Annotated in this window: 63 protein-coding genes and 1 pseudogene; 39 read left to right on the top strand and 25 right to left on the bottom strand. The window is 70.0% G+C overall.

Features of this window, described 5'->3' with window-relative positions:
* Positions 1 to 95, top strand: a pseudogene (locus ACE3SG_RS26805) (ABC transporter ATP-binding protein); the annotation flags it as partial.
* 99 nt (positions 96 to 194) lie between these two features.
* Here ACE3SG_RS26805 and ACE3SG_RS26800 read toward each other — a convergent pair.
* On the bottom strand, positions 195 to 1,781 hold the full coding sequence (locus tag ACE3SG_RS26800) for a M4 family metallopeptidase (RefSeq protein WP_374569320.1): 1,587 nt from the start codon (positions 1,779 to 1,781) through the stop codon (positions 195 to 197).
* Between the two features lie 204 nt (positions 1,782 to 1,985).
* Between ACE3SG_RS26800 and ACE3SG_RS26795 the strand changes: the two genes are divergently transcribed.
* The 3 genes from ACE3SG_RS26795 (at position 1,986) to ACE3SG_RS26785 (ending at position 5,615) form a co-directional block, all read left to right on the top strand.
* Positions 1,986 to 2,906 carry a UDP-2,3-diacylglucosamine diphosphatase gene (locus tag ACE3SG_RS26795; protein ID WP_374569319.1) on the top strand — a complete coding sequence of 307 codons (921 nt, stop codon included), beginning with the start codon at positions 1,986 to 1,988 and terminating at the stop codon, positions 2,904 to 2,906.
* 64 nt (positions 2,907 to 2,970) lie between these two features.
* Positions 2,971 to 5,103, top strand: coding sequence for a polyphosphate kinase 1 (gene ppk1, locus ACE3SG_RS26790; RefSeq protein ID WP_374569318.1), 2,133 nt, complete (start codon positions 2,971 to 2,973; stop codon positions 5,101 to 5,103).
* 23 nt (positions 5,104 to 5,126) lie between these two features.
* Positions 5,127 to 5,615, top strand: a complete 489-nt coding sequence (locus ACE3SG_RS26785; RefSeq protein ID WP_374569317.1) for a histidine phosphatase family protein — start codon at positions 5,127 to 5,129, stop codon at positions 5,613 to 5,615.
* Positions 5,616 to 5,711: 96 nt separating this feature from the next.
* Here the strand turns inward: ACE3SG_RS26785 and ACE3SG_RS26780 are convergent, their stop codons facing one another.
* Positions 5,712 to 6,836 carry a DNA alkylation repair protein gene (locus ACE3SG_RS26780; protein WP_374569316.1) on the bottom strand — a complete coding sequence of 375 codons (1,125 nt, stop codon included), beginning with the start codon at positions 6,834 to 6,836 and terminating at the stop codon, positions 5,712 to 5,714.
* A 146-nt stretch (positions 6,837 to 6,982) separates the two neighbouring features.
* On the opposite strand from ACE3SG_RS26780, the gene ACE3SG_RS26775 reads away from it, so the two are divergent.
* The 5 genes from ACE3SG_RS26775 (at position 6,983) to ACE3SG_RS26755 (ending at position 13,766) form a co-directional block, all read left to right on the top strand.
* On the top strand, positions 6,983 to 7,963 hold the full coding sequence (locus ACE3SG_RS26775; protein ID WP_374569315.1) for a tripartite tricarboxylate transporter substrate binding protein BugE: 981 nt from the start codon (positions 6,983 to 6,985) through the stop codon (positions 7,961 to 7,963).
* Between the two features lie 9 nt (positions 7,964 to 7,972).
* The gene (locus ACE3SG_RS26770; protein ID WP_374569314.1) at positions 7,973 to 8,365 is read left to right on the top strand and encodes a DUF488 domain-containing protein; all 393 of its coding nucleotides are present in this window, start codon (positions 7,973 to 7,975) and stop codon (positions 8,363 to 8,365) included.
* 90 nt (positions 8,366 to 8,455) lie between these two features.
* The gene (locus ACE3SG_RS26765) at positions 8,456 to 11,290 is read left to right on the top strand and encodes an ExeM/NucH family extracellular endonuclease (RefSeq protein WP_374569313.1); all 2,835 of its coding nucleotides are present in this window, start codon (positions 8,456 to 8,458) and stop codon (positions 11,288 to 11,290) included.
* A gap of 138 nt (positions 11,291 to 11,428) precedes the next feature.
* Positions 11,429 to 12,517 (top strand): hypothetical protein, encoded by a 1,089-nt coding sequence (locus ACE3SG_RS26760; RefSeq protein ID WP_374569311.1) that lies wholly within the window; start codon positions 11,429 to 11,431, stop codon positions 12,515 to 12,517.
* 133 nt (positions 12,518 to 12,650) lie between these two features.
* Positions 12,651 to 13,766 carry a hypothetical protein gene (locus ACE3SG_RS26755; protein ID WP_374569310.1) on the top strand — a complete coding sequence of 372 codons (1,116 nt, stop codon included), beginning with the start codon at positions 12,651 to 12,653 and terminating at the stop codon, positions 13,764 to 13,766.
* Positions 13,767 to 13,823: 57 nt separating this feature from the next.
* On the opposite strand, the gene ACE3SG_RS26750 is transcribed toward ACE3SG_RS26755, so the two are convergent.
* Positions 13,824 to 14,810: an NAD-dependent epimerase/dehydratase family protein gene (locus ACE3SG_RS26750; protein WP_374569309.1), complete on the bottom strand. Its 987-nt coding sequence runs from the start codon at positions 14,808 to 14,810 to the stop codon at positions 13,824 to 13,826.
* A gap of 210 nt (positions 14,811 to 15,020) precedes the next feature.
* Here ACE3SG_RS26750 and ACE3SG_RS26745 point away from each other — a divergent pair, with 210 nt between their 5' ends.
* The 3 genes from ACE3SG_RS26745 to ACE3SG_RS26735 are packed head-to-tail and all read left to right on the top strand — an operon-like array spanning position 15,021 to position 18,617.
* Positions 15,021 to 15,992: a lysylphosphatidylglycerol synthase domain-containing protein gene (locus tag ACE3SG_RS26745; protein ID WP_374569308.1), complete on the top strand. Its 972-nt coding sequence runs from the start codon at positions 15,021 to 15,023 to the stop codon at positions 15,990 to 15,992.
* Entirely contained in the window at positions 15,989 to 17,053 is a 1,065-nt protein-coding gene (locus tag ACE3SG_RS26740) for a glycosyltransferase family 2 protein (protein WP_374569307.1), read from the top strand. Before ACE3SG_RS26745 ends, ACE3SG_RS26740 begins: the two co-directional genes overlap by 4 nt.
* Complete coding sequence (locus tag ACE3SG_RS26735; protein WP_374569306.1) at positions 17,040 to 18,617, top strand: ArnT family glycosyltransferase; 1,578 nt, start codon at positions 17,040 to 17,042, stop codon at positions 18,615 to 18,617. Before ACE3SG_RS26740 ends, ACE3SG_RS26735 begins: the two co-directional genes overlap by 14 nt.
* Before the next feature lie 26 nt (positions 18,618 to 18,643).
* Here ACE3SG_RS26735 and ACE3SG_RS26730 read toward each other — a convergent pair whose 3' ends face one another.
* Together ACE3SG_RS26730 and ACE3SG_RS26725 are read right to left on the bottom strand one after the other, a co-directional pair.
* The gene (locus ACE3SG_RS26730; RefSeq protein WP_374569305.1) at positions 18,644 to 19,744 is read right to left on the bottom strand and encodes a radical SAM protein; all 1,101 of its coding nucleotides are present in this window, start codon (positions 19,742 to 19,744) and stop codon (positions 18,644 to 18,646) included.
* Positions 19,741 to 20,469 carry a class I SAM-dependent methyltransferase gene (locus ACE3SG_RS26725; protein WP_374569304.1) on the bottom strand — a complete coding sequence of 243 codons (729 nt, stop codon included), beginning with the start codon at positions 20,467 to 20,469 and terminating at the stop codon, positions 19,741 to 19,743. The genes ACE3SG_RS26730 and ACE3SG_RS26725 overlap by 4 nt, the downstream gene beginning before the upstream one ends.
* A 239-nt stretch (positions 20,470 to 20,708) precedes the next feature.
* Between ACE3SG_RS26725 and ACE3SG_RS26720 the strand changes: the two genes are divergently transcribed.
* Both ACE3SG_RS26720 and ACE3SG_RS26715 read left to right on the top strand, forming a co-directional pair.
* A complete protein-coding gene (locus tag ACE3SG_RS26720; protein WP_374569303.1) occupies positions 20,709 to 21,932 on the top strand; it encodes a choice-of-anchor tandem repeat GloVer-containing protein in 1,224 nt (407 codons plus the stop codon).
* A gap of 102 nt (positions 21,933 to 22,034) precedes the next feature.
* Complete coding sequence (locus ACE3SG_RS26715) at positions 22,035 to 23,027, top strand: Bug family tripartite tricarboxylate transporter substrate binding protein (protein ID WP_374569302.1); 993 nt, start codon at positions 22,035 to 22,037, stop codon at positions 23,025 to 23,027.
* 7 nt (positions 23,028 to 23,034) lie between these two features.
* Here the strand turns inward: ACE3SG_RS26715 and kdpE are convergent, their stop codons facing one another.
* The 9 genes from kdpE to ACE3SG_RS26670 all read right to left on the bottom strand — a co-directional run bounded on the left by kdpE (position 23,035) and on the right by ACE3SG_RS26670 (position 33,493).
* Entirely contained in the window at positions 23,035 to 23,727 is a 693-nt protein-coding gene (gene kdpE, locus ACE3SG_RS26710; RefSeq protein ID WP_374569301.1) for a two-component system response regulator KdpE, read from the bottom strand.
* Positions 23,724 to 26,444, bottom strand: coding sequence for a two-component system sensor histidine kinase KdpD (kdpD, locus tag ACE3SG_RS26705; RefSeq protein WP_374569300.1), 2,721 nt, complete (start codon positions 26,442 to 26,444; stop codon positions 23,724 to 23,726). The genes kdpE and kdpD overlap by 4 nt, the downstream gene beginning before the upstream one ends.
* A gap of 37 nt (positions 26,445 to 26,481) precedes the next feature.
* Positions 26,482 to 27,447: a magnesium and cobalt transport protein CorA gene (locus tag ACE3SG_RS26700; RefSeq protein WP_374569299.1), complete on the bottom strand. Its 966-nt coding sequence runs from the start codon at positions 27,445 to 27,447 to the stop codon at positions 26,482 to 26,484.
* Between the two features lie 76 nt (positions 27,448 to 27,523).
* Positions 27,524 to 28,150 (bottom strand): potassium-transporting ATPase subunit KdpC, encoded by a 627-nt coding sequence (gene kdpC, locus ACE3SG_RS26695; protein ID WP_374569298.1) that lies wholly within the window; start codon positions 28,148 to 28,150, stop codon positions 27,524 to 27,526.
* Between the two features lie 17 nt (positions 28,151 to 28,167).
* On the bottom strand, positions 28,168 to 30,234 hold the full coding sequence (gene kdpB, locus ACE3SG_RS26690) for a potassium-transporting ATPase subunit KdpB (RefSeq protein ID WP_374569297.1): 2,067 nt from the start codon (positions 30,232 to 30,234) through the stop codon (positions 28,168 to 28,170).
* The gene (gene kdpA, locus ACE3SG_RS26685) at positions 30,231 to 32,051 is read right to left on the bottom strand and encodes a potassium-transporting ATPase subunit KdpA (protein WP_374569296.1); all 1,821 of its coding nucleotides are present in this window, start codon (positions 32,049 to 32,051) and stop codon (positions 30,231 to 30,233) included. Before kdpA ends, kdpB begins: the two co-directional genes overlap by 4 nt.
* Positions 32,048 to 32,140, bottom strand: coding sequence for a K(+)-transporting ATPase subunit F (gene kdpF / locus ACE3SG_RS26680; protein ID WP_374569295.1), 93 nt, complete (start codon positions 32,138 to 32,140; stop codon positions 32,048 to 32,050). Before kdpF ends, kdpA begins: the two co-directional genes overlap by 4 nt.
* Before the next feature lie 313 nt (positions 32,141 to 32,453).
* Positions 32,454 to 33,068 carry a hypothetical protein gene (locus ACE3SG_RS26675; RefSeq protein ID WP_374569293.1) on the bottom strand — a complete coding sequence of 205 codons (615 nt, stop codon included), beginning with the start codon at positions 33,066 to 33,068 and terminating at the stop codon, positions 32,454 to 32,456.
* A 107-nt stretch (positions 33,069 to 33,175) separates the two neighbouring features.
* Positions 33,176 to 33,493 (bottom strand): hypothetical protein, encoded by a 318-nt coding sequence (locus tag ACE3SG_RS26670; protein WP_374569292.1) that lies wholly within the window; start codon positions 33,491 to 33,493, stop codon positions 33,176 to 33,178.
* Between the two features lie 165 nt (positions 33,494 to 33,658).
* On the opposite strand from ACE3SG_RS26670, the gene pstS reads away from it, so the two are divergent.
* Together pstS and lplT are read left to right on the top strand one after the other, a co-directional pair.
* On the top strand, positions 33,659 to 34,744 hold the full coding sequence (pstS, locus tag ACE3SG_RS26665; protein ID WP_374569290.1) for a phosphate ABC transporter substrate-binding protein PstS: 1,086 nt from the start codon (positions 33,659 to 33,661) through the stop codon (positions 34,742 to 34,744).
* Between the two features lie 82 nt (positions 34,745 to 34,826).
* The gene (gene lplT, locus ACE3SG_RS26660; RefSeq protein WP_374569288.1) at positions 34,827 to 36,101 is read left to right on the top strand and encodes a lysophospholipid transporter LplT; all 1,275 of its coding nucleotides are present in this window, start codon (positions 34,827 to 34,829) and stop codon (positions 36,099 to 36,101) included.
* 16 nt (positions 36,102 to 36,117) lie between these two features.
* Here lplT and ACE3SG_RS26655 read toward each other — a convergent pair whose 3' ends face one another.
* Positions 36,118 to 37,377 carry a glycosyltransferase family 4 protein gene (locus ACE3SG_RS26655; protein WP_374569287.1) on the bottom strand — a complete coding sequence of 420 codons (1,260 nt, stop codon included), beginning with the start codon at positions 37,375 to 37,377 and terminating at the stop codon, positions 36,118 to 36,120.
* A gap of 162 nt (positions 37,378 to 37,539) precedes the next feature.
* On the opposite strand from ACE3SG_RS26655, the gene ACE3SG_RS26650 reads away from it, so the two are divergent.
* Positions 37,540 to 38,148, top strand: a complete 609-nt coding sequence (locus ACE3SG_RS26650; RefSeq protein ID WP_374569286.1) for a hypothetical protein — start codon at positions 37,540 to 37,542, stop codon at positions 38,146 to 38,148.
* A 35-nt stretch (positions 38,149 to 38,183) separates the two neighbouring features.
* On the opposite strand, the gene ACE3SG_RS26645 is transcribed toward ACE3SG_RS26650, so the two are convergent.
* Positions 38,184 to 39,851, bottom strand: coding sequence for an aminotransferase class III-fold pyridoxal phosphate-dependent enzyme (locus ACE3SG_RS26645; RefSeq protein WP_374569285.1), 1,668 nt, complete (start codon positions 39,849 to 39,851; stop codon positions 38,184 to 38,186).
* Positions 39,852 to 39,906: 55 nt separating this feature from the next.
* Here ACE3SG_RS26645 and asd point away from each other — a divergent pair, with 55 nt between their 5' ends.
* Positions 39,907 to 40,794, top strand: a complete 888-nt coding sequence (gene asd, locus ACE3SG_RS26640) for an archaetidylserine decarboxylase (protein WP_374569284.1) — start codon at positions 39,907 to 39,909, stop codon at positions 40,792 to 40,794.
* Between the two features lie 7 nt (positions 40,795 to 40,801).
* Here asd and hemP read toward each other — a convergent pair whose 3' ends face one another.
* The 3 genes from hemP to ACE3SG_RS26625 form a co-directional block, all read right to left on the bottom strand.
* Positions 40,802 to 41,086 carry a hemin uptake protein HemP gene (hemP, locus tag ACE3SG_RS26635; RefSeq protein WP_374569283.1) on the bottom strand — a complete coding sequence of 95 codons (285 nt, stop codon included), beginning with the start codon at positions 41,084 to 41,086 and terminating at the stop codon, positions 40,802 to 40,804.
* Positions 41,087 to 41,175: 89 nt separating this feature from the next.
* Positions 41,176 to 41,514: a hypothetical protein gene (locus tag ACE3SG_RS26630; RefSeq protein WP_374569282.1), complete on the bottom strand. Its 339-nt coding sequence runs from the start codon at positions 41,512 to 41,514 to the stop codon at positions 41,176 to 41,178.
* Between the two features lie 79 nt (positions 41,515 to 41,593).
* Positions 41,594 to 43,102 carry a CHAD domain-containing protein gene (locus ACE3SG_RS26625; RefSeq protein WP_374569281.1) on the bottom strand — a complete coding sequence of 503 codons (1,509 nt, stop codon included), beginning with the start codon at positions 43,100 to 43,102 and terminating at the stop codon, positions 41,594 to 41,596.
* Between the two features lie 174 nt (positions 43,103 to 43,276).
* Between ACE3SG_RS26625 and ACE3SG_RS26620 the strand changes: the two genes are divergently transcribed.
* Positions 43,277 to 45,310, top strand: a complete 2,034-nt coding sequence (locus ACE3SG_RS26620) for a hypothetical protein (protein ID WP_374569280.1) — start codon at positions 43,277 to 43,279, stop codon at positions 45,308 to 45,310.
* Between the two features lie 13 nt (positions 45,311 to 45,323).
* On the opposite strand, the gene ACE3SG_RS26615 is transcribed toward ACE3SG_RS26620, so the two are convergent.
* Genes ACE3SG_RS26615 through ACE3SG_RS26605 form a run of 3 tightly spaced genes read right to left on the bottom strand, consistent with a single transcriptional unit; the run spans position 45,324 to position 49,782 of the window.
* The gene (locus tag ACE3SG_RS26615) at positions 45,324 to 46,331 is read right to left on the bottom strand and encodes a hypothetical protein (RefSeq protein WP_374569279.1); all 1,008 of its coding nucleotides are present in this window, start codon (positions 46,329 to 46,331) and stop codon (positions 45,324 to 45,326) included.
* 7 nt (positions 46,332 to 46,338) lie between these two features.
* Complete coding sequence (locus ACE3SG_RS26610) at positions 46,339 to 47,463, bottom strand: hypothetical protein (RefSeq protein WP_374569278.1); 1,125 nt, start codon at positions 47,461 to 47,463, stop codon at positions 46,339 to 46,341.
* Between the two features lie 54 nt (positions 47,464 to 47,517).
* Positions 47,518 to 49,782 carry a hypothetical protein gene (locus tag ACE3SG_RS26605; protein ID WP_374569277.1) on the bottom strand — a complete coding sequence of 755 codons (2,265 nt, stop codon included), beginning with the start codon at positions 49,780 to 49,782 and terminating at the stop codon, positions 47,518 to 47,520.
* Between the two features lie 167 nt (positions 49,783 to 49,949).
* On the opposite strand from ACE3SG_RS26605, the gene ACE3SG_RS26600 reads away from it, so the two are divergent.
* The 19 genes from ACE3SG_RS26600 to ACE3SG_RS26510 all read left to right on the top strand — a co-directional run bounded on the left by ACE3SG_RS26600 (position 49,950) and on the right by ACE3SG_RS26510 (position 80,308).
* Positions 49,950 to 50,741 carry a LuxR C-terminal-related transcriptional regulator gene (locus ACE3SG_RS26600; RefSeq protein WP_374569276.1) on the top strand — a complete coding sequence of 264 codons (792 nt, stop codon included), beginning with the start codon at positions 49,950 to 49,952 and terminating at the stop codon, positions 50,739 to 50,741.
* A gap of 198 nt (positions 50,742 to 50,939) precedes the next feature.
* Positions 50,940 to 52,403, top strand: coding sequence for a hypothetical protein (locus tag ACE3SG_RS26595; protein ID WP_374569275.1), 1,464 nt, complete (start codon positions 50,940 to 50,942; stop codon positions 52,401 to 52,403).
* A gap of 103 nt (positions 52,404 to 52,506) precedes the next feature.
* The gene (gene glf, locus ACE3SG_RS26590) at positions 52,507 to 53,667 is read left to right on the top strand and encodes a UDP-galactopyranose mutase (protein ID WP_374569274.1); all 1,161 of its coding nucleotides are present in this window, start codon (positions 52,507 to 52,509) and stop codon (positions 53,665 to 53,667) included.
* Between the two features lie 59 nt (positions 53,668 to 53,726).
* The gene (locus tag ACE3SG_RS26585) at positions 53,727 to 55,397 is read left to right on the top strand and encodes a ShlB/FhaC/HecB family hemolysin secretion/activation protein (protein WP_374569273.1); all 1,671 of its coding nucleotides are present in this window, start codon (positions 53,727 to 53,729) and stop codon (positions 55,395 to 55,397) included.
* Positions 55,398 to 55,420: 23 nt separating this feature from the next.
* Positions 55,421 to 65,896, top strand: coding sequence for a filamentous haemagglutinin family protein (locus tag ACE3SG_RS26580; protein ID WP_374569272.1), 10,476 nt, complete (start codon positions 55,421 to 55,423; stop codon positions 65,894 to 65,896).
* A 26-nt stretch (positions 65,897 to 65,922) separates the two neighbouring features.
* A complete protein-coding gene (locus tag ACE3SG_RS26575) occupies positions 65,923 to 67,608 on the top strand; it encodes a DUF2341 domain-containing protein (protein ID WP_374569271.1) in 1,686 nt (561 codons plus the stop codon).
* Between the two features lies 1 nt (position 67,609).
* On the top strand, positions 67,610 to 68,023 hold the full coding sequence (locus ACE3SG_RS26570) for an ExbD/TolR family protein (protein ID WP_374569270.1): 414 nt from the start codon (positions 67,610 to 67,612) through the stop codon (positions 68,021 to 68,023).
* A 6-nt stretch (positions 68,024 to 68,029) separates the two neighbouring features.
* Positions 68,030 to 68,431, top strand: coding sequence for an ExbD/TolR family protein (locus ACE3SG_RS26565; protein ID WP_374569269.1), 402 nt, complete (start codon positions 68,030 to 68,032; stop codon positions 68,429 to 68,431).
* An 11-nt stretch (positions 68,432 to 68,442) separates the two neighbouring features.
* Positions 68,443 to 69,141 carry a hypothetical protein gene (locus ACE3SG_RS26560; protein WP_374569268.1) on the top strand — a complete coding sequence of 233 codons (699 nt, stop codon included), beginning with the start codon at positions 68,443 to 68,445 and terminating at the stop codon, positions 69,139 to 69,141.
* A gap of 35 nt (positions 69,142 to 69,176) precedes the next feature.
* The gene (locus ACE3SG_RS26555) at positions 69,177 to 70,892 is read left to right on the top strand and encodes a putative porin (RefSeq protein WP_374569267.1); all 1,716 of its coding nucleotides are present in this window, start codon (positions 69,177 to 69,179) and stop codon (positions 70,890 to 70,892) included.
* An 11-nt stretch (positions 70,893 to 70,903) separates the two neighbouring features.
* Positions 70,904 to 71,548, top strand: coding sequence for a hypothetical protein (locus tag ACE3SG_RS26550; RefSeq protein ID WP_374569266.1), 645 nt, complete (start codon positions 70,904 to 70,906; stop codon positions 71,546 to 71,548).
* Positions 71,549 to 71,611: 63 nt separating this feature from the next.
* Positions 71,612 to 72,331: a riboflavin synthase subunit alpha gene (locus ACE3SG_RS26545; RefSeq protein WP_374569265.1), complete on the top strand. Its 720-nt coding sequence runs from the start codon at positions 71,612 to 71,614 to the stop codon at positions 72,329 to 72,331.
* A gap of 135 nt (positions 72,332 to 72,466) precedes the next feature.
* Positions 72,467 to 73,309: a DNA ligase gene (locus tag ACE3SG_RS26540; protein WP_374569264.1), complete on the top strand. Its 843-nt coding sequence runs from the start codon at positions 72,467 to 72,469 to the stop codon at positions 73,307 to 73,309.
* Positions 73,310 to 73,327: 18 nt separating this feature from the next.
* The gene (gene sbcB, locus ACE3SG_RS26535) at positions 73,328 to 74,773 is read left to right on the top strand and encodes an exodeoxyribonuclease I (RefSeq protein ID WP_374569262.1); all 1,446 of its coding nucleotides are present in this window, start codon (positions 73,328 to 73,330) and stop codon (positions 74,771 to 74,773) included.
* Positions 74,774 to 74,978: 205 nt separating this feature from the next.
* Positions 74,979 to 76,094 carry a serine protease gene (locus ACE3SG_RS26530; RefSeq protein ID WP_374569261.1) on the top strand — a complete coding sequence of 372 codons (1,116 nt, stop codon included), beginning with the start codon at positions 74,979 to 74,981 and terminating at the stop codon, positions 76,092 to 76,094.
* A gap of 158 nt (positions 76,095 to 76,252) precedes the next feature.
* Positions 76,253 to 76,960: a DUF6781 family protein gene (locus tag ACE3SG_RS26525; protein WP_374569260.1), complete on the top strand. Its 708-nt coding sequence runs from the start codon at positions 76,253 to 76,255 to the stop codon at positions 76,958 to 76,960.
* A 164-nt stretch (positions 76,961 to 77,124) separates the two neighbouring features.
* Complete coding sequence (locus ACE3SG_RS26520; protein WP_374569259.1) at positions 77,125 to 78,246, top strand: beta-ketoacyl-ACP synthase III; 1,122 nt, start codon at positions 77,125 to 77,127, stop codon at positions 78,244 to 78,246.
* Positions 78,243 to 78,935, top strand: coding sequence for a hypothetical protein (locus ACE3SG_RS26515; RefSeq protein WP_374569258.1), 693 nt, complete (start codon positions 78,243 to 78,245; stop codon positions 78,933 to 78,935). The genes ACE3SG_RS26520 and ACE3SG_RS26515 overlap by 4 nt, the downstream gene beginning before the upstream one ends.
* Before the next feature lie 263 nt (positions 78,936 to 79,198).
* The gene (locus ACE3SG_RS26510; protein WP_374569257.1) at positions 79,199 to 80,308 is read left to right on the top strand and encodes a hypothetical protein; all 1,110 of its coding nucleotides are present in this window, start codon (positions 79,199 to 79,201) and stop codon (positions 80,306 to 80,308) included.
* An 18-nt stretch (positions 80,309 to 80,326) separates the two neighbouring features.
* Here ACE3SG_RS26510 and ACE3SG_RS26505 read toward each other — a convergent pair whose 3' ends face one another.
* Both ACE3SG_RS26505 and ACE3SG_RS26500 read right to left on the bottom strand, forming a co-directional pair.
* On the bottom strand, positions 80,327 to 81,079 hold the full coding sequence (locus ACE3SG_RS26505; protein ID WP_374569256.1) for an HAD family hydrolase: 753 nt from the start codon (positions 81,077 to 81,079) through the stop codon (positions 80,327 to 80,329).
* Positions 81,076 to 81,996: an aminotransferase class IV gene (locus ACE3SG_RS26500; RefSeq protein WP_374569255.1), complete on the bottom strand. Its 921-nt coding sequence runs from the start codon at positions 81,994 to 81,996 to the stop codon at positions 81,076 to 81,078. The genes ACE3SG_RS26505 and ACE3SG_RS26500 overlap by 4 nt, the downstream gene beginning before the upstream one ends.
* Positions 81,997 to 82,162: 166 nt before the next feature.
* On the opposite strand from ACE3SG_RS26500, the gene ACE3SG_RS26495 reads away from it, so the two are divergent.
* Positions 82,163 to 82,780, top strand: coding sequence for a hypothetical protein (locus ACE3SG_RS26495; protein ID WP_374569254.1), 618 nt, complete (start codon positions 82,163 to 82,165; stop codon positions 82,778 to 82,780).
* Between the two features lie 201 nt (positions 82,781 to 82,981).
* Here ACE3SG_RS26495 and ACE3SG_RS26490 read toward each other — a convergent pair.
* A partial coding sequence (locus tag ACE3SG_RS26490; protein ID WP_374569253.1) for an aconitase family protein occupies positions 82,982 to 84,108 on the bottom strand: 1,127 nt, incomplete at its 5' end.

Below are 84,108 nucleotides of genomic sequence, written 5' to 3'. Positions count from 1 at the left end.
GCTACGTCATGGAGTCCGGCGAGGTCACCATGAGCGGGCCCGCCAAGCAGTTGCTCGACGACCCCAAGGTGCGCGCCGCTTACCTGGGCGAGTAAGGCTGTCGCCGCCACCGGCCAGGTGGGCGGCCCACGCCGCGGCCAAAAAAGAGGCCACCCGAAGGTGGCCCACAAACTTCCGGAGCAAAACGGAAGGGATTACTTGACGTTGACTGCCGCCCAGACGGTGTTCACCTTGTTCCACACCTTCGAGCCCACGCCACCGTACAGGTCGGCCGCGGCGGCCAGCGTGGCTTCGCGGGCCTGGTGGTAGTTGGTGCTGGAGGTCATGTAGACCGACAGCGCGCGGTACCAGATCTTCTCGGCCTTCTTGCGGCCCACGCCCTTGACGTCGGCGGTACCGGTGGCCACGCGGGTGTCGCCGTCCTGGCAGGTCTTCGACGGCTCGCCGTTCAGCGGCTGCGAGCCGTTGGCCAGCATGTAGAAGAAGTGGTTGCCGACGCCCGACGAGTAGTGCACGTCGAGCTTGCCCAGATCGGTGTACCAGCAGTCGGCCGACGCGCCGTCCACGCTCGGCTGGATCATCGTGCGCAGCGGGCCCGCACCGGTGCGCGACAGGCGCTCGCCGATCAGGTAGTCGGGCGTTTCGGCCGGGATGTTGGCGTAGAACTCGACCATCGAGCCGAAGATGTCCGAGGTCGATTCGTTCAAGCCGCCGGACTCGCCCGAGTACGTGAGGTTGGCGGTACGCGAGGTCACGCCGTGGCTCATCTCGTGGCCGGCCACGTCGATCGCCACCAGCGGCCAGTTGCTGGCGTCGCCGTCGCCGTAGCTCATGCAGAAGCAGCTGTCGCTCCACGAGGCGTTGACCCAGGGCAGGCCGAACAGCGATTGGTGCACCTTCGAGGTGGCGCCCTTGCCGTCGTCGGCAATGCCGTGGCGGCCGTGCACGTTCAGGTAGTAGTCCCAGGTGTAGGCATGGCCGGCCGCGGCGTCCACGGCCACCGTGGCGCGGTCGTTCTTGGTGCCGTCGCCCCATTCATTGTCGGCATCGGTGAACAGCGTGCCGGTGCCGCTGAACTTGCCCTTCAGGTCGTACACCGCGTGGCCGCCGCGCGTGGTGTCGCGCAGCGCGAAGCCGCCGGTCTGCTGCGAGTCGGTGTCGACATCGATCGTGCCCAGGAACAGGCTGTGGCCGGTGCCCACCGCGGCTGCGTGCATCACGTCGTCGAAGCTGTCGAGCACCTTGCCGGTGTGCGCATGCACGATCACGTGCTTCTCGGTCGGCGCACCTTCGGGCGTCTGGCCGGTGTAGAGCACGTCCCAGGCCAGCGCGGGCTTCTGATCGTGGGCGAACACCACCAGCTCGCTGGTCACGGTGGCGCCGGTGGCGACGTGCGCGGCGGCCAGGCCCAGCCATTCGGCGTCGGCGGCCTTCAGCTTGGGCTGCACGGCCAGCATCGGGGCCGAGGCCAGCGTGCGCGACAGGCCACGCAGCGCGCCGTCGGCGTGGCTGTGCACGACGACGTCGCCGCCGATCACGCGCAGGCCCTGGAAGCGGCGGGTGAAGCGCACATGCTCGACACCATCGGCATCGACGATCACGTCGCGGGCCTCGAAGCCATGGCCGCTGGCCGAGCGCGCGTCTTGCTGCAGGTGGGCCAGCGCGCGGGACACGGCCGCCGGGTGGTCGCCGGCCGGTGCGGCTTGCGCCATCGGCGCGGCGGCGATGCTGAACAAGGCGGCGCAGGCCAATGCCACGCGACGAAGAGGTTGCGAATTCAAGCTGGGTCTCCTTGTGGGCGGAATCAAGTCGGTCGCGACCTGGGTTCAGGTGCGTGGGGGCATGATGTCGGCGCCAACCTTCTGTCACAAGGCTTTCACCTTTGAATAAGGGGGTTTGCTGAAGATCGTTGAACAAGCCATGTTCATTGAACCTTCATGACCTTTTCACGGCCGCGTCACTGGCAGTCGCGAGCATGCAAGACCATGCAGACCGCCGCTCTCGACCTGTCGCCCCCGGTGCCTGCCGCCGAGACCGCGCACCCATCGCTGCGCTACCGCACCTTGTGGATTTCCGACATCCACCTGGGCACGCCCGGCTGCCAGGCGCATGCGCTGCTGGAATTCCTGAAGTCGACCGAGTCCGAAACGCTGTACCTGGTCGGCGACATCATCGACGGCTGGCAATTGCGGCGCGGCTGGTACTGGCCGCAGGCCCACAACGACGTGGTGCAGAAGCTGCTGCGCAAAGTGCGCAAGGGCACGCGTGTGGTCTTCGTGCCGGGCAACCACGACGAGTTCGCGCGCAAGTACCTGGGCCACAGCTTCGGTGGCGTCGAGGTGGTCGAGGACTGCGTGCACGAGACGGCCGACGGCCGGCGCCTGTGGGTCACCCATGGCGACCTGTTCGACGGCGTGATCCAGTGCGCCAAGTGGCTGGCCTATGTGGGCGACTCGCTGTACGAGTTCACGCTGAAGCTGAACCGCCACCTCAACCGCATGCGCGCGCGGCTGGGCCTGCCGTACTGGAGCCTGTCGAAATACCTGAAGCTCAAGGTCAAGCGGGCCGTCAGCTACGTGAGCGATTTCGAGGCCGCCGTGGCCCGCGAGGCGCGCAAGCGCGGCGTGCACGGCGTGGTCTGCGGCCACATCCACCACGCCGAGCTGCGCGAGATCGACGGCATGCTCTACGCCAACGATGGCGACTGGGTCGAGAGCCTGACGGCGCTGGCCGAACACGCCGACGGCCGGCTCGAGCTGATCGACTGGACACACACCGCGCTGGCGCTGGCCGGGCAGGCCGCCGGGGTGGTCACGCTGCCGCCGGCAGCCCCCGCCGCGCCGCCGCGCGTGCCCGAGCCGGTGGCGGCCTGTGCACCGGCCTGTGCGCCGGCGATGGGCACTTGACGGCGACGCCAGGACGCGCCAAAAGGGTCATGCCGCTGTCACAACAGATTCATAAACTCGGACCATGAGCGATTTCTTGCCCAGCGCGGCGACGGTGGACGCGCCCGCCCCCAGCCCCCCCAGCCCGACGCTGGCGCTGCTGAACCGCGAGCAGGCGATCCTGGAGTTCAACCGCCGTGTGCTGGCCCAGGCCCAGCGCGAGGATGTGCCGCTGCTCGAGCGGCTGCGCTACGTGACCATCGTCTCGTCCAACCTCGACGAGTTCTTCGAGGTGCGATTCGCCGACACGCTCGAGGCGGCCCGCGCCGCGCCCGGTGAGGCGTCGCGGGCCGACCTGGCCGAGGTGGCCGCGCGGGCCCACGCGCTGATCGACGAGCAATACGCCGTCTTCAACGACGAGGTGATGCCGGCCCTGGCCCGCCATGGCATCGAGGTCATCAACCACGACGACCGCGACCCGGCCCAGCGCCAATGGGTGGCCGGCTTCTTCGAGCGTGAGGTGCGGCCGCTGCTGATCCCGGTCGGGCTCGACCCGGCCCACCCGTTCCCGCAGGTCGCCAACAAGTCGCTGAACTTCATCGTGCGCCTGGGCGGGCGCGACGCGTTCGGCCGCGAAAGCCAGATCGCGATCGTCAAGGTGCCACGGGTGCTGCCGCGCGTCATCCGCCTGCCGCCCGAGGTGTGCCGCGTCGGCCAGCAAGGCTTCGTGCTGCTGTCCAGCGTGATCCGGGCGCACCTGCAGGACCTGTTCCCCGGCCGCGAGGTCGAGTTCTTCTCGCAGTTCCGCGTCACCCGCGATTCGGACCTGGACGTGGACGAAGACGACGTCACCAACCTGCGCCAGGCGCTGCGCAGCGGGCTGACCACGCGCCACTTCGGCCAGGCCATCCGGCTCGAGGTGGTCAACAGCTGCCCCGAGCAGCTGTGGCGCCTGCTGCTCGAGCAGTTTCAGCTGCCCGACGCGGCGCTGTACCGCGTCAACGGCCCAGTCAACCTGGTGCGGCTGACCCAGCTGATCGACCAGGCCGACGACCTGGTGGGCGGCGAGTGGATGCGCTTTCCGCGCTACGAGCCGGCCTGGCCCGAGGGGCGCCTGTCGCGCCACCATCCGTTCTTCGACACGCTGCGCGAGCGCGATGTGCTGCTGCACCACCCGTTCGAGAGCTTCGAGCCGGTGATCGAGTTCTTGCGCCAGGCGGTGCACGACCCCGAGGTGCTGGCGATCAAGCAGACGGTCTACCGCACCGGCGAAAAGTCGGTGCTGATGGACCTGTTGATCGAGGCAGCGCGCCGGGGCAAAGAGGTGATGGTCGTCGTCGAGCTGAAGGCCCGCTTCGACGAAGAGGCCAACATCAACTGGGCCGAGCGGCTGGAGGCGGTCGGCGCGCAGGTCGTCTACGGCATCGTCGGGCTGAAGACGCATGCCAAGCTGCTGCTGGTCACCCGCCGCGAGGTCACGCCCCGCGGTGTCACGCATTTGCGGCGTTATGTGCACCTGTCCACCGGCAACTACAACCCGAAGACGGCGCGGCTGTACACCGACATCGGCTACCTCACCGCAGACCCCGGCATCGCGGCCGATGCCGACGGCGTGTTCCAGCAGATCGCCAGCCTCACGCGGGTCAAGCCGCCGCGCCACCTGCTGACCGCGCCGTTCGTGCTGCACCGCCGCCTGGTCAAGCACATCGGCCAGGTGGCCGAAGCCGCGCGCGCCGGGCGACCGGCCCGCATCGTTGTCAAGTGCAACGCCCTGACCGAGCCGGTGCTGATCCACGCGCTGGTCGAGGCCGGCCGCGCGGGCGCCAAGATCGACCTCGTGGTGCGCGGCGCCTGCATGCTGCCGCCGGGCCTGGTCGGCGAGACCGACCACATCCGCGTGCGCTCGGTGATCGGCCGCTTTCTCGAGCATTCGCGCATCCTGTACTTCCGCTGGGGCGATGGCGACGACGACGAGGCGCTGTACCTGTCCAGCGCCGACTGGATGGGGCGCAACATGTTCCGCCGCATCGAGCTGGCCTGGCCGGTGCGCGACGCCAAACTGCGCCAGCGCGTGCTCGACGAATGCCTGGTGCCCTACCTGCACGACGGCCGCGACGCCTGGCTGCTGCAAAGCGACGGCAGCTACCGCGCCGAGCGCGGCGGTGCCAGCGCCCAGCAGGCGCTGATGGCGCGCTTCAGCGCCGGCACCGCGGGCTGAACGGGCCGGGGACTGGATCGCAAATGGACCTGATCCTCTGGCGCCATGCCGAAGCCGAAGAGCTGGCCGATGGCGTCGACGACCCGGCGCGTGGCCTGACCGGCAAGGGCGAGCGCCACGCCCGCCGCGTGGCCGATTGGCTGAACCAGGTGCTACCGCATTCGACCAAGGTGCTGGTCAGCCCGGCCCTGCGCGCGCGGCAGACGGCCGAGACGCTGGAGCGCAAGTTCAAGGTGTCGGACGCGCTGGCCCCCGAAGGCTCGGTCGAAGGGCTACTGGCCGCCGTGCGCTGGCCCGATGCCCGCGAGCCGGTGCTGGTGGTCGGCCACCAGCCGACGCTGGGCCTGACGGCGGCCTACCTGATGACCGGCGCGCGCCTGCTCGGCGCCGAAGCCGAGCTGCTGGTGCCGTGGTCGATCCGCAAGGGCGGTGTCTGGTGGCTGCGCCACCGCCCGCGTGAAGACCGTGGCGAGGTGGTGCTGGTTGCGGTGCAAAGCCCTGACCTCGTCTGATAGACGAGTTCAGGGCTTTGCCCGAACACTGGGCTCCCTCCGGCCCCCTCCGAGCGGGGGCTCCAGCATGGGTGACGGGCTGCCGCGCATGTCGCATCAGGCCAGCGTGAATCCGGCGTCGGCGACTTGTGTGCCGTTGATGTTCAGCGTCACTGCATGCCACCCCACGTAGTAGCGCCGCGTCGTGATCGGCTTCAGGCTGTGGCGGCGCGTGAGGGTGCGTTCTTCGCCGGGCGCCAGCGTCAGGTTCCAGCCCTTGAAGACCTTGGGTGACGGTATGCCGCGCGCCGTCATGTGGTGCACGGCGTAGTCGATCACCAGGGTTTGCGCGCTGCGCGAGCGCGATTGCAGCTGCAGTGCCAGCGTCAGCTCGTCACCGATCTGCACCTGGTTGGGCGACACGCTGAACGACGCCGCGCCCTTGAACCGCCCACCCACACCCCAGGCCGCCAGCACACGGGGGTGGCCCTGCTTGATCAGCGTGCGGCTGGCATGGCGCAGCAGCGCGCGGCGCTCGGCGCTGGCCTCGGGCAGGTGCTGGTCCAGCCAGTCGGCCAGCAGGTCGGGGTGGTCTTTCGCGATGTCGTTCAGGTGGTTGGCCACGCTGCGGCGCACGGCCTCGTCGCTGTCGTCCTGCAGCCGCTGCAGCACCGCGTAGGCGGGGCGCGGGTCGGCCACCGAGGCCTGCAGCCGCAGGCCCCAGGGCAGGCGAGGGCGGCTGCCTTCGCTGGCCAGGCGGCGCACCGCGGCGCTCGGGTCTTCGGACCAGCGCTTCAGCACCGGCCAGACCTCGCCCGGGTGGTCGCGCAGCAGCGGGCGGATCGCGAACTCGGCGGTGAAACGCTGCGTCAGCGCGTGCAGGCACTGCAGGCCGCGGTGCAGGTCGGCCGGGCGCTGCGCAACGCGGCAGGCGACGAATTCACCCAGCGACCAGAGCACCCAGCCGCTCAGGCCACCGGCCCGCGCTGCGTCGCCTTGGTCGTCCACCGGGGCCAGCGCCGCCTCGATGAGGGTCGCCGCGCGCTCGAAGTCGCCTGGCAGGCAGCTGTCCAGCGCCTGGGCGATCTGCATCGCGCGGGCCTTCATCTCCAGCCCGTCCAGCCCCTGGCCGGCCAGGCGCTCGAAACGGCGCCGGTCGAACGCGGGCCACGCGGCGTGCAGGTGAGTGGCGGCATCGGCCACCGTGCGGGCGTTGATCAGGTTCTTGAAGGCGTCGGGCATGGGGCCGCAGCATAGTGAAAACGATAGGCCTTCGCAGGCCCTGGCTACGTGATTCCCACAAACCCTGCTGGCAGTGCCGGCGCGAGCATGCAGGCGGCTCTTTCCTGACATCATTCAACGAACGCCACTTTGTTCTGGAGACGCGAATGACCTCTCGCCGCCGACTCGTTGCCGCCACCACCGCCTTGCTGGCCTGTGCCTGGGTGGCCTCACCGGCCCAGGCCCAGGGCTACCCGACCAAGCCGGTGCGGCTGGTCGTGCCGTTCGCCCCCGGGGGCACGACCGACATCATTGCCCGCGTGGTGGCCGAGAAGCTGGGGCCCAACCTCGGCGGCACGGTGATCGTGGAGAACAAGAGCGGCGGTGGCGGCATCGTCGGCGCCACCGAGATCTCGCGCGCCGCGCCCGATGGCTACACGCTGGGCATGGCGACGGTGTCGACCACCGCGGCCAACCCGGCGATCAACCCGGCCATCGCCTACGACCCGATCACCGGCTTCACGCCGGTCATCAACATCGCCGCGACGCCGAACGTGATCGCGGTGCACCCCTCGTTCCCGGCCAAGGACTACAAGGGCTTCCTGGCCGAGATCCAGGCCAAGCCCGGCAAGTACAGCTTCGCCACCTCGGGCACCGGTGGCATCGGCCACCTGCAGATGGAGCTGTACAAGAGCCTGACGAAGACCTTCGTCACCCACATCCCGTACCGCGGCGCGGGCCCGGCCCTGAACGACGTGGTCGCCGGCCAGGTGCCGATCATCTTCGACAACCTGCCGTCGGCGCTGCCCTTCATCAAGGACGGCCGGCTGGTGCCGATCGTCGTGGCCGCACCGCAGCGCGTGGCGGCGCTGCCGAACGTGCCGACCTTCGCCGAGGTCGGCCTCACGCCGGTCAACCGCATGGCCTACTACGGCATCCATGCGCCGGCCAACCTGCCGAAGGAGCTGGTCGACAAGATCAACGCCGCGGTCAAGAAGACGGTCGAGATGCCCGAGGTGAAGAAGCGCATCGAAGACACCGGCTCGATCATCATCGCCAACTCGCCGGCCGACTTCGCCAAGCAGATCCAGGACGAACTGATGACCTACAAGCGGGTCGTGCAGTTGCAGCGCTTGAAGCTCGATTGATCGGCTTCCATGCCCGTTCACATCGTCAAGCTGGGCAGCGCGCGCGGCCCCGGTGAAGGCACACGCATCGGCACCGTGCGGCGGCCGCCGCGCGGTGTGCCGAAGGCCGAGTTCGCGTCGCGCAACTACTACGACGTCTGGTACCCGAACCTGGCCCCCAGCGTCGAGACGATGAAGCTCGGCCAGCAGGCCGAGACACCGGCGCAGTGGGCGGCGTTCGTCAAGGCCTACCGGCACGAGATGGCCGAGCCCGATGCGGCGCGCTCGATCGCGCTGCTGGCGGCGCTGTCACACCAAAGTCACTTTTCGGTCGGTTGTTATTGTGAGATAGAGGCGCAGTGCCACCGCTCGGTGCTGCGCGCGCTGTTGCAAGAGCAGGGGGCGCAGATTGCGCCGGAGTAAGTGCTGTAAGTAACTAGCACCGCGACATGGCGGTGTCATGCTGGATCGTTAGGCTTCGCGCCCTCATTCCAACGATCTCTGACACCACCCATGCGCAACCGATTTCACCTGCGGCCGCTGTTCGCCGCGTTCCTGGCTGCCGGCCTGGCCCTGCCGGCTCTGGCCTCTACCTCCGGCGTCGTCGTCAGCCAGGTCTACGGCGGCGGTGGCAACTCCGGCGCCACGCTGAAGAACGACTTCATCGAGTTGTTCAACGCCGGCAGCAGCCCGGTCGCGCTGGCCGGCTGGTCGGTGCAGTACAACTCCACCACCGGCACCGGCACCTGGCTGAAGACCGACCTGTCCGGCGTGGTGCTGCAGCCGCGCCAGTACTACCTGGTGCAAGAAGCCGCCGGCACCGGTGGCACGCAAGACCTGCCGACGCCCGACGCGATCGGCACCATCTTCATGAGCGCGACCGGCGGCAAGGTCGCGCTGGTCAGCAGCACCGTCGCGCTGGTCGGTGACAAGCCCAACTCACCGAGCATCGTCGACCTGGTCGGCTTCGGCACGGCCAACTACTTCGAAGGCTCGGGCGCCGCGCCGGCGCCGTCGAACACCACCGCCGACCTGCGCGCCGCCGCCGGCTGCACCGACACCGACCAGAACGCCACCGACTTCGCCGCCGGCGCCCCGGCGCCGCGCAACACCGGCGCACCGCTGGGCAGCTGCGTCATCGACGGCCCGACCGAGCGCACGATCATGGAGATCCAGGGCAGCGGCGCCGCCAGCCCGTTCGCCGGCCAGCCGGTGAAGACCTCGGGTGTCGTCACGCGGGTCAACAACAACGGCTTCTTCATGCAAGACGAAGTGGGCGACGGCAACAGCGCCACCTCCGACGGCATCTTCGTCTACACCGGCGCCGCGCCCACCGTCTCGGTCGGCCAGTTGGTGCAGTTGACCGCCAACATCAGCGAGTTCAACACCGGCGCCGCCGGCAACACCGACACCGCGGCCCACCCGGTGACCGAGCTGACCGGTGTCGCCAACCTGAACGTGCTGTCCAGCGGCCACACGATCACGCCCACGGTCATCACCTTCCCTGAAGCGAGCAACGACGACCTCGAGCGTGTCGAAGGCATGCTGGTCACGATCAACGGCCCGCTGACCGCCTCGCAGAACTACTTCCAGGGCCGCTACGGCCAGGTCACGCTGTCGGCCAACGGCCGCATGGAAACGCCGACCAACCGCTACCGCCCCGGCACGGCCGAGGCCCTGGCGCTGGCCGATGCCAACGCCCGCAGCCGCATCATCCTGGACGACGGCACCACGGTGCAGAACCCCGACCCGACGCCCTACATCGGCCCGGGCAACACGCTGCGCAGCGGCGACACGGTGGCCTCGGTCACCGGCGTGGTCGACTACGGCCTGGCCACCAGCAGCAACGCTGGCTTTGGCGACTACAAGCTGCACCCGGTCGGCGCGGTCAACTTCACGCGCGACAACCCGCGCACCGACGCGCCGGCCCCGGTGCCCGGCAACCTGAAGCTGGCCAGCTTCAACGTGCTGAACTTCTTCACCACCTTCACCGACGGCACCGATGTCGACGGCCACACCGGCCAGGGTTGCACGCTCGACGGCGTGAGCGCCCCGTCCAACTGCCGCGGCGCCAACAACCTGGCCGAGTTCCAGCGCCAGCGCACCAAGATCATCGAGGCCATCGCCGCGATCGATGCCGATGCGCTGGGCCTGATGGAGATGCAGAACAACGGCGCCACGGCGGTCGGCCACCTGGTCGACGGCCTGAACGCCAAGGTCGGCGCCGGCACCTACGCGGCCGTGGCCGACCCCGCCAGCGGCACCGGCACCGACGCGATCAAGGTCGCGATGATTTACAAGCCGGCCCGCATTGCGCTGGTCAACGCGGCCCAGAGCGACACCGACCCGGTGCACAACCGCCCGCCGCTGGCGCAGACCTTTGCCGCGCTGAACGGCGAGCGCTTCACGCTGGTGGTCAATCACCTGAAGTCCAAGGGCAGCTGCCCGGCGCAGAGCGACCCCGACTACGACGGCAACTTCGACGCGGGCGATGGCCAGGGCTGCTGGAACGCACACCGTGTCGACCAGGCGCATCGCACCGCCAGCTGGGTGATGGGCCTGGCCTCGGGCGCTGGCACCGACCGCGCGCTGCTGCTGGGTGACATGAACTCGTATGCCCAGGAAGACCCGGTGATCGCTTTTGCCGGCGGCGGCTTCGCCGACCAGATCGGCCGCTTCAACAGCTTCGGCTACTCGTATGTGTTCGACGGCGCCTCGGGCCGGCTCGACCACGCGCTGGCCAGCGCCACGATGGCCACCCAGCTGACCGATGCGATCGAGTGGCACATCAACGCCGACGAACCCTCGGTGATCGACTACAACACCGAGTTCAAGAAGCCGTTGTGCGCCAACTGCGGGCCCGACTACTACAGCGCGACGCCGTTCCGCTCGTCCGACCACGACCCGGTCGTGACCGGCCTGTACCTGGTCAAGACGATCAGCGGCGGCGCCGGCAAGGACAAGTTGGTGGGCACGCCCGGCGACGACCAGCTGATCGGCGGCGGCGGTGCCGACAAGCTGACCGGCGGTTCCGGTGAAGACGTCTTCACCTACACCAAGATGGGCGACGCGAAGGACACCATCCTCGACTTCGCGCCCGGCACCGACCGCATCGACCTGAGGGCTTTGCTCATCAGCATCGGCTACGGCGGCACCGACCCGGTCGCCGACCAGGTGGTGCGGCTGCGCGACGGCCTGAACGGCGCCAAGCTTCAGATCGACACCGACGGCATTGGCCACAACGCCGGCTGGAAAGACCTGGTCATCCTGAAGGGCGTGCTCGCGGCCGACGTGCTGCCGTCGCGTGACCTGATCTTCTTCGAGGCTGCTCAGCGCGCCGCGCGCTGACCCGCACATCGACAGCCGGGCAACCGGCTGCCCACGAAGCCCGACCCTGGTCGGGCTTTTTTGTTCTAGGGGCACGACCCGCTTGATGCGGAGCTAACCGGTTATCGTCGGGGTTCACACCAAACCACGGAGGCGTTCTTGCTCAGGATTGCGCATTTGCAGATGGCCCGCTTCGCGGCCCTGATCGGTCTGACTCTGGCAGCCTCTGCCCAAGCCGCCCCACCGACCTATCGCGTCACCGATCTCGGCCTGCCGCAGGGGGCGTCGGCGACGCAGCCTGTGGCATTGAACGATGCGGGCGAGGTGCTCGGCCAGGCCGACGTGGCCGATCAGCAGATCGGCATTCGCCCCTTCCTCTGGTCGGCAGCAGGCGGCACCCGCTGGTGGGACACGCCACTCACCAGCGGCAGAAACGACCTGGGTCTCCTGAACAACCGGGGCCATGTGGTCGGTACCCACCAGGTCCAGGACGGGCAGGGCGGCTTCACGTCGCAGGCCTTCGTCTGGACCGAGTCGAACGGCGTGCGCCTGCTCGGCGGGCTGGTCCCGGGCGGCAGCAGCTTTGGCAACGCCGTCAACGACCTCGCCCAGGTGGTGGGCACGGCCATCGCGGCCGATGGCGCGCCGCACCTGTTCGTCTGGAGCGGGTCGACGGGCATGGTCGATCGCAACCCGGCGGGTGCACCGGGCAGCTACGGTCAGGCGATCAACCTGTACGGCCAGGTGGCCGGCACGATGATGCTGGCGGATGGCCGCCAGCGCGCCATCGTCGTCGGCCGCCAAGGCCAATGGCGGCGGCTCGGCTGCATCGGTGCCGACAACGGCCAGCCCTGTCACAGCCAGGCATTGGGCATCAACAACAACGGTGAAGTCGTGGGCGTCAGCGGTACGGGCAGCCGGTCGCATGGCTTCATCTGGTCTGCCGAAGCCGGCATGCGCGACATCGCCGCCGGCGGCCCCTACGCCGACCATGAAGTCAAGGCCCAGGCGATCAATGCCGTCGGCCAGGTGGTCGGCAGCCTCATGGTGCAGAACTTCTACCGCGCGGCCTACTGGGACGCGGCCAACGGCCTGCACGACATCGCCGACCTGATCGACCCGGCCGATCCGCTGGCTGGCAGGGTGCGCTACACGGTGCCCGTCGGCATCAACGCCAGCGGCCAGATCGCCTTGTCCGGCGAGATCAGCGGCGTCAAGCACGCGATGGTGCTCACGCCGGTGCGCTGAGCGGCATCGGGGTCAGGTCCTCACGGCGGGCCACCTTTCGGGCCTGCACCGAGGCGTTGCCATCTGCCATGCGGCTGCCCGGTTATCGTTCGGGCCACGATCTACAAGATGGGGGCCCGATTTGATTTCGACCTTGAACATGCGAACGGCGCTCGGCGCCGGCCTGGTGAGCCTGTGCCTGGCCGCCACGGCGTGGGCGGCGCCGCCGACCTACCGCGTCACCGACATCGGCCTGCCCGAGGGCCACGACCGCAGCGAGGGCAGCGCGTTGAGCGAGCGCGGCGAGGTCATCGGCTACAGCATGGGCCATCGCACCGGCAGCCAGAACTTTGCCTGGTCGGCGTCGACCGGCCGCAAGCCTTGGCACGGCCCGACCCGGCACCCGAGCGTGCTCTTGATCGACCTCAACAAGCAGCGCCAGGTCGCCGGCAGCATCGACCACCCCTTTGTCGATGGCGCGCCCCACGTGGGTTTCGTCTGGCACCCTGACACCGGCACGCAGCTGATGGACGGGTTGTCGGCCGGCGGCGGCGACAGCGGCGTGATGGCCCTCAACGATCGGGGCGTGGCCACCGGCTGGTACACCGGCGCCACCGCCGAGCTGCCGCACGCCTTCGTCTGGACGCAGCAGACCGGCATGGTCGACATCCACCCCAACGGCTATGACCGCTCCGAGCCGATGGCACTGAACAACCGGGGCCAGGTGCTGGCGCTGGCCTACCCGCCCGGCAGCCGCGACTGGGAGCTCACCGTGCTGTCGATGGGCGGTGTCGTCGAGCGCGTGGGCTGCATGCCGCTGGCCGGACAGCCCAAGACCTATTGCTACGCGTCGTCGATCAACGACCGCAGGCAGGTGGCTGGCCAGGTGTCCGGCACGGTGGGGGTCGACGGCCATGGGGTGCCGGTCCACCCGGTGATCTGGACGGCCGCTGCCGGCATGGTCGACATCTCGGCCGGCACGCCCTTCGCGAACGATTCGGGCGACCTGCTCGACATCAACCACCGCGGCCAGGTGGTGGGCCGCCTGGTGCGCCGCGGGGCCGGCGTGATCGAGACCTTCTACTGGGACGCGGAAAACGGCATGCACAAGGTCGAAGACCTGGTCGACCCCGCCGATCCGTTGAAGGGCCGCTTCCTGGTGACGGGCGGGCCCTCGTACATCAACAGCAAGGGCATGATCCTGCTCAATGCCCGGGTCGAGGGTGACCCGGCTTTCCAGCGCACGCTGGTGCTGACACCGGTGCGCTGAAGCCGATCCGCTGAGTGGGGTCGTCAGGCAGGCCGGCGGGCCAGTGCCAGGCCTTGCTCAGGCCGGGTGGGCCGGCTCCCAACCCTCGATCCAGCGCGCGAAGCGAGTCAGGCCGTCGGCCAGCGAGGTGCAGGCCCAGTCGCCGATGCGCGCGCGCAGGCGGCCATCGTCGGCGCAGGTCACCGGCACGTCGCCCGGCTGCATCGGGCCGAATTCGATCTGCGCCTTCAGGCCCAGCGCGTCTTCGAGCGTGCGCACGAAGTCGACCACCTTCACCGGCACGTGGTGGCCGAGGTTGTAGACGTCGGACTCTTTCGCTGCAGCAGTGGGCGCCGGCGCGTTCAGCAGCCGGACCACCGCGTCGACGATGTCGTCGATGCAGGTGAAGTCGCGCAGCAGCTGGCCTTCGGCGAACAGCGTGATCGGCTGGCCCGCGCGGATGCGGCGCGAGAACGAGAAGTACGCCATGTCCGGCCGGCCCCAGGGGCCGTAGACGGTGAAAAAGCGCAGGCCCGTCGAGCGCAGCCCGTGGATGCTGGCGTAGGTGTGGGCGATCAGCTCGTTGGCGATCTTGGTCGCGGCATAGAGCGACGCCGGGCGGTCGACACGGTCGGTTTCGCGGAACGGCGCGTCGGTGCGGTTGCCGTAGACGCTGGACGAGCTGGCGTACAGCAGGTGCGGCACGTCGGCCTCGCGGCAGGCCTCGATCACATTGGCAAAGCCGACCAGGTTGGACTGGATGTAGTCGGCCGGCGCCTTGATCGAGTGCCGCACGCCGGCTTGCGCGGCGAGGTGGATCACGGCGTCGAAGCCACCTTGCACGATCAGCGCACGGGTGGCCGCACCGTCGCACAGGTCGAGCACCTGGCACGGCACCGCCAGCGGCTGCAGCAGCGCCGCCACGCGGTCCTGCTTCAGCCGCGGCTCGTAGTAGGTGTTGAAGTTGTCGACACCGGTGACCCGGTGGCCGGCGCGCGCCAGCTCGGCCGCCACATGGGCGCCGATGAAGCCGGCCGCGCCGGTGACGAGGATGTTCTGGGCCATGGGCCGCCGATGATAGCCCTGCACCGCCGCGCGCCGCAGGGGTGGGGCCAAGGCGCTCGCTCCCCCTGGGGGACGGGCCGCCGGGCGACGGCCCAGGGGCCTGCTGAGCGCCGCCGGGCCGCTCCCAAGGCGCTCGCTCCCCTCGGGGGACGGCCCGTAGGGCCCAGGGGCCTGCTGATACCATCGCGCGCCATTCCTCCCGTGCCCACGATGCCCCCGACGCCCGACGCTGCGCGCCGTCCCTGGACGCGCCTGCTGCTTGCCAGCGCGCTCGGCCTGGGCTTGCTGGCGTGGCTGCTGCGCCAGGTCGACCTGACCCCGCTGCGCGCGGCCTTCGCTGCCACCCCCGCCTGGCTCTGGGCCGTGGCGCTGGCCGGCCTGGGCCTGAGCTATGCGCTGCGGGCCGAGCGGCTGCGGCGCGAGTGGGGCTCGTGGTTCGCCGCCGATGCGGGCCGGGGCACCGCGCCCGGCTTCATGGCCTGCCTGGCGCTGTTTCTGACCCACAACGCCGCCATCGTCGTGTTGCCGCTGCGCGCCGGCGAGGCCGGCTACCCCTTGCTGATGCAGCGCCGCTTCGGCGTGCCGCTGGGTGATTCGCTGCGCAGCCTGCTGTGGCTGCGCCTGCAGGATGCCGCGGTGCTGGCCACCCTGGCCGCGCTGTGGCTGCCGCCGTTCACCCACCAGGCGCGCCTGGGCTGGGCCGCACTGCTGGCGCTGGGCTGGGCACTGGTGCTGCTGTTCGGCGCGCGGGCGCTGGCGGCCGTCTCGGCCCGCGTGCCGGCGGTGCAGCGCTTCGAATCGGCCTGGCTGACCCACCGCAACGACCGCCTCGGCTGGGCCTTGTGCGCCGCCAACTGGCTGGTCAAGCTGGCGGTGTTCGCGCTGGTGCTGCAGGCGCTGGCGCCACTGGACCTTGCCGCCGCACTGCGCGGCGCGCTGGGCGGCGAGCTGGCCTCGGTGCTGCCGCTGCAAGGCCCGGCCGGCCTGGGCACCTACGAAGCCGGCGTCTGGGCCGCCACGCGCATGGACGGCGGCGCGGCCGGCGACGCCTCGGGCGCCCAGGTGGCCGCCGGGGCGTTGGCGCTGCACGCCTTCAGCCTCGCGGTGGCCCTGGCCGCGGCTGCGATGATCATGCCTTGGGCCAAAGTGCCCAAGGCGACGTTGGAGAACAAGACGCAATGAGCACCACCCCCTTGACCCCGCCGACAACGGCCGTCGACCTGCCCGCCGCGCGCGCGCTGGCGCTGACCCAGCTGAAGCCGCACCGCCTGTCGGTGGTGGTGCCGATGTACAACGAGATCGACAACGCCAAGCCGCTGATCGACGCGGTGCAGGCGGCGCTGGCGGCCTATCCGCAGCCGTGGGAGCTGATCGTCGTCGACGACGGCAGCCGCGACGGCACCGGCCGCGCACTGCAAGACCATGCGGCCACCGTCGGCCCGCACATCCGGGTGGTGCGCCTGCTGCGCAACTTCCGCCAGACGGCGGCGATGCAGGCCGGCATCGACGCCGCGCGCGGCGACATCATCGTGACGATGGACGGCGACCTGCAGAACGACCCGCAGGACATCCCGCTGCTGGTGGCCAAGCTGCTGAACGAGCCCTACGACATGGTGGCCGGCTGGCGCCAGAACCGGCAAGACGGCTTCGCGCTGCGCAAGTTCCCCTCGATGCTGGCCAACCGCCTGATCCGCCGCGTCACCGACCTGAAGTTCCAGGACCTGGGCTGCAGCCTGAAGGCCTTTCGCGCGCCGGTGCTGCGCGAGATCCGCCTGTATGGCGAGATGCACCGCTTCATCCCGGCTTGGCTGGCGACCGTGACCTCGCCCACGCGCATGGCCGAGGTGCCGGTCAGCCACCATGCCCGCACAGCGGGTGAATCGAAGTACGGCATCTCGCGCACCTTCCGCGTGCTGGTCGATTTGCTGGCGGTCTATTTCTTCTTGAATTTCGGCGCGCGGCCCGGCCACTTCTTCGGCACCGTGGGGCTGGGCATCGGCGCCATCGGCACGATGATCCTCGGCTACCTCGGCGTGCTGAAGCTGCTGGGCGAATCGGTCGGTGGCCGGCCGCTGCTGATCCTGGGCTTCTTCATGGTCATCGGTGGGTTGCAGTTCCTGTGCACCGGCGTGCTGGCCGAGCTGCTGATCCGCATCTACTACGAAGGCGGCCACGCGCGGCAGTACCACACGATGGTGCAGCCCGATTTGAACGACGCCGATGCATGGCATGAACGCTCTTAAGCGCGCGCCCTGGGCGCTGGCCCTGGCCTTGCTGCTGCTGGCGGTCTTCCAGCTCGGCGCCGCGCCGCTGTTCGATGTCGACGAAGGCGCGTTCAGCGAAGCCACGCGCGAGATGCTGCAAAGCGGCGACTGGGGCCACACCACGCTGAACGGCGAGGACCGCTTCGACAAGCCGATCCTCGTCTACTGGCTGCAGGCGGCCAGCGTCGGCGTGATCGGCCTGAACGAGTTCGCGCTGCGCCTGCCGTCGGCGCTGTGCGCGTGGGGCTGGGCGCTGGCGCTGTTCATGTTCGCGCAGCCGCGGCTCGGTGGGCGGGTGGCGGTCAGTGCAGCCTTGATGTTGGCGACCAGCCTCGGTGTGCTGGCGATCGGCCGCGCGGCGACCGCCGATGCGCTGCTGAACTTCCTGCTCGTGATGGCCGTGTGCGACGCCTGGCGCTGGCTCGAATCGGAGCAGAAGGCGCCGCTGCGCCGCGCGTTCGCCTGGATGGGCCTGGGCCTGCTGGCCAAGGGGCCGGTCGCGGTGCTGGTGCCGGTGGCGGCGGCCGGTGTCTGGCTGGTCACCGCCTGGGACTGGCGCCTGGCGCTGCGCCGCATCGGCCAGGCCGTGAGCGACCTGCCGGCCTGGGCGCTGCTGATCGGCATCGCCGCGCCCTGGTACGCCTATGCGCTGCACCGCCACGGCCAGGCCTTCATCGATGGTTTCTTCGTCAAGCACAACCTGGCGCGCTACAGCAACCCGATGGAGCAGCACGGCGGCAGCTGGGCCTACTACCTGGTTGTGATGCCCTTGCTGCTGTTGCCGTGGGCGCCGCTGCTGGCCGCTGTGGTGCGGCGGGTGCGTGGCCACTGGCAAGACCCGCTCGGCCGCTTCCTGCTCGGCTGGGGCGGCTTCGTGCTGGTGTTCTTCTCGTTGTCGGGCACCAAGCTGCCGCACTACGTGCTGTATGGCGCCACACCATTCGTGCTGCTGATGGCGATCGAGCTGGAGCGCTGTGGCGCAGTGATGCGCTGGGCACTGGGCCTGGCCTGCCTCGCGCTGCTGGCGCTGGTGGTGTTGCCGGCCTGGACCGCGCCGCAGTGGATCGGCCAGGTCAAGCACCCGATGTACCGCGCCTTGCTGGCCGGCGCCGGCCAGCCGCTGGGGTTGATGATCGCCGGCACGGTCGCGGCCGGTGTCGTGATCGGCCTCACCGCGGCGCCGGCGCGCCTGCGCGAGGGGCTGGCCGCCAGCGCCGCGCCGCTGCTGTCGGCCTGCGTCGTCGCGCTGGTGTTGCTGGGCTTCGGCCTGCCGTGGTGGGGCACGCTGCTGCAAGGGCCTGTGCGCGACGCCGCGCTGGCCGCACGCGACCGGCCCGAGCCGGCCGTGCAATGGCAGCTGCACCAACCCAGTTTCTCGGTCTACCGCGGCCAACCCACGCCGCGCCGCAAGCCGCGGCCGGGCGAGCTGGCGCTGATCCGCGTCGACCACCTGAAGAAGCTGCCGGCCGACCAAGCCAACGCCTACGACACGGTGTTCGAAGAGCGCGGGATCGCGCTGATCCACTGGCGCGGCGCGCCTTGAAACACCGGCGCGACGCGCCCTGAGCCTCACCCCTGCCGTGGGCTGAGCAGCACGACGCGTTTCCAGTCCTGCGCGATCGTGCGGTGCGACAGGCACGAGCTGGCGCATTGGGGCGAGCCCAGCGCCGAGCACTGCAAGGTCTCGGCGCGCTGCTCGCGCGCGAAAGCGCTGGTCCAGATCTCGCGTGCGCTTTGGCGCGTGATGTTGCCGATCACCGGGTACTCCCAGCAGGTGCGCACATCGCCGTTGGCCAGGATGTGAAAGTCCCGCAGCCCGACCCGGCAGGGCGTGCGCGCGGGCTGCACCCGGTCGCCCCGGAAGTGCGCCGGCCACGACAACAGCCGGCGCTCCTCGGTCTCGATCGGTGCCCCCGCCCGCTTGGCCGCGACCAGCGACTGCACCACCTGCGCCAGCTGCGCGTCGTCTGCCGGGCGCAGCCACAGGTCACGCTTGACCTCGGTCGTCCATGGGCGAACCGGGCTGAAATCGACCGACGATGCACCGGCCTGCACGGCCCAGTCGACCAGGTCGCGCATCTCGTGCAGGTTCTGGCGGTGCACGGTGGCCTTGATGCGGATCGGGAAGCTGCCGCCCGCCGCGTCGCGCGCTGAGCGCAGCCGCTGCAGCCCCTGGCGGATGCGGGCCAGCGAGCCGGGCATGCCGCGCGACGCGTCGTGCACCGCATCGGTGGCGCCGTCGACCGAGATGTCCACGTTGAGCGGCGACGCCGCCACGATGCGCGCCACATTCGACGCCGTCAGCGCCGACCCGTTGGTGATCATGCCCCAGTGGATCCGCCGCGCCGCGCACCACTGCACCAGGTCGAGAAAGGGCTTGAACATCAGCGGCTCGCCGCCGGCGAACTGCACGTTGAAGCGCCCGACATAAGCTTGCAGATCGGCGAAGGCGTGCTGCCACTGCGCCAGGCTCATCTCGGCCGGGTAGTCGTCCAGCCGCCAGCAGGCGCACGAGCCGCAGCGGTAGTTGCAGCGCTCGGTCGGGTGGGCCCGGATCGCGAACGGCCGCGACAACTCCAGCCCGGTGCCGAGCTGAATCGCCTCGCGCAGTTCCTGGCCCAGCCGCTGGCTGCCCAGCGACACCAACCGAGCCACCTGGCGCGGCTTCATGGCCGACTCCCGCGGCGGTACATCGACCACGATTTGGCGAAACCGCCGACGCGCTCGGTGTAGACCTGGGCTTCGGGGAACAGCTGCCTGAGCAGGCTGAGCTTCAGGTGGCTCGTCTGCGCCAGCGGGCAGTGCCAGGGCTGGTGGGCGTGCCGCCGGTCCTGCCAGGCGGCCCAGGCGTTGCGCAGCGGCCGCGGGTAGAACCAGTAGAACGGCAGGCCGGTGTGCGCCTCGATCGGGAAGGTGTAGGCCGGCGTCTGCACCCAGTAGCTGCGGCCGACGCGGCGCACCTCGCGCGCAAAGCAGGCCACGCGCTCGGCATCGCCCAGGTGCTCGATCACGCTGTTGCTGAACACGATGTCGAACGACTGGTCGGCGAACTGGCCCAGGTCGGTGGCGTCGCCGACGATCACCCGCCACTCGGCGCCGTTGGTGGGCAGGCGCCACGGTCGCAAGGTGCCGGCGCTGGCGGCCGACGTGTTCAGCAAGGTCAGCCGGTAGGGCTGCTCGGCCAGCGTCCAGGTCTCGATGTTGCCGCCCAGGTCGAGGATGCGGTCACCCGGGCGGGCACCGAGCCGGTCAGCAAATGCCCGCAGGCGGCGCGCCCGCCAGTGCCGTTGCAGACGCTCTTTCAGCGGCGCCGGGTGCGGGGCGGCGTGGCCCGCGGGATCGGTGTGCTCGGATCCTGTGCCGTGACGGCTGGCAGGCGCCGTGTGATGGCCCATGTTGCTTACCCCCCGTTTTTTTTCTGCCCAGCGCCCGGCGTTGCGCCGGCGGCGAGGACGAAACCATCCTAGTCCCGGGGTGCTCACATGTTGCGTGCTTTTTGCACGTTAGCTGGCCGGGCGGCCAAAGTCTGTCAACCTAGGGGGAGGTGCTGTCAGTGCCGAGCCCGGCCATCCATAACCCGGCAGTCAAGCGGCTAGCATGGCGCCACCACATCGACACGATTTCGGGGTTCACCATGAGCACGTCCTGGTACAGCGTGGCCGCCGCGGGCGGCCGGTTTCAGCGCCTGGCCGCAGCGGCCGGGGCCGCCATGGCATTGGCGGGGGCGTGGCCCGGCCCCGCCGAGGCGGGCACACGCTTTTCCGAGCCGGCCGTGTTCGACCGCACGACCGATGGTGCGTATTCGAACGCCGCCCTGGCGCTGGGCGCCGACGGGGCGTTCTATGGCACGACCGAGATGGGCGGCCAGTACGACCATGGCACCGTCTTTCGCTTCGTGCCGGGCCAGGGCATCGAGGCGGTGCACCATTTCAAGAAGAAGGACGGCCGCGCCCCGCGCGCCGGCCTGCTGCTGCTGGCCGATGGCAGCCTGTGGGGCGTGGCCAGCCAGGGTGGCCGCCACGACAAGGGCACCATCTTCCGCCTCGCGCCGGGCGGCCAGCTCGAGGCGGTGCACGCCTTCGACGGTGTCGACGGCGAATACCCGCTGGCCACCTTGACGCAGGCCCGTGACGGCTGGCTCTACGGCGCCACGGCCGGCCGGACGGACGCCTACGCCGGCTCGGTCTTCCGCATCGACCCGGCCAGCCGCCGCTTCGAGCTGCTGCACCGTTTCGAGGGCTCGGCCAATTCGGCGCCGCTGGGCCATTCGCCCACCGGCAAGCTGCTGCAGGCCCGCGACGGCTACCTCTATGGCACCGCCTACCGGGGCGGCAGCCACGGTCAGGGCACGGTCTACCGTGTCGACCCGGCCAGCGGCCAGGTCCAGCTCGTCCATGTCTTCGACGGCAGCCAGGGGTGCGAGCCCTACGCCGGCTTGACCGAAGGCCCCGACGGCGCGTTGTATGGCGCGGCGACCCAGTGCGGCGCGGGCGGCTCGGGGACGGTGTTCCGGCTCACGCCGACGGCGCAAGGTGCCGACGTGCAGGCCTTGCACCACTTCGACTGGTTCAACGAGGCGTCCGGGCCGGTCTGTGACCTGACCCTGGCCAGCGACGGCTACCTTTATGGGTGCACCCAAGACATGGGTTATGGCAGCGCCTTCCGCATCCTGCCCGACGGGCACGCGTACAACCGCTTCGTGCTCGCCGGCTGGCGCACACCGAGCAAGGGCGCCTTCCCGTGGGGCCGCCTGCTCGAGCACGACGGGGCCTTGTGGGGCACGCTGTCGATGGGCGTCTACACCGAGTACTCGGCCGGCACGATCTACAAGCTGACAACGACCAAGGTGCAGCCTTGAACGGTGCGCCGCGCCGCCCCCCGGCGGCGCGGCGCTAAGTAGTTCCACGCGTTCGCGCACGGGCTGGGTGGCTAGAGTCGGCCACAGCCACCGGAGCCCACCATGCCGAACCGCCAGCCCACCCGTCGCCAATGTCTCGAAGCGATCGCCGCGTTCGGCGCGGCCGGGCTGCTGCCCCGTCACGCCTGGGCGCAGGCCGCGTGGCCGAGCAAGTCGGTGCGGTTCGTCGTGCCGTTCGCGCCGGGCGGCAGCTCCGAGATCGTCGCGCGCACGACGGCGGCCGAGCTGAGCAAGTCGCTCGGGCAGAGCGTGTATGTCGACAACAAGCCCGGGGGTGCCGGCAACGTGGCGATGGCCGAGGTCGCGCGGGCCGACGACCAGCACACGCTGATCCTGGGCCACATCGGCACGCTGGCGGTCAACCCGTACATCTTCGACAAGCTGCCCTACGACCCGAACAGGGACTTCAAGCCGATCTCGCTGCTGGCCAAGGTGCCCAGCCTGTACCTCGTGCACCCGGACCTGCCGGTCAAGAACCTGAAGGAATTCATCGCGCTGGCCAAGGCCAAGCCAGGCCGGCTGAACTACGGCTCGGCCGGCAACGGCAGCGCCGGCCACCTGGCGATGGAATACCTGAAGATGGCCAGCGACACCTTCATCCTGCACGTGCCCTACCGCGGCACCGGCCCGCAGCTGACCGACCTGCTGGCCGGCCGGCTCGACGCAGCGTCGGTCGGCGCACCGGCGGTGCTGCAGTTCATCAAGGCCGGCAAGCTGCGCTGCATCGCCACCGGCACCACCCAGCGCATCCCGCAACTGCCGGATGTGCCGACCGTCGCCGAGCAGGGCTACCCCGGCTTCGAGATGACGCAGTGGTACGGCCTGATGGCCCCCGCCTCGCTGCCGCAGCCGGCCGCCGACAAGCTGGCCGCCGCCGCCGCGAAAGCGATGCGCGAGAAAGACGCGCTCGACCGCTTGTCCAACGACGCGGCGATCGCCGTCGGCAGCACCCCGGCCGAATTCGCCGCCTTCATCGCTGCCGAGCAAAAGCGCTGGAAGCCGGTGATCGCGCGGGCCAAGATCAAGCCCGATTGACCGGGGCTCACGGCACGAACCGGTAGCCGATGCCGGCCTCGGTGACGAGGTGGCGCGGCATCGAGGCATCGGCCTCGATCTTCTTGCGCAGGTTCGCCATGTGAACGCGCACGTAGTGGGTGTCCTCGGCATGGCCTGGGCCCCACACGGCCTTGAGCAGCTGCCGATGGGTGATCACGCGGTCGGGCTGCGCGGTCAGGTAGGTCAGCAGCCGGTACTCGATGGGCGTCAGGTGCAAGGCCTGCCCGGCGCGCTCCACGCTGCGGCGGGCCAGGTCGATGCGCACGTCGCCGAAGTCGACCAGAGGCTCGCCGGCGGGTGTTTGCTGGCTGTGGCGGCGCAACTGCGCCCGCACCCGCGCCAGCAGCTCGCCGGCGCCGAAGGGCTTGACCAGGTAGTCGTCGGCGCCGGCATCGAGCGCCGCGATCTTGTCGGCCTCGCTGCTGCGCGCCGACAGCACGATCACCGGCACCGACGACCAGCCGCGCAGGTCGCGGATGAAGTCCACGCCGTCGCCATCGGGCAGGCCGAGGTCGAGCACCACCACGTCCGGTCGGCGCGTGCCGGCGTCGATCAGCGCGCGCTTGACGCCGTCGGCCTCGAACACCTCGTGGCCTTCGGATTCGAGCGCCAGCCGGACGAAGCGCCGGATGTCGGCCTCGTCTTCGACGATCAGGACGCGCATGGGGTGGTCGCTCATGACGAGGCGGGCGCGGTGGCCAGGGCGTGCATGGCGCCATCATCGCTCGGCGGCTCGCCACGCGGCAACGTGACGACGAAGCGCGCGCCGCCATCGGGGCGTGTCTGGCCGCGGATTTCGCCGCCATGGGCGCGCAGGATCGCCCGGCAGATCGCGAGCCCCAGGCCCACGCCAGGGGTGGCGCTCTCTTTGCGCCCGCGCTCGAACTTCTCGAAGATGGCCTCTTCGCGGCCCTGCGGCAGGCCGGGGCCATGGTCGTCGAGCCACAGCTCGACCGCGGCGTCGTTGGCCTGCGCGCTGATCTCGATCGGCGAGCCCGGCGGCGTGTACTTGACGGCGTTTTCCAGCAGGTTGACCAGCACGCGCTCGATCAGCGAGGCGTCCAGGTGCAGCAGCGGCAGATCGTCCGCCAGCTTCACCTGCACCGGCCGGCCGGCCAGCGTGGTGCTGCTGGCGGCGAGTGCACTGCCCACCACCTCTTCGAGCGGCTGCCATTGCAGGTTGAGCTGCACCGCGCCCGATTCCAGCCGGGCCATGTCCAGCAGGTTGGCCACCAGGGCGTTCATCCGCAACGCCGATTGGCGCATCGACTCGGCGATCTCGTGCTGCTGGCCGCTCAGCGGCGGGCGGGTCAGCGCCAGCGAGTCGGCCAGGCCCACCATCGCCGCCAGCGGCGTGCGCAGGTCATGCGAGATCGCCGACAGCAGCGAATTGCGCAGGCGCTCCGATTCCATCTGCAGCGTGGTCGACTGCGCCACCTCGATGTAGTGGATGCGCTCGAGCGAGATCGCGATCAGCGAGGCGCAGGTGTCGAGCACACGCCGCTGCTCGGGCCCCCACAGCCGCGCATCGGCCGGCTCGATGGCCAGCACGCCGCGCAGTCGCATCGGGGCCTTCAGCGGCAGCACCAGGCAGGCGCTGGCCGGCAGGGTGTCGGTGCCGCGGCCGGCCGGCTCGCCGCGGTCGTAGGCCCATTGCGCCACCCCCATGTCGACCGACGCGGTGGCGCCCTGCGCCAACTGCAGCCGGTCGTCGGTGTCCGCCACCAGCAGGGCGCTCTTGGCGCCGAACTCGGCCAGCAGGAAGCGGGCGCCGATCTCGGCCACCTGATCGGTCAGCAATGCGCCCGACAGGTCTCGCGACATCTCGTACAGCCCCCGCACCCGTTGCTCGCGCTGGGTGGCGGCCTCGGCCTGGACCTTGAGGCCCGCGGTGAGCTGGCCCACCACCAGCGCGACCACCAACATCACGCCGAAGGTGACCAGGTACTGCGCGTCGCTGACGGCGAAGGTGAAGCGCGGCGGAACGAAGAACAGGTCGAACAGGCCGACGCCGACAAAGGCCGCCAGCACGGCCGGCCCGCGCCCCCACAACAGCGCCACGCCGACCACCGCGAGCAGGAACAGCATCACGATGTTGGTCAGCTCCAGCACACCCAGCAAGGGCGTGGCGGCCACGGCGACACCGCTGCAGGCCAGCACCGCGGCCACATACCCGATCCAGCGGTGGCCTTGCGCCTCGGGCGTGCCCGCCGGTGGCGCGGCCGAGCCTCGACGGGCCGCCGACACTGCCGGCAAGGCGACCTGAAGCACGTCCAGGTCGTCGCCGCGGGCCGCCACCGCGTCGGCCAGCGATTGTTGCCACGGCCAGTGCCAACGCTTCTCGCGTCGCCCGACCACCAGCCGGGCGAGGTTGTGTTCGCGCGCGTAGCGCACCAGCGCGGGCCCGACCTCGGGCGCCGCCAGCGTGGCGGTGTTGGCGCCGAGTTCCTGGGCCAGGTTCAGCACCCGCAGCACGTGTTGGCGCTCGGCCTCGGGCAGCTGCTGCAGGGCCGGCGTCTCGACATGCACGGCGTGCCAGCCGACATCCAGCTGCGCGGCCATCCGTGCGCAGCTGCGAACGACTTTCTCACCGTGTTCGCCAGGCCCCACGCAGGCCAGCATGGCCTCGCGGGTGGGCCAGACACGGGCGGTCGTGCTCTGGCGCCGGTAGGCCTGCATCTCGCCGTCGACGCGGTCGGCGGTGCGGCGCAACGCCAGCTCGCGCAGGGCCAGCAGGTTGCCCTTGCGAAAGAAGTTCTTCGTCGCGCGCTCGGCCTGCTGCTCGATGTAGACCTTGCCTGCGGCCAGCCGTTGCAGCAGTTCGTCCGGCGGTAGATCGACGACGACGACCTCGTCGGCCTCGTCGAAGATCCTGTCGGGCACGGTCTCCCAGACGCGGATGCCGGTGATGCCGCTGACGATGTCGTTCAGGCTCTCCAGGTGCTGCACGTTCATCGTCGACCAGACGTCGACGCCCCGGTCCAGCAGCTCTTCCACGTCCTGCCAGCGCTTGGGGTGGCGCGAGCCGGGGGCGTTGCTGTGGGCCAGTTCGTCCAGCAGCACCAGCGCGTCGGGGTGGCCCTTGGCCCAGTCCAGCGCGCCGTCGAGGTCGAACTCGCGCAGCACGCGGTCGCGGTAGGACACCTCTTTGCGCGGCAACAGCGGCAGGTCGCGCGCCATCGCCTCGGTGTCCACCCGGCCGTGGGTCTCGACGATGCCGACGATCAACCGGGCGCCCTGGGCCTGGGCGGCCCTGGCCGCGTTGAGCATCGCGTAGGTCTTGCCGACCCCGGCCGACGCGCCGAAGAAGATCTTCAGCCGGCCGCGTTGGGCACGCGCTTCTTCGGCCTGCACACGTTGCAGCAGGGCATCGGGGTCGGGGCGCTCAGTGGTCATCGTGCGCAGCCCTCGGGCGACAGTGTTTTCATTCCGGTCACAACCAGCCGGCGCGGCGGAAGCGCCACCACAGCACGCCGGCGGCGGTGCAGATCATGCCCAGGGCCATCGGGTAGCCGTAGGCCCACTTCAGCTCGGGCATGTGCTCGAAGTTCATGCCCCAGATGCCGGCCAGGGCGGTCGATACGCCGAAGATCGCCGCCCAGGCCGCCAGCCGCTTGGTGGTCTCGCTTTCCTCGATCGTGACCATCGACAGGTTGACCTGGATCGCCGTGCCGATGGTGTCGCGAATCGCGTCGATCGAGGCATTGATGCGCGCCAGGTGGTCGTGCACGTCGCGGAAGTAGTCTTGCGTCTGCACGCACACCGCCGGCACGCGGCCGCCGTGCAGCTTGGCCGACGCTTCGAGCAGCGGCGCGACCGCGTGGCGCAGCACGGTGGCGCGGCGCTTGAGCACGTACAGCCGCTCGATGTTCCAGCGGGCCGAACCGCGGTCGAAGATCTGCGCCTCGATGCCTTCCAGCTCGGTCTCGATCGCGTCGAGCAGCGGAAAGTAGCGGTCCACCACCGCATCCATCAGCGCGTAGAAGACGAAGCCGGCGCCGTGGCGCAGCAAATGCGGCTCGAGCTCGCAGCGCTCGCGCACGCCCAGGAAATGCTGGCTGCTGTGGTTGCGCACCGAGAGCACGAAGTTCGGGCCGACGAAGACATCGACCTCGCCCGGGCGCAGCTCGCCTTGCTCGACCTCGATCAGTTGCATCACGGCGAACAGGACGTGGCCATACTCTTCGAGCTTGGGGCGTTGATGGCCGTTGCGCGCGTCCTCGATCGCCAGGTCGTGCAGGTCGAATTCGCGCTGCATCTGGGTCAACTCGTCGTCGGTCGCGTCGCGCAGGGCGACCCACACGAAACAGCCAGGGCGCTGGAGGTAGTCGCTGATGTCTTCGACCGCCAGGTCGGCGAGCTTGCGACCGTCTTCGTAGGCAACGCAGTTGATCAGCATGGGGCCTCGTCGGGTTCAGCTGCGCATCTTGTCATTCTTCGCAGCGGCGAAGGCCCAGGCACAGAACCCTGGCACCTCAAGGCTTGGCCGCAAGCGCGTCGAGCGCGAGGTTCAGCATCAGCACGTTGACCCGCGGCTCGCCGATGAAGCCGAGCCAGGCGCCTTCGGTGTGCTGGTCGACGATGGCGCGCACCTGCTCTTCAGGCAGGCCGCGCGCCTTGGCCACGCGGGCCAGCTGGTAGTCGGCCGCGGCGCGGCTGATGTGCGGGTCGAAACCGCTGGCCGAGGTGGTGACCAGGTCGACCGGCACCGGCGCGGTGTTGCCGGGGTCGGCCGCGCGCAGGGCATCGACGCGGCCCTTGACCGCTTCGACGAGTGCCGGGTTCAACGGGCCGGCTTGGGTGCCCATCGAGTTGGCGGCGTTGTAGGCCATCGGCGTGGTGGCCGACGGGCGGCTCCAGAAGTGCTTCGGGTCGCTGAAGGCCTGGCCGATCAGGCGCGAGCCGACCGGCTGGCCCTCTCGCAGGATCAGGCTGCCGTTGGCGGCGTCGGGGAAGGCGACCTGCGCCACGCCGGTGGTCAACAGCGGGTAGGCCAGGCCGGTGACGACCGAGAGCACGACGAACAGCGTGATCGCCGGGCGCAGCAGGCCTTCGGAGGTGGTGGCGTGCGACGTCGCGGCCACGGTGGTAGAGACAGTCATGAAGAACTCCTTGTGCCTCAGGCCATGCCCATGGCGGCCACGGCCATGTCGATCAGCTTGATGCCGATGAACGGAACGATCACACCGCCCAGGCCATAGATCAGCAGGTTGCGGCGCAGCAGCGAGGCGGCACCCACGGCGCGGTAGGCCACGCCCTTGAGCGCCAGCGGGATCAGGAAGACGATGATCAGCGCGTTGAAGATCACCGCCGACAAGATCGCCGAGGTCGGGCTGGCCAGCCCCATCACGTTCAGCGCCGCCAGCTGCGGGTAGGTGGTCACGAAGGCCGCCGGGATGATCGCGAAGTACTTGGCGATGTCGTTGGCGATCGAGAAGGTCGTCAGCGAGCCGCGTGTCATCAGCATCTGCTTGCCGGTCTCGACGATCTCGATCAGCTTGGTCGGGTTGCTGTCGAGGTCGACCATGTTGCCTGCCTCCTTCGCCGCCTGGGTGCCGGTGTTCATCGCCACCGCCACGTCGGCTTGTGCCAGCGCCGGGGCGTCGTTGGTGCCGTCGCCGGTCATCGCGACCAGCCGGCCGGCCGTCTGGTGCTCGCGAATCAGCTTCAGCTTGGCCTCCGGCGTGGCCTCGGCCAGGAAGTCGTCGACACCCGCCTCGGCCGCGATGGCGGCCGCGGTGAGCCGGTTGTCACCGGTCACCATCACCGTCTTGATGCCCATGCGGCGCAGCTCGGCGAAGCGCTCCTTGATGCCACCCTTGACGATGTCCTTCAGCTCGACCACGCCGAGCACCTTGGTGCCGTCGGAAACCACCAGCGGCGTGCTGCCGCGGCGGGCCACGTCGTCGACCTGTGTCTGCAGCGCGGCCGGGAAGCTGCCGCCGAGCGCCTCGATGTGCTTGCGCACGGCCTCGGCAGCACCCTTGCGCACCAGGCGCCCTTCGGGCAGGTCGACACCACTCATCCGGGTCTGGGCGGTGAAATGCACGAAGTGGGCGTTCAGCGCCGCCAGGTCACGCTCGCGCAGGTTGAACTTCTGCTTGGCCAGCACGACGATGCTGCGGCCTTCGGGCGTTTCGTCGGCCAGCGAGGCGAGCTGGGCCGCATCGGCCAGTTCGGCTTCTTTCACGCCGGGCGCCGGCATGAACGCACTGGCCTGGCGATTGCCGAGGGTGATGGTGCCGGTCTTGTCCAGCAGCAGCACGTCGACATCGCCGGCGGCCTCGACCGCGCGGCCCGAGGTGGCGATCACATTGGCCTGCATCATCCGGCTCATGCCGGCCACGCCGATGGCCGACAGCAGGCCGGCGATCGTGGTCGGGATCAGGCAGACCAGCAGCGCGATCAGCACCACCAGGCTCACCGGCGTGCCCGAGCCGGCCACGTCGACCCCGAACTGCGAGAACGGCAGCAGCGTGACGACGACACCGAGGAACACGATCGTCAGCGCGACCAGCAGAATGGTCAGCGCGATCTCGTTGGGCGTCTTCTGGCGCTTGGCGTTCTCGACCATCGCGATCATCCGGTCGACGAAGGTCTCGCCGGGGTTGACCGTGACGCGCGCGATGATCCAGTCCGACAGCACGCGTGTGCCGCCCGTCACCGCCGAGAAGTCGCCGCCCGATTCGCGGATCACCGGCGCCGATTCGCCGGTGATGGCGCTTTCGTCGACCGAGGCCACGCCTTCGATCACTTCGCCGTCGGCCGGCACCACGTCCTGCGCCTCGATCAGCACAATGTCGCCCTTGCGCAGGCTGTCGGCTTCCAGCGGGTGCCACTTCATCGCGGTGCGCGACGTGCCCTGGATGAAGCTGCCTTCGAGCTTCTTGGCCCAGGTCTTCTTCTTCAGCCCGCGCAGCGAGGCGGCCTGCGCCTTGCTGCGGCCTTCGGCCAGCGCCTCGGCGAAGTTGGCGAACAGCACGGTGAACCACAGCCAGATCGCGACGCCGATCGTGAACACGCTCGGCTGCTGCACGGCCAGGGCGGTGGTGAAGGCGCTGCCCACGTAGACGACGAACATCACGGGGTTGCGCCACTGGACCTGCGGGGCCAGTTTCTTGAAGGCGTCGACCAGCGCCGGCCGGGCCAGCGTCGGGTCGAACAAAGCGAGAGACTTGCGGGTCATGAATGGCTCCACAGCACCAGGTGCTCGACGACGGGGCCGAGCGCCAATGCCGGCACGTAGTTCAACAGGCCGATCAGCAGCACGGAGCCGATCAACAAAGAGACAAACAGCGGGCCATGGGTCGGCAAGGTGCCTTCAGTCGCGCCGATGCGCTTCTTCGCCGCCAGCGAGCCGGCGATGGCCAGCACCGGCACGATCACGCCGAAGCGGCCGAACCACATCGCGATGGCCAGCATCACGTTGTAGAAGGGCGTGTTGGCCGACAGGCCACCGAAGGCGCTGCCGTTGTTGTTGCCGGCCGAGCTGAACGCGTAGAGGATCTCCGAGAACCCATGCGCGCCCGGGTTGGCAACGCCCACCCGGCCGGCATCGGCCATCACGGCGACGGCAGTGCCCAGCAACACGAGCAGCGGCGTGACGAGGATGGCGATCGACACCATCTTCATCTCGTAGGCTTCGATCTTCTTGCCCAGGTATTCCGGCGTGCGGCCGATCATCAGGCCGGCGATGAAGACCGCCAGGATGGCGAACACCAGCATGCCGTACAGGCCGGCGCCGACGCCGCCGAACACCACCTCGCCCAACTGCATCAGCACCAGCGGCACGCCACCGCCCAGCGGGGTGAACGAGTCGTGCCAGCTGATGATGGCGCCGCACGACGCGGCGGTGGTGATGGTGGCGAACAGGCCGGTGGCGGCGATGCCGAAGCGGGCCTCTTTGCCTTCCATGTTGCCGCCCGGCTGGGTGGCGCTGGCGGCCTGGTCCACACCCAGTGCGGTGAACTGCGGGTTGCCCTGCTGCTCGAAGGTCATCGCCCCGATGGCGAAGACCACGAACATCACGGCCATCGCCGCATAGACCGTCCAGCCCTGGCGCTGGTCACCGACCATGCGGCCGAAGACGAAGCACAGCGCCGCGGGGATCGCGAAGATGCTGAGCATCTGCAAGAAGTTTGACAGCGGCGTCGGGTTCTCGAACGGGTGCGCCGAGTTGGCGTTGAAGAAGCCGCCACCATTGGTGCCGAGCATCTTGATCGCCAGCTGCGAGGCCACCGGGCCCATGGCCAGGGTCTGGGTTTCGCCGCTCTTGTCGACCATCACCGGCTGGCCCTTGTCGACCATCACCGGCTGGCCCTTGTCGTCCTTCACCGGCTGGCCGTCGGCCCCCAGTTGCGGCTCTTGCCAGGTCACCGGCTCGACGGTCTTCACGTCGGTGTAGCTGGAGAAGTTCTGGACCACGCCCAGGCTGGTCAGCACCAGCGCGAAGACAAAGCACAGCGGCAGCAGCACCCACAAGGTGGCACGGGTCAGGTCGACCCACACGTTGCCGATGGCGCTGGCCGAATGGCGGGCGAAGCCGCGCACCAGCGCAATGACCACCACGATGCCGGTGGCGGCGGACAGGAAGTTCTGCACCGTCAGACCCAGCATCTGGGTCAGGTAGCTCATCGTGGTTTCACCACCGTAGCCCTGCCAGTTGGTGTTGGTGACGAAGCTGATGGCCGTGTTGAAGGCCGAGTCCGGCGTCACGGCGCCCATGGCTTGCGGGTTCAACGGCAGCACGCCTTGCAGACGCTGCAACGCATACACCGCGACCACCCCCAGGCCATTGAAGATCAGCAGCCCGGTGGCATACCGCAGCCAGCCCGACTCGTGCTCGGGCCTGATGCCGGCCAGGCGGAACAACGGGGTCTCGACTTTGCGGCCGAGGGCAAAGCGCCCGGCCATCACCGCGTCGATCATGCGAGCCAGCGGCCAGGCGATGGCGACCAGCACCACCATGAAGGCCACCAGCAGAAACCATGCTGAGGGGGTCATGAGAAGTCCTCCGGCCGCAGAAGCACGGCCACGAGGTAGACGAACAGGCCGGCCGCCAGAAGGCCGGCGACGATGGTCCACGCGCTCATCGCTGGTCCTCCCGCGTGCGAATGCGGTCGCAGCCGCGGGCAAGGCCCCAGATGGCCAGCCAGAAGACGGCGGCCAGGCCCAGGTATGTGATGTCCATGACACCCTCCGTGTAGATGCAGGGATCGTAGGAATCCCGGCGTCAAGAGGGGCTCAAGACTGCTGCGGCAGGCATCAAGAAGGTATCAAGACGCGAGCGGGCAGGGCGCCGCTGGGCGGAGCGCAACGACCAAGCCGTGCGATCGGGCGACCGCACCTCGCCGACGCGATGGCGCCGGCTCAACTACGCCTGCGCCATCGGCGCAGCAGGGCGCTTCAGGCGGCGACCGGCGTGGCCATGAAGGCCCGCGGCACGCCGTGGTGCGTGCCCTGGCCGACGATCTGGCCGAGGTTGTTGATGTCGACCGCCTTGTTCAGCACCCAACCGTCGTGGTCGCCGTCGATCAGGCGGTTCAGGTCGACCATCGTGCCGTCTTGCCAGACGAAGGCGTGCGGCTGGCGCGGGCTGGCGCTCTCGACGATGGCCGACGTGCCGACGACGATGCCGGCGTCGTTCAGCGCGCGCGGCAGCAGGCTTTGCCGCGGCCCCGGCAACTGGCCGAGGTCGATCGCCACGCCGTTGTGCCACAGGTAGCCGCGGCCGATGCGGTCGTCGTCGGCCGGCCGGTAGCGGCCGCAGACCTGGCCGGCGCTGTTGATGCACAGCGCCTCGTGCTCGGTCGAGTCGAACACCTCGAGCCTGGCGGCCGCGCCGTCGCGGTAGATGAACGACACGGTCTGCTGCTTCTTCTGCTGGCTGACACCGACCACGACGCCGGCCTGGTTGATCGCGTTGGCCTGAACGATCACCAGGCCGGTTTCGGCGCTCAGGTCGATCATCTGGCCATCGCGCCACAACACGCCCGAGCCGGGGTACATGAAGCCGGTCACGACGCCGGCGTCGTTGATGTCGGTGGTGAAGGTGCTGTCGCGGCTGTTGTGCTTGCTGAAGTATTGGCGCGTGCCGCCTTGCCAGACCCACGCGCTTTGCAGGTAGCTCAGGTCGGCGTTGTTGGTGTCGTGGCCGCGGCGGACGACACGCTGTGCCGCTCCATGCGCAGGCCGCGCATGTGGCCGGCCTCGGAGATGAAGGCCACGCCCTTGTTGTCGCCCGCATGCCGGGTGGCGGTGCCCACGGCCACGCCGCTGTCGTTGAGGCCGTTGACGAGGATGGTCGGGCCGCCCAGGTCGCCGAGGTCGGTGATGCGGTAGCGCGGCCAGGCCGCTGCGGCGCGGGCCGGCAGGCCGGCGGTGGCCAGCGTGGCGCCCAGGCCCTGGGCCAGAAACTCGCGGCGGCCGATTGGCGATGACGACATGAAGATGCCCTCCGTGATGGGTGATCGGCAATGGTGCCGAGTTTCGCCGAAACCGCCGGCCGGGGCCTGCCCACCCTGCGCGGGCTGCGCCGGTGCCAGACAATCGAGGGTTTGCCCGCCGATGCCCGGCGGCGTTTTCTGGCTGTTTTTCCTGGCTGTACCTGCATGATGTCGATCCACCTGTTCGGGCGCGTTGCCGCCCTGGGGCTGCTGAGCCTCGCGAGCCTGCTGCCCACCCCGGCCGATGCCGAAACCACCGCCGTGACGGGCGCCGGCTCGTCGGCGGCCGCGCCGGTCTACAAGGCCTGGGCGACCGAATACGCCAAGCAGCATGGCGACGCGCTGGACTACGCGCCGGTGGGCTCGGGCGCCGGCATGGCGAAGATCCGCGCCGGCGAGGTCGACTTCGGCAGCTCCGACGTGATCGCGGCCCCGAAAGAGCTCGACAAGGACGGCCTGGTGATGTTTCCGACCGTCATCACCGGCGTGGTGCCGGTGGTCAACCTGCCGCGTGTCGGCGCCAACGCCTTGCGCCTGAACGGCGAGGTGCTGGCGCAGATCTTCCTCGGCGAGATCACGCAGTGGGACGCGGCGCCGATCAAGGCGCTGAACCCCGAGCTGAAGCTGCCCAACCTGCCGATCCGCCGTGTCGTGCGCGCCGATGGCTCGGGCACCACGTTTCACTTCACCGACTACCTGAGCCGCGTCAGCCCGCCCTGGAAGCAGCGCCACGGTGCCGCCAGCAAGCTCGACTGGGCCGGCGAGGTGCTGGCGGTCAAGGGCAGCGCCGAGGTTTCGAAGGCGGTGCGCGCCACCACCGGCGCGATCGGCTACATCGACTACAACTACGTGCAGTCCGACGGCCTGGCCGGCGTGGCGATGAAGAACGCCGATGGCCAGTTCGTCGTCGCCAGCGTCGAGAGCTTTCGCGAGGCGGTGACGCGCAGTGCCTGGTTCAGCCAGGGCGATTTCTCGGCGTCGATCTGCGACGGCCCCGGCGCCAAGACCTGGCCGCTGACGATGGGCACCTACATCGCGCTGCCCCGCGTCTCGAAGAGCAGCGAGCGCACCGAGCGCACGCTGCGCTTCATCGTCTGGTCTTACCTGCGTGGCGACGCGCTGGCCCGCGAGGCGCGCTTCGTGCCGCTGCCGGCCAAGGTGCAGGCCAGTGCCTACAAGGAGATCTCCAAGGTCTCGACCGCCAGCGGCGAATCGCTCGGCGTGAAGGTGCTGAACGCGCTGATCAAGTGACACGACGGCGTCGGCGGCCATGCGCCGCCCGGCGCTCCGGGCGGGCGCGTTCTGTCACACAAGCGCATTGAAATGGCGGGCCATGCCGTTGCCCGCCCCTCGACCCGCCCCTGATTTCCCGCCGGGCTTTCGCTGGCTGATCGCGGCGCAGTTCTCGTCCGCGCTGGCCGACAACGCGCTGTTGATCGTCACCATCGCGTTGTTACAAGAGCAGGGCCTGCCAGGCTGGTGGGCGCCGCTGCTGAAGTTTGGCTTCACGGTCTCGTATGTGCTGCTGGCGCCGTTCGTCGGGCCGCTGGCCGATGCGTTTGCCAAGGCGCGGCTGATGGCCTGCATGAACGCGGTCAAGGCGCTCGGCGTGCTGGCGCTGCTGGCCGGCGTGCAGCCGGTGCTGGCGTTCGTCGTCGTCGGCTTCGGCGCGGCGGCCTATGCGCCGTGCAAGTACGGGTTGATCACCGAGCTGGTGCCCATGCACCGGCTGGTGGCCGCCAACGGCTGGCTCGAGGTGTCGGTGGTCGGCGCGGCGTTGCTCGGCACCGTGCTCGGCGGCGTGCTGGTCAGCCCGTGGTGGCTCGGCGCGGCCTGGCTGCAGGCCATCAGCCAGGCGCTGGCCGCCTGGCCCGTGGTGGCCGACGGCAGTGCGCTCGCTGCCTCGCTGGCGCTGCTGCTGGCCCTGTATGGGCTGGCCGGCTTGTTCAACGTCGGCGTGCCCGACAGCGGCGCGCGCTACCCGGCCAGCCAGATCCACCCGGTGGCGTTGGTGCGCGCCTTCTGGCGCGACCACAAGACGCTGTGGCGCGACCGCGATGGTGGCCTGTCGCTGGCGGTGACGACGATCTTCTGGGGTGTGGGCGCGACGCTGCAGTTCGCGGTGCTGCGCTGGGCGGTCGATGAGCTGGGCCTGTCGCTGGGCCAGGCCGCCTACCTGCAGGCGGCGGTGGCGGTGGGGGTGGTGGCGGGCGCCACGGCCGCGGGGCGCTGGGTGCCCTTGTCGCGGGCCCGGCGCATGCTGCCGGCCGGCGTGGTGCTGGGCCTGATGATGCCGGTGGTGGCCAGTGCCGGTGCCCTGAGCCTGGCGGTGCCGCTGCTGGCCATCGTCGGTATCGTCGGCGGGCTGATGGTGGTGCCGTTGAACGCACTGCTGCAACACCGCGGCCACCAGCTGCTGAGCGCCGGCCGCTCGATCGCGGTGCAGGGCTGCAGCGAGAACGCCAGCATCCTGGCGATGCTGGCGGGCTACGCGGCGATGATCGCGCTCGATGTGCCGATCGTGCCGCTGATGTGGGGTTTCGGCCTGGCCATCGCCGCGGCGATGGCCTTGTTGATGGCCCGGGTGAAGACGACCGGCCTGCGCTGACGGAGCTGTCAGCCCCTCAGGCCAGCGGCGTCTGCATCACCTCGTCGACCAGCGGCATCGCAGCGCCGTGCTCGGCACCGTGCATCACGTGCAGCAGCACGGCCTCGAAGCGCGCGACCACGCCGTCCCAGCCCAGGCGCATCGCGGCGTCGCGGGCCGCCCGGCCCATGGCTTCGCGGCTGGCGCGCTGGGTGGCGGTGGCCACCGCCTCGCGCACGAAGGCGCTGTTGTCACCCATGCGCACGAGCACGCCGTTGCGGCCATGCTGGATGATCTGCGACGCGGCGGCGTAGTCGAAGGCCACCACCGGCAGCCCGCTGGCCATCGCCTCGGGCGTCACGTTGCCGAAGGTCTCGGTCAGGCTGGGAAAGAGAAACAGGTCCAGCGACGCGTAGTGCGCCGACAGTGCGTGGCCCACCTGCTGGCCGGCGAACACCGCGTCGGGCCAGCGCGCCTGCAGCTCGGCCCGCAGCGGGCCTTCGCCGACGATCACCAGCCTGGCCCGCGCATCGAAGCGGCGGATGGCCTCGAAGGCCTCGCTCAGCGTGGCCAGGTTCTTCTCGGCCGCCAGCCGGCCGACACAGCCGACCACCAGGTCGCCCGGCTCGGCGCCCCAGCTGCGGCGCAGCTCGTCGCTGCGAAAGCCGGGGTGGAAACGCTCGGTGTCGACGCCGCGCTTGACCACGCTCACGTGGCGAAAGCCGGCGGTCTCGAGGTCGCGCCGCAGCGCCTCGGTCGGCACCATCGTGGCCTGGGTGCGGTTATGGAACTTGCGCAGGTAGGCCATGATCGGCCGGTGCAGCCAGCCCACGCCGTAGTGCTTGCTGTAGGCGTGGAAGTTGGTGCGAAAGTCCGAGCACACCGGCAGCTTCAGGTGCAGCGCCGCCTGCAGCGCCGACCAGCCCAGCGGCCCTTCGGTGGCGATGTGCACCACGTCGGGCCGGTGGGTCGACCACAGCTTGACCAGCGCGCGCTTGGACGGCACGCCCATGCGCAGGTTCGGGTACTTGGGGATCGGCAGCCCGCGCATCAACACTTCATGGAAGCCGGGCTGCTGCTCGGCCGCCTGGCTGGTGGCCTGGCGCGGCCGGATCAGCTGAACATCGTGGTTACGCCGGTGCAGGCCCTCGACGAAGCGGGCCATCGTGGTGGCCACGCCGTTGACCTCGGGTGGGTAGGTCTCGGTCACGCAGGCGATGCGCAGCGAGCGGCGTGGCGCCGCGATGCTGTCGACAACGATGCCGTGGTTCTCGGTCCGGGGCGTGGTCGGCTTCATGCCGGGCATCGTGCCCGGCTTGCACAACAGTTCGATGACAGCGGGGCCGGCACACGCGCCGTCACGGTCATTTCACATCCGGTGGTCACCATCGTGTCATGCCACCGCCGGCATTCGATGCAGGCCGCGGCCCGCTTCCCCACCCGCACCGAGGTTCTCACCGTGAATGCCTTCCTGAAAGAGCTGGCCACCCAGCGCTGGGACGATCACCGCTACTACCACCACAGCCGCATCAACCAGAGCCTGCACCTGGTCAGCGCGATCAGCTTCGTCGTGGCCTATGGCCTGCTGTTCGTCGAGCCGGCGTATGCGGCCATCCTGGCCTGGTGCGTGTCGATGACGACCCGGCAGGCCGGCCACTTCTTCTTCGAGCCGCGCGGCTACGACGAGGTCAACCAGGCCACCGACGACTACAAGGAGCAGATCAAGGTCGGCTACAACATCCGCCGCAAGATCGTGCTGATGAGCGCCTGGGTCGCGCTGCCGCTGCTGCTGTGGCTGCAGCCCAGCCTGTTCGGGCTGATCGAGCCGGCGGTGGGTTGGCAAGGCTACGTGCACGACGTGGGCCTGGCCTGGCTGTTTCTCGGCGTCAGCGGGCTGTTGTTTCGCGTGGCCCAGCTGACCTGGCAACAAAGCCTGGGCACCGGCCTGGTCTGGATGAGCAAGATCCTGACCGACCCGTTCCACGACATCTGGCTGTACCACAAGGCGCCGCTGCACCTGCTGCGCGGCGAGCTGATCGACCCGATGCATCACGTGCAATCTCATTGACCACCGCGGGCCGATGCCCGGCCCGCGGAGCGGCCTCAGCCGAGGCCGAAACGGCGGCTCACCATCTCTCGCAAGATCCCGCGCTTGATGCTCCGGTTGCTCTGCGCCGGGTCCGTCCACCACCAGCCATCGGCCTGCATCGCCTGGCCTGCGGCGACCAGGCGCTCCAGCACGGCGTCGACTTCGGCGTCGCCGTAGTTCAGGCTGAAGATCAGGCGACCCGTGCCCACCCAGCTCAAGGCCAGGCCATGCAGCCGCAGGTAGAACTGCAGCATCCAGTTGTAGCGCGACGGCTCGGTGTAGGTCACCGTCCAGATCGACGACAGGTTCGCCACCCGCACCGGCAGGCCGGCGGCGGCCAGGCGCTGGTTGAAGCGTGCGGCGCGTTGGTTCCAGCGCTCGTCGAGTCCGTCGTACAAGGCCTGCACGTCGGGCCTTGCCAAGCGGTCGAGAAAGGCCTTCATCGCGCAGACCACGTAGGGGTGCGCATTGAAGGTGCCGCGGGCAAAGCAGATGTCGGCGGGCCGGTCGGCGCGAAAGCGTTGCATCAACGCCTGCCGGCCGCAGACCACGCCGACCGGCAGGCCGCCGCCGAGCGTCTTGCCGTAGGTGACCAGGTCGGCCTGCACGCCGAAGTATTGCTGCGCGCCGCCGGGGGCCAGGCGAAAGCCGACGAAGACCTCGTCGAAGATCAGCGCGATGCCGCGCTCGGTGCAGACGGCGCGCAGCTTCTTCAGCCAGGCGGTGTAGGCGGCGCGGTCGAAGTGCGCGCCGCGGCTCGAATCGACCAGCGACGAATCGCCCGGCGCGCCCTTGTTCGGGTGCAGCGCCTGCAGCGGGTTGACCAGCACGCAGGCGATGTCGGTGCGTGTGCGCAGCACCTGCAGGCTGCGCTCGTCCATGTCCTCCAGCGTGTAGGTGTCGCGGGGCGGCACCGGGTTGCCGGGGCCGGGCTGCACGTCTTCCCACCAGCCGTGGTAGGCGCCGCAAAAGCGCACCAGGTGGCTGCGCCGGGTGTGGTAACGCGCCAGCCGCACGGCCTGCATGACCGCTTCGGTGCCGGACATGTGGAACGACACCGCGTCGTGGCCCGAGATCTCTTTCAGCCGCTGCACCACGCCCAGCAAGGCCGGGTGGTAGGCGCCGAGCACCGGCCCCAGCGCACGCGCCTCGGCCTCGGCCTCGGCGATGCACTGCTTGTAGACGTCGTAGCCGAGCAGGTTGACGCCGTACGAGCCGGTGAGGTCGTAGAAGTCGTTGCCGTCCAGGTCTTCGACCGTCACGCCGGACGAGGCCTGCAGCACGCTGCCCACGCCCAGGTGCTGGCGCAGGTAGGGGCTGTACTGGAACGGCACGCGGTAGGCGCCGGTGAACTGCAGGTCGGGCAGCGATGGGCGCAGCTCGGCGGTGGCCGCGGCGCTGCGCGGGTAGCGCTCGGCGTAGGCCGTGGCCAGCCGCGCGAAGCCGGCGCGGCGGCGCGCCTGCCAGCCGGGCGGGGCGCCGTCGGAGCCGAAGAAGCCCGCCTCGTCGTAGGCGTAGCCGGGGATCAACGACGCGACGCGCTTGGCCATGCGCGAGTGGCCGGTGAGCGAGCGGTGCTTGGCGCGCGAAAGCTGCAGCCGCCGCCGCGCGCGCGGCAGCGCCCAGCCGAGTGCGCCCAGCAGCAGCGCGGGCCATGCGAGGGAGGCCAGGGTGTCGTCCATGTGTCGCCTGCAAGAAAACGATGTGCCGATCAGACCGCTTTCCATTGACACGACGATGAAACTGCTCAACCTGCAACGCCTGGTCCAGCACGAGGACCTGAATTTCCTGCTCACCAACCGGGTGCCGCGCATCGCTCTGACACGCTTCATGGGCTGGTTCAGCCAGATCCGCAGCCCGCTGCTGTGCCGGCTGTCGATCGCCGTCTGGCGCCTGTTCACCGACCTGGACCTCAGCGAGTCCAAGCAGCAGCGTTTCGCCAGCCTGCACGAGTGCTTCATCCGCGAGCTGAAGCCAGGCGCACGCACGATCGACCCCGACCCCGCCGTGCTGAGCAGCCCGTGCGACGCGATCGTCGGTGCGTGTGGCCCGGTGGCCGGCACCACGGTGTTCCAGGCCAAGGGCTTCCCGTACCAGCTGCGCGACCTGTTCGGCCCGAGCCAGGACACGTCAGCGTTTCACGACGGCCTGTACGTGACGCTGCGGCTGACCTCGGCGATGTACCACCGCTTTCATGCGCCGGCCGATGCCGAGGTGCAGCACGTGACGCACCTGTCGGGCGACACCTGGAACGTCAACCCGATCGCGTTGCAGCGGGTCGAGCGCCTGTTCTGCCGCAACGAGCGCGCGGTGCTGCGCATGACGCTGGCCGAAGGTGGCCACCCGCTGGCGCTGGTGCCGGTGGCGGCGATCCTGGTGGCGAGCCTGCGGCTGCACTTCGTCAACCTGCTGCTGCACCTGGGCTACCGCGGCCCCAACGAGATCAGCTGCCGGGCCGCCTGCCGCAAGGGCGACGAGCTGGGCTGGTTCCAGCACGGCTCGACCATCATCGTCTTCGCGCCGGCCGGCTTCACGCTGGCCGACGGCATCACGCCGGGCACGCGCATCCGCATGGGGCAGGCACTGATGCGGCTGCCCGCCGGGCCCGTGGCAGGCCCGGCTTGAGACCCATCTACTTGGTCAGGATCAGCTTGCCGGTGGTCGTGCGGCGCAGCCGGTAGACCTGGTCACCGTGCGAGATCAGCGCCTCGTCGGCACTGCCCAGCAACTCGTCGCTGCGCCATTGCGGCAACGGCGGCGCGGGTTCCACGCTGGGCACGGGGCTCAGGTGGGGCGGGGTTCGCGGCGCGTCCAGCGCCTGCACGGGGGTGTCCATGGTCACGGGTTCGTCCAGCAGCGGTCGGGTCGACAACGACTGGGATCGGGTACTGACCAGGGCCAGTGTCTTGCTTCGCATCGAATTCTCCTGAAGGCAAATCACCCAAGGGGGAGGAACTCGGCGGTCGTCTTGAAAGTGGTCTGAAGAGGGGATGACGGCCCGCCGACTCAAGCGGCGGGTGGCCTGTCCGGGCGCTCGGGCCCGGCCGGAATGTGCGAACTGGTGGGTGCGAAGTACTCGAAGCGCGGCGGCCCCGCGCGCGGCGGCGAGACCATCGGCGGCAGCGGCTCCAGCCACTGCGGCTCGTCCAGATGGCAACACGGGTCGTCGCCCGACGAGCCCCCATCGGTGGGGGCAGCCCCGTCGTCGTCGGGCGAGGGCGTGCCCGTGGGCGCGGCAGGTGCCGAGATGTCGCTGCCGGCGTGCGTGCCATACCAGGCCGCGGCCGCCCAGCTCCACTGGAGCGGCAGCAGCATCAGCATGCAGACAAGCACGAATCGGCGCATCGGTTGAGTGTATCGGTGGGCGGTGGTGGGCGCTGGGCGGTGGTAACGGGTGGTGGCGCTGGGCGTGCAGGATGGCGCGTCAGCCCGCCTTCGGCTTCTTGCGGCCCGGGCGCCAGAACGGCTTGGCCTTGGCCACCTGGCCCAGCGCCTTCGTGCATTGCCGCGCCGACGCCGCCTGCTGCGCCTGCAGCCAGCCGACCGCGAACCAGGCGCGCGGCTCGTCGGGCGCCACGCGGCGGTAGGCGGCCTCGGCCACGGCCTCGTCGTTGTGCTGGCCCAGCGCGTCCTGCGCGGGCCGCAGCGCGCGCAGGTAGCGCTCGGTGTCGGTGCGCCGGTACAGCGGCGCGACGAATTCGGCCAGGTAACGTAGCCGCTTCAGCCGCTTGCGCACACGGTGCTGCTCGGCCACCGGCAGCGTGTCGAAGCGCTTGGCGGCCTTGGTCACTTGCCGATGCAAATGCTGCAAGCGCTCACCGAACAGGGCCTGCGGTGCATCGCTGTCGTCCGGCTGGCTCAGCGCCCGATGCGTGAAGGCCAGCAGGCCGATCAGCGCGTGCTGGAAAGCCGCGCTGCGCACCGTGTCGGCCGGCGCCGCGGGGGCCGCCTCGGCCGCCGGCCACTGCGGCCATGGCGCGCCGGCGGCCTGCAGCCGCGCGGTGATGGCGGCGGCCACGGCCTGGTCGTCGCGGGCGGCCCCGAGCGCGGCGAATGCAGCCTCCAGCGCCTGCGCATCGGTGGCCGGCCAGTCGAAGCCCGCCGGCACCCGCAGCGCGGGCAGCTCTCGCAACGCAGTGCGCAGGCGCCGCAGGCCGATGCGCAGCTGGTGCACATGCTCGGGCGCCGGGCTGCCGGCGGCCACTTCGCTGGCGTTGGGCAGCACCTGGGCCAGGGCGCTGTTGACGATCAACGCCAGCGTGTGCGCCGCGCCGGTCTTGCGGCCGATCGCGGGTGCCTCGGCCTTCACCGGCTCGGCGTGCGCCAGCCCGCGGGCGAGCAGCAAGCCGCGCTGGGCCTTCGAGACACTGTCCAGCCACAGGCCGTGGCGCGCGCACCAAGCCTGCGCCAACTCGAACAGCGCCGCCGGCGGCCCCGACTTCAACTCGAACTCCAGCTCGCACAACGCATGCTCGGCGTCACCGGCCACGACGCGGCCCTCGTCCAACGCCAGCTCGATGCGCGCACCACCACGCGACAGCACGCGGTGCGTGCGCCAGACATCGGTGGCGTAGACCTGTTGCAACGCGGCCTCGGGCTGCGCCTGCAACAAGCGCAGCAAGGCCTGGCCGACGGCGCTGTCGCGGTGGCGCTGCACATCGAGCACCGGGCCGCCGCGGCCGCTGCCGCCCAGGGCCACGGCATGCTCTTCGCGCTCGGCCAGATGGCCGGTGCTGCCCTTGAGCGTCTGCACCCAGTCGGTGCCCTCCTGGCGCAGGCGCAGCGCCAACTGCCGCGACGCCAGCAGGCCATCGGCGGTGTCGAAATAGCGGGCCTGCAGGTGCAGCCGCTGCACCTTGCCGGCGCCCAGGGCCCGCCGCACGCCCGGCAGCGCCGAGGCCGGCACCTGGAACTTCAACTCCAACTCGGACATGCTGGCAGGGTAGCAGCTGCTGTGCCAGCAACCGGCGCCAGTGGGTTGACATGGATCAGTTGACCGGCAATGGGGGGATGGGATCGGCGCGCGGCCCGGCTCATGCACCGCTTCAGCAAAGCTTCATGGCCGCCGCCAAGAATGGCGCCTCCGGTGGCCATCAAAGATCGCGTTATGTCCGAAGACTCGACGAAGTGCGGCGGTTTGATCGACAGTGGGCGCCGCCGCGCGCTGGAGTTCGCGGGGGGCGGCCTGGTGATGGCCGGCGCCAGCCCGGTCTTGGCGGCAATGGCCAGGGCCCCGGGCGTTGGCAGCGCCGCACTCGCCATCAGCGTCGACGCTTCGGTGGCCGTGGAGCCTCTGCGCCTGTCCATCGTGGGGCTGCGCAGCATGAGCGAAACCCCGGGCTTGGCCGAATCGATCGCCGAAATGGACACGATCGGCCCCAGCGTCGTCAGCATTGGCGTCTGGTTCGACGGCCCCTTGGGCCCCACGCCCTATTCGCCGGCGGTGCAGTGGCAGGACAACTTCACGAGTGCCGCAGACGCGCCGACGACCTGGCTGACCAATTTCGAGGCGGCGCTGCACGCACGCAACGTTGCACCGCTTGTCCAAAGCACCGGTGCGCCACCGCAATACGCCGAGAGCGTGGCGGTGCGCCCGGCGATCCACCCGGCGCCGACGGACATGGCCGGCTACACGCGGTGGGCACAGAACTGGTTTGCCTCGACCCGGCACGCGCCCAGCGTGCTGGTGGTGACCAACAACGAGCCGGGGCACGCGCTGTGCGATTTCGAGATCACGAAGAACAGCAAAGGCCAGGTCATCTTGCCGGGCGAGACCTTTCCCGACTATGTGGTGCGGCGCCGTGAGGGGCGGGAAGACGCGGCCGGCTTTCAGGCCGACATGCTGGCCGGGGCGATCGACGGGCTGTCGACCAGCGGGCGGGTGGGCTTGGGCGCCTATATCGCCTCGGACCACATCAAGATCAACGGGCAGGGCATGCCCGACGGTACCCGGTCATTCTTCGATGGTGCGATCGACGCCTACCAGCTGCGGGCCTACGGCAAGCCCGCGTCCTTCATTGCCTACAACAACTTCTACGGCCGCTACGAGGTCGACATCTTTGCGCGCTGGACCAGCCGCAACAACGCATCGTTGCGGCTGCCCGCGATCTTCTGCCAGTACGCGCCGAACCGGGTTCAACTCGCGATCGATGATCCGGACGGGCCGGACGGCAGCTTGACCGGCATGGGGGCCGCCTGCGACATGCTGACCGACCTCGAACGCCTGTCGCACCAGGCTTGCGAGGCAGTCTGCCGATCGTATTGGTTGGGTGGCCCGTACGGCGTGCTGCAACAGCGGACAGACGGCAGCTTCCGCCGGCGCGAGGCCTGGCACGCGCTGGCCTTCTTCACCAGCTTGCCACCGCGGCGTGTGAGGGTGTTGGGTGATGTCCCGACGGCGCCCGACCGCGCCAGCCTCGGCGTGCACGCGGTGGCGGGCTACGGTGCAGGCGTGCTGAAGCTGCTGTTGTGGAACGACGCGACCCAGGGCCAGACGGTGACGCTCAACCTGCTGGGGCTGCCACCTGAATTTTCCCGCGCGGTGTCCAACGTGAAGGTGATGGCGGCTGGTGACGCGGCGCCGCGTGACCTCGGAGCTTGGGCGGGGTCGGTGGCCGTGCCGGGTGAGTCGATGGCGCTGTTGACTTGGAGCGTCGACTCGCCGCTGGATCCGGCGGCCCGTCGGCGGCCGCTGGGCACCGGGTGCCGTCTGCTCAGTGCACCGATGGACGTGGCGCCCAGTGTTGGCGGGTGGGCGAAGTGGGACGCCGTGCGCGGCGTGGCGCAGCTCTTCTACCAGGACAACCTGGTGCTTCGTGCCCGCGCCACCTTCGTCGGGCTGCCCAAGATCGTGTACGCCACCAGCTTCATCGACCGGCAAGCTGGCGGGCGACTTCGCGTGTGGGCCAGCTTTGCCAATGGGGCTGCCAATGTTCTGGTTCTCAACAGCGCGGTGGCCGATGTGTCGGCTGGCCAGGTCAGCGCCATCGACCTGGCCACCTTTGGCGGCGCCACGTGGGCCAGCGGCCCGAGGCAGGCGACGTTGGAGGTGGTGATCCTGGATGCGCAGCCGGGTGCGATGGCCAACGTCTGGTTCAGCGCTTCTCAGGCCGATGCGCTACGCCTGGGGCGTGGACAGTGACTTGGTCGGCGCTTCAACCCTCGGTGACCGAGTCCCGCGTGCGTGGTGGTGCCGGCTGCAGCACGGGGGTGGTGGTGCGTGGCTGCGACAACCCGCCCAGCAGTTGCAGGGTGAATCCGCCATCGAGGTCTTCGGTGGCGCAAAAGGGCTCATGGGCCGGCAGGTCCTTGCTGAATTGCACACCGAAGTCTGCCGCCAGGCGTTGGTTGCCGGCCTCGCATTCGGCGAGCAGGCGGCGACGCTCGTCGCTACCCAGGATGTGCCGCAGCGGCGCCAGACCGGACTGGGTGAGCGAGTGCGCGGCCTGGATCAGGGTCAGCGGATCGTACGGGATCCGCTGGCGATTCATGCGGTTCATCAGCAGCGCCAATCGCATGTCGGGCGACGGGTTGTCACGCTCGATCGGCAGGTTCAGCGAGGGGTATCCGATCGCATGCGAGATGACCGCTTTCAGGGTGCTGCCACGCATGGCGCCGTCGAAATCGATCGCGGTGACCCGCGCCGGCAATGCGGCCCATCGAACCAGCATGGCGTGATAGTCCAGGCGGGCTCGGGTCCCCGGGGCGCGCGAGAAGGTCAGCAGCGGCCTGGGCTCTCGCCGAGCAGGCTCGCGCACGAACTGATTGAACAGCGACTCCACGAACAGGTCCTGCCGACGCAGAAAGCACAGCACCTGCACGTCGAAACGCTGGGTCAGCGGCGCGAAGAAGCGAACGATTCGGTCATCCGGCTCAGACAGACCCTCGTCGCTGATCAACATGTCCGAGGCAGCGCTGGCGTCGAACTCGCGACGCAGCATGTCCAGTTCGAGCAGTTGCTGCGCCGGATCGGCCGACGTCGCTGCCTGAAAGACAGAGCAGTGCTTGGGCAGATCCGGCCAAGGCGGGCGTCGCGTCGCAGGGTAAAGCAGGCCTTCTTGCAGAAGAGACTGGCGCGCTGATTCCAGCGCGCGCTGGATCGCGCTGGTGCCGGTCTTGTGCGTGCCAATGTGCAGGATCAGGCGTGGTCGCTTGGCGCTCATGGTGATCTCAGCTTGGTTCGGCGGCGCGTTCGACCGCGTCTGAGTGGCCAAGCGCGGGCGACGGCGATCCGGGGTCTGCCAACGCCGCCAGCCTGTCGCTCAGTGCGGCCACCTGTTGCCGCAAGTCATCGGTCTCTCGTTGTTGGGCGACGAACAACCTGATGGCCAACGCGGCCACCTCATCGGCGCTGGCACCACCGAAAAGAGCGGTCCGGTCGTCTTGATCGACGGGGGTGAACAGCGGCCGTCCGCCGAGGTACTCGGCGGCCACCCGCTGGTTGGCGCCGGCATAACGCTCGACGAGTGCATGGGCATCGGCGTTGGACAGAAGCTTGGACGCAGGTGCCGCGGCGAAATCGCTGACCCCGCGCAACGCACCCAGAAACGCAGCGCGACTGGGGTCGGCATCGGGCCAGCGATTGAACAGGTTCGCGAAACGGCAGGTTGCCGGGCTCAAGCGCCGCTGCGCTTGCCATGCCGGAGCGAAATCCGCCGTTGCCTCGATGCCAACCAGGCCGCAGAAGTCGTCGACGACGTTGGCGTTGGTCAAGGCTTCGCGCTCGAACGTGCGCACCTCGATGGCGTCGCGACCGAACGCCGTGGCCCAGTCGTCCAGGATGGCCGCGTAGTCGAACAGACCGAACCGGTGCTGTCGCTGCACGAACTCGTCGAACGTCAGCGCCGAGGCGGCGCGGCGCACAGGGGCCCTGGCCACCTGGTTGAACCAGGATTCGACCCACTGGTCCTGGCGGCGCAGGTAGACCACCACCTTGACCTCGAAGTCTGAAAGCATCTGCGCCACCCACCTGATCGCGCCCGTACGGCGATCAGACCGATGCTCGAAGAGGTGCCAGAACGTCTCTTCGCTGACGATGGCGGTGGGCTCGGGTTGGCCGTGAAGCGCCTTGAAGAAGGGTGCCCAAACGGGAGCGGCACGCCAATGATCCTCGCCCGCGGCGTGCAGGCTGTGCACCAGGAACCGATGCTGGATCCGGGCCACCTCGCCGGCCGGCATCATCGGGTACAGGATGCCCTGTTGTCGCAGCGCCTGTCTGTTCGTGTGCAGAAAGGTTTGCAGGCTGGTGCTGCCTGTCTTGGTTTGTCCAATGTGCAGATAGAGCTGTCTTGACATGGTGTCTGTGGGTCGGTTGGCCGTTGGCGACTGCCGTGGCGGATACCGCCCTGGTCAAAGCCGATACCGCCGGCCTTCACGGCGGCCGAACTGGGCGTAGTGAACGGCGGCGTCGATGCCGGTGCGGGCGACGTCGGCGTTCAGGGCGAGGTACTGGGCGGGGTCGAAATCCGGGGGCAGGGCCTGCGTCGACGCAGGGCGTGGGCGCTGGCGCGTTGGCGTCGTCCACAAGGCCTGCCACCAGGCTGACCAGCGGCCATGCCAGGCGGCGTGGCGTGATGATGCTGCGCGTTGGGCGCGGGCCGACGCGGGCGCCGCGGCTTCAGCCTGGCGCAGCCGGCTCAGCTGCGACAACTCACGCTCCAGCCGCTGCCTCAGTTCGCGGATCGGCACCGCCGGTGGCAGGGCAGCGGTCGGGCGCAGCGGCGTCTCGGGTGCCGTGGGCGCTTCGCGCGGCGCGAACGAGCCTTGGTAGAGGGCGTGGGTGGCGTTGGCATGGCGCGCCGCCACCTCGGCCCAGAACGGGGCCTGGCCCGACGCGGCCAGGCGCGCGCGCCAATGGGCTTGCAGGCCGCTGAACTCGGCCGTCAGGCGCTGCAGGCTCGCCAGGTAGCGTTGCATCAGCGCCAGCCGTTGCGGCGGGTCGCCCGGTGTCAGTTCGCGGTAGGTGCCGGCGCCGGGGTTGACCAGCACCACTGCGCGGTGCCGCCCGGCGTCGGCCTGGTAGCCGGGGTAGAGGAACGGGCGGATCAGCAGGCCGTTGGTGGCCGCGTCGCGCTCCAGCCGCTGGCGGTCGGCTTCGGGCAGCGTGGCCATGGGCGTGGCGGCGCAGGCCGGCAACGCGGCCAGGTAGTGGGTTTGGAAGGTCGGCGTCAGCAATGGGCCGTCGGTGTCGAGCAGTGCGTCGATCACGCGCAGGTACAGCGTGATGCCGTCGAGGTCGCCGATCGCGCCGTGCTCGGCCAGGCGCTGCTCGAACCAGCGCGACAGGTCGGCCGCGTCGCTCTCTGAGTGAGTCAGGTTGATCAGCACCGCGTGCAGGATGGCCATGTACTCCTGGCCATACGAGTGGCCGGGCTCGTGCCAGGCGGCCAGGTTGGGGTTGGTGATGACCTCGACACCGGCGGCCTGGGCCCGCAGCGAGTATTCGATGTCGTCGCCGCGCAGGAAGAAGGCCGCCGGCAGCCCGACGCGGCGCAGCACCGCGGTGGGCAGGCCGAAGAAGATGAAGGTCGCGTACTCGCAGTGGTTCAACGGGCTGAAGGCGTCGAGGTGCTCGAAGCCTTCCAGCGACAGCCCATGCTTCAGCAAGTGCGGCGACAGGTTGCGCCGGCGGCCGAATTCGCCGTGCTCATGAAAGTTCAGCCGGCCCCAGAAGCCGCCGTCTTCCCACACTTGGGCCGGGCGGCTCTTCATCAGGATCGGCAGGCTGGTGATGTGCTGGCGTGTGCGCAGCGTGCAGCCCAGCAGGTAGCGCGCCATCGATTCCATCGACACCACGCCGTCGTCGTCGAGGATCAGCACCTCGTCCGGCGCTTCGTCGGGTGCCGCGTCGCAGGCAGCCAGAAAATGATGGATCAGGTGGCTGGCATTGCCCCCGCCGCCCAGGTTCGGCCCGCTGAGCACGCGCAGGTTCAGGCCGTGGTCGGCGGCGTCGCGCCACAGGCCCTGGGCCCGGGGGCTGGCATCGAGCACCCAGAAATCCATGCTCGCCAGGGCGGCGCCGAGAAAGGCGTCGCCGGCCGCGGCGTCGGCCAGTCGCATCAGTTGCTGGCGCAGGTCCAGCGTGCGGCCGAAGGTGCGCATCAGCACAGCGAGCCGGGTCGATTCGCTCGGGCGTGTGCGCGTGCACCACGCGGCCTCGTGCAGGCGTGCGCCGTCGATCGCGTCCACGTGCCAGAACAGGCGGCTGTTTTGCGGCAACGCGTCGATCGCGCCGATGGGCAGCACCAGCCGGCCACGCTCGGCGGTTTCGAGGCGGGTTTCGCGCAGCACCTGCGCCGGCTTGCCGAGCGAGGCGCACATCACCCGCACGCGCAGGCTGCCCTGCGCATCGATCACCAGCGCCAGCTCGCGCACCGCCGTGAGGCGGGCCCAGGGCTCGACGTAGAAGCTGTTGCGCAAGGTGCCGCTGCCCAGCCAGTCGTCGGCACGCAGGTCGATAGGCCCTTGCGGGTTCTGCCAGGCCACGCCGTCGCTGGCCGCGAGGTACAGCGACGGTGCGCCGAGCATCGAGCGGTCCAACGCCTGCAGGCGATACAGGTCGGCGCCGGCGTGGTGCCAGGGGGATGCAAGGGGCAGACGATGGGGCGGGGGCACGCGACAGCAGGCGCGTTGCGACCGAGAGGTGGCAACGCGCATCGAAAGAGTTGAAGCCGGCCGCGATCTTGGCTGCGGTCGATGACGGTTTCGCGTCAGCCCGGCACCAAAAAGCGATGTCGGCTGCCATCGCACTGTCATGACGCGCCACTACGCTGCGCCGCTTCATGCTGTCCACCCTGTCCATCGCGCCGGATGTCGGCGACGCGTTCCTGCGCGCCGCCGAGGCCGCGCATCAGGTCGGCTCGCCGCAGCAGTTCTTCGTCTGGTTGCGGCTGCACTTCTACCGCTTCCTACCGCACGACCTGGCCCTGATGCGGATCGACGCCGGCCGCCACGGCGGCCGTCAGGCCCATGTGCTGAACTGCGTGCCGCTGCCCAAGGGGGTGGAGGACGAACTGGCCGATGCCGGCACGCGCTTGTGGGCCGCGCTGGCAGAGGCCTGGTCGCAGGCCGGCGAACGGGCCGTGCAGGTCGACCTGCGCTCGCCGCCGTTCGCCGCCATCGGTCCGGCGCAGCAGTTGAGCGACAGTGGTTTCGACCACGCGCTGGTGCATGCGCTGCGCCACTTCAGTGGCCAGGGCGAAGAGGTGCTGGTGGCCTTTTTTCGCCAGCGGGCCGACGACGCCCCGATGGGCGACAACGCGCGTTGCGCGCTCGACCTGTGGATGCCCTATCTGCGCTTTGCGCTGTCGCGCGTGTATGGCGGTGGGGCGGGGGCGGTCGACGCACGCTCGCGTGGCCGCGGGGAGGGTCCGGGCGCCAAGCCGCTGACCGACCGCGAGCTGCAGGTGCTGTCGGCCGTGCGCGAGGCCAAGGCCAATGCGCAGATCGCGGTGATGCTGGGCATCAGCCCGCTGACGGTGAAGAACCACCTGCGCAGCATCCAGAAGAAGCTCGGCGCCCGCAACCGCGCGCATGCGGTGGCCGAGGCGATGTCGCGTCGCCTCATCAACTAATTGGTTAGGGCCTGTATCGCCGAGGCGGTTTGGATCGTGTCGCCAGCCGCAGATGACAGTTGTGCGGGGTCGCATGGCCCATTGGCACGGTGCGTGGGGGGCGCATCACCCACACGGGCGTCACTGCCCGTCGCGATAGTGCCGCCAGTTCGCCGCACGCGGTGCAACTGACCGACAAACCCTTCCCTGGAGTCAAACATGAAAGTTCGCCTGATTGCCCTGGCCGCGCTGGCCGCCGCCGGCAGCGCCCAAGCGCTCACCCCCGCTCAGATCGATGCCGCCCGCACGGCCGGCACGCTGAAAGAGGTCTACATCGCCGGCGCTTCGGCCCAGCGTCTGTTCCTGGGCGCCTGGTTCCAGGAGCAGTGCACCCCGGCCAGCTTCGACGTGTTCTTCAACGGCACCGGCAGCGCCCCGGCCGGCAGCAGCTACCGCGCCTATTCGTGCAACCTGAAGAAGAAGGTCGGCAACTGGAACACCGGCACGCCGGTGCTGCTGGTCAAGCGTGACCTGGGCGGCTCGTTCCAGGGTGTGAACCCGATCGCCACCGGCACCGCGCAAGACCTGATGGTCGTCGACGGCAGCTGCACCGCCACCGGCAACCCGTCGCCGGCCACCGACATCCTGGTGCCGAGCTTCGCCTGCAACGGCGTGGCCGCCCGCGTGGCCGATGCCGGCCTGTCGGACGTCGAGCCCGCACTGTTCCAGAAGGCGGCCAACCTGCCGGCCCCGCAGCTCCCGGTGGATACGAAGAACCTCGACTCGAAGGCCTTCAACCAGACCATCATGGGCGTGGCGGTCAACAAGAAGCTCTACCGTGCGCTGCAAGAAGCCCAAGGCCTGATCCCGGCCGGCGGTGTGCTCGACGACAACCCGGTGAAGATGCCGACGCTGTCGCGCACCTTCGTTTCGGCCGCCCTGTCCGGCCAGTTGACCGGCAGCTCGGCCGACAAGCGCGGCTGGAACCTGGTCGTGCCGACCAGCGTCGACGCCGGCGTGCTGGGCAAGCAGGTCAACGTCTGCCGCCGCAACATCGGCTCGGGCACCCAGGCCAGCTTCAACGTCGAGTTCCTGAACGCCGGTTGCGGCGCGGGCACCGCCGTCTACGCGCCGGTCGGTCAGACCGTCGGCACGAAGAACTCCACCGTGCTCGCCTCGCCGGCCCTGGCCGAGAACGGCACGCTGGCCTGGAACCTGGCCACCGGCTCGGGTAGCGTCGAAACCTGCCTCGGCACGACGGTCGAGAACCTGGGCGGCACCGCCTACGCGATCGGCATGCTGAGCCGCGAGAACACCCCGCTGCCGACCGGCCTGGGCATCGACAAGGGCTACCGCTTCGTCAAGCTCGACGGCCAATCGCCCTCGCGCGACAACGCCAAGCAAGGCGACTACAAGTTCGTCTACAACGCCACGATGCAGTGGAACAAGGTCGTGCTGACCGACGCCGACATCAAGTCGTTCCTGATCGCCCTGCGCGCCAACGGCGGCAAGGCCAGCGCGCTGAACATCGCCGACGTCGACACCCAGCAAGGCGTGTTGTCGGCACCCTCCACCTACGCCGGCGCCTACGACGACCTGACCGACCCGGTCACGCTGAAGTTCGCCTCGCGCATGGACCGCAACGTGGCGGCCAGCTGCTCGCCGATGCGCATGGTGAAGTAACCCTCAGAGGTCGTTGGGACGGGCCGGCGCCAGCCGGCCCAACAGAACGGGGGCGGGCGCCGACCACGGTGCCCGCCCTCACCACATTCGCCCCAAGGTTCGCATGAGCTCCCGCATCTTGATCGTCGGCGCCGGCCTGTATGGCGCCACCTGCGCGCGTGAGCTGCACGACGCCGGCCACCGCGTCCACGTGATCGAGCAGCGCGCCCAGCCGGGCGGCAACTGCGCCACCCGCTACGTGCCCGAGGCCGACTGCCACGAGCACCTGCACGGCGCCCACATCTTCCACACCGACAGCGAGCGCATCTGGAGCTGGGTCAACCGCTTCGCGCGCTTCAATGCCTACGTCAACCGCGTCAAGGTGCGGCATGGCGACGGGCTCTACAGCTTCCCGATCAACCTGTTCACGCTGTACCAGGTGTTCGGCGCACGCACGCCCGACGAGGCACGCGCCGCGCTGGCGCGCGAGCGCCAGCCGATCGCCGAGCCGGCCAACCTCGAAGAGCACTGCCTGGCCACCGTCGGGCCGACGCTGTACCGCCTGTTCATCGAGGGCTACACGCGCAAGCAATGGGGCTGCCACCCGAGCGAGCTGCCGGCCGAGATCATCAAGCGCATCCCGGTGCGGCTGGATTTCAACGACAACTACTTCAACGACCGCTGGCAGGGCATCCCGATCGGGGGTTATGCCGCCTTGTTCGACCGGTTGCTGGCGGGCATTCGGGTCGATTTCGGGGTCGACTTCCTGCGTGACCGCGCGCACTGGCTGGCGCGCTACGACCAGGTCATCTACACCGGCCCGATCGATGCCTTCTTCGACCACGCCCACGGCCGGCTCGAATACCGCTCGCTGCGCTTCGAGCGTGAGCTGCTGCCGGTGGCCGACTTCCAGGGCAATGCGGTCGTCAACTACACCGAGGCCGCGGTGCCCTACACCCGCATCATCGAACACCGCCACTTCGACCTGCCCAGCCCCGGCCGCAACGAGCGGGCGAGCCACACGCTGATCACGCGCGAATACCCGGCCGCCGGGGACGCCGGCGCCGAGCCCTACTACCCGGTGGCCACCGCGGCCAACCGGGCCCGCTTCGAGCGTTACCGCGCGCTGGCCGATGCGCTGGCGCCGCAGGTGCATTTCGGCGGCCGGCTGGCCGAGTACCGCTACTACGACATGCACCAGGTGATCGGGGCCGCGCTGGCCCATGTGCAGCGCACCTTGCAAGGCCAATGTCACCGAACTGACGCACTGACCCCGTCGGCATGAGCCGTTCGGACCATGCGATCGGGCGGGCCGCGTCACCCCGCCTGACGAACATCACGCCCGTGAACCGTTCCGTTGTCTTCCCCCTGTTGTTGGCCGCGCTGTTGTCGGCGGCTGTTGCACCCCGTGCCGCAGAGACGGCCTCACCGGCGCCATCGCCCGAGTCGGCCGATTCGCCCAATCCCGCGGCGCCCGGTTTCGATCTGCTCGAACTGCAGGTCGAAGGCAACACCGTGCTGCCGGTCTCTGCGATCGAGGCGGCCGTCGAGCCACACCTGGGCCCGGGCAAGGGCATGGCGGGTGTCGAGGCTGCGCGCACCGCGCTCGAAGCCGTCTACCAGAAGGCCGGCTACCTGACGGTGCTCGTCGACGTGCCCGAGCAGCGGGTCGAGGGCGGCGTGGTGCGGCTGGCGGTGATCGAAGGGCGCGTGGGTGGCCTGTATGTGCTGGGCTCGCGCTACCACGACCAGGGCTACATCCGAGCCAAGGTGAATGCGCTGCAGCCCGGCACCGTGCCGGACTTCAACCAGGTGCAGGCCCAGCTCGGCGAGGTCAACCGCGGCGACGATCGCCGCGTGCAGCCGGTGCTCAAGCCCGGCCGCCTGCCCGGCACGGTGGACGTGGAACTGCAGGTCGACGACAAGCTGCCGCTGTCCGGCTCGATCGAGGTTCACAACCAGCATTCGGCGGCCACCGAGCCGTGGCGCGCGGTGGCCACGCTGCGCTACGACAACCTGTTCCAGCTCGACCATGCGCTGTCGTTGACCTTCATCACGGCGCCGGTCGCGCCGGCGCAGTCGCGGGTGCTGGTGGCCAACTACCTGATCGCCGACACCGAGGCCGAGAACGCGGGCGACAGCTGGAACCTGTCGTTGACCCTGTCCGACAGCGACCTCGAAACGCTCGGTGGCACGCAGGTGCTGGGCCGCGGCACCACGCTCGGCCTGCGCCGTGCTCGCGCGTTCGCTCGCCGCGGCGGCGAGCGCACCGGCGTGCTGACCTGGGGCGCCGACCTGAAGCTGCTGCGCGAGCGCACGGTGTTCGGCGCCGACGCGATCTCCACGCCGCTGCGCTACCTGCCGTTCCAGCTGGCCTACAGCGACCAGGCCACCGACGGCGACCTGCGCTGGCAGTGGAACGCGGGCCTGACCGCCGCCGCGCGGGCCTTGCTGCAACGCGACGTCGACTGCCCGCTGGCCAGCGGCGGCAGTGGGCCGCAAGACCAGTTCGCGTGCAAGCGCAAGGGCGGTGACGGCAGCTTCCTGATCGGCCGCTTCGACCTTCGCCTGCAGCAGCCAGTGGGCAGCGGCAGCCTGATGGGCCGGCTCGGCGCACAAGCCGCCTCGGGTGCGCTGGTCAGTGCCGAGCAATACGCGATCGGCGGTGCCGAGACGGTGCGCGGCTACTTCGAAAGCGAGGCCACCGGCGACCACGGCTGGCTCGGCTCGCTCGAGTGGCGCGTGGCCAACTTGTCGTCCAGCGGCACGCCGGGCCTGCGCGACCTGTCGCCGCTGCTGTTCGTCGATGCGGGCCGTGTCTACACGGTCGACGCCGCGGCCGGCCAGCCGCCGGTGCAGTCGCTGGCGGGCGCCGGGCTCGGCCTGCGCGTGGCCGGCGGCGATGCCCACGCCAGCATCGAAGGTGGCCTGGACATCGGCTGGCCGCTGCGCGCCAGCCCCAACAGCGCGCTCGGCGAGCGGCATCTGCATGCCCGCCTGGTGGCGCGTTTCTGACAACTCTTCATCCGTTTCAGACCATGGCCCCCCGTCACACGCTGCCCAACCGCCCGCACCCCACGCTGCAGGCGCGCCTGACCCCGCTGGTGGCCGCGCTGGCCGCCTGCTGGCCGCTGTGGGTGGCTGGTGCCACCCGACCGCCGGCGCCGAACGCGGTGCCGGTGCCCACGGCCGGCTGGCGGGTCTATGGCAACGGCAGCGCCGCGCCGGTCAACACGCCGAACGGGCAGGGCGGCATCGACCAGAAGATCCGTCAGGACAGCCAGCGCGCCATCTACCAGTGGCAGAGCTTCGACATCGGCGCCAGCAGCAGCGTCACCTTCGACATGGCGCTGAAGAACTCGAGCGCGCTCAACCGCGTGCTGGGCAGCACCGCGCCGTCGCAAATCTTCGGCAAGCTCAGCGCCACCAACGGCGGCGAGATCTACCTGATCAACGCCAACGGCATCTTGTTCGGCCGCGGCGCGCAGGTGAACACCGGCTCGCTGGTCGCCTCGGCGCTGAACCTGAGCGACAGCGAATACCTCTCGGGCCTGACCAACAGCCTGCTGTACGACAAGACCAAGCCAGCTTTCCAGTACGACGGCGCGGCGGCCGATTTCGTCGACAGCAAGAACTTCGTTCGCGTCGACGAAGGCGCCACGATCACCACCACCAACGGCGGCCGCGTGTTCCTCTTCGCCAAGCGGGTCGAGAACGCGGGCCAGATCAGCACCCCGGGCGGGCAGACGATGTTGGCGGGCGGGGGCCAGGTCTACCTGCAGCCGCCGAGCGACCAGGCGGCGTTGTACGCCTCGGAGGCCAACCCCGAGGTGCCGACGCTGCGTGGCCTGCTGGTCGAGGTGGGCGCCGGCCCGGCCGGTGCGCCCGAGGGCGCGCATGGCAGCGTGGTCAACCAGGCCAGCGGCCGCATCGACACGCCGCGCGGCAACGCCACGCTGGTGGCGATGGCGGTCAACCAGATGGGCCGCATCAGCGCCACCACGAGCGTGACCGAGAACGGCTCGATCATCCTGCGCGCGCAGGGCGATGCGAAGTCGCGCAACGAGGGCGTGCGCGCGACCGAAGCCGGCGCCCTGGTGCTGGGCGCCGGCAGCCAGACGACGATCGCGCCGGACGACGGCGCCGCCGGCAACGGCGGCAAGCCGCTGACCAGCGACGGCAACGCGACCTTCGTCAACCCGCGCATCGACCTGGCCGGCGCCAGCGTGTTGCTCGACACCGGCGCGCAGGTCGTGGCGCCGGGCGCCACGGTCGACGTGCGGGCCGAAGCGACACCCAGCTACCAGGCCTACGCCAACCGTGTCTTCGACCACGACGCCGGCGACGCCTCGCGCATCGTGCTGGGCGACGGCGCGCTGATCGACGTGTCGGGCACCACCACCGCCACCGACAGCGTGTCGCGCTTCTTCGTCACCACCGGGCTGCTGGGCAGCAACGACCTGAAGGACGCGCCGCTGCAGAAAGACGGCCTGCTCTACCGCAGCCGGGTCACCGTCGACGTGCGCGACGACTCGTTGATCCTCGGCAGCCTGGAGGGTTACCGCGACGGCCTGCAGCAGACGATCGACGAGCGCTTGTCGGCCGGGGGCCAGGTGCGGCTGACGGCCGGCAGCGGCGTGCTGACGCATGCGAATTCGCGCATCGACGTGTCCGGCGGCCAGGTGGCCTACACCGCGGCCGAGGTGCGCGAGACCCAGCTGATCGGCGCCAACGGCCAGGTGGCCGACCTGAACCACGCGGCGGCCGACCAGGTCTACACCTCGGCGCTGAACCTGCAAAAGGGCAGCGCGGCCGGCTTCGACCGCTGGGGCGTGAAGGTCAACTTCGGCAGCCTGACCCCGACCCACCACGAAGAAGGTTATGTCGAAGGCCGGGCGGCCGGCGGCGTGCACGTCGTCGCGCCGACGGTGGTGCTGCAGGGTGCGCTCGACGCCCACGTCACCCAAGGCACGCGCCAGCAGCAGGGCGACGACGCGCAGGCCGGGCGCGGCCAGTTCAGCGTCGGCGCGGTCACCCAGGGCGGGCAGGACTTCACCCGCGGCAACCACAGCGGCGACGCGGTGCTGCGCTTCTTCAACGTCAGCACACAAGGGCCGCAGGTTGACGAGACGCAGCTGTGGGCCGATGCGATGGCGGCCATGCTGCCGGCCGCGTCGGGCATGCAGCGCGACACGCTGGTCGACGCCGGTTTCGGCGAAGTCGCCATCGCGGCGAACGGCAATGTGTCGGTGCTCGGTCAATCGGCGAACGCGGCGCTGGACCTCGGCGACAAGGCCACGCTTCGGCTGCTGTCGAGCAAGGGCGACACGGTGCTGGGGGGGCAGACGCGCAGCGCCGGTGGCCAGGTCGAGCTGAACAGCAAGCTCGGCCAGGCGGTGTTGGCCGATGGTGCGGCCGTGCAGTTGCAAGGCCGCTTCATCAATGCGATGCAGGACGGGCCGCGCGACAGCTCGGCGATCGTCGGTGGCAGTTTCTCGGCCGCCGGCGGCACCGGTGTCCAGCTCGGCACCGGCAGCCTGGTCGATGTGTCGGGTGGTGCGCTGGTGGACAGCGCGGGGCTGCTCAGCGGCGGCAACGCCGGCAGCATCAGCCTGGCGCATACCGCAGCGCTGTCCGGCGACACGCCGGGCCTGGTGCTGCAGGGCGAGTTGCGTGGCCAGTCGCTGGCCACCGGCGGCAGCCTGAGCCTGACCGCGCCCGAGATCCAGCTCGGTGCCGGCAGCAGCGCGGCCGGCGTCGTGGCCATCGACCCGGCGCTGCTGCAGCAGGGCGGGTTCAGCAGCTATGTGCTGGACGGCCGGCGCGAGCTGCAGGTGGCCGCCGGCAGCCGCACCACGCTGCGGCGCGACGAGTGGCTGGCCGATCCGCGCGCGGCGGTTCTCGCGGCCAGCGGCAGCGACTGGCAGACCTTGGCCAGCGCCGGCCCGATGGCCGGTGCGGTGCCGGCCGCGGTCAGCTTGAGCCTGCGCTCGTCGGGCACCGATGCCAACACCGGCCGCCTGGTGGTGCAGCAAGGTGCCGTGATCGAGGCGCCGGCGCTGTCCACATTGAGCTTGTCGGCGCAGAACCAGCTGCTGGTCGACGGCCAGCTGAGCACGGCCGGCGGCAAGGTGGCGTTGTCGATCAATGCGCGCCAGCAGGCGGTGCCGGGCCAGGCCTCCGAGACCATGCTGTGGCTGGGCGCGCACAGCCGCATCGATGTGTCCGGCACGGCGCTGATCGCGCCGGGCACCAATGGGCTGCGCCAGGGCCAGGTGCTCAATGGCGGCAGCATCACGCTCGCCGCCAAGGGCGCGGCGGCGACCGAGCCGGTGCTGGTGATGCAGCAGGGCGCCGAGCTGGTGGCCCATGGTGCCAGCGCCGTGCTGGACCGCAGCGAGCTGACCGAAGGCGGCGTGCGCTGGGTCCATGGGCCGGTCGACAGCAATGGTGGCACGGTCGCGATCGAAGCCAACCGGGCGCTGGTGAGCGAAGGCCACATCGACCTGCACGCCGGCGGCACGCGTGGCCAAGGCGGCACGCTGAGCGTGAACCTGACGGCCGAGCCGACGGCGGAGACCGGGTCGGCCGAAAACGCCAGGCGCGAGCTGCGCATTGCCGGCGGCCCGACCGAAAAGACCGGCGGCCTGGCGCTGGGCGACACCGCCGGCATCGCCGACCTGACCGACATCGCGTCGATCTCCACCGCCACGATTCGCGCGTCGGGAGCGGCGAACCTGGTGCTCGGCGCGCGGGACACGCTGCGCTTTCTCGAAGGCGCCGACATTGACATGCCCGGCACGCTGACGCTGGCCTCGCGCGCGCTCGCGGTGCAGCCGGGCCAGGCGATCCATCTCGCCGGCGGCCAGGTGCAGTTGCAAGGCGTTCGTGTGCCGACCGGCACCGCGGCGCCGACCCCGGTGGCGCGCGAAGGCGATGCGACGCTCGACATCCGTTCGCGCGACGGCCTGCTTGTCTCTGGCCACTGGGTCACCCAAGGGCTGGAGCGCCTGTCGCTGCAGGCCGACGGCGACCTGATGCTGCACGGCGTGAATGCCACGGCGCTGCAGGGCAGCCTGACCACGGCCGGTGACCTCGCGCTGAGCGCGCGCCAGCTCTACCCCGGCACGCAAACCGACTTTCGCATCGACGCGACCGGCCACGACGTGACGATCGCCGGCCAGGGTGGTGATGCGTCGGGCATCGCCACGCCCTTGTCGGCCGGCGGCAAGCTCACCATCGCCGCGGCGACCATCACCCAGGGCGGTGTCGTGCGCGCACCGCAAGGCCAGATCGTGCTGCAGGGCAGCCAGGCGGTGACGCTGGCCGAAGGCAGCCAGACCTCGGTCTCGGCCGCCGGCCTGGTGCTGCCCTATGGCGACAGCGCCGGCGGCCGCTGGGTGGCGCCGGACGGCCACGTGCTCACCGCACCGCCGGGCAAGCGCATCGACATCGAATCTCCCAGTGTCGACGTGGCCACCGGCGCCAGCCTGGACCTGCGCGGCGGTGGTGACCTCGTGGCCTACGAATTCGTGCCGGGCCGGGGCGGCTCGACCGATGTCTTTGCCGGTGGCAACGGGGCCTACGCGCTGGTGCCGAGCGTGAAGGGTGCCGCCTTGTTCGACCCGACGCTGGCGGGTTCCGCCGACTTCGGCCGCCAGATCGAGATCGGCGCCGGGGCACCGGTGCCCCCCGGCACCTACACCCTGCTGCCGGCGCGTTATGCCTTGCAGCCGGGGGCGTTCCTCGTCGAGCCGGTGAAGGCCAGCACGCCGCTGTCGATGAACACCGCAGTGGCGCAGGTCGACGGCTCGGTCTGGGTCGGCGCGCGCTTGTCGACCGCGGGCACGGCGCTCGCCGATGCGCAGGCCAGCACCTGGAAGATCAGCACCCGTGCGCTCGCGCGCCAGCGGTCGGAGATTCGCGAAACCTCGGCCAACACCGTGTTCAGCGAACAGGCGGCGCAGCAGGGCGTGACCACGCCCGAGCGGCCGATGGACGCCGGCACGCTGGCACTGGCCACCACCCGCGCCCGCCTGGACGGCGAGATTGCGATGGCCGGTGCCGGCGCTACGGCAGGCTCAGCTGCCGGGCGAGGCGGGCGCGCCGAGTTCACCGCCGGCGAGGTGGTGGTCGGCGAGCCGGCCGGGGGCGTGGCCGACGAGGCCTTGCACCTGAGCGTGGCGACACTGAACCAGCTGGGCGCCGAGACGCTGGTGATCGGCGCCCGCAGCGGTGCGAGCACAGACACTGGCACGGCCTTGGCGGTCGGCGCCGAGCGTGTCACGGTCGCCACCGGCGGCCAGGCGCTGGTGGTGCCCGACCTGGTGCTCGCCGCACACGAACGCGTCGACGTCGAGGCTGGCTCGGTGCTGCGGGCCACGGCGTCGACCACCGAGGCCGCGGCCTACACGATCGAGGGCGATGGCGCCGCGTTGCGCCTGGCCGCCGCGCCGGGCGCGAGCCTGCAGCGCCAGGGCGCCACCTTGTCTCGCGGTGCACTGGAGATCGGCGCCGGTGCGAAGCTGGACGCCGCGGGTGGCAGCCTGGTGCTCGATGCCACGCAAGACACCAAGATCGCCGGCTCGGCCCGCCTGGCCGCCAGCGAGCTGACATTGGGCGCACCGACGATCACCATCGGTGGTCCGGTGGGTGGCCCCGGTGTGTTGTCGCTGACCCCGGGTTTGCTCAACCAAGTCAGCCAGGCCGACGAGCTGACCTTGCACGCCTACCGCTTCATCAACCTCAAAGAGGGCGCGGTGCTGGGCGAGGGGGCGGATGGTGCGCCGACGCTGGACCGCCTGGTGCTCGACACGCCGACGCTGCGGGCCACCGAGGCCGGCGGCGCAGGCGCGCGCATCACCGCCGGCGAGATCACGCTGGCCAACAGCTCGGGCCTGGCCGGCGGCCCGGCGCATGCCGGCGGTGGCCAGCTGACCCTGCATGCCTCGACGGCGGCCGGCGGCAGCGGCGACATCCGGCTCGGCGAAGGGCGGGTCGTGGTGCAAGACGCGGCGAGCCTGACGCTCGACGCCGACCATGCGATCGCGCTGGCGGGCCGCGACGGTACGCTGGCCACTGGCGGCGACATGGCGCTGCAGTCGCGCGCGGTCGTGGCCGAGTTGGCCGGTGCCGGCGCCGCGCTGCAAGCGGGTGGCTTGCTGAGCATCGCCGCGTCGGCAGACCCGGTGGCGCCGCCCTCGGCCTTGGGCGCGTCGCTGCAGATCGACGCGGGGCAGATCCGACATGACGGGCGCATCGTGCTGCCGTCTGGCGCAGTCAGCCTCGATGCGCGTGATGGCATCACGCTGGGCGCGGCCAGCCGCATCGACGTGGCCGGGCGCCACGTCGCGGTCGGCGAGGCCTCGGTCGACCTGGGCGGCGGCCAGGTGTCGCTGGTGACCCAGGCCGGCAACGTGACCATGCAAGGTGGCCTCGTCAACGTGTCGGGTGCGGGCGCCGCAGCAGGCGGCCGCATCGAGCTGGCGGCGCCGCAAGGCACCGTGCAGGTACTGGGTCAGCTGCGTGGCACGAGCACCGGCTCGCAAGGCGCCGAGCTGGCGATCGACAGCGGCGCGCCGATCGACCTGGCCGCACTGGCGCGGCACATCGACGAGGCCGACCCGGCCAGCTTCGGTGGCGCGATCCGCGTGCACCAGCGCAGCGGTGACCTCGAGGTCGGCCCGCAAACGCAGCTGGCGGCGCGTGAGATCGAACTCTCCACCGACGGTGGTGTGCTCACGGTGCGCGGCACCTTGGACGTCCGGGGCGCAGACGGTGGCCGCATCGCGCTCGCAGCGCAAGGCGCGCTGACGCTGGCGCCGGGCGCCGGCTTGCTCGCGTCGGCCCAGGCGGCCGACGGCGACGGTGGCCGTGTCGAGCTGGCGTCGACCCAGGGCACGCTGCAGCTGCAGGCCGGCAGCCGCGTCGACGTGGCGGCCGGCGCGCAAGGCGGCGATGCCGGGCGCGTGCTGCTGCGCGCTGCGCGGCTGGGGGTCAGCGAGGCGAACCCGGGCGGTGCCGGTGTCGACATTGCGCCGTTGCGGGCCGACATCCACGGCGCGGGCCGCGTCGATGTCGAAGCCGTCAAGGTCTACGACGGCATCACCACCGTCACCGATTACGCGGCGCCGGCGCCGGGCACCTTGCTGGTCGGCACGCTCGCTGCCGATGGCCGGGACTTCGTCGGCGCCCAGGGCGGCAAGGCGAGCTTGCTGGCCGAACGCCTGGCCGACGGCAACGACGGGCTGCAATCGGCCTTGCGCATCCATGCCGCCGCCGAGGTGCGCAGCGACGGCGACCTCGACCTGACAATGCTCGGTGGCGCGTGGACGGCGCCGAGCGAACGCGCCGACATCATGCTGGCCGGCGGCGACGTGAGCGCCGTGGGTGACAGCACGATCACCTTGCGCGCCGCGGGCGAGCTGCGGGTGCGCTCGTCGATCGATGCCGGCTTCCACTGGAGCGGGCGCAGCACCGCCGGTGGCTCGCTGCGCTTCGTCGCCGGGGCCGACCTGCACGCGGCATCGGCCAGCGCGACGCAACGCGACAGCAGCGCCGATCTGCTGATCGGCCGCGACGACCACGGCATCAAGGACGTGCGCGTGCGCACGACCACCGGCGACGTCACGCTGGCCGCTGCCGGCGACGTGAACCTGGTGCAAGGGCGGGCGAGGGTCTACAGCAGCGGCGTGGTGGTGGCCGACGACGCGGCGCAGGCGGTGCGGACGCAGCTGTTTCTGGCCGATGCGTTCCGCGCCGACGGGGGCGACATCCGCGTGCGGGCGGGCGAGGCGGTGCGCTCGCGCTCGGTCGTGCTCGACAGCTTCGCGTCGTACTACAACGAGTCGCACCTGCTGGGGGCGCACCCGAACGGCTGGTCGCGCATCGAGCAGCGCGGTGGTGTCGTCTACTGGGACGCGAAGCCCGACGACTACGCCGCCGGCCTGCAGCACGGCGTGGCCTCGTTCGGCGGCGGGCGGGTCGACGTGAGTGCCGGCACCGACGTGCAGGGCCTGACCGCGGCGTCGCCGTCGAGCGGCTTTCTCGATGCCGATGGCGCGCACCAGTACGGTGGTGGCAGTGTGCGCGTGACGGCGGGGCGCGACGTGGTCGGCGGCATCGTGCAGGCCGGTGGCCGCGCGCTGAGCGTGCAGGCCGGGCGCGATGTGGCGTGGGCCGAGAACCCGGCACTGGCCGAGGTCGGCGCAACGACACCCGGGCTGCTGCTGGCGCACGAGAACACCGAGGTGCAGGTCAACGCGCGGCGCGACCTGACGCTGGGTGCCGATGTCAGCAGCCATGCGCTGAACGGCCGCTGGGTCAGCGGGCTGGACGGTGAGGCCTCGCTGTCATTGCGCGCTGCCGGTGGCCAGCTGAGCTACCGCGCCGACGCCGAGCCCGACACCTACGACAACTCGGCCGGCGACTCGCTCACCGTCAACCTGCTGCCGAGCCAGGTGCTGATGGCGGCGCCATCGGGGGCGATGACGCTGGGCGGCGGCAACGCCGCGGCCCCAATCATCCAGCAGGCCGAGAACCCGGCCGCCCGGCTGGACCTGCTGGCCGCGCAGGACCTGGCGCTGCGCACCGACCTGCAGCTCAACGCGAGCTGGTCCCAAGGCGTGGCCTACCACGACGACAGCGGCCAGGACCCGCAAAGCCTGAACGGCCAGGGCCTGCCCGGCAGCGCCTGGCTGGCACTGGCCTACGCCGACCTGCAGCGCGGCGACGGCGCCGGCCTGGACCGCAGCGACCGCACGCCCGCGCGCCTGGTGTCGGCCACTGGCGATGTCGAGGTGCAAGGCGCGATCCGGTCGGCACGGCCGCTGCGCCTGCTGGCCGCGGGCGACATTGCGTTCACCGGCACCAACACCAACTCGGGCGTCGAGGTGCAGCACCAGGCGGTGCGGCTGGACGGCGGCGAACCCGGCGCGGCCAGCAGCGAGCTGAGCCTGCTGCAGGCGGGCCGTGACATCAGCTTCGGCCAGGCGGCGCTGCGTATCGCCGGCCCAGGCGACCTGGTGCTGCTGGCTGGCCGCGACATCGACCTGGGACGCGGCGCCGGGGTGCAGGCGGTGGGCAACGTCGACAACGCCACGCGCCTGGCCGAAGGCAGCAGCCGATTGACCCTGGTGGCCGGCTTGCGCGCCGACGGTGCCGACTACATGGCGGCCACGCGCCGGGGCTTCGCGGTGCTGGGCGCCGCGGCGCTGGCGGCCCGGGCCGGCGATGTCTACGCCATGCTCAGCGCTGCCGACGGCCAGGTGCCGCCGCTGGGCAGCGCCGAGGCCAAGGCCTTTGATGCGCTGGACGGCGCGGCGCAGCTCGACCAGGTGAAAAGCCTGCTCGGCACGGCGGCGTACGACGCCGGCATCGCGCGCTACGTCCGCGGCCTGGTCGGCCACGCCGGCGACACCGACGCGCAGGCGCTGCAGGCGTTCGCCACCTTGTCTGACGTGAAGCGGGCCGCGGCACCGGGCGTGTTGTTGGCCGATGCTTTCGGCCAGCAAGACGCGGCCAGGCGGCTGCCGTTCGTGGCGGCCGTGGCGCGGGCCGACAGCCCGGCCAAAGGCCAGGCGCTGATCGACTTCATGCAGGCCCAGACCGGCCAGGCGCTGGCCCTCGACGCGGCGCTGACGGCCTTCGAGCAGTTGCCGATCGAGCGCCAGCTGCTGCGCCTGAACGAGGTGCTGGTCGATGAGGTGCGCACCCATGGCCGCGAGGCGGTGGCGGCGCGGCTGGCGGCCGACAAGGAGGCTGCGTACGACCGCGGTTATGCGGCGATCAATGCGCTGTTCCCGGTCGACCCGTTGGGCCGGCCGGGCGGCGAGATTCGCCTGCCAACCACGCAGGCCCGCACGCTGCAGGGCTCGGGCATCACGCTGCTGGCGCCGGGTGGTGCGGTGAACGCCGGCGAGACCGGCAGCAGCACGAAGCCGCCGAGCGAGCTGGGCATCGTTACCGTGGCCGGCGGGGGCATTGCCGGCATCGCCCGCGACGACATCCTCGTCAACCAGTCGCGCATCTTCACGCTGGCGCAAGGCGACATCCTGCTGTGGTCGTCGACCGGCGATGTCGACGCGGGCCGTGGCGCGAAGACGGTGGTCGGCGCGCCGGCGCCGGTCTACCGGTTGGACGCCAACGGCCGCATCGTCGTCGACACCAGCGGCTCGTTCAGCGGCAGCGGCATCGCGGTGCTCGATGCCAAGAGCGCACTCGACCTGTATGCGCCGGCCGGTGCGATCGACGCCGGCGAGGCCGGCATCCGCGCGCTCGGCTCGGTCACGCTGGGCGCCGACGTGGTGCGCGGCGCCGACGACATCGTCGGGGGCTCGGTGGCCGGTGCGCCGCCGGCCGCGCCGACGGTGGGGGTGACCGCGGGCCTGGCCAAGGCCGCCGACGCGGCGACCAGCGCCACCCGCAGCGGCGACGACGACGAAGACGAGCGCCGCCGCAGGCGCCGCGCCCGCCGCCAGCTGTTGCTGGAGTTCCTTGGTTTCGGCCAGGGCTGATTTTTCGACCGACGAGAACGAACGACATGCTTCGCCAACTGCTGATCACGCTTGCCGCCACCGCGGCGTTTGCCACCCCGGCCCACGCCTGGTGGAACGACGCCTGGACGACCCGCACCCGGGTCGTGCTCGACACCACCGACAAGGGCCTCGCCTTGCCCAATGCAGCGGCCGACGTGGTGGTGCCGGTGCGGCTGCATTCGGGCAACTTCGATTTTGGTGCAGCCGCGGCCGACGGCGCCGACCTGCGGGTGGTCGGCGCCGACGACAAGACGCCGCTGCCGTTCGAGATCGAGCGCTTCGACGGTATCAACGAGCTGGCGGTGTTGTGGGTGCGGGTGCCGTCGGTGGCGCAAGGCAGCGACAAGAACGTGCTGCACGTCTACGCCGGCAACGACAAGGCGCCGCCCGAAGCCCGCACGGCGGTGTTTGCCAACAGCCATGCCACGGTGCTGCATTTCAGCGAAGCTGACGGCCCGGCGCTGGACGTGGCCGGTGGCCCGGCCGGCAGCATGCCGGCGGTGCGCGAGGCCAACGGCCTGCTCGGCGGGGCTGCGCGCTTGGCCGGCACGCCGCTGAGCTTTCCGCCGCACCCGAAGCTGGTGCTGGCGCCCAACAGCGGCTTGACGATCGCGCTGTGGGTCAGGCCCGATGCGCCGGCCGAGTCGTCGACATTGGTGGCGCTGGGCCCGGTCAAGCTGTTGCGCTCGCTCGACCAGGTCGAGGCCCGCGTCGGCGACGAGAAGCTGGCCGGTGCGGCGCTGCCGGCATCGGCGTGGTCGCACGTGGTGTTGACGGTGGGCGGCGGCAAGGCGCAGCTCTACATCAACGGCAAGCCGGCGGCACAGGCCGACGTGTTGCTGCCGGCCGCGACGGCACCGGCGCTGGTGCTGGGCGAAGGCTACAAGGGCCTGATCGACGAGGTGCAGCTGCTGCCGGCAGCGCGTGATGCGGGCTGGGTGCGGCTGGCGGCGGCGGCGCAGGGCATGGAGGCGTCGTTCATCAAGAGCCAGAAGGAAGGCGAGGCCGCGGGCAGTGAGGGTGAGGGCGGCGGCTACTTCGGCATCCTGCTGAAGAACCTGACCACCGATGCGTGGGTGGTGATTGGCATCTTGCTCGTGATGTTCGCGATCGCCGCGGTGGTGATGGTCACCAAGGCGCAGTTGGTGTCGCGCGTGGGCCGCGCGAACGACCGTTTCCTCGACCGCTTCCGCGCCGACCTGTCGGGCCAGGCCCTGGTGAAGGACGCGGGCGACTACCTGCACTCGACGCTGTACCGCCTGTACCAGACCGGCGAGGCCGAGATTGCGAAGCGGCGGGCCAAGGGCATGCAGACCTTGTCGGGCGCGTCGCTGGACGCCATCAAGGCGACGCTGGACGCCGTGCAGGTGCGCGAGAACCACGCGCTGAATGCCCGCATGGTGCTGTTGACGATCGCGATCTCGGGCGGCCCATTCCTCGGCCTGCTCGGCACGGTGGTCGGCGTGATGATCACCTTCGCCGCCATCGCCGCGGCCGGTGACGTGAACGTCAACGCGATCGCCCCCGGCATCGCCGCGGCGCTGCTGGCCACGGTGGCCGGCCTGGGCGTCGCGATCCCGGCGCTGTTTGGCTACAACTGGCTGGCCTCGCGCATCAAGACGATCTCGGCCGACATGCAGATCTTCGTCGACGAGTTCGTCACGCGGGCCGCGGAGCTGCACGGAAGCTGACATGGCCGCCGACATCCGCGGGGCCAACGAGCCCTACGACGACATCAACATCACGCCGATGCTGGACCTGGCGTATGTGCTGCTGGTGACCTTCATCATCCTGACCACCGCGTCGGTGCAGGGCGTCAAGGTCAACTCGCCGCGCACGACCGCCGCCAACCAACTGGCCAAGCCGCAGACGCGTGCGGTGACGATCACCCGCGACGGCGCGATCTACCTCGATGCCTATCCGGTGACGCTGGACGAACTGGAACAGCGCCTGGGCAGCTACAAGGCCGCCAACCCCGCGCTGCCGGTGGTGCTGAAGGCCGATGCGCACACCCAGTACCAGAAGGTCACCGAGGTGCTCGAGGTGGCCAAGAGGCTCGACCTGACCGAGATCGGCCTGGTGACCCAGCGCGAGACGGTGGAGTAGCCGGCCATGCACGTCCAGAACGACACCAAGCCCTACGACACGATCAACGTCACGCCGATGCTCGACCTGGCCTATGTGCTGCTGGTCGTGTTCATCCTGATGACGACCGCGTCGGTGCAGGGCCTGTCGATCACCTTGCCCAAGCCGTCGAACCAGCCCAGCACCGAACGGCACGAGCTGCTGATCGTGCAGATCGCGGCCGATGGCGCGTTGCTGCTCAACGGCGCCTCGCTCTCGCTGGCCGAGATCGAGCAGCGCCTGACCCAGGCCAAGGCGGCCGACCCCAAGGTCACGGTCGCCATCAAGGGCGATGGCCGCGCCGCCTACGCACCGGTGGTGCAGGTGATCGACCTGTGCAACCGGCTGGCGGTCGACATGGCCCTGGTCACGTCCCGCATCGGCACTTGAAGGAGACCATGATGTCCCACACCACGCCCTTGATCGCCCACCGCCCGCCACACCCGCCGCGCCGTCTGCTGCGGCGGTTCACCGTGGGCCTCGCGCTCGTGCTGGCCACCGGCATGATGGCCTGGGGGCTGTCGCGCCTGTCGTTCGACGCGCCCACGCCGAAACGCCAGGTGGCCCGCATCGCATTGATGCCGGACACCCCCCCGCCGCCCCCGCCGCCGAAGGAAAAGAAGAAGGAAGAGCTGGCGCCGCAGGCACGGCCGCAGCCGCAGCGTGAAGAGGCGCCCAAGCCGCAGCCACCGGCCAACGAGCCGCTGAAGATGGAAGGGCAGGCGGGCAACGGGCCGAGCGCCTTTGCCGCCGGCAGCGTCAGCAACGACTACCGCGGCGGCCCGGTGGCGGTGGGGGGCGCGGCGTCGGCACCCGGCGTGGCCGACCGCGCCGCCGAGCGCTTGTATGCGAACACCGTGCGCCAGCTGCTGCAAGGCGAGATCGAGCGCCGCATGTCGCCCGACGCCGGCGAGCTGAGCGCCAACTTTGCGCTGTGGGTCGGTGCGGACGGGCGCATCGCGCGCTGGGAGTCCGACGCCGGCCAGGCCCCGCTGAAGACCGCGCTCGACGCCAGCGCCGAATCGTTGCGCCTGCCGGCGCCGCCCACGCTGAGCCAGCAACCGATGCGCTTTCGGTTGACGCTGCGCGCGGGTGCCTAACTGTCCAGTTTTCCTGTCTTGTTCCGGAGTTCCCCATGACACCACCGACGCCTCGCCCCGCGCGACTGGCGCCGCTCACCGTGGCCTGCTTGGCCGCGGCCGCGATCCCTGCCTGGGGCCAGACGCCCCCGACGCCCACCCCGCCGGCAGCCGCCGCGCCCGCCGCCGAGGTGGCCGCGCTGACCGAGCTGCGCGCCACCACGCTGGCGCTGATCGAAGCGCTGGTCGAGCAGGGGCTGCTGACGCGCGCGAAAGCCGATGAGCTGCTGCGCCGCGCGCGCGCCGCCGCCGAGCCGAGCGCCGCGGCGATGCCGGCCGCCGGCTGGGGCGCGCCGAAGACGGTCGTCCGGGTGCCCTACCTCAGCGAGACGACGCGGGCGCAGATCAAGGACGAGGTTCGCAACGACGTGCTGGCCACCGCCCGCGACGAGGGCTGGACCGATGGGCGCCGGCTGCCGTCGTGGCTGAAGGCGGTGTCGATCGAGGGCGACGTGCGGCTGCGCACGCAGGCCGAGATGCTGCCCGAGGACAACGTGGCGCCCGAGATCTTTCGCGCCCAGACCGATTCGCCGGCCTGGGCGCCGGACCTGCTGAACACCCAGCACGACCGTCACCGCATGACCTTGCGTGCGCGCCTGGGCGTGGTCGCCAAGGCCAGCGATTCGCTGAGCGCGGGCCTGCGCATCGCGACCGGCGGCACCACCGGCAGCCCCACATCGGAATCGGCCACGCTGGGCAACGGCAACAACCGGCTGGCCATCGGCATCGACCGGGCCTGGCTGCGCTGGGAGCCGCGCCACGGCACACGCCTGGAAGGCGGGCGCATGGCGGTGCCGTTCGAGGGCACCGACCTGCTGTGGCCCGACGACCTGGGGCTGGACGGCGTGGCCGGCCGCGGCGAGCTGGACCTGGCCAGCGGCTTGTACGCCTTCACGGTGGCCGGGGCTTTTCCGCTCGAAGAGTTCGCCAACACGGCGCGCGACAAGTGGCTGCTCGGCGGCCAGGCCGGCATCGACTGGGCATTCGGCAACGCCTGGCAGCTGCGCGCCGCGGTCGGCGTCTACCAGTTCCGCAACATCGAAGGGGTGCGTGAGAACGAGCTGCCGCCGACCGGCGCGCTGGGCGGTGTGCGGCCGTACCAGAGCAGCGCCTACCCGGTGGCGATCCGGCAAAAGGGCAACACGCTGATCAACCTGAACGCGCCGCAATCCACCGCTGCGCCGGTGTGGGGCCTGGCGTCGCGCTTCCGGCCGGTCGACCTGTCGCTGGCGCTGACCTCGCGCCACTACAGCCCCTATGAGGCGGTGTTGTCGCTCGACGTGGTGAAGAACACCGCCTTCGATGCCGCCGACATCGAGCGCCGCGCCGGCACCACCGCGGTGGCCGACCTGCGCGACAAGACACTGGGTTACCAGGCCAAGCTGTTGTTCGGCACGCCCAAGCTGGCCGAGCGCGGGGATTGGCAGGCCTTTGCCGCTTACCGCCGCTTCGAGCGTGATGCGTGGGTCGACGCCTACACCGACACCACCTGGCACCTGGGCGGCACCAACTACAAGGGCTTCAGCGTCGGCGCGCAGTACGCCTTCGACACCAAGGCGACGCTGGGCCTGCGCTACACGAGCACGCGCAACCTCGACGACGGCGTGCGCTTCCTGGCCATCCCCGGCGACCCGCTGTCGATCAGCGGCAACCTGAGCAGCGCGCCGTTGAAGATCGACGTGCTGCAGCTCGAAGCCAACGTGCGTTTCTAGGAGTGGTGGGCATGAGCACACGCAAGCTGATCCTCGGGCTGGTGTTGAGCGTGTTGGCCGGCCTGGCCCTGGCCGCCGACGGCGGCGACAAGCGCCTGGCCCAGGCCAAGGAGGCCGCGCGCAAGGCGCAGGCCGCGCTGCAGCAGGCCCAGCAAGAGCGCGACACGCTGCGCCAGCAGCAGGCCGCCACTGCGGCCGAGAAGGACGCGCTGGACCAGCGCCTGGCGAAGGTGCAGGCCGAGGTGCGCAGCAGCCAGGGCCGCCAGGCACAGCAGTCGCAGGCCCTGGCCGGTGCCCAGGCCGAGCTGGCGCGGGTGCGCGCCGAACTCGCCGACGAGCGGGCGCGGCGCGAGAAGGCCGAAGCCGCGGCCAGCGAGACACTCGCGCAGGCGCAGCAGGCGGTGCAGGCGCAGCGCCAGGTCACGGCGTCGGTCAGTGCGCTGCTGGAAAAGAGCACCGCCGCGTTGGCCCGGGCCGAAGAGGCCAACCGCACGTTGTATGGCCTGGGGCTGCAGGCGGTCGATGCCTACACCCAGCGCACCCCCGAGGCGATGCGCACACGCAGCGAGCCCTTCCTGGCCCTCGGCACCGTGAAGCTGGAAGACGAGGCCGAGAACCTGCGCAAGGCGCTGGACGCGCAGCGCGTGGTGCCCTGAACCGCGGGCGGCGCGGCGGGCCGGATAATCGGCCCCTTCTCGCCCACTGCTGAAGCGCCCCGCATGTTCACCGGCATCGTTCAAGGCATCGCCACCGTCGACACGCTCACCGACCGCCCGGGCCTGCGCAGCTTTCGGCTGCGCTTCCCGCCGGGTTTCGCGGCCGGCCTGGAGATCGGCGCCAGCGTGTCGTGCGACGGTGTCTGCCTGACCGTGACGGCGCTGCACGGCCCCACTGACGAACCGAGCGCGGCCGACTTCGACGTGATGCAGCAGAGCCTCGGCCTGACCACGCTCGGTGGCCTGGCCCAGGGCAGCCGGATCAACGTGGAGCGGGCCGCGAAAGACGGCGCCGAGATCGGCGGCCACCCGTTGTCGGGCCACATCGACGTGACCGGCACGCTGGTGGCCATTCGCCAGCCCGAGAACAACCACGTGCTGCGCATCGGGCTGCCGCCACGCTGGATGCGCTATGTGTTCGCCAAGGGCTACATCGCCGTCAATGGCGCCAGCCTGACGGTGGCCGAGGCTGACCGGCAGGCCGGCTGGTTCGAGGTCTGGCTGATCCCCGAAACGCTGCGCATGACGACCTTCGGCGAGAAGGCCATCGGCGACACGCTGAACATCGAGATCGAGCGCTCGACCCAGGTCTTCGTCGACACCGTGCGCGACGCGCTGGACGAACGCCTGGGCCCGCTGCTGCCGGCGCTCGAGGCGCTGCTGCGCGAGCGCGGCCTGTCGACCGACGAACTGGCGCGCCCGCTGCTGCCCGAAAAGCGCTGACCGCCTCATCGATTTGTTGAGGCCCCACCCGCAGTGGGGAAAGACGCGCCAGCCCCTGGCCGCCCACACTGGCGGCCTTTCAGAACCACGGGCTTGCGCGAGATGACGCCTTCTTCTCTTTCACGACGCCAGTTGATGCTGGCCGCAGCCGTGGGCGCTTGGCTGCCGGGTGGCGCAGGTGCCCGCCCAACGACCGCCACGTCGCCGGCTTTGCTGCTGGCGCAAGAGGCGTCTGATGCGCAAGACCCAACGGGCTACCTGGTGAGCGAGAAGTTCGACGGCGTGCGGGCCTTTTGGGACGGCCATCAACTGCGCTTTCGAGGCGGTGGCGTGGTGGCCGCGCCGGCCAGCTTTCTTGCCGGCCTGCCGGCGGGCCAGGCGTTGGATGGCGAACTGTGGCTGGGGCGGAGCCGCTTCGATGCCTTGTCGGCCATCGTGCGCCGCGAGCAGGCGGTGGCCACCGAATGGGACCAGGTCCACTACCTGGTGTTCGAGCAACCCGGGGGCGAGAGTGGGTTTGCGCAGCGTGTCGAGCGTCTGCATTCGCTGGCCGCACGTTCGTCAAACCGCCGCTGGGAAGTTGTCGAGCAATCGGCCGTGGCCACCCCAACCGCGCTGCAGGCACGCCTGAAGGCGGTGGTGGCCCAGGGTGGCGAGGGCCTGATGCTGCACCGCGCGGACGCCGCTTACCGCACCGGTCGCAGCGAGGTGTTGCTGAAGCTGAAGCCGGTGCGTGATGCCGAAGCCGTGGTCGTTGGTCATACGCCAGGACGCGGTCGCTTCGAGGGCCAGACCGGCGCGCTCAGGGTGCGTGACGAGGTAGGCCGAGAGTTCCTGGTCGGCAGCGGTTTGAACGAGGCGCAGCGCCGCAACCCGCCACCGGTGGGCAGTGTGGTGACCTTCAGCTGGCGCGGCGAAACGGCGAGCGGCCTGCCACGATTCCCGACACTGCTGCGCACCCGCGTGGCCGGTTGGTGAGTGCGGTATGGTGACTGCATGAGTGAATTCAGCTTCTTCTGGCACGACTACGAAACCTTCGGCCGCGTGCCGCGGCGCGACCGGCCGTCGCAGTTCGCCGGCGTGCGCACCGATGCCGAGTTGAACGAGATCGGCGCACCGGTGATGGCCTTCTGCCGGCCCGCGTCCGATTACCTGCCCGACCCCGAGAGCTGCCTGCTGACCGGCATCCTGCCGCAGCAGTGCCTGGAGAAAGGGCTGCCCGAGCCGCAGTTCGCCAACCTGATCGAGCGCGAGCTGGCCAAGGCCGGCACGGTGGGCGTGGGCTACAACACGATCCGCTTCGACGACGAGGTCACGCGCCACCTGTTCTGGCGCAACCTGATGGACCCGTATGCACGCGAGTACAAGAACGACTGCGGCCGCTGGGACCTGCTGGACACCGTGCGCTGCATGTACGCGCTGCGGCCCGACGGCCTGCAGTGGCCCAAGCACGACGACGGCCGGCCGTCGTTCAAGCTCGAGCACCTGACGGCGGCCAATGGCTTGTCGCACGAGGCGGCGCACGATGCGTTGTCCGACGTGCGCGCCACCGTGGCGCTGGCCCGCCTGGTGCGCCAGCACCAGCCGCGGCTGTGGGAGTTCTGCCTCAAGCTGCGGCAGAAGCAGGCGGTGTGGGCCGAGATCGAGGCGGCGCAGCGCCAGGGGCGGCCGTTCCTGCATGTGTCGGGCATGTACCCGCCCGACCGCGGCTGCATCGCCGCGGTGTGGCCGCTGGCGCCGCACCCGACCAACAAGAACGAGCTGATCGTCTGGGACCTGTCCGAAGACCCGGCGGCGCTGTTCGACCTCAACGCCGCGGCGATCCGCGAGCGCATGTTCACCCGCACCGAAGACCTGCCCGAGGGTGTGACCCGGCTGCCGCTGAAGACCATCCACATCAACAAGTCGCCGGTGGTGATCAGCTCGCTGAAGACGCTGTCGGCGCCGATGGCCGAACGCTGGGGCCTCGACCTGGATCGGGCCGATCACCATGCCCAGGCCTGCGCACAACACGGCCCGAAGATGGCGGGCATCTGGCCCGATGTCTTCGCGCGCCCGGCGCCCGAGCACGCGCCGGATGTCGACGAAGACCTGTACGGCGGCTTCGTCAACCCGACCGACCGCCAGCGCCTGGACCGCCTGCGCAAGCTCGGCCCCGATGACCCGGCGTGGACGCGGGCCAGTTTCGAAGACCGGCGGCTGGACGAGCTGGTGTTCCGCTACCGCGCGCGCAACCATGCCGACAGCCTGGGCGCCGACGAGCGCGAACGCTGGGAGCGCCACTGTGCCGAACGCCTGCACGACGGTGCCGGCGGCGGGCTGAGCCTGGCGACCTTCTTCGAGAAGCTGGACGTGCTGGGCGAGACCGCCGACGAGCGGGGCCAGGCGATCCTCGGCGCGCTGTACGACTATGCCGAGCAGATCGCGCCGGAGCCGGTCTGACGGGCCCGAGAGGCTCTTGCGCGCGCGGCGCATTTTGATGCGTCGTTGATAGAGCTTGACAGACTGGGGCCCCCAGCCTGTCCGCCTTCGCTTAGTCTTGCCCGCGCAGGGCACCTAACGCTCTGTCTTGTGGTTCTGGCGCAGCCGCCAGCCGCCGCCACGCGGCTGCGCCAGACATTTCGACAATGTGCTAGAGGAGATAACAGTGTTCGCATCCAGCAATTCCAAAAACGGTTCGGTTCGCGGGGTCCTCGGCAAATGGTTTGCGCTGACCGCGCTGGCCATCGCCAGCTTGTCGGCCTCTGGGCAGTCGCTTGGCCTGGCCCAAGACACCCATGCTTACGCCTTCACCAGCGGCGCCGAGAGCGTGGCGCGCGAGGCCGGTGTCGTGGCCAGCCATGACGTTCACATCGAAGGGGCCGACTGGCTGCGCCTGCAGTTCGACGGCGTCAAGCTGCCCAACGGCGCCAAGCTGCGCATCACGTCGCTGCAAGACGGCGCCCAGCAGCACCTGAGCGCCAAGACCCTGGCGCAATGGCAGAACACCTCGGCCTACTTCAACGGCTCTGCGGTGCGCGTGGAACTGCTGGCCGCCAAGGCCGGCCGCGCGGGCCAGTTCGGCATCGTCAAGGTGCTGGCGGGCAAGCCGCAACCGGTGACCGAAAGCCAGTGCGGCCCGAACGATGACCGCGTGGCCTCCAACGTGGCCGACCGCGCCCGCCTGCTCGACGTGGGGTGCACCGCCAACCTGATGGCCAAGGGCTGCTTCATCACCGCCGGCCACTGCATGACCACGCCGTCGCTGGTCGACGTGGTCGAGTTCAACGTGCCCAAGTCCAACTCCAACGGCAGCCTGAACCACCCGGCGCCGAAGGACCAGTACGTGCCGACGGCGAACCGCAAGTTCTTCCAGGGCAACATCGGCAACGACTGGGGCGTGTTCACGGTGGCGCCGAACAGCGAAACCGGCAAGATGCCGCTCGAAGCCCAGGGCCACGGCCTGAAGCTCGCCAAGGCGGTGCCGGTGGTGGGCGCCAAGGTGGACATCCATGGCTACGGCGTGGACACCGGCGTGGACAACCAGACCCAGCAGTACTCGACCGGCCCGATCACCTCGGTGGACACCAACACCACGGTGCTGAAGTACTCGGCCGACACCGAAGGCGGCAACAGCGGCTCGGCCGTGCTGAGCGGTGGCCGCGTGGTGGCGATCCACACCAACGCCGGCTGCACGCAGTCTGGCGGCGCCAACCAGGGCACGCTGTACACCAACGCGGGCTTCAAGAAGGCGTTCAAGGCCGTCTGCTCCACGGCGCAGTGATGATCACGGGCGGCACGGTGGCGGCCGGAACGCCGCCGGGCCGCCCGGCAGGATCCAGCGCACAGGCCCCGCGAGGGGCCTTCTCTTTTTGGGGCAAGCCCTGAGACGGCGGGCGGGGTCTGGGCGTAAGGTAGCGGTCCAAATCGAAGGAGTCCGCCATGCTCAAGTCCGGAATCGACCAGGATGCACTGATCGAGATGTTCGCCAGCGCCAGCGCGAAGCAGACCGCCCAGTTGCGCGACGCTGTCAGCCAGGCCACCTTGAAGGCGCTGCAAGGGCGCGAGATGAGCCTGAAGAACATCAAGGCGGTGATCAAGTCGGTGACCGAGGCCGCCAGCACCGGCGCGCTGCAGAACGTGACGCCCAAGGTCGATGTCGAGTCGATGCTCAACGGTGCGCTGGCCGGCATGGACGATGCGCTGCTGAAGGCGGTGGACGCCAACCGCGTGGCGCTCGAACGCCTGGTCGACCAGGGCGTGGGGCTGCAGGAAAAGCAGCTGAAGAAGGCGCTCGACGATCTCGAGAAACTCGAAGACACGATGTTCGACACCGTGCGCAAGGCGACGGGCGGGGCCGACATGGCCAAGCTGGCCGGGCCCTGGGCCGAGGTGCTGGGCAAGTTCGAGCAGGCCGGCAGCCTGACCGGCGCGCAGGCCAACGCGACGCTGGAGCAGATGACCAACCAGATGCAGACGGCCATGCGCCAAAGCCGCGCCGCCGGGCTGAAGGCGGCGCAAACGCTGGCCCAAAGCTACACCGCGCTGGTCAGCGGCGTGCTGATGGGCATGTCGGACGCGCTGCGCCAGGGTGGTGGCGACGACGCCACGCCGGCGCCCAAGGCGGCGGGCAAGTCCGCTCGCAAGTAAGCGCCGGGGCGGCGCCTGGGTGAGTGGGCCGGCGGGGGGACCGGCAGGGCGTTGGAGTTACCAACCTAGAACTTCCGCTCGCTTTCCCTGGCCCTGGCGGCCGTGGCCGGCGCCCCGCAGGCCTACACTGGCAGACTGCCTTCTAGCTGCACCCCAGACCTACCATGACCCGAGTCGTCATCAGCGGCACCGGCCTGTACCGGCCGCCGCACGTCATCACCAACACCGAGTTGGTGGAGGCCTTCAACGCCTACGCTGCCCTGCAAAACGAGAAGAACGCCGCCGCCATCTCGGCCGGCGAGCTGCCGGCGATGGTGCCGTCCAGCGTCGAGTTCATCGAGAAAGCCTCGGGCATCCAGCAGCGCTACGTGATCGACAAGGCCGGCGTGCTGGACCCGACCCGCATGTACCCGCGCTTCGAAGAGAGGCCCGACGACCAGCTGTCGCTGATGGCCGAGATCGCGGTCGATGCCTCGCAAAAGGCGCTGGCCGCGGCCGGCAGGACCGGCGCGCAGGTCGACGCGGTGCTGTGCGCCGCAGCCAACATGCAGCGCGCCTACCCGGCGATGGCGGTCGAGATCCAGCAGGCGCTGGGGGCCGGCGGCTTCGGCTTCGACATGAACGTGGCCTGCTCGTCGGCCACCTTCGCGATCGAGCAGGCCGCCAACGCGGTGCGCGCTGGCACGGCCAACTGCGTGCTGGTCGTGAACCCCGAGATCACCTCGGCCCACCTCGAATGGCGCGACCGCGATTGCCATTTCATCTTCGGTGACGTGTGCACCGCGGTGATCGTCGAGCGGGCCGAGACGGCCACCTCGGCCGACCAGTGGGAGATCCTGGGCACCAAGCTGGCGACGCAGTTCTCGAACAACATCCGCAACAACTTCGGGTTCATGAACCGCAGCGAGGACAGCGACCCGAACGCGCGCGACAAGACCTTCCGCCAAGAAGGGCGCAAGGTCTTCAAGGAGGTCGTGCCGTTGGCCGCCGCGCACATCGAGCAGCACCTGGGCGTGCTTGGCTTCGAGCCGACGCAGGTGCGGCGCTACTGGCTGCACCAGGCCAACCTGGGCATGAACCAGTTCATCGTCAAGAAGCTCGTCGGCCAGGAGGCCGGCGGCGACATCGCGCCACTGATCCTGAACGAATACGCCAACACCGCCTCTGCGGGCTCGATCATCGCCTTTCACCACCACCGGGCCGACCTGGCGGCGGGGGACGTGGGGGTGGTGTGCTCGTTCGGCGCCGGCTATTCGATCGGCAGCGTCGTGGTGCGCAAGCTGTGAGGGGCCGCCTGATCGTGGGCGCAGGCTGCGCCGCGCTGGCCCTGTCGCTGGCGGCGCCCTGGGCGGCGCAGGCGCAGACGGCGGCCAAGACCTTGAACGGCGACGCGCCGGCCAAGGGCACGATGATGAGCCGCGACGAACTGCGCGCCTGCCTGAAAGACCAGGCGGCCCAGAAGGCGCGTTCGGCCGAGCTGGACCAGCGCCGCACCGAGGTCGAGGCCGAGATCGCCGACGTGCGGCGGCAGAAAGAGGCCGTGCAGGCCGAGCGCGACGCCTACGCCGCCAAGGCCGCTGAAGTGCAGGCCTTCAAGGAGAAGGTCAAGCAGCACGGCGAGCGGCTCGCGCTGTACAACCAGCGCGTCAAGGAGTTTCGCGAGAACCCGCCGAAGCCGGCCGACCTGGAGCGCGAGCGGGGCCAGATCGAGGGCGAGGCCGACGCGCTGGCCAAGGCCGATGCGGCGATCAAGGCCGAAGCCGCGCAGTGGACCGCCACGATGGAGCCGGCCCGCGCCGCGCTGAGCGAACACACCCAGGCCCAGCAGGCGGCAGCGGCCACGGCCACCGAGCACAACCGTGTCTTCAACGAAGCCGTGGCGGCACAGCAAGAGCAGCTCGCCGCGTGGAAGCAGCGCTGTGGCAACAGGCCCTACCGCGAGGCCGACGAGAAGGCGATCAGCGCGGAGAAGTGATCTCCGGGCCCGACGCCGCCCGTGTTGGTACCGGGTGAGGTGCCAACACCCGTCAGGCATAGTCAACAGCTTCCGGCTCTGGCAGCAGGGTGAACTGCTCGACGACGTGGTGGGTGAGCTGCCGACGGGCTGGCACGTCACGGATGCCACTGCCATCGATGCCAGGGGCCGCATCGGCCTGATGCTGCAGCGCCGCGTCCCCGACGGCCGGAAGCGCTCGCTGACGTCGGCTGTATTGCACCCGATTTGAGAAGGACTCGCTGATGACTTCGATTTCTCGCCGTCGCCTGCTGGCGGCCTTGCCGCTGGGCCTGGCGGCGCCGATGGCGCGTGCCTCGGCCAGGGGGCAGCGCTACACCGTGCAGCTGCTGCCACTCGACGACGTGTCATCCATCCGCATCGCGGGCATGGCCGGCGATTTCGTGGCCGGAAACAGCTTCCAGCACGACCCGTACGACCAGGAGCCCGGTAACGTCGCCGCGTTGTGGGATCAACGGCACCTGCAGTACAGGGTGCCCTTCGGTCTGAGGAACGCCGGCATCTGGGGCGTCAACGCCCTGGGCACGATGATCGGCCACTGCAGCGTGCCGGGATTGCGCGAAATGCGAGCCGTCGGAATCCCGCTGGACGGCCCGGCCGAGATGCTGCTGCCACGCAGCCCGGAAGCCTACAGCATCGCATTGGGAATCAATGACTCGGGCGTCATCGTCGGCAACTACCACCTGCGCAACGACTGGCGCTACCACGGTTTTCGCTGGGCGAATGGCCAGCATGAGGTGCTGCCTTCGCCTTCGCCCGACTGCGTCAACCGTCCTGTTGGCATCAACGCTGAAGGGACCATCGTCGGGCGCCTGAGGTACCAGCAACCAGACGGGCAGTTCCACGGAGGTGCCTGCGTTTACCGGGGTGACGAGCCTACCTTCCTGCCGGCGGAACCTGATTTCTACAGTGAAGCCGTGGCCATCAACGATGAGGGGTGGATCATCGGCTACCAGACGCCGATCAACAACTACTTCGCGCGCCCGGTGCTCTGGCAGCCCCGCGATGGGGCTTACCGGTTGCGCCGCCTGCCCAAGCCGCTGGGTGCAAAGCTCTCCAGGCCCACGGCGATCAATGCCGCAGGCACGGTGGTCGGTACGGCCGAATTCGTCGGTGGCAATCCCGACTACTGGCTGGCGCGCGGGTGGGTTTGGAACCGCGGCGAACTGCTGGTGCTGGACGATGTGGTGGGCGAACTGCCGCCCCACGTGCACATCATCGAAGCCACGGCCATCGATGCGCAAGGCCGCATCGGCGTGATGCTGCAGCGCTACTTCCCGGACCGCCAGGAGCGCGTGCGCTCGTCGGCGGTGCTGCACCCGATCGCGTCCTGAGGCAGGACGCGAGCAGGTTCAGTCCAGCACCAGGCGTTGCGCCCGCAGCTTCTCGTAGGCTGGGCGGCAGGCGTCGGCGACGCGCAGGGCCTCGCCGCTCAATTGCGGTGAGCGCGCCCGCCAGGGCTCGAAACCGGTCGACTTCCAGACGGCGTCGTACCAGTACGGTGCCCAGATGCCGTCGCTGTCGCGCCGGCCGGCCGGCCATTCGAGCATGCGCTCGGTGAAACCCAGGCCCAGGTGCTCGCACAGGGCTTCGAGGAACGGGCCGGGGTCGCGCAGAAAGTCGTCCGCGTCGATCACCGGCGGCGCGTGGCCCTGGGCGTCAGCCACCTGGTCGAACAGCTTGGCCTGTTGCAGCAGGCCGATGTCTTCGGGCGCCACCGTCGCGCGCGACTTCAGGTACGACTCGACCACCTCGGCGGGGTCGCGGATCAGGAACACGTTGGCCAGCTTGTTGACCCATGCCGACGAGTACCTCGGCTGCAGGTGATGGGTCATGTGCTTCTGGTACCAGACCGGGCGCCCGCCCGGGGCGGGGCCGGTCGACAGGGCCACGGCCACGCGTTCGTAGTCGGTGTCGCCGTCGGCGATGATCTCGTCCCGGCCCGGGTGGTCCAGGCCGGTGGTGGCCAGGTAGGCGGCGTACAGCGGCTCGTCGCTGACGGCGCAGTCACCCCGGTTCTCCCAGGCCCGCATCATCGCGGTCGAGATGTTGCGCGGGCCGCTCCACATCGCCACGCGCAGCGGCGTTGCCGGGGCGGCGCTCATCGGGTGCGCCCCGCGATGTCGCGCTGCACCAGCTCGCGGTACAGGCCCTGCAGCCGGGTCACCATCGGGCCGGGCACCTGGTCGTAGCCGCGGCCGTCGATCGAGCGCACCGGCACCACGCCGGCGAAGGTGCCGGTGCAGAAGGCCTCGTCGGCGCTGTAGACCTGGGTCAGGCTGAAGTTCTTCTCGAACACCGGGATGCCGGCCTCGCGGCAGACCTGGATCACGTTGGAGCGGGTGATGCCGCCCAGGCAGTAGTCGCCCGACGAGGTCCAGACCTCGCCCTTGCGCACGATGAAGAAGTGGGTCGAGTTGCACGTGGCGACGAAGCCGTGCGGGTCGAGCATCAGCGCTTCGTCGGCACCGGCCTCGATCGCCTGGATGCAGGCGGTGATGCAGTTGAGCTTGCTGTGGCTGTTGAGCTTCGGGTCTTGCACGTCGGGGAAGCCGCGCCGCACATGCACGGTGAACAGCTTCAGGCCGGTGGCCAGCGTCTCGGGCTTGGCCAGTTTCCACTCGGGGATGATCACGACCGTGGCCTGGCCCAGCGCGGCACGCGGGTCCTGGTAGGGCGTGCGCTTGACGCCGCGCGTGACCATCAGGCGGATGTGCACGCCCTCGTCCATCTGGTTGGCGGCCAGCGTGTCGTAGATGGCTTTCGTCAGCTCGTCGCGCGTCAGGCCGATCGTCAGGGCGATGGCCTTGGCGCCTTCGAACAGGCGGTCCAGGTGCGCGTCGAGGAACAGCGGGTGGCCGCCGGAGACGCGCAGGCCCTCCCAGACGCCGTCGCCGAGCACGAAGCCGCTGTCGAAGACCGAGACGGTGGCGTCAACCCGTGACTTCAATGCGCCGTTGACCCAGATGCGAATGTCCGCATTGCGCGGGTCGTCGTGGAAGTCGTGAATGCTTTGTGACATGTGCTTTCCCGAGGTGAGGGGCGCGCAGTCAACAGGCGGTGGCATGATGCGCGGCTGGGCCACGAGCCCGAGCGATTTAGAGGATCTCATGAAGCGAACCGAATATCTCTCCGTAACCGGCACGTTGGCCGCAGTTTTGTTTGCCGTCGCCGCCCACGGCCCGGCCATGGCCCAATCCGACAGCAAGACCCTGTCGGGCAAGACCGGCACGGGCAAGGTCATGACCCGCGACGAGCTGCGGGCCTGCATGAAGCAGCAAGAAACGCTGGCCGCGCGCAAGACCGAGCTCGAAACGCGCCAGACCAAGATCAACGACGAGCGCGCTGGGATCCAGAAGGAGACCGATGCGATCAAGGCCGAGCAAGCCGCCTTCTCGGCACGCAAGGGTGAGGTCGAACAGCTCAACGCGAAGATGACCGCGTTCTCGGCCAAGGTGAAAGACCTGCAAGAGCGCCGGGACACCTTCGAAGCGTCCGGCCGCGGGGGCCCGAATGCCGAGCGCGAGCGCCGCAAGCTCGAGAAGGAAGCCGCCGAGATCAAGAAGGAAGAAGGCGAGCTGAATGCCGAGCGCGACAAGATCGCCGCCGGCGGTGACCAGGCCGTGGCCGCGCTGAATGCACGTGTCGACGCGCAGCAGCAAGTGGCGCAGAGCTGGAACGACCGCAACAAGCAGTTGGCCAAGGACCAGCAGACCTACGAAGACGACCGCATCGGCTGGATCGACAACTGCGGCAACCGTCGGTACAAGGAAGACGACGAAAAAGCCATCAAGGCTGGGAAGTAAAGGCCCCCACGGCCCCTCCGGGGGCCTGCCCCCCCCCGAGGGGGCTCGCGCTGCGGACCGGCGGAGCCGGATCCGCGCACGCCACTTGAGGGCGGCGGCTCCTGCGGAGCGCCGAGTCTGGAGCGGCAAAAAGAAAGGCCACCGCGAGGTGGCCTTTTTCGTGGGGCGGGCGGCGCGTGGCGCGCCCGTTCAATCAAGACGTTAGACGGTCACGCCCTTGGCGGTGTCCGCGTACTCTTCGATCTGGTCGAAGTTCATGTAGCGGTAGATGCTGGCCGACTCCTTGGTCACGATGCCCATGGCCTCGTGGTACTCGGCCACGGTCGGGATGCGGCCGAGCTTGGATGCGATGGCCGACAGTTCGGCCGAGGCGAGGAACACGTTCGAGTTCTTGCCCAGGCGGTTCGGGAAGTTGCGGGTCGAGGTGGAGATGACCGTGGCGCCTTCACGCACCTGCGCTTGATTGCCCATGCACAGCGAGCAGCCGGGCATCTCGGTGCGCGCACCGGCGGTGCCGAAGGCGGCGTAGTGGCCTTCCTTGATCAGCTCGGTCTGGTCCATCTTGGTGGGCGGGGCGACCCACAGCTTGACCGGGATGTCGCGCTGGCCGCCCAGCAGCTTGGCCGCGGCGCGGAAGTGGCCGATGTTGGTCATGCACGAGCCGATGAAGGCTTCGTCGATCTTCGTGCCGGCAACCTCGGACAGCAGCTTGGCGTCGTCCGGGTCGTTCGGGCAGCACAGCACGGGCTCTTTCAGCTCGTTCAGGTCGATCTCGATCACGGCGGCGTACTCGGCGTCGGCATCGGCGTGCATCAGCTCGGGCTTGGCCAGCCAGGCCTCGACGGCCTTGATGCGGCGCTCGAGCGTGCGCTTGTCCTGGTAGCCGTCGGCGATCATGTTCTTCATCAGCACGATGTTGCTGGTGAGGTATTCCTTGATCGGCTCGGGGTTCAGCTTGACGGTGCAGCCGGCGGCCGAGCGTTCGGCCGAGGCGTCGCTCAGCTCGAAGGCCTGTTCGATCTTCAGGTCCGGCAGGCCCTCGATCTCGAGGATGCGGCCCGAGAAGATGTTCTTCTTGCCTTGCTTGGCCACGGTCAGCAAGCCGGCCTTGATCGCGTAGTAGGGGATCGCATGCACCAGGTCACGCAGCGTGACGCCGGGCTGCATCTGGCCCTTGAAGCGCACCAGCACCGACTCGGGCATGTCCAGCGGCATCACGCCGGTGGCGGCACCGAAGGCGACCAGGCCGGAGCCGGCCGGGAACGAGATGCCGATCGGGAAGCGGGTGTGCGAGTCGCCGCCGGTGCCCACGGTGTCGGGCAGCAGCA

It is taken from the genome of Ideonella sp., from assembly GCF_041914305.1.
Taxonomy (GTDB): Bacteria; Pseudomonadota; Gammaproteobacteria; order Burkholderiales; family Burkholderiaceae_C; genus Ideonella.
The sequence above is the reverse complement of the archived record's forward strand: the minus strand, read 5'-3'. Positions and strand labels throughout refer to the sequence as shown.

Coding starts and splice junctions, on each gene's coding strand:
- ACE3SG_RS26550 (WP_374569266.1), top strand. CDS start 70,904: ATGAGCACACGCAAGCTGATCCTCGGGCTGGTGTTGAGCGTGTTGGCC.
- ACE3SG_RS26610 (WP_374569278.1), bottom strand. CDS start 47,463: ATGTCAAGACAGCTCTATCTGCACATTGGACAAACCAAGACAGGCAGC.
- ACE3SG_RS26495 (WP_374569254.1), top strand. CDS start 82,163: ATGGCCCAATCCGACAGCAAGACCCTGTCGGGCAAGACCGGCACGGGC.
- kdpE (WP_374569301.1), bottom strand. CDS start 23,727: ATGAGCGACCACCCCATGCGCGTCCTGATCGTCGAAGACGAGGCCGAC.
- ACE3SG_RS26670 (WP_374569292.1), bottom strand. CDS start 33,493: ATGTCGTCATCGCCAATCGGCCGCCGCGAGTTTCTGGCCCAGGGCCTG.
- ACE3SG_RS26795 (WP_374569319.1), top strand. CDS start 1,986: ATGCAGACCGCCGCTCTCGACCTGTCGCCCCCGGTGCCTGCCGCCGAG.
- pstS (WP_374569290.1), top strand. CDS start 33,659: ATGATGTCGATCCACCTGTTCGGGCGCGTTGCCGCCCTGGGGCTGCTG.
- ACE3SG_RS26595 (WP_374569275.1), top strand. CDS start 50,940: ATGAAAGTTCGCCTGATTGCCCTGGCCGCGCTGGCCGCCGCCGGCAGC.
- lplT (WP_374569288.1), top strand. CDS start 34,827: ATGCCGTTGCCCGCCCCTCGACCCGCCCCTGATTTCCCGCCGGGCTTT.
- ACE3SG_RS26780 (WP_374569316.1), bottom strand. CDS start 6,836: ATGCCCGACGCCTTCAAGAACCTGATCAACGCCCGCACGGTGGCCGAT.
- ppk1 (WP_374569318.1), top strand. CDS start 2,971: ATGAGCGATTTCTTGCCCAGCGCGGCGACGGTGGACGCGCCCGCCCCC.
- ACE3SG_RS26580 (WP_374569272.1), top strand. CDS start 55,421: ATGGCCCCCCGTCACACGCTGCCCAACCGCCCGCACCCCACGCTGCAG.
- ACE3SG_RS26735 (WP_374569306.1), top strand. CDS start 17,040: ATGAACGCTCTTAAGCGCGCGCCCTGGGCGCTGGCCCTGGCCTTGCTG.
- ACE3SG_RS26750 (WP_374569309.1), bottom strand. CDS start 14,810: ATGGCCCAGAACATCCTCGTCACCGGCGCGGCCGGCTTCATCGGCGCC.
- ACE3SG_RS26545 (WP_374569265.1), top strand. CDS start 71,612: ATGTTCACCGGCATCGTTCAAGGCATCGCCACCGTCGACACGCTCACC.
- ACE3SG_RS26615 (WP_374569279.1), bottom strand. CDS start 46,331: ATGAGCGCCAAGCGACCACGCCTGATCCTGCACATTGGCACGCACAAG.
- ACE3SG_RS26510 (WP_374569257.1), top strand. CDS start 79,199: ATGACTTCGATTTCTCGCCGTCGCCTGCTGGCGGCCTTGCCGCTGGGC.
- ACE3SG_RS26505 (WP_374569256.1), bottom strand. CDS start 81,079: ATGAGCGCCGCCCCGGCAACGCCGCTGCGCGTGGCGATGTGGAGCGGC.
- ACE3SG_RS26700 (WP_374569299.1), bottom strand. CDS start 27,447: ATGCTGATCAACTGCGTTGCCTACGAAGACGGTCGCAAGCTCGCCGAC.
- ACE3SG_RS26620 (WP_374569280.1), top strand. CDS start 43,277: ATGTCCGAAGACTCGACGAAGTGCGGCGGTTTGATCGACAGTGGGCGC.
- ACE3SG_RS26645 (WP_374569285.1), bottom strand. CDS start 39,851: ATGGACGACACCCTGGCCTCCCTCGCATGGCCCGCGCTGCTGCTGGGC.
- kdpA (WP_374569296.1), bottom strand. CDS start 32,051: ATGACCCCCTCAGCATGGTTTCTGCTGGTGGCCTTCATGGTGGTGCTG.
- kdpD (WP_374569300.1), bottom strand. CDS start 26,444: ATGACCACTGAGCGCCCCGACCCCGATGCCCTGCTGCAACGTGTGCAG.
- ACE3SG_RS26540 (WP_374569264.1), top strand. CDS start 72,467: ATGCTGGCCGCAGCCGTGGGCGCTTGGCTGCCGGGTGGCGCAGGTGCC.
- ACE3SG_RS26775 (WP_374569315.1), top strand. CDS start 6,983: ATGACCTCTCGCCGCCGACTCGTTGCCGCCACCACCGCCTTGCTGGCC.
- ACE3SG_RS26785 (WP_374569317.1), top strand. CDS start 5,127: ATGGACCTGATCCTCTGGCGCCATGCCGAAGCCGAAGAGCTGGCCGAT.
- ACE3SG_RS26765 (WP_374569313.1), top strand. CDS start 8,456: ATGCGCAACCGATTTCACCTGCGGCCGCTGTTCGCCGCGTTCCTGGCT.
- ACE3SG_RS26720 (WP_374569303.1), top strand. CDS start 20,709: ATGAGCACGTCCTGGTACAGCGTGGCCGCCGCGGGCGGCCGGTTTCAG.
- ACE3SG_RS26560 (WP_374569268.1), top strand. CDS start 68,443: ATGTCCCACACCACGCCCTTGATCGCCCACCGCCCGCCACACCCGCCG.
- kdpF (WP_374569295.1), bottom strand. CDS start 32,140: ATGAGCGCGTGGACCATCGTCGCCGGCCTTCTGGCGGCCGGCCTGTTC.
- ACE3SG_RS26520 (WP_374569259.1), top strand. CDS start 77,125: ATGACCCGAGTCGTCATCAGCGGCACCGGCCTGTACCGGCCGCCGCAC.
- ACE3SG_RS26525 (WP_374569260.1), top strand. CDS start 76,253: ATGCTCAAGTCCGGAATCGACCAGGATGCACTGATCGAGATGTTCGCC.
- ACE3SG_RS26745 (WP_374569308.1), top strand. CDS start 15,021: ATGCCCCCGACGCCCGACGCTGCGCGCCGTCCCTGGACGCGCCTGCTG.
- asd (WP_374569284.1), top strand. CDS start 39,907: ATGAAACTGCTCAACCTGCAACGCCTGGTCCAGCACGAGGACCTGAAT.
- ACE3SG_RS26600 (WP_374569276.1), top strand. CDS start 49,950: ATGCTGTCCACCCTGTCCATCGCGCCGGATGTCGGCGACGCGTTCCTG.
- ACE3SG_RS26715 (WP_374569302.1), top strand. CDS start 22,035: ATGCCGAACCGCCAGCCCACCCGTCGCCAATGTCTCGAAGCGATCGCC.
- ACE3SG_RS26575 (WP_374569271.1), top strand. CDS start 65,923: ATGCTTCGCCAACTGCTGATCACGCTTGCCGCCACCGCGGCGTTTGCC.
- kdpB (WP_374569297.1), bottom strand. CDS start 30,234: ATGACCCGCAAGTCTCTCGCTTTGTTCGACCCGACGCTGGCCCGGCCG.
- ACE3SG_RS26730 (WP_374569305.1), bottom strand. CDS start 19,744: ATGAAGCCGCGCCAGGTGGCTCGGTTGGTGTCGCTGGGCAGCCAGCGG.
- ACE3SG_RS26725 (WP_374569304.1), bottom strand. CDS start 20,469: ATGGGCCATCACACGGCGCCTGCCAGCCGTCACGGCACAGGATCCGAG.
- ACE3SG_RS26740 (WP_374569307.1), top strand. CDS start 15,989: ATGAGCACCACCCCCTTGACCCCGCCGACAACGGCCGTCGACCTGCCC.
- ACE3SG_RS26570 (WP_374569270.1), top strand. CDS start 67,610: ATGGCCGCCGACATCCGCGGGGCCAACGAGCCCTACGACGACATCAAC.
- ACE3SG_RS26770 (WP_374569314.1), top strand. CDS start 7,973: ATGCCCGTTCACATCGTCAAGCTGGGCAGCGCGCGCGGCCCCGGTGAA.
- ACE3SG_RS26625 (WP_374569281.1), bottom strand. CDS start 43,102: ATGTCCGAGTTGGAGTTGAAGTTCCAGGTGCCGGCCTCGGCGCTGCCG.
- ACE3SG_RS26655 (WP_374569287.1), bottom strand. CDS start 37,377: ATGAAGCCGACCACGCCCCGGACCGAGAACCACGGCATCGTTGTCGAC.
- ACE3SG_RS26555 (WP_374569267.1), top strand. CDS start 69,177: ATGACACCACCGACGCCTCGCCCCGCGCGACTGGCGCCGCTCACCGTG.
- sbcB (WP_374569262.1), top strand. CDS start 73,328: ATGAGTGAATTCAGCTTCTTCTGGCACGACTACGAAACCTTCGGCCGC.
- hemP (WP_374569283.1), bottom strand. CDS start 41,086: ATGCGAAGCAAGACACTGGCCCTGGTCAGTACCCGATCCCAGTCGTTG.
- kdpC (WP_374569298.1), bottom strand. CDS start 28,150: ATGACTGTCTCTACCACCGTGGCCGCGACGTCGCACGCCACCACCTCC.
- ACE3SG_RS26500 (WP_374569255.1), bottom strand. CDS start 81,996: ATGTCACAAAGCATTCACGACTTCCACGACGACCCGCGCAATGCGGAC.
- glf (WP_374569274.1), top strand. CDS start 52,507: ATGAGCTCCCGCATCTTGATCGTCGGCGCCGGCCTGTATGGCGCCACC.
- ACE3SG_RS26630 (WP_374569282.1), bottom strand. CDS start 41,514: ATGCGCCGATTCGTGCTTGTCTGCATGCTGATGCTGCTGCCGCTCCAG.
- ACE3SG_RS26565 (WP_374569269.1), top strand. CDS start 68,030: ATGCACGTCCAGAACGACACCAAGCCCTACGACACGATCAACGTCACG.